95 protein-coding genes, 1 tRNA gene and 5 pseudogenes (2 of these 101 running past the window's edge) are annotated in these 115343 nt (G+C 54.4%); 57 read left to right on the top strand and 44 right to left on the bottom strand.

Going from position 1 to position 115343, the window contains the following annotated elements; all coding sequences use genetic code 11:
- The 8 genes from infB to ACR8BN_RS16955 all read left to right on the top strand — a co-directional run.
- Positions 1–572 carry the 3' end of a translation initiation factor IF-2 gene (gene infB, locus ACR8BN_RS16990; protein ID WP_031592039.1) on the top strand. Its footprint begins 2122 nt before the window's first position, so 572 of the gene's 2694 nt are visible here — the last part of the coding sequence; its start codon lies off the left edge, out of view; its stop codon occupies positions 570–572.
- Positions 573–637: 65 nt separating this feature from the next.
- A complete protein-coding gene (rbfA, locus tag ACR8BN_RS16985) occupies positions 638–1045 on the top strand; it encodes a 30S ribosome-binding factor RbfA (protein WP_010251785.1) in 408 nt (135 codons plus the stop codon).
- Positions 1045–1989: a tRNA pseudouridine(55) synthase TruB gene (gene truB, locus ACR8BN_RS16980; protein WP_010251781.1), complete on the top strand. Its 945-nt coding sequence runs from the start codon at positions 1045–1047 to the stop codon at positions 1987–1989. The genes rbfA and truB overlap by 1 nt, the downstream gene beginning before the upstream one ends.
- Positions 1990–2120: 131 nt before the next feature.
- Positions 2121–2390, top strand: coding sequence for a 30S ribosomal protein S15 (rpsO, locus tag ACR8BN_RS16975; protein WP_003851063.1), 270 nt, complete (start codon positions 2121–2123; stop codon positions 2388–2390).
- Positions 2391–2700: 310 nt separating this feature from the next.
- Positions 2701–4839, top strand: coding sequence for a polyribonucleotide nucleotidyltransferase (gene pnp / locus ACR8BN_RS16970; protein WP_434747156.1), 2139 nt, complete (start codon positions 2701–2703; stop codon positions 4837–4839).
- A 129-nt stretch (positions 4840–4968) separates the two neighbouring features.
- Positions 4969–5853, top strand: a complete 885-nt coding sequence (nlpI, locus tag ACR8BN_RS16965; protein ID WP_010251765.1) for a lipoprotein NlpI — start codon at positions 4969–4971, stop codon at positions 5851–5853.
- Positions 5854–5958: 105 nt separating this feature from the next.
- Positions 5959–6015: a protein YrbN gene (gene yrbN, locus ACR8BN_RS16960; RefSeq protein WP_098053093.1), complete on the top strand. Its 57-nt coding sequence runs from the start codon at positions 5959–5961 to the stop codon at positions 6013–6015.
- A 16-nt stretch (positions 6016–6031) separates the two neighbouring features.
- The gene (locus ACR8BN_RS16955; protein ID WP_031592043.1) at positions 6032–7972 is read left to right on the top strand and encodes a DEAD/DEAH family ATP-dependent RNA helicase; all 1941 of its coding nucleotides are present in this window, start codon (positions 6032–6034) and stop codon (positions 7970–7972) included.
- 55 nt (positions 7973–8027) lie between these two features.
- Here the strand turns inward: ACR8BN_RS16955 and ACR8BN_RS16950 are convergent, their stop codons facing one another.
- Positions 8028–8774: an SDR family NAD(P)-dependent oxidoreductase gene (locus ACR8BN_RS16950; protein WP_010251759.1), complete on the bottom strand. Its 747-nt coding sequence runs from the start codon at positions 8772–8774 to the stop codon at positions 8028–8030.
- Between the two features lie 174 nt (positions 8775–8948).
- Between ACR8BN_RS16950 and ACR8BN_RS16945 the strand changes: the two genes are divergently transcribed.
- Positions 8949–9869, top strand: coding sequence for an AraC family transcriptional regulator (locus ACR8BN_RS16945; protein WP_031592044.1), 921 nt, complete (start codon positions 8949–8951; stop codon positions 9867–9869).
- Here the strand turns inward: ACR8BN_RS16945 and ACR8BN_RS16940 are convergent, their stop codons facing one another.
- The 3 genes from ACR8BN_RS16940 to ubiU all read right to left on the bottom strand — a co-directional run bounded on the left by ACR8BN_RS16940 (position 9870) and on the right by ubiU (position 12884).
- Positions 9870–10880, bottom strand: a complete 1011-nt coding sequence (locus tag ACR8BN_RS16940; RefSeq protein ID WP_010251755.1) for a luciferase-like monooxygenase — start codon at positions 10878–10880, stop codon at positions 9870–9872.
- Positions 10881–11000: 120 nt separating this feature from the next.
- Positions 11001–11879: a U32 family peptidase gene (locus ACR8BN_RS16935; protein WP_031592045.1), complete on the bottom strand. Its 879-nt coding sequence runs from the start codon at positions 11877–11879 to the stop codon at positions 11001–11003.
- Positions 11880–11888: 9 nt separating this feature from the next.
- Positions 11889–12884, bottom strand: a complete 996-nt coding sequence (ubiU, locus tag ACR8BN_RS16930; RefSeq protein WP_069025744.1) for a ubiquinone anaerobic biosynthesis protein UbiU — start codon at positions 12882–12884, stop codon at positions 11889–11891.
- Positions 12885–13088: 204 nt separating this feature from the next.
- Here ubiU and ubiT point away from each other — a divergent pair, with 204 nt between their 5' ends.
- Together ubiT and ACR8BN_RS16920 are read left to right on the top strand one after the other, a co-directional pair.
- A complete protein-coding gene (ubiT, locus tag ACR8BN_RS16925; protein ID WP_010251750.1) occupies positions 13089–13613 on the top strand; it encodes a ubiquinone anaerobic biosynthesis accessory factor UbiT in 525 nt (174 codons plus the stop codon).
- Positions 13607–14113 carry a GNAT family N-acetyltransferase gene (locus ACR8BN_RS16920; protein WP_424997652.1) on the top strand — a complete coding sequence of 169 codons (507 nt, stop codon included), beginning with the start codon at positions 13607–13609 and terminating at the stop codon, positions 14111–14113. Before ubiT ends, ACR8BN_RS16920 begins: the two co-directional genes overlap by 7 nt.
- On the opposite strand, the gene ACR8BN_RS16915 is transcribed toward ACR8BN_RS16920, so the two are convergent.
- Positions 14097–14390 (bottom strand): GIY-YIG nuclease family protein, encoded by a 294-nt coding sequence (locus ACR8BN_RS16915; RefSeq protein WP_031292823.1) that lies wholly within the window; start codon positions 14388–14390, stop codon positions 14097–14099. The genes ACR8BN_RS16920 and ACR8BN_RS16915 overlap by 17 nt on opposite strands.
- Before the next feature lie 75 nt (positions 14391–14465).
- On the opposite strand from ACR8BN_RS16915, the gene ACR8BN_RS16910 reads away from it, so the two are divergent.
- Positions 14466–14894 carry a YhbP family protein gene (locus ACR8BN_RS16910; RefSeq protein WP_167430349.1) on the top strand — a complete coding sequence of 143 codons (429 nt, stop codon included), beginning with the start codon at positions 14466–14468 and terminating at the stop codon, positions 14892–14894.
- A 34-nt stretch (positions 14895–14928) separates the two neighbouring features.
- Here the strand turns inward: ACR8BN_RS16910 and ACR8BN_RS16905 are convergent, their stop codons facing one another.
- The gene (locus ACR8BN_RS16905) at positions 14929–15450 is read right to left on the bottom strand and encodes a type 1 glutamine amidotransferase domain-containing protein (RefSeq protein WP_010251739.1); all 522 of its coding nucleotides are present in this window, start codon (positions 15448–15450) and stop codon (positions 14929–14931) included.
- 145 nt (positions 15451–15595) lie between these two features.
- Here ACR8BN_RS16905 and ACR8BN_RS16900 point away from each other — a divergent pair, with 145 nt between their 5' ends.
- Positions 15596–16231 (top strand): NAD-dependent epimerase/dehydratase family protein, encoded by a 636-nt coding sequence (locus ACR8BN_RS16900; RefSeq protein ID WP_434747155.1) that lies wholly within the window; start codon positions 15596–15598, stop codon positions 16229–16231.
- Here the strand turns inward: ACR8BN_RS16900 and nrdG are convergent.
- Together nrdG and nrdD are read right to left on the bottom strand one after the other, a co-directional pair.
- Entirely contained in the window at positions 16223–16690 is a 468-nt protein-coding gene (gene nrdG / locus ACR8BN_RS16895) for an anaerobic ribonucleoside-triphosphate reductase-activating protein (RefSeq protein ID WP_143991169.1), read from the bottom strand. The two genes, ACR8BN_RS16900 and nrdG, sit on opposite strands and share 9 nt — an antisense overlap.
- Entirely contained in the window at positions 16687–18825 is a 2139-nt protein-coding gene (gene nrdD / locus ACR8BN_RS16890; protein ID WP_434747154.1) for an anaerobic ribonucleoside-triphosphate reductase, read from the bottom strand. Before nrdD ends, nrdG begins: the two co-directional genes overlap by 4 nt.
- 249 nt (positions 18826–19074) lie before the next feature.
- Between nrdD and ACR8BN_RS16885 the strand changes: the two genes are divergently transcribed.
- Entirely contained in the window at positions 19075–21447 is a 2373-nt protein-coding gene (locus ACR8BN_RS16885; RefSeq protein WP_434747153.1) for a beta-N-acetylhexosaminidase, read from the top strand.
- A gap of 33 nt (positions 21448–21480) precedes the next feature.
- Here the strand turns inward: ACR8BN_RS16885 and galR are convergent, their stop codons facing one another.
- Entirely contained in the window at positions 21481–22482 is a 1002-nt protein-coding gene (galR, locus tag ACR8BN_RS16880) for an HTH-type transcriptional regulator GalR (RefSeq protein WP_010251726.1), read from the bottom strand.
- Positions 22483–22672: 190 nt separating this feature from the next.
- Between galR and ACR8BN_RS16875 the strand changes: the two genes are divergently transcribed.
- The 8 genes from ACR8BN_RS16875 (at position 22673) to lplT (ending at position 39732) form a co-directional block, all read left to right on the top strand.
- Complete coding sequence (locus tag ACR8BN_RS16875; protein ID WP_434747152.1) at positions 22673–24946, top strand: molybdopterin guanine dinucleotide-containing S/N-oxide reductase; 2274 nt, start codon at positions 22673–22675, stop codon at positions 24944–24946.
- A gap of 279 nt (positions 24947–25225) precedes the next feature.
- Positions 25226–26965, top strand: coding sequence for a penicillin-binding transpeptidase domain-containing protein (locus ACR8BN_RS16870; protein WP_163841463.1), 1740 nt, complete (start codon positions 25226–25228; stop codon positions 26963–26965).
- A gap of 419 nt (positions 26966–27384) precedes the next feature.
- Positions 27385–28596, top strand: coding sequence for an efflux RND transporter periplasmic adaptor subunit (locus ACR8BN_RS16865; protein ID WP_163793492.1), 1212 nt, complete (start codon positions 27385–27387; stop codon positions 28594–28596).
- Positions 28593–31814: an efflux RND transporter permease subunit gene (locus ACR8BN_RS16860; RefSeq protein ID WP_434747151.1), complete on the top strand. Its 3222-nt coding sequence runs from the start codon at positions 28593–28595 to the stop codon at positions 31812–31814. The genes ACR8BN_RS16865 and ACR8BN_RS16860 overlap by 4 nt, the downstream gene beginning before the upstream one ends.
- Entirely contained in the window at positions 31811–34912 is a 3102-nt protein-coding gene (locus ACR8BN_RS16855; protein ID WP_434747150.1) for a multidrug efflux RND transporter permease subunit, read from the top strand. Before ACR8BN_RS16860 ends, ACR8BN_RS16855 begins: the two co-directional genes overlap by 4 nt.
- Positions 34913–34915: 3 nt before the next feature.
- Positions 34916–36304 (top strand): efflux transporter outer membrane subunit, encoded by a 1389-nt coding sequence (locus ACR8BN_RS16850; RefSeq protein ID WP_069025751.1) that lies wholly within the window; start codon positions 34916–34918, stop codon positions 36302–36304.
- 90 nt (positions 36305–36394) lie between these two features.
- Positions 36395–38545 carry a bifunctional acyl-ACP--phospholipid O-acyltransferase/long-chain-fatty-acid--ACP ligase gene (gene aas / locus ACR8BN_RS16845; protein ID WP_064704906.1) on the top strand — a complete coding sequence of 717 codons (2151 nt, stop codon included), beginning with the start codon at positions 36395–36397 and terminating at the stop codon, positions 38543–38545.
- Complete coding sequence (lplT, locus tag ACR8BN_RS16840) at positions 38542–39732, top strand: lysophospholipid transporter LplT (RefSeq protein ID WP_031592067.1); 1191 nt, start codon at positions 38542–38544, stop codon at positions 39730–39732. Before aas ends, lplT begins: the two co-directional genes overlap by 4 nt.
- 76 nt (positions 39733–39808) lie before the next feature.
- Here the strand turns inward: lplT and ridA are convergent, their stop codons facing one another.
- The 4 genes from ridA to argF form a co-directional block, all read right to left on the bottom strand.
- Positions 39809–40195 carry a 2-iminobutanoate/2-iminopropanoate deaminase gene (ridA, locus tag ACR8BN_RS16835; protein ID WP_010251687.1) on the bottom strand — a complete coding sequence of 129 codons (387 nt, stop codon included), beginning with the start codon at positions 40193–40195 and terminating at the stop codon, positions 39809–39811.
- Between the two features lie 72 nt (positions 40196–40267).
- Positions 40268–40732, bottom strand: coding sequence for an aspartate carbamoyltransferase regulatory subunit (gene pyrI, locus ACR8BN_RS16830; protein ID WP_010251684.1), 465 nt, complete (start codon positions 40730–40732; stop codon positions 40268–40270).
- Positions 40733–40744: 12 nt separating this feature from the next.
- On the bottom strand, positions 40745–41680 hold the full coding sequence (gene pyrB / locus ACR8BN_RS16825; RefSeq protein WP_010251681.1) for an aspartate carbamoyltransferase: 936 nt from the start codon (positions 41678–41680) through the stop codon (positions 40745–40747).
- Positions 41681–41985: 305 nt separating this feature from the next.
- Positions 41986–42993: an ornithine carbamoyltransferase gene (gene argF / locus ACR8BN_RS16820; protein WP_434747149.1), complete on the bottom strand. Its 1008-nt coding sequence runs from the start codon at positions 42991–42993 to the stop codon at positions 41986–41988.
- 160 nt (positions 42994–43153) lie between these two features.
- Here argF and rraB point away from each other — a divergent pair, with 160 nt between their 5' ends.
- The 4 genes from rraB (at position 43154) to ACR8BN_RS16800 (ending at position 46882) form a co-directional block, all read left to right on the top strand.
- A complete protein-coding gene (gene rraB / locus ACR8BN_RS16815) occupies positions 43154–43570 on the top strand; it encodes a ribonuclease E inhibitor RraB (RefSeq protein WP_010251675.1) in 417 nt (138 codons plus the stop codon).
- A 54-nt stretch (positions 43571–43624) separates the two neighbouring features.
- Complete coding sequence (gene miaE / locus ACR8BN_RS16810; protein ID WP_031592618.1) at positions 43625–44386, top strand: tRNA isopentenyl-2-thiomethyl-A-37 hydroxylase MiaE; 762 nt, start codon at positions 43625–43627, stop codon at positions 44384–44386.
- Positions 44387–44757: 371 nt separating this feature from the next.
- Complete coding sequence (locus tag ACR8BN_RS16805; protein ID WP_434747148.1) at positions 44758–46086, top strand: hypothetical protein; 1329 nt, start codon at positions 44758–44760, stop codon at positions 46084–46086.
- A gap of 10 nt (positions 46087–46096) precedes the next feature.
- Complete coding sequence (locus tag ACR8BN_RS16800) at positions 46097–46882, top strand: histidine phosphatase family protein (RefSeq protein WP_434747147.1); 786 nt, start codon at positions 46097–46099, stop codon at positions 46880–46882.
- Here ACR8BN_RS16800 and ACR8BN_RS16795 read toward each other — a convergent pair.
- The 4 genes from ACR8BN_RS16795 to pepA form a co-directional block, all read right to left on the bottom strand.
- A complete protein-coding gene (locus ACR8BN_RS16795) occupies positions 46877–47386 on the bottom strand; it encodes a GNAT family N-acetyltransferase (RefSeq protein WP_191939117.1) in 510 nt (169 codons plus the stop codon). The genes ACR8BN_RS16800 and ACR8BN_RS16795 overlap by 6 nt on opposite strands.
- A gap of 79 nt (positions 47387–47465) precedes the next feature.
- A complete protein-coding gene (locus tag ACR8BN_RS16790; protein ID WP_115764716.1) occupies positions 47466–50321 on the bottom strand; it encodes a valine--tRNA ligase in 2856 nt (951 codons plus the stop codon).
- Positions 50322–50326: 5 nt separating this feature from the next.
- Positions 50327–50785: a DNA polymerase III subunit chi gene (locus ACR8BN_RS16785; RefSeq protein WP_010251657.1), complete on the bottom strand. Its 459-nt coding sequence runs from the start codon at positions 50783–50785 to the stop codon at positions 50327–50329.
- Positions 50786–50850: 65 nt separating this feature from the next.
- Positions 50851–52362, bottom strand: coding sequence for a leucyl aminopeptidase (gene pepA / locus ACR8BN_RS16780; RefSeq protein ID WP_010251654.1), 1512 nt, complete (start codon positions 52360–52362; stop codon positions 50851–50853).
- A gap of 268 nt (positions 52363–52630) precedes the next feature.
- Between pepA and lptF the strand changes: the two genes are divergently transcribed.
- Together lptF and lptG are read left to right on the top strand one after the other, a co-directional pair.
- A complete protein-coding gene (gene lptF, locus ACR8BN_RS16775; RefSeq protein ID WP_031592614.1) occupies positions 52631–53731 on the top strand; it encodes an LPS export ABC transporter permease LptF in 1101 nt (366 codons plus the stop codon).
- On the top strand, positions 53731–54807 hold the full coding sequence (lptG, locus tag ACR8BN_RS16770; protein ID WP_010251648.1) for an LPS export ABC transporter permease LptG: 1077 nt from the start codon (positions 53731–53733) through the stop codon (positions 54805–54807). Before lptF ends, lptG begins: the two co-directional genes overlap by 1 nt.
- Before the next feature lie 157 nt (positions 54808–54964).
- Here lptG and ACR8BN_RS16765 read toward each other — a convergent pair whose 3' ends face one another.
- Positions 54965–55600, bottom strand: coding sequence for an NADPH-dependent F420 reductase (locus ACR8BN_RS16765; RefSeq protein WP_434747146.1), 636 nt, complete (start codon positions 55598–55600; stop codon positions 54965–54967).
- Between the two features lie 101 nt (positions 55601–55701).
- Here ACR8BN_RS16765 and ACR8BN_RS16760 point away from each other — a divergent pair, with 101 nt between their 5' ends.
- Positions 55702–56610 carry a LysR family transcriptional regulator gene (locus ACR8BN_RS16760; protein WP_083070279.1) on the top strand — a complete coding sequence of 303 codons (909 nt, stop codon included), beginning with the start codon at positions 55702–55704 and terminating at the stop codon, positions 56608–56610.
- Between the two features lie 9 nt (positions 56611–56619).
- Here ACR8BN_RS16760 and ACR8BN_RS16755 read toward each other — a convergent pair whose 3' ends face one another.
- The 3 genes from ACR8BN_RS16755 to ACR8BN_RS16745 form a co-directional block, all read right to left on the bottom strand.
- Positions 56620–57900 (bottom strand): DUF445 domain-containing protein, encoded by a 1281-nt coding sequence (locus ACR8BN_RS16755; protein WP_115758367.1) that lies wholly within the window; start codon positions 57898–57900, stop codon positions 56620–56622.
- A gap of 26 nt (positions 57901–57926) precedes the next feature.
- Positions 57927–59429: a helicase HerA-like C-terminal domain-containing protein gene (locus tag ACR8BN_RS16750; RefSeq protein ID WP_434747145.1), complete on the bottom strand. Its 1503-nt coding sequence runs from the start codon at positions 59427–59429 to the stop codon at positions 57927–57929.
- A 120-nt stretch (positions 59430–59549) separates the two neighbouring features.
- Positions 59550–61121, bottom strand: coding sequence for an ABC transporter substrate-binding protein (locus tag ACR8BN_RS16745; protein WP_031592609.1), 1572 nt, complete (start codon positions 61119–61121; stop codon positions 59550–59552).
- 688 nt (positions 61122–61809) lie between these two features.
- On the opposite strand from ACR8BN_RS16745, the gene ACR8BN_RS16740 reads away from it, so the two are divergent.
- The 3 genes from ACR8BN_RS16740 to ACR8BN_RS16730 are packed head-to-tail and all read left to right on the top strand — an operon-like array spanning position 61810 to position 65611.
- Positions 61810–62538 (top strand): gluconate 2-dehydrogenase subunit 3 family protein, encoded by a 729-nt coding sequence (locus ACR8BN_RS16740; RefSeq protein WP_010251628.1) that lies wholly within the window; start codon positions 61810–61812, stop codon positions 62536–62538.
- A 36-nt stretch (positions 62539–62574) separates the two neighbouring features.
- Positions 62575–64344, top strand: coding sequence for a GMC family oxidoreductase (locus ACR8BN_RS16735; RefSeq protein ID WP_010251625.1), 1770 nt, complete (start codon positions 62575–62577; stop codon positions 64342–64344).
- A gap of 4 nt (positions 64345–64348) precedes the next feature.
- Positions 64349–65611, top strand: a complete 1263-nt coding sequence (locus tag ACR8BN_RS16730; protein ID WP_064690566.1) for a c-type cytochrome — start codon at positions 64349–64351, stop codon at positions 65609–65611.
- 41 nt (positions 65612–65652) lie between these two features.
- Here ACR8BN_RS16730 and ACR8BN_RS16725 read toward each other — a convergent pair whose 3' ends face one another.
- The 3 genes from ACR8BN_RS16725 to ACR8BN_RS16715 form a co-directional block, all read right to left on the bottom strand.
- A complete protein-coding gene (locus tag ACR8BN_RS16725) occupies positions 65653–66321 on the bottom strand; it encodes a MarC family NAAT transporter (protein WP_031592605.1) in 669 nt (222 codons plus the stop codon).
- A gap of 24 nt (positions 66322–66345) precedes the next feature.
- Complete coding sequence (locus ACR8BN_RS16720) at positions 66346–66981, bottom strand: hypothetical protein (RefSeq protein WP_010251615.1); 636 nt, start codon at positions 66979–66981, stop codon at positions 66346–66348.
- A gap of 129 nt (positions 66982–67110) precedes the next feature.
- Positions 67111–67620 carry a DUF2501 domain-containing protein gene (locus ACR8BN_RS16715; RefSeq protein WP_434747144.1) on the bottom strand — a complete coding sequence of 170 codons (510 nt, stop codon included), beginning with the start codon at positions 67618–67620 and terminating at the stop codon, positions 67111–67113.
- A gap of 544 nt (positions 67621–68164) precedes the next feature.
- Here ACR8BN_RS16715 and ACR8BN_RS16710 point away from each other — a divergent pair.
- Both ACR8BN_RS16710 and ACR8BN_RS16705 read left to right on the top strand, forming a co-directional pair.
- The gene (locus tag ACR8BN_RS16710; protein WP_434747143.1) at positions 68165–68566 is read left to right on the top strand and encodes a DUF2382 domain-containing protein; all 402 of its coding nucleotides are present in this window, start codon (positions 68165–68167) and stop codon (positions 68564–68566) included.
- Positions 68567–68582: 16 nt separating this feature from the next.
- Positions 68583–69578 (top strand): YsnF/AvaK domain-containing protein, encoded by a 996-nt coding sequence (locus ACR8BN_RS16705; RefSeq protein WP_052271154.1) that lies wholly within the window; start codon positions 68583–68585, stop codon positions 69576–69578.
- 104 nt (positions 69579–69682) lie between these two features.
- Here ACR8BN_RS16705 and ACR8BN_RS16700 read toward each other — a convergent pair whose 3' ends face one another.
- Together ACR8BN_RS16700 and ACR8BN_RS16695 are read right to left on the bottom strand one after the other, a co-directional pair.
- The gene (locus ACR8BN_RS16700) at positions 69683–70351 is read right to left on the bottom strand and encodes a class I SAM-dependent methyltransferase (RefSeq protein ID WP_434747142.1); all 669 of its coding nucleotides are present in this window, start codon (positions 70349–70351) and stop codon (positions 69683–69685) included.
- Positions 70348–71361, bottom strand: coding sequence for an HNH endonuclease (locus tag ACR8BN_RS16695; protein WP_434747141.1), 1014 nt, complete (start codon positions 71359–71361; stop codon positions 70348–70350). Before ACR8BN_RS16695 ends, ACR8BN_RS16700 begins: the two co-directional genes overlap by 4 nt.
- 618 nt (positions 71362–71979) lie before the next feature.
- On the opposite strand from ACR8BN_RS16695, the gene ACR8BN_RS16690 reads away from it, so the two are divergent.
- Positions 71980–72264, top strand: coding sequence for a hypothetical protein (locus tag ACR8BN_RS16690; RefSeq protein WP_434747140.1), 285 nt, complete (start codon positions 71980–71982; stop codon positions 72262–72264).
- 51 nt (positions 72265–72315) lie between these two features.
- Positions 72316–72576: a hypothetical protein gene (locus tag ACR8BN_RS16685; RefSeq protein ID WP_434747139.1), complete on the top strand. Its 261-nt coding sequence runs from the start codon at positions 72316–72318 to the stop codon at positions 72574–72576.
- 5 nt (positions 72577–72581) lie between these two features.
- Here ACR8BN_RS16685 and rtcR read toward each other — a convergent pair whose 3' ends face one another.
- Entirely contained in the window at positions 72582–74162 is a 1581-nt protein-coding gene (gene rtcR / locus ACR8BN_RS16680) for an RNA repair transcriptional activator RtcR (protein ID WP_434747138.1), read from the bottom strand.
- Positions 74163–74345: 183 nt separating this feature from the next.
- On the opposite strand from rtcR, the gene ACR8BN_RS16675 reads away from it, so the two are divergent.
- The 9 genes and pseudogenes from ACR8BN_RS16675 to ACR8BN_RS16635 all read left to right on the top strand — a co-directional run bounded on the left by ACR8BN_RS16675 (position 74346) and on the right by ACR8BN_RS16635 (position 81312).
- Entirely contained in the window at positions 74346–75569 is a 1224-nt protein-coding gene (locus ACR8BN_RS16675) for an RtcB family protein (RefSeq protein WP_434747137.1), read from the top strand.
- Between the two features lie 4 nt (positions 75570–75573).
- Complete coding sequence (locus tag ACR8BN_RS16670) at positions 75574–76371, top strand: nucleotidyltransferase domain-containing protein (protein WP_434747136.1); 798 nt, start codon at positions 75574–75576, stop codon at positions 76369–76371.
- Between the two features lie 22 nt (positions 76372–76393).
- Entirely contained in the window at positions 76394–77992 is a 1599-nt protein-coding gene (locus ACR8BN_RS16665; RefSeq protein WP_434747135.1) for a hypothetical protein, read from the top strand.
- A 178-nt stretch (positions 77993–78170) separates the two neighbouring features.
- Positions 78171–78632, top strand: a complete 462-nt coding sequence (locus tag ACR8BN_RS16660) for a hypothetical protein (RefSeq protein WP_425017442.1) — start codon at positions 78171–78173, stop codon at positions 78630–78632.
- 29 nt (positions 78633–78661) lie between these two features.
- Complete coding sequence (locus ACR8BN_RS16655; protein WP_434747134.1) at positions 78662–79048, top strand: hypothetical protein; 387 nt, start codon at positions 78662–78664, stop codon at positions 79046–79048.
- A gap of 149 nt (positions 79049–79197) precedes the next feature.
- On the top strand, positions 79198–80229 hold the full coding sequence (locus ACR8BN_RS16650; RefSeq protein ID WP_434747595.1) for a DUF1176 domain-containing protein: 1032 nt from the start codon (positions 79198–79200) through the stop codon (positions 80227–80229).
- A gap of 216 nt (positions 80230–80445) precedes the next feature.
- A tRNA-Leu gene (locus tag ACR8BN_RS16645) sits at positions 80446–80530 on the top strand.
- A 198-nt stretch (positions 80531–80728) separates the two neighbouring features.
- Positions 80729–80854, top strand: a pseudogene (locus tag ACR8BN_RS16640) (Arm DNA-binding domain-containing protein); the annotation flags it as partial.
- The gene (locus tag ACR8BN_RS16635) at positions 80839–81312 is read left to right on the top strand and encodes a hypothetical protein (protein ID WP_434747598.1); all 474 of its coding nucleotides are present in this window, start codon (positions 80839–80841) and stop codon (positions 81310–81312) included. The pseudogene ACR8BN_RS16640 and the gene ACR8BN_RS16635, both read left to right, overlap by 16 nt.
- Positions 81313–81911: 599 nt before the next feature.
- Here the strand turns inward: ACR8BN_RS16635 and ACR8BN_RS16630 are convergent.
- From ACR8BN_RS16630 to ACR8BN_RS16620, 3 genes are all read right to left on the bottom strand, one after another.
- On the bottom strand, positions 81912–82718 hold the full coding sequence (locus ACR8BN_RS16630; RefSeq protein ID WP_033769560.1) for a GIY-YIG nuclease family protein: 807 nt from the start codon (positions 82716–82718) through the stop codon (positions 81912–81914).
- Position 82719: 1 nt separating this feature from the next.
- Entirely contained in the window at positions 82720–83628 is a 909-nt protein-coding gene (locus ACR8BN_RS16625) for a hypothetical protein (RefSeq protein WP_434747133.1), read from the bottom strand.
- A 656-nt stretch (positions 83629–84284) separates the two neighbouring features.
- Positions 84285–84596: a hypothetical protein gene (locus ACR8BN_RS16620; protein ID WP_033769564.1), complete on the bottom strand. Its 312-nt coding sequence runs from the start codon at positions 84594–84596 to the stop codon at positions 84285–84287.
- A 676-nt stretch (positions 84597–85272) separates the two neighbouring features.
- On the opposite strand from ACR8BN_RS16620, the gene ACR8BN_RS16615 reads away from it, so the two are divergent.
- A complete protein-coding gene (locus ACR8BN_RS16615; protein ID WP_434747132.1) occupies positions 85273–85935 on the top strand; it encodes a hypothetical protein in 663 nt (220 codons plus the stop codon).
- 335 nt (positions 85936–86270) lie between these two features.
- On the opposite strand, the gene ACR8BN_RS16610 is transcribed toward ACR8BN_RS16615, so the two are convergent.
- From ACR8BN_RS16610 to ACR8BN_RS16600, 3 genes and pseudogenes are all read right to left on the bottom strand, one after another.
- Entirely contained in the window at positions 86271–87188 is a 918-nt protein-coding gene (locus ACR8BN_RS16610) for a nucleotidyl transferase AbiEii/AbiGii toxin family protein (protein ID WP_434747131.1), read from the bottom strand.
- Entirely contained in the window at positions 87181–87954 is a 774-nt protein-coding gene (locus ACR8BN_RS16605) for a type IV toxin-antitoxin system AbiEi family antitoxin (protein ID WP_346544505.1), read from the bottom strand. Before ACR8BN_RS16605 ends, ACR8BN_RS16610 begins: the two co-directional genes overlap by 8 nt.
- Positions 87955–88098: 144 nt before the next feature.
- A pseudogene (locus tag ACR8BN_RS16600) lies at positions 88099–88354 on the bottom strand (DUF4400 domain-containing protein); the annotation flags it as partial.
- 133 nt (positions 88355–88487) lie between these two features.
- Between ACR8BN_RS16600 and ACR8BN_RS16595 the strand changes: the two are divergent.
- The 5 genes from ACR8BN_RS16595 to symE all read left to right on the top strand — a co-directional run bounded on the left by ACR8BN_RS16595 (position 88488) and on the right by symE (position 96953).
- On the top strand, positions 88488–89420 hold the full coding sequence (locus ACR8BN_RS16595) for a COG2958 family protein (RefSeq protein WP_033769569.1): 933 nt from the start codon (positions 88488–88490) through the stop codon (positions 89418–89420).
- 375 nt (positions 89421–89795) lie between these two features.
- Positions 89796–93305, top strand: a complete 3510-nt coding sequence (gene hsdR, locus ACR8BN_RS16590) for a type I restriction-modification system endonuclease (protein ID WP_434747130.1) — start codon at positions 89796–89798, stop codon at positions 93303–93305.
- Between the two features lie 72 nt (positions 93306–93377).
- Positions 93378–94967 (top strand): N-6 DNA methylase, encoded by a 1590-nt coding sequence (locus tag ACR8BN_RS16585; RefSeq protein ID WP_434747129.1) that lies wholly within the window; start codon positions 93378–93380, stop codon positions 94965–94967.
- Positions 94964–96397, top strand: a complete 1434-nt coding sequence (locus ACR8BN_RS16580) for a restriction endonuclease subunit S (RefSeq protein ID WP_434747128.1) — start codon at positions 94964–94966, stop codon at positions 96395–96397. The genes ACR8BN_RS16585 and ACR8BN_RS16580 overlap by 4 nt, the downstream gene beginning before the upstream one ends.
- A gap of 226 nt (positions 96398–96623) precedes the next feature.
- The gene (gene symE / locus ACR8BN_RS16575; protein WP_187484359.1) at positions 96624–96953 is read left to right on the top strand and encodes an endoribonuclease SymE; all 330 of its coding nucleotides are present in this window, start codon (positions 96624–96626) and stop codon (positions 96951–96953) included.
- A gap of 42 nt (positions 96954–96995) precedes the next feature.
- Here symE and ACR8BN_RS16570 read toward each other — a convergent pair.
- A pseudogene (locus ACR8BN_RS16570) lies at positions 96996–97273 on the bottom strand (hypothetical protein); the annotation flags it as partial.
- A 411-nt stretch (positions 97274–97684) separates the two neighbouring features.
- On the opposite strand from ACR8BN_RS16570, the gene ACR8BN_RS16565 reads away from it, so the two are divergent.
- The 3 genes and pseudogenes from ACR8BN_RS16565 to ACR8BN_RS16555 all read left to right on the top strand — a co-directional run bounded on the left by ACR8BN_RS16565 (position 97685) and on the right by ACR8BN_RS16555 (position 100369).
- A complete protein-coding gene (locus ACR8BN_RS16565; protein ID WP_073970690.1) occupies positions 97685–98212 on the top strand; it encodes a DUF2778 domain-containing protein in 528 nt (175 codons plus the stop codon).
- Positions 98213–99228: 1016 nt separating this feature from the next.
- A pseudogene (locus tag ACR8BN_RS16560) lies at positions 99229–99336 on the top strand (hypothetical protein); the annotation flags it as partial.
- A gap of 394 nt (positions 99337–99730) precedes the next feature.
- Entirely contained in the window at positions 99731–100369 is a 639-nt protein-coding gene (locus ACR8BN_RS16555) for an acyl-homoserine-lactone synthase (RefSeq protein WP_069025773.1), read from the top strand.
- Between the two features lie 14 nt (positions 100370–100383).
- On the opposite strand, the gene ACR8BN_RS16550 is transcribed toward ACR8BN_RS16555, so the two are convergent.
- Positions 100384–101076, bottom strand: a complete 693-nt coding sequence (locus ACR8BN_RS16550; protein WP_332837955.1) for a helix-turn-helix transcriptional regulator — start codon at positions 101074–101076, stop codon at positions 100384–100386.
- Positions 101077–101830: 754 nt separating this feature from the next.
- On the opposite strand from ACR8BN_RS16550, the gene ACR8BN_RS16545 reads away from it, so the two are divergent.
- From ACR8BN_RS16545 to ACR8BN_RS16535, 3 genes are all read left to right on the top strand, one after another.
- Positions 101831–102187 (top strand): putative T6SS immunity periplasmic lipoprotein, encoded by a 357-nt coding sequence (locus ACR8BN_RS16545; RefSeq protein ID WP_434747127.1) that lies wholly within the window; start codon positions 101831–101833, stop codon positions 102185–102187.
- A 186-nt stretch (positions 102188–102373) separates the two neighbouring features.
- Complete coding sequence (locus ACR8BN_RS16540) at positions 102374–103153, top strand: CDP-diacylglycerol diphosphatase (protein ID WP_434747594.1); 780 nt, start codon at positions 102374–102376, stop codon at positions 103151–103153.
- Positions 103154–103509: 356 nt separating this feature from the next.
- Positions 103510–104094 carry a DJ-1/PfpI family protein gene (locus tag ACR8BN_RS16535; RefSeq protein WP_434747593.1) on the top strand — a complete coding sequence of 195 codons (585 nt, stop codon included), beginning with the start codon at positions 103510–103512 and terminating at the stop codon, positions 104092–104094.
- A 121-nt stretch (positions 104095–104215) separates the two neighbouring features.
- On the opposite strand, the gene ACR8BN_RS16530 is transcribed toward ACR8BN_RS16535, so the two are convergent.
- The 9 genes and pseudogenes from ACR8BN_RS16530 to ACR8BN_RS16490 all read right to left on the bottom strand — a co-directional run.
- Positions 104216–105076 (bottom strand): ketose-bisphosphate aldolase, encoded by an 861-nt coding sequence (locus ACR8BN_RS16530; RefSeq protein ID WP_434747126.1) that lies wholly within the window; start codon positions 105074–105076, stop codon positions 104216–104218.
- Positions 105077–105081: 5 nt separating this feature from the next.
- Entirely contained in the window at positions 105082–106506 is a 1425-nt protein-coding gene (locus ACR8BN_RS16525; protein WP_434747125.1) for a PTS fructose transporter subunit IIC, read from the bottom strand.
- Positions 106507–106613: 107 nt separating this feature from the next.
- A complete protein-coding gene (locus tag ACR8BN_RS16520) occupies positions 106614–107087 on the bottom strand; it encodes a PTS sugar transporter subunit IIA (protein WP_022625347.1) in 474 nt (157 codons plus the stop codon).
- Between the two features lie 18 nt (positions 107088–107105).
- Positions 107106–108137 carry a BglG family transcription antiterminator gene (locus tag ACR8BN_RS16515; protein ID WP_230873606.1) on the bottom strand — a complete coding sequence of 344 codons (1032 nt, stop codon included), beginning with the start codon at positions 108135–108137 and terminating at the stop codon, positions 107106–107108.
- 51 nt (positions 108138–108188) lie between these two features.
- Positions 108189–108584: pseudogene (locus tag ACR8BN_RS16510) on the bottom strand (HTH domain-containing protein); the annotation flags it as partial.
- A 320-nt stretch (positions 108585–108904) separates the two neighbouring features.
- Entirely contained in the window at positions 108905–110086 is a 1182-nt protein-coding gene (locus ACR8BN_RS16505) for an HlyD family efflux transporter periplasmic adaptor subunit (RefSeq protein ID WP_434747124.1), read from the bottom strand.
- Positions 110083–112290 (bottom strand): type I secretion system permease/ATPase, encoded by a 2208-nt coding sequence (locus ACR8BN_RS16500; RefSeq protein WP_434747123.1) that lies wholly within the window; start codon positions 112288–112290, stop codon positions 110083–110085. Before ACR8BN_RS16500 ends, ACR8BN_RS16505 begins: the two co-directional genes overlap by 4 nt.
- Before the next feature lie 28 nt (positions 112291–112318).
- The gene (locus tag ACR8BN_RS16495) at positions 112319–113578 is read right to left on the bottom strand and encodes a TolC family outer membrane protein (protein WP_434747122.1); all 1260 of its coding nucleotides are present in this window, start codon (positions 113576–113578) and stop codon (positions 112319–112321) included.
- Between the two features lie 319 nt (positions 113579–113897).
- A protein-coding gene (locus tag ACR8BN_RS16490; protein ID WP_434747121.1) for a BapA/Bap/LapF family large adhesin crosses the window boundary here: on the bottom strand, positions 113898–115343 show its 3' end. 10572 nt of this gene lie beyond the right edge of the window; only the last 1446 of its 12018 coding nucleotides appear in the window; its start codon lies beyond the right edge, outside the window — the gene reads right to left on this strand; its stop codon occupies positions 113898–113900.

Genomic DNA, 115343 nt, shown 5'->3' with positions numbered 1-115343 from the left:
TGGAAGCAATCTCCGACTCCCTGCAGAAACTCTCCACCGACGAAGTGAAGGTGAAGATTGTTGGTTCAGGCGTGGGCGGGATTACCGAAACCGATGCGACCCTGGCTGCGGCCTCTAACGCCATCCTCCTTGGCTTCAACGTTCGTGCCGATGCCTCTGCGCGTCGCGTCATTGACGCAGAAAGCCTGGATCTGCGCTACTACTCTGTCATCTATAACCTGATTGACGAAGTTAAAGCGGCGATGAGCGGCATGCTGGCACCAGAGTACAAACAGCAGATCATCGGTCTGGCTGCGGTGCGCGATGTGTTCAAATCACCGAAGTTTGGCGCGATTGCCGGTTGTATGGTGACGGAAGGTAACATCAAGCGTCACAATCCAATCCGTGTCCTGCGCGACAACGTGGTGATTTACGAAGGCGAGCTGGAATCTCTGCGTCGCTTTAAAGATGACGTCAACGAAGTGCGTAACGGCATGGAGTGCGGTATCGGCGTGAAGAACTACAACGACGTTCGCGTTGGCGATATGATCGAAGTGTTTGAAATCATCGAAATTAAACGCACCATCGAGTAATAGACTGCTGATGTGTTGCAATTTGGGAGGCCTCTGGCCTCCCGAATTATTTGGGAGAAATAATGATGGCGAAAGAATTTGGTCGCCCGCAGCGCGTTTCACAAGAGCTGCAAAAAGAGATTGCGATGATCCTGCAGCGTGAGATCAAAGATCCACGTCTTGGCATGATGGTCACCGTATCAGGCGTTGAAGTCTCACGCGATCTCGCTTACGCAAAAGTGTTCGTGACTTTCCTCAACGACAAAGATGAAGAAGCGATTAAACATGGCCTGAAAGCGCTGAAAGAAGCGTCAGGTTATATCCGCATTCTGCTGGGCAAAGCGATGCGTCTGCGTATCGTGCCTGAGCTGACTTTCTTCTACGACAACTCGTTAGTCGAAGGGATGCGCATGTCCAATCTCGTCACCAGCGTCGTGAAGAACGATACTGAGCGCCGTGGTCCGGATGCCACTGGCGATGACGAGGAGGCGTAATGAGTCGTCCGCGTCGTCGCGGTCGCGACGTCCATGGCGTGTTGTTGCTGGATAAGCCACAAGGCGTCTCGTCGAATGATGTCCTGCAGAAAGTGAAGCGTATCTTTAACGCGAATCGCGCAGGACATACCGGCGCGCTGGATCCTCTGGCTACCGGCATGTTGCCGATCTGCCTGGGTGAAGCGACTAAGTTTTCGCAGTATCTGCTCGATTCCGACAAACGCTACCGCGTGATTGCCCGACTGGGCGAGCGGACCGACACGTCAGACGCCGATGGCAACATCGTGCAGACGCGTCCGGTCAGCTTCAGCCAGGCCGATCTGGACAGTGCTCTGGAGAGCTTCCGCGGCGAAACGCTGCAGGTGCCTTCGATGTTTTCGGCACTGAAGCATCAGGGACGCCCGCTGTATGAATATGCGCGTCAGGGCATTGAGATTGCGCGTGAACCGCGTCCGATCACTGTCTATGAGCTGCAATTTATTCGCTGGCAGGATAATGAGCTGGAGCTGGAAATTCACTGCTCCAAAGGCACCTATATCCGTACCATCATCGATGACCTGGGCGAAAAGCTGGGATGCGGTGCGCACGTGATTATGCTGCGTCGCGTACAGGTTGCCCGTTATCCGTATGAAAGGATGGTGACGCTGGAACAGCTCAATACCCTGCTGACGGAAGCCACAGAAGCCGGCATCCCACTGGAAACGCAGCTCGATCCGCTGTTGTTGCCGATGGACAGCCCCGCCTCTGATTTCCCTGAAGTGAATATCCCGCCTGCCGTGGCAGATTTCTTCCGCCAGGGACAGCCGGTACAGGCCAGCAATGCGCCTGCGCAGGGGCTGGTAAGGGTATCGGAAGGCGAAGCGCGTAAGTTTATCGGTATGGCAGAAATTGCCGACGATGGCCGGCTTGCGCCACGTCGTTTAGTGGTTGAGTATCAGGATTGAGCCAGGCGTTCACTTTTCGCTGATGGGGCATTTGCGTTGCTATCGGGCGCAGAGTAGAATAGCGCGGCTTTAAAGCGGGATGCTGAATTAGAGATCGGCACCCATACATTCATTTATTACTGGAGTTTATTATGTCTCTAAGCGTAGAAGCTAAAGCAGAGATCGTTGCTAAATATGGCCGTGGTGCTAACGACAGCGGTTCAACTGAAGTTCAGGTTGCCCTGTTGACCGCGCAGATTACTCATCTGCAGGGTCACTTCTCTGAGCACAAAAAAGACCACCACAGCCGCCGCGGTCTGCTGCGCATGGTATCTCAGCGTCGTAAGCTGCTGGACTACCTGAAGCGTAAAGACGTTGCACGCTACAGCAGCCTGATCGAAAGTCTCGGTCTGCGTCGCTAAGTCTGAAGAATCTGATCGTCGGGGCATTATGCGGGCTTTTGCACTCTGTGCAGCTTACGATCAGATTTGTGCGAGTTTCGTGAAGAGGGGGCCTTTATGGCCCCTTTTTTCGAGCAATCGGCAGCAATCCGGACCAAACTGATGTATTGTTGCTTAGTGTGATCTTTAGTTTGCAGAATTTCGCGCGGCTAATGAGAGGCTTTACCGCAGGGGCGGTCGAGGGTTGTCATTAGTCGCGAGGATGCAACTGAAGATTGGTAATCAATGGCGGGCTACAGATAGCCATGCCCCGAAGTTAAGGACTTTGATTTTGCTGAATCCGATCGTACGCAAATTCCAATATGGTCAACATACCGTCACGCTGGAAACCGGCATGATGGCTCGCCAGGCGACAGCCGCTGTTATGGTGAGCATGGACGATACTGCAGTATTCGTCACTGTAGTAGGTCAGAAAAAATCTAAACCAGGTCAGGATTTCTTCCCACTTACCGTGAACTATCAGGAGCGTACTTACGCTGCTGGTCGTATCCCAGGCAGCTTCTTCCGTCGTGAAGGCCGTCCAAGCGAAGGCGAAACCCTTATTTCGCGTCTGATTGACCGCCCGATTCGTCCGCTGTTCCCGGAAGGTTTTGTTAACGAAGTTCAGGTTATCGCCACTGTTGTCTCTGTGAACCCACAGGTTCATCCGGACATCGTTGCCATGATCGGTGCTTCTGCTGCACTGGCGCTTTCTGGTCTGCCGTTCAATGGCCCAATTGGATCTGCGCGTGTTGGTTACATCAACGATCAATATGTCCTGAACCCAACCGCAGATGAGCTGAAACAGTCTCGTCTGGATCTGGTGGTTGCCGGTACGCAGAATGCCGTTCTGATGGTTGAATCTGAAGCTGAGATCCTGTCAGAAGAGCAGATGCTGGGCGCCGTGGTCTTTGGCCATGACCAGCAGCAGATCGTTATCGAAAACATCAATGCCCTGGTTGCTGAAGCGGGCAAACCACGCTGGGACTGGCAGCCAGAAGCGGACAATACCGCACTGATTTCTCGTGTTGCTGCCCTGGCAGAAGCGCGCATCAGCGATGCTTACCGCATCACTGACAAGCAGGAGCGTTACACGCAGGTTGGCGTCATTAAAGACGAAACCATCGCTGCGCTGCTGGCTGAAGATGAAACGCTGGATGGTTCAGAAATCGGCGACATCGTGCATAGCCTTGAAAAAACCGTTGTTCGTACTCGCATCCTGAATGGCGAGCCACGCATCGATGGTCGTGAAAAAGATATGATCCGTGGTCTGGATGTGCGTACTGGCGTATTGCCACGTACACACGGTTCATCACTGTTCACTCGTGGTGAGACGCAGGCACTGGTTACTGCAACGCTGGGTACGACCCGTGATGCGCAGAACCTTGATGAGCTGATGGGCGAACGTACCGACAGCTTCCTGTTCCATTACAACTTCCCTCCATACTCTGTCGGCGAAACCGGCATGGTAGGTTCGCCGAAGCGTCGTGAGATTGGTCACGGTCGTCTGGCGAAGCGCGGCGTGTTAGCGGTAATGCCTAAAGCGGAAGATTTCCCTTACACCATTCGTGTTGTTTCTGAAATCACCGAATCTAACGGCTCTTCTTCAATGGCCTCTGTCTGTGGTGCCTCACTGGCGCTGATGGATGCAGGTGTGCCAATCAAAGCCGCCGTTGCCGGTATCGCAATGGGTCTGGTGAAAGAAGATGAGAAGTTTGTTGTTCTGTCTGACATCCTGGGCGATGAAGATCACCTGGGCGACATGGACTTCAAAGTAGCCGGTAGCCGTGAAGGTATCACCGCGCTGCAGATGGACATCAAAATCGAAGGCATCACGCGTGAAATCATGCAGGAAGCGCTGAACCAGGCCCGGGGTGCGCGTCTGCACATTCTGGGCGTTATGGAACAGGCTATCAGCACACCGCGTACTGAGATTTCTGAATTCGCACCACGCATTTACACCATCAAAATCAGCTCTGACAAGATCAAAGATGTGATCGGTAAAGGCGGCTCAGTGATTCGTGCACTGACCGAAGAGACCGGCACAACGATTGAAATTGAAGATGATGGCACCGTGAAAATCGCTGCGACCGATGGTCTGAAAGCGAAAGAAGCGATTCGTCGTATCGAAGAGATTACCGCAGAGATCGAAGTGGGCCGCGTTTACAGTGGTAAAGTGACCCGTATCGTTGACTTCGGCGCCTTCGTTGCAATCGGCGGTGGTAAAGAAGGTCTGGTTCACATTTCACAAATCGCTGATAAGCGCGTTGAGAAAGTGACTGACTATCTGCAGATGGGTCAGGAAGTACCGGTTAAGGTGATGGAAGTTGATCGCCAGGGCCGTGTACGTCTGAGCATCAAAGAAGCGACAGAATCTAAGCCGCAGGCTGAAGAAGCTGTCGCGGTGACCACGCCTGACGCTGCTGAATAAGTCGTTGCTGATTTGCCCCTCTCTGCCTGGCAGAGAGGGGCGTTTGTATCATCGCGAGGGCGGGAATCCTTGTGCACAGCAGGCGGATGACAGGATGGTTATCCCAATGTTTGTATTCGGGAGTGGGAAATGAAGCCTTTTCTGCGCTGGTGTTTTGTTGCGACAGCTTTGACGCTGGCAGGATGCAGCAACTCCAATTGGCGTAAGAACGAAGTTCTTGCAGTGCCTTTACAGCCCACACTGCAGCAGGAAGTGATACTGGCGCGCATGGAACAAATTCTTGCCAGTCGCGCTCTCACCGATGATGAACGCGCACAGCTATTATATGAGCGCGGAGTGTTGTATGATAGTTTAGGTCTGCGGGCATTAGCGCGGAACGATTTTTCGCAAGCGCTGTCTATAAGACCAGATATGCCCGAAGTGTTTAACTACTTAGGCATATATTTAACGCAGGCGGGCAACTTTGATGCCGCCTATGAAGCGTTTGATTCTGTACTTGAGCTTGATCCAACTTACAACTATGCGCATTTAAACCGTGGTATCGCCCTCTATTACGGCGGTCGATACAAGTTAGCGCAAGATGATCTGCTGGCGTTTTATCAAGACGATCCTAACGATCCTTTCCGCAGTTTGTGGCTCTATCTCGTTGAACGTGAGATGGATGTCGACAAGGCAAAAGTCGCGCTTCAACAGCGTCACGACAAAGCGGTCAGAGATCAATGGGGATGGAATATTGTCGAGTTCTACCTTGGAGATATCAACGAGAAAACGTTGATGGAAAGTCTCAAGGCGGACGCAACGGATAACACCTCGCTCGCTGAACATCTCAGTGAAACCAACTTCTATTTAGGTAAGTACTACCTAAGTCTGGGGGAGAAGGACGACGCGAAAGCGTTGTTCAAACTGGCGGTGGCCAACAACGTCAATAACTTTGTTGAACACCGATACGCATTGTTGGAACTGGCGCAACTCGGCCAGGCACAAGACGATTTATCAGAATCTGACCAGCAATAGCTGACGAACTTAATTTGCCTGTAAAACCTGTTAAGTCATCATCTTAAAGGATGAAGGCTTTTCTGTTCGTCAAAACTTTTAATTTGAGCCGGTTCACACTTTTTGATGAAAATGACTGAAAGTTTTCACGACGAGTTATGTAGACTGGCCGCCGCAATCTAAGAGGCACGTGTACTACATGACTGATATTCAAACCACTTTTGCTGACCTTGGCCTGAACGCCGACATCCTTGAATCACTGAATGGTATGGGCTACGTAAAGCCATCCCCAATCCAGGCTGAGTGTATTCCTCACCTGCTGGCGGGCCGTGACGTGTTAGGCATGGCGCAGACCGGGAGTGGTAAAACCGCGGCGTTCTCTCTGCCGCTGTTACACAACATTGATCCTACTGTTAAAGCGCCACAAATCCTGGTGCTGGCACCTACCCGCGAACTGGCGGTACAGGTTGCTGAAGCAGTTACCGAATTCTCTAAACACATGCGTGGCCTGAACGTGGTTGCCCTTTACGGCGGCCAGCGTTATGACGTGCAGCTGCGCGCACTGCGTCAGGGACCACAGGTTGTTGTGGGTACGCCTGGCCGTCTGCTTGACCACCTGAAACGCGGCACGTTAGACCTTTCTAACCTGCGTGGCCTGGTGCTGGATGAAGCAGACGAAATGCTGCGCATGGGCTTCATCGAAGACGTTGAAACCATCATGGCGCAAATTCCAGCCGATCATCAGACCGCGCTGTTCTCTGCAACCATGCCTGAAGCGATTCGTCGTATCACCAAACGCTTCATGAAAGATCCACAGGAAGTGCGTATTCAGTCAAGTCTGACCACGCGTCCTGATATCAGCCAGAGCTACTGGACCGCTTACGGTCGTAAAACAGACGCACTGGTTCGCTTCCTGGAAGCAGAAGACTTTGATGCTGCCATCATCTTCGTGCGTACCAAAAACGCAACCATGGAAGTGGCAGAAGCGCTGGAGCGTAGTGGCTATAACAGCGCCGCGCTGAACGGTGACATGAACCAGGCTCTGCGTGAGCAGACGCTTGAGCGCCTGAAAGATGGTCGTCTCGACATTCTGATTGCAACCGACGTTGCGGCTCGTGGCCTGGACGTTGAGCGCATCAGCCTGGTTGTTAACTACGACATCCCGATGGACTCAGAATCTTACGTTCACCGTATCGGCCGTACCGGTCGTGCTGGCCGTGCTGGCCGTGCGCTGCTGTTCGTTGAGAACCGCGAACGCCGTCTGCTGCGTAACATCGAACGTACCATGAAGCTGACCATTCCTGAGGTAGAACTGCCTAACGCAGAACTGCTGGGTGAGCGTCGTCTGGCTAAGTTTGCTGCTAAAGTTCAGCAGCAGCTGGAAAGCAGCGATCTGGATCAGTACCGCGCTCTGCTGGCTAAAATGCAGCCAGAAGAAGAAATGGATCTGGAAACGCTGGCAGCAGCACTGCTGAAGATGGCACAGGGCGAACGTCCTCTGATTCTGCCACCAGAAGCACCGCGTCCGGCACGTCGCGAATACCGCGATCGTGACGAGCGTGATGGCCGTCGTGACAGCCGTGAAGCACGTGGCGATTCTCGTGCTCCGCGTGAAAACCGCGAAAGCCGTGATGGCGATCGTCCACGTCGCGAACGTCGTGACGTTGGCGAAATGCAGCTGTACCGCATCGAAGTAGGCCGCGATGATGGTGTTGAAGTTCGTCACATCGTTGGCGCTATCGCTAACGAAGGCGACATCAGCAGCCGTTACATCGGTAACATCAAGCTGTTCGGTACCCACTCGACTATCGAGCTGCCGAAAGGCATGCCAGGCGATGTGCTGCAGCACTTTACCCGTACCCGTATTCTGAACAAGCCGATGAATATGCAGTTACTGGGTGATGCACAGCCGAACGAAGGCCGTGGTGACCGTCGTCCAGCTGGTGCTGGCGGTGAGCGTCGCAGCGGTCCAGGTGCAGGCGGTCCGGGCGCAGCTAATCGTGAAGGTGGTCGTCGCTTCTCTTCTGAACGCCGTGAAGGTGGTCGTGAAGGCGGCGGACGTACTTTCAACCGTGAAGGTAGCCGTGGTCCACGTCGTGAAGAGGGCGCAGCCGCCGCTCCACGTCGTCGTGATGCATAACGACTTAGCGTCGTAACAAAAAGGGAAGCCAATGGCTTCCCTTTTTTTATGCCTGTCAGGCACCGCCGCTGATCATCACGCGTTCGCCACTGACCCAGGCGGACTCTTCAGAGGCCAGAAACAGCGCAACCTGCGCCACATCTTCCGGCAGACCAAAGCGACCCAGCGGCGTGGCAGCCAGCAGTTGCGCCTTGAGCTGCGGGCTCATCCTCTTCGCGGCCAGTAATCCCTCCGTCAGAATCATGCCTGGTGCCAGGGCGTTAACCCGGATGTTCTTTGCGCCCAGTTCGCGCGCCAGTCCCTGGGTCAGGGTATCCACTGCGCCTTTGGTTGCTGCCCAGAGCACGGAACCCGGCGTGCTGTTTTTACTGTTCAGGGCGCTGAGATTAATAATGCTGCCGCCGTGCGCCGGGAAGTGACGAATCGCCTGCTGACAGACCATCAGCGTACCCAGCAGGTTAACGTTAATCTGTTGCTGCATCTCCTCCAGCGTCAGCGCCGCAAACTCGCCGTGATGAAAGCTGCCCGCATTGTTTACCACAATGTCGGGTGCGCCGAAGCACTCTGCGGTGGTGGCGAAGAGCCGTTCCACATCGCGCAGGAGAGAGATATCTGCCTGTACCGCCACGGCTTCACTGCCCAGGGTGACGATATCGCTGACCACGTCAGCCGCTCCCACTTCATCCTGACGATAGTTGACCACGACGCGGGCGCCAGCCGCGGCAAAAGCGATGGCAATCGCCGCACCAATGCCTTTTGAGGCGCCTGTTACCAGCGCGATTTTATTCTGCAGTGCCTTCATTATGTTGTTCTCCGCCGTAATGATTGCGTCGAAAGACTATGCGCGCTGGCGCCGAAAAGCGGGTAGTGCAATCCTGCAAGCTTCTTGCACGATCCTGCAAAAGTAACGCAACGGGACAGGTATTTCGCTCAGCGTCAGGTAATATCAGCACAGATAGCGGGAGGGGAGAACACAGTGACAGAGAGTGAGAAGTGGCAGGGGCTGGCGCAGTTAATTGCCCGTCATGCTCCGGAGGATGGGCGGCATTCAAGTGCCATAGATTGCCTGTTTTTTGGCCGGGTTTCAGCACCGACTGAGCCGATGCACTTTGCTCAATGGGCCAGTTTTGCCCTGGTGGCACAGGGCGGTAAGGCGCTGCATATCGGTGATGAGGTGCTGCACTATGGTCCGGGCGATCTGCTGCTGGTGACGCTGGATATGCCGGTACGCGCCTGCGTCACCGTCGCCACGCCGGAAAAGCCCAATCTGGGGATTGGTATCGCCATCAATGAATCCCGGCTGATGCGCTACCTCGAACAGTTTCCCCCGACGCTGCCGCTGGCGACACCAGATAGTGAACGTGGCGTCACCGTGCATAAGGTCTCACCTTTGCTGGTGGATGCGGTTATCCGGCTGGTACGCCTGCTTGACCACCCTGAGGACATTGAGGCGCTGGCCCCGCTCATTGAGCAGGAGATTTTCTACCGGCTGCTGACCGGGCCGGAAGGTTCGCGCATCCTGAATATGGCGCTTGCTGAGCGGCCGGGCAACCGGGTCGCGCAGGCTGCCCGCTGGCTGCGGGAAAACTTTCATCAGCCGCTGAAGATCGATCGGCTCGCCAGCAGTGTCGGCATGAGTATCTCTTCGCTGCATCATCACTTCAAAGCCGTCACGGCCATGACGCCGATGCAATACCAGAAACAACTGCGGCTGAATGAGGCGCGGCGTTTGATGATGGTGGAAAAGCTGGATGCCGGTACGGCAGGCTATCGGGTGGGGTATCAGAGCGCGTCACAGTTCAGCCGTGAGTATCGCCGCCTGTATGGGCAATCTCCGGCCAGGGATAGTCGTCAGCTGGCGGTGAGCCCGGACAGATTGCGCCCACCGCAGAACTGATTACAGGCTGTTAGCCGCTTCCATCGCAATGGCGAAGGAGCGCAGGCGCGCTTCGGAATCAAAAATCTGGCCATTGACCATAATCTCATCCGCCTGGGTTTCACGCATCAGCGAGGCCAGCCCATGACGCACTTTGTCCGTATCGCCGACCAGCGACATGCTGAGTGCCTGCTGTACGCCATACTGTTCTGATGGCGACCAGAGGTTATCCATGTTTTCAACCGGTGCAGGTAACGGGCCCGGTTTGCCGCGGCGCAGGTTAATAAACTGCTGCTGCTGCGAGGTAAACAGGAAGCGCGCATCACGCTCACTGTCTGCGGCGATCACGTTAATGCAGACCATGGCATAAGGCTTGTCGAGACGCGCCGATGGCTGGAAGTTCTCGCGGTAGACGTGCAGCGCCTGGAAGAGCTGGTCGGGGGCAAAATGGGAAGCAAACGCAAACGGCAGGCCCATTTTCGCTGAAAGCTGTGCGCTGTAGAGACTGGAGCCGAGCAGCCAGACCGGGATCTGCAGGCCCAGACCGGGTACCGGCTGCACTGGCGGCTGCGCATCCGCTTCGGCATCGAACCAGCTAATCAGTTCAGCCACATCCTCGGGGAACGTATCGATGTGCATGTTGGCCTGATGACGGCGCAGTGCCATCATGGTGCGCTGGTCAGAACCTGGTGCGCGACCTAAGCCGAGATCGATACGGCCAGGATAGAGAGAGGCCAGCGTGCCAAACTGCTCGGCGATCACCAGCGGCGCATGGTTAGGCAACATAATGCCGCCGGAGCCCAGCTTCAGAGTCTCGGTATTCGCCGCCAGATAGCCAATCAGCACTGAGGTGGCTGCGCTGGCAATCCCGGTCATGTTGTGATGTTCAGCCAGCCAGTAGCGTTGATAGCCCAGTTTTTCAGCCTGACGCGCCAGCGCCAGCGAATTATGGAACGCATCCCGAGCGGTCGCGCCCTGTGGAATCGGCGCGAGATCCAGCACGGACAGGCGAAGAGGTTTTTTATCAGACATGACTACTCCCGTTGTATGGCGCAGGCGCTAAGTTAAGGCCTGCACCATTTAGTATTACGCATCATTCCTTATATTAAAACTGCTAACCTCAGCAGGAATATAGCCGGTATGTGCTTTTATTCAGGATGCCAGCGTCATGCCCGCCAGTTTGCGCCAGTAACCGTTACAATCACTGCCTTTCGCGACCATTAGCGGAGCGTGGCCGTCTTCATTAGCGCGGAAACGGTCGATCTCTGCCAGCGTCGTCACATCCTGCGGCGAGAGCCGTATGCAATCGACCTGGCCGCGCATACCGGCCAGATCGTTACCCAGGTTATAACAGTAGCCGCTCATGGTCTGAATGCCATTGAGGACGAACACCTGCTGCCCCTCCTGGGAGTTGACGCGCCGGCCTGTCGGATAGTTGATACAGCAGGTTTCGCAATCATCTTTCGCGCGGTTTTCCGAGCGGGCGGTGAAGCAGCGCGCTGACAGCGCCAGCGGCAGATGACCGTAGCCCAGCACCTCCACCTCAAACTGCTGCCGGATACCCCGCGTCTCGCACTGCTCCAGCAGCTGTAGCAGCCAGTCACGTGACATCTCCACCGGCATACACCAGCGCGTCATGCCCTCTTTGACCAGCAGTTGCAGCGTGTCGGCGTTATAAACATTGAGCGTCGGACCCGCGACAAAGGGCAGATGACGCTCAGCGGCCATGTTTACCGTGCCGATATCATTGGCTTCAATCAGGAACTCACCGTTCTCAACGTAACGCTGTAGCTCTTTCAGCTCAGAGGGCGATTGCAGCAGCGCCAGCGTGCTCAGCACCACCTGTTTGCCGCTGGCCGCGAGTTCACGGGCCAGCGCCATCCAGCGGGCATAGGGCGTGGCGCGACGTTTACTGCACACCGCTTCGCCAAGGTAGATAATATCCGCGCTACTGCGGGCAGCCTGCTGGTAAAAATCTTCCAGCGTATCGGTCGGCCAGTACCAGAGCACCGGCCCAAGGGCATATTGCATCATGACTCCTTATTGCCATTCACGGTGATAAGCACCCAGCGTGGTTTGCGAACCTTCTGAGAGATCGCCCAGCGTCTGCATCCATTGTGGTGCGACTTCAAACTGTTCCGGCTGCGCCTTGCAGCGATCAATTGCCTGACGCCAGACGCGCGCCACGTCAGCGACATAGGCAGGGCTGCGCTGACGGCCTTCGATTTTCACCGAGGCGATGCCTGCCCGCAGCAGTTCCGGCAGCAGCTCCAGCGTGTTCAGACTGGTGGGCTCCTCGAGCACGTGATAACGCTTGTCGTTAACCACATACCGTCCTTTGCAAAGTGTCGGATAACCCGCGCTTTCGTCCGGGGCGTAGCGATCAATTAACACTTCATTAAGACGTGACTCCATGCCCTGCGGCGTCTGCTGCCAGCGCACAAACTTCGCCGGAGAGCAGGCACCTGCGCTGTTAGGCGATTCACCGGTCAGCCAGGAAGAGAGATAGCAGCGGCCTTCCGCCATGATGCACAGGCTGCCAAAGGCGAACACCTCCAGCGGCACCGGCGTGCTGCGCGCCAGCTGTTTAACCTGATGAATCGACAGCACGCGAGGCAGCACCACGCGCTGCAGATCGAAGTGGCGATGGTAAAAGCGAATCGCCTCCAGATTGGTCGCCGAAGCCTGTACAGAAAGATGACGTTCAACCTGGGGATAGCGCGTCGCGGCATACTCCAGCGTGGCGATATCCGCCAGGATCAGCGCGTCGGCTCCGTTTTGCGCCGCCACATCAATCGCCCGCTGCCAGCGCCCCATGCCATCCGGATGGGCAAAGGTGTTGATCGCGACATGCAGTTTGCGACGATGCTGATGAAGATAGCGCGCGGCTTCGGCCAGTTTTTTATCGGTGAAATTCAGGCCCGCAAAATGACGGGCATTAGTGTCATCTTTCAGCCCCACATACACCGCATCAGCGCCATTCTCTACAGCGGTGCGCACTGCGGGTAAGTTTCCTGCCGGGCAGAGCAGTTCCATAGATATTCCTCTCAACATGCAGATGGGCGTCGAGTCTAGGCATCTGGTCCGGGCAGCGTGTTGATTTGAGGCAGTGAAATTCAAATTCATCCGCCCTGCGGCGCTTTTTTTACCTGAATGGCAGCGGTTTTTATTGATCTCAGAGGAGGCGCGAAGAAAAGGATATGGCAATATACGTAAAATTTTCTGAAGGGAGTGACGAAAGTGTTAGAGCGGATACATGCCCATTGTGTGAAAAACGGTCCTAAAATCTTAGGGTTACCCGCTGCGTTCACCCCATTCCCGGTCAAAAAGTTGCTTCTGCAACAACTCTTAAACTGGCAATTTCGCCATGCTTTGGCTGAAGGTGAGTTAGACTTTCTGGATGGTCGCCTGCTGGGTATTGAAATTGCCGATCTCAATCTGCAATGGATAACCACGCTGCAGGACGGCCGACTGGCGGTATTGCAACAGTCCGAAGCGGATGTCTGGTTTCGGGGCAATGCCAATGATCTGTTGCTGGTGGCAGCACGTAAAGCAGATCCCGACATGCTGTTCTTTCAACGCCGGCTGGTGATTGAAGGTGACACTGAACTGGGACTTGAGGTGAAGAACGTAATGGATGCTATTGAACCCGAGGCTATGCCCACCGCGTTACGCACGGCAATTGAGCAGATGGCGGCATTTGTCGACGCCGGCATGAAACAGGACGCGAAGGCCGCACAGGCGCGCGCAGGTGCTGCATGTTGATTCGTAGTGAAATTGGCGTGGATGCCGCAGGCATCGACGCGCTGCTCAGACGCTGCTTCAGTACCTCAGCAGAGGCGGAACTGACTCAGGCGCTGCGTGAAGATGGCTTGCTGACCCTGGGCGTGGTCGCGACGGATGATGAGGGACAGGTGCTGGGTTATGCCGCATTCAGTCCGGTCAGCGTTCAGGGTGAAGATCGCGGCTGGGTTGGCCTGGCGCCGCTGGCCGTCGATGAGACGCTGCGCGGTCAGGGAATTGCCAGCAAGCTGATTTACGAGGGGCTGGATACGCTCAATGAATTTGGCTACAGCGCGGTGGTGGTGCTGGGCGATCCCGCGCTGTTCAACCGTTTTGGTTTTGAACCGGCGGCACGCCACGGCCTGCGCAGCCGCTGGCCGGGCACAGAGGGAACGTTCCAGGTCTACCGTCTGGCGGATAATGCGTATGACGGGGCGGAAGGGCAGATCGACTACGCCGAACCCTTTAATCGCCAGCCGTAATACCCAGCCAGCTCTCCAGACAGCCGGGCTGGCCCGCCACCAACAGTAATTTCTGCTGGCGGGTCAGTTGCTTGACCTGATACTCCAGCCTGGAGGCGCTGGCGCGATCGCCCGCGTCACAGTGAAACACCAGGTCCAGCGGACCTTTGCCGCGCAGCGCGCGGGCGCCGCGTCCGCTCTGGTGCTGAGCGACCCGGCGCACCACATCCGTGGTGATACCGGTATACAGGCTCCCTTTCGCCGTACGGACGATGTAGAGTTGCCACTGCTGACTCATCGCAATCATTTCCCAAAAAAAGGTGCCGGGCAGTGTAGCGCGCTTCACTCTCCGGTGCACCGCCAGGAGTTTATCTTGTCCGATCACGCCCATCTGGTTCGCTATCTGAGAAAGCAGCATGTGCTTTCACTCTGCTGTACCGCCGACGATCAACTGTGGTGCGCTAACTGCTACTACGTCTTTGATGAGACGCGCATGGCCTTCTGGATCATGACGGAGCCCGATACCCGTCACGGTGAGTTAATGGTGCAGAATCCGCAGGTTGCGGGCACCGTTAATGGCCAGCCCAGAAGCGTGCTGCTGATTAAAGGGGTGCAATATCGTGGCCGGGTCAAACGGCTGGAGGAGACAACAGAGCAGATCGCCAGAGCCGCTTATCAGAAACGTTTTCCGGTCTCACGCAAAGTGTCGGCACCGCTGTGGGAGATTGTGCTGGATGAAGTGAAGATGACGGATAATGCGCTGGGATTCGGCAAGAAAATTGCCTGGCAGCGGGAGAAATAGAAACGCCCTTTTCAGCAGAAAAGGGCGTCGCGGCTTACAGCGCTTCGAGGATCCGCAGGGATTCACGATTAAAGGCCGGTAAATCGGCCGGGGTGCGGCTGGTGACCAGCTTATCGTCGTCTACCACCACTTCCTTGTCATGGAAGTCGGCACCGGCATTGATCAGGTCAATGGCAACGGCTTTAACGGTAGTCATCTTGCGACCGCGCACGCCGTTAGCGCTAATCAGCAGCTGTGGCCCGTGGCAGATGGCAAAGATTGGCTTGCCGCTGGCGACAAACTCTTTGGTAAACGCGACAAAACGATCGTCGCCGCGCAGGGCATCGGGTGAGTGGCCGCCAGGCAGGAGCAGGGCGTCAAATTCCGCCGGGCTGACATCATCAATGCTGCGATCGATGGTCACTTCCGCTTCGCCTTTCTTGCCTTTAACGACATTACCGGCTTGTTTCTCAATGGTAACCACCTCAAAACCAGCGCGTTTGTAAACTTCCGCAGGTGAGGTAAATTCTGAGTCTTCAAATTCATCGGTAATTAAAACCGCCACTTTCTTGCTCATTTTTTTCCTCCTTCAGCGTGTGGAGCGCGAGACGCGCTTTCCGGATAACGCTATAAGCCTGGTCGCTGAGAGTGAGAACGCAAGCCAGCCCGTTAAGATCAGCTATCTTTTAACCAGTCAGCAGTGAAATAAGGATGAATCTGAGATGAATCGCGTATTACTGACCGGTGCCACCGGCTTAGTCGGGTCGCATCTGCTGCGCTTACTGATTGAGGATCCACGCGTCGATGAGATCATCGCGCCAACCCGTCGGCCACTGCCCGCGATGAACAAGGTGGTGAACCCGGTTGAGGCCGATCTCACCGATGTACTCGGACCGCTGCAAAGTTCGCTGGACACGGTGTTCTGCTGCCTGGGCACCACGCGTAAGCAGGCAGGCAGTAAACAGGCTTTTATTCACGTTGATTACACCCTGGTGGTGGACAGCGGGTTAAGCGGATTGCGTCTGGGGGCGAAGCAGATGCTGGTGGTCAGCGCGCACGGGGCCAGTCGTCACTCACCGTTTTTGTACAATCGCGTCAAAGGCGAAATGGAGAATGCGCTGCGCCATCAGGGCTGGCCGCGCCTGACGCTGGTGCGGCCTTCATTGCTGCTTGGAGATCGCGCGCAGAAGCGTCGGGGTGAAAGCCTGGCGGGACCGCTGTTTTCGCTGCTGCCGGGCAACTGGCGGGCGGTCAACGCGCACGACGTGGCACGCTGTCTGCACCAGCAGGCTTTTACGCCGGGGAGTGAGAGCGTCAATATCATTGAGTCTGGCGAAATCCCGCGCCGCTCAGCGTAACTGCCAGATAATCTGATTACGGCTGCCGCGCCATTTCAGCGTGGCATCCTTCTCCTCTTCGACAAAACGGCCATCGATCAGCACGTCGAGATAGACCAGCACAGCGCGCTGCGCCGCATTCAGCTCCTGCATCCGGTAACCGGTCCAGAGCCAGATATCTTTACCGGGACACGTCTGTCGCACCCGTTTCACCAGACGGCGAATGTGCGGCACGTTATGCGGATGCAGCGGATCGCCACCACTCAGCGACAATCCCTGGCGCGGAATGCGGGTGTCCTGCAAATCCGCCAGCAGTTGCTCCTCCATCGCAAGCGTAAAGGGCACGCCGGAATCAAGCCGCCAGGTGCTCTGGTTGTAGCAGCCGCGACACTGATGTTCGCAACCAGCGACAAACAGCGTGCAGCGGGTACCGGGGCCATTAACGATATCCACATCATAGTAGCGATGGATATGCATCATCCCAGTGGCCCTTCAGACAGATGCTTCACCCGACGCTGCACTTCCTGCTGTTTACCGGCATTAAAGGGCCGCGCATCCGGGCTGCCCAGATAGCCGCAGACCCGCCGGGTAACGGAGACGCGCGCCGGATCGTGGTTGCCGCAATTCGGACAGGTGAAGCCGCGGCTGGTACAGGTGAACTCGCCGTTGAAGCCGCACTCGTAGCACTCATCAATCGGGGTATTGGTGCCGTAATAGGGCACGCGGTCGTAGCTGTAATCCCAGACATCCTCCAGCGCCTTGAGGTTGTGCTGCACATTCGGGTATTCGCCGTAACAGATGAATCCGCCATTCGCCAGCGGCGGATAGGGCGCTTCAAAGTCGATTTTGTCGTAAGGATTGACCTTCTTCTCAACGTCGAGATGGAAGCTGTTGGTGTAGTAACCCTTGTCGGTAACGCCTGGCACCAGACCAAACTGCGCCGCATCAAGACGGCAGAAGCGGTCGCACAGATTCTCGCTTGGCGTGCTGTAAAGGCTGAACCCATAGCCTGTTTCAGCTTTCCAGCGCTCGGTGGCATCGCGCATGTAAGCAATGATCTCTACCCCTTTGGCGCGCAGAGCCGCGTCATCGTAAGGATGCTGATGACCGCCGCTGAGCGCATTCAGGGTTTCATGCAGGCCGATATAGCCCAGCGACAGCGACGCACGGCCATTACGGAAAATAGGACCTACTTCATCATCTGCATTCAGCCGAACGCCACAGGCCCCTTCCATATAGAGGATGGGCGCGACGCGCGCTTTGGTCTTCTCCAGCCGCGCCACCCGCGTCATCAGCGCCCGCTTAGCCAGCTGCAGTCGCGCATCGAGCAGCGTCCAGAAGTGCGCTTCATCACCGCCCGCTTCCAGTGCGATGCGCGGCAGGTTCAGGCTGATCACCCCGATATTGTTGCGACCCTCATGAATCTGCTCGCCGTTCTCTTCATAAACGCCCAAGAAACTACGGCAGCCCATTGGGGTTTTAAACGAGCCGGTAACTTTAACCACCTGATCGTAATTGAGGATGTCGGGATACATCCGCTTGCTGGCGCACTCCAGCGCCAGTTGTTTGATATCGTAATTAACGTCGCCCGCCCGGCGGTTGACGCCTTCGCGAATGCTGAACACCAGTTTAGGGAACACCGCCGTCTTGCGATTTTTACCCAGTCCGGCCAGCCGGTTAAGCAGAATCGACTGCTGAATCAGCCGGGCCGCCCAATCCGTCCCCAGACCAAAACCAAAGGTGACAAACGGCGTCTGGCCGTTGGCAGTGTGCAGGGTATTCACCTCATACTCCAGCGACTGAAAGGCGTCGTAGCACTCTTTCTCCGTACGCTGGCGCGCATACTGCTCGGCCTGCGGGATCTGCCACTGCTCAGCAATCGCCAGATGCCGGGCATAGCTCTGCTCAACAAACGGGGCCAGCACTTCATCAATACGATTAATCGTGGTGCCGCCGTAAATATGGCTGGCGACCTGCGCGATGATCTGCGCCGTTACGGCGGTGGCGGTGGCGATCGATTTAGGCGGCTCGATTTCAGCATTGCCCATTTTGAAACCGTTGGTCAGCATGCCTTTCAGATCGATCAGCATGCAGTTGAACATCGGGAAGAAAGGGGAGTAGTCGAGATCGTGATAATGGATCTCGCCGCGCTCGTGCGCCAGCACCACATCGCGCGGCAGGATCTGCTGCTGTGCGTAGTGTTTTGCCACGATCCCGGCCAGCAGATCGCGCTGCGTCGGGATCACTTTGCTGTCTTTGTTGGCATTCTCGTTCAGCAGCGCCGCATTGGTCTGATCGACCAGCCCGCGAATGGCGTGATGTAACTGGCTCTGACGATCGCGGGCGACATCGCGATCGTGGCGGTATTCAATGTAGGCGCGGGCCAGTTGAGGATAAGGGCCCGCCATCAGCGTCTCTTCTACTGCACACTGAATTTCACGGATATCCACTTCCGGACGATCGGCCAGCCGCAATGCCACGCGCTCAGCGACCTGCGCGCACCAGGCCGCGTCTTCTACTTCGGCTGCCCGTGCCGCCGCCGCCACGGCCTGCTCAATACGCTGCGCATCAAAGCCTGTCCGGCATCCATCACGCTTGATTACCACCGTCGCCATTTTTCTCTCCATAAACTACATATAGGGGTCGGAAGGATTCTATTCGCTACATGTAGTGATTGCTGAGAATTATTGCGATCAGATTTGACCTGAAACAAGGAAGCATCAACCGGCTGGAAAACTCCGGCTGATGTAAAAAATCGGGTGCTGGTTCAGGTTTCCTGCAGGATTCACTGGCGGATTGGCGAGCAGCAACTTTAATCAACATTCTGCCCTGTCAAAACGTTGACGTTACAAGGATGCCCGCCAATGTGGTTACCCCGTTCTCTGCTCCTGCTCTCGGCTCTCTGCCCGATCGCCCAGGCCAGTCCGCTGCCACTGATGCCCTGGCCGCAACAGGTGGAACAGCCCGCCAGCGGCGGCACGCTTATCCTGACGCCGCAGCTGACGCTGCAAATCACCGGCGATCATCTGGCGGATGCCGAAGCGCGCTGGCTGGAGCGCATCAGCAATCAGACCGGCTGGCCGCTGTTGCCCGCCACCCAGCCGGTGGCAGCACCGACTATCCGCATCGTCATTGCGAAGGCGGTGGATCCGCAGCCGCTGCCTGATAGCGATGAGAGCTATCAGTTGCAGGTCGATGGCGACGGTGTGCTGTTAACCGCGTCCAGCCGTTTCGGCGCGATGCGCGGCATGGAAACCCTGCTGCAGTTGATACAAAACGGCGCACAGGGGACAACCATTCCTTACGTCACCATCCACGATCATCCGCGCTTTCCGTGGCGCGGCGTGCTGATCGACACGGCGCGTCACTTTATGCCGGTGGAGACGCTTAAACGTCAGATCGACGGCATCGCCGCCGCGCGAATGAACGTTTTTCACTGGCATCTTACCGACGATCAGGGCTGGCGCTTCGCCTCCAGCCACTATCCCCAGTTGCAGCAGAAAGCCAGCGATGGCAACTATTACAGCCAGCAGCAGATGCGGGAGATCGTGAAATATGCCACCGATCGCGGGGTGCGTGTGGTGCCCGAGCTGGATATGCCGGGACATGCGTCCGCGCTGGCGGTGGCGATGCCAGAGCTGATTAGCGCACCCGGGCCATGGCAGATGGAACGCGGCTGGGGCGTCTTTAAACCGCTGCTCGATCCCAGCAACGAACAGGTTTATCAGGTGATCGACACGCTGGTGGGTGAGATGGCGGCGATCTTCCCCGACCCCTGGCTGCACATTGGCGGCGACGAGGTGGATCCGACACAGTGGAACGACTCGCCCACTATCCAGCAGTTTATGCGCGACAATGATCTGAAAGATGCCCATGCGCTTCAGGCATATTTCAATCAGCGGGTAGAGAAGATCCTGGAAGCCCATCACCGTCAGATGGTGGGCTGGGATGAGATTGCCCATCCCGACTTGCCGCGCAGCATTCTGATCCAGTCGTGGCAGGGCCAGGATGCGCTGAGCGCGCTGGCAAAAGAGAACTACCGCGGCATCCTCTCTACCGGTTTCTACCTCGATCAGCCTCAGCCTGCCAGCTATCACTACCGCAATGAGGTCACGCCACAGGGCCTCAACGGCCAGGATCGTCTGCGGCCAGGCGACCAGGCGCAGAGCTGGTCATTCACCATGCCGCGGCTGAAAGGCAGCCCGGTGAAGGGCAGCTTTACGCTGATACAGGGAGAAGCAGGCTGGCGCGGTTTTATCGACTTCGATGGCAAAGCCCGCCGGATGGTCAGTCAGATTAACTGGCTCTCGACGCAGCAGGTGCGGTTTAGCGTGGATAGCTGGATGGGGCCGTTCCAGCCGGTGGTCACGCTGCAACAGAACGCTCTTAAAGGTTATGCAGAGGTAGGCAACGTGCGTTATCCCACCAGCGGTCAACGGCTGGCGCAGACGCCTGCGGGCATCGCGCCTGCGCTGCCCACACCTGAGCAGGTGCAGCAAAATCTGCTGGGTGGCGAGGCGGCGCTGTGGGCGGAAAACATCAACAGCCAGATTATTGATACCAAATTGTGGCCGCGCGCCTTCGTGGTGGCCGAGCGGTTATGGTCGGCGCAGGATGTCACCAATACCGACTCGATGTATTCGCGGCTGGCGGCGATGGATCGCTGGAGCAGCGTGTCGGTCGGAACGCTGCAACATGCGCAGACGGAGCAGCAGATGATGCGGCTAGCCAGTGGGCATGACATCGCCCCACTGCGGGTTCTGGCCGAGGTGCTGGAACCGGCGCAATACTACACGCGTCAGCATCTCAAGTTTCAGGCGGGCCATTACGACTACCATGAACCCCTGAACCGGCTGGCAGATGTACTGCCCGCTGAGAGTGAGGCGGTACGTCAGCTGGAGCAGCAGGTCGCCGTGTTAATCGCCAATCGTAATAATCCGGCTGCCGCCTCTGCGGTTCGCGCGCCGCTGCAGCGCTGGCAGGCTAACACCAGCGCGGTGCTGCCGATCATTAACGCCAGTGCAACGCTGAAGCCGCTGGCACAGAGCGTGCAGCAGATCGAGGCGCTGAGCGCCATGGGCCTCGCGCTGGTTAATGCTTACGTTCGCAATCAGGCGTTTGGTGCCAGTGAAGTGGCGGAGATGCGTGCGACACTGGATGCCGCCGCAGAGGTACAGGATGAAACAGTGATTGCGCTGGTCAGGCCGCTGGAGACGCTGCTGCGCGCCTTTCAGTAAACGCTGCGGCCGGATAAACCGGCCATAGCGTCCTCAGGCCGGGCCGCTGACCGAGTGGCGGCGCACCAGGGTCGGGCTGAACATGTGGGTCACTTCCGGCAGCGGCTGATTGTTGGCCAGCGCCAGCGCAAGCTGTGCCGCCTGCTGCGCCATGGTGACAATCGGATAGCGGATGGTGGTGAGGCGCGGTCGCACATAGCGTGAAACCAGCACATCATCGAAGCCGATCAGCGACATCTCTTCCGGCACCCGAACGCCGTTATCGCTCAGCACCGCCAGCGCGCCGGCGGCCATTGAGTCGTTGTAGCAGGCGACAGCGGTGAAATTCTTGCCGCGACCCAGCAGTTCCGTCATCGCCTGCTCACCGCCCACTTCATCTGGTTCGCCCCAGGTGACCAGCCGATCGCTGCACGGCAGGCCATGTTCTTTCAGCGCATCGTAGTAACCCTGCAGGCGATCTTCTGCATCGGAGATGGTGTGGGTCGAGCAGATAAAGGCGATATTCTGGTGGCCAAGCTGGATCAGATGACGGGTCGCCAGCCAGGCGCCGTAGCGATCGTCGAGCGCGATACAGCGCTTTTCAAAGCCTTTTATCAGTCGGTTCAGCAGCACCATGCCAGGCACCTGCTTCATCAGCACTTCCAGTTCTGCATCGGGGATTTTCTTGGCGTGAACCACCAGCGCCGCGCAGCGGTGACGCATCAGTTGTTCAATCGCCTGCCGCTCTTTTTGCTCATTATGGTAACCGTTACCAATCAGCAAAAAGTTACCGGTGTCACCTGCCACCTCATCCACGGCTTTAACCATTGCGCCAAAAAAGGGATCGGAGACGTCACCGACAATCAGGCCGAGCGTTTCGGTTGATTGCTGCGCCAGCGCACGTGCGTTGGCATTCGGGTGATACTGAAGCTGCTCCATCGCCTGACCTACGGCCTGTCGGGAGCTGTCGCTGGCTTTGGGAGAATTATTGATTACACGGGAGACTGTGGCGACAGAAACGCCAGCCAGTCGCGCAACATCCTTTATGGTAGCCATGCGTTGACCTGCTTTGGGGAAAACGTTTACACATCGCATCAGTGTTACGGAAAAGGGCGGACACATCAACCCGACAGAATGCCAGCGTCGTCGCAAAAAGGGGTAAAAACGGTCACTGCTGCACGTCTTCTGCTGAGGCGTCGCACCATGCTATGCTCAATCTCCCACCTGGCTACCGTGAAAAACAACGATGAAAACCAAAGTGCCACATCTGGCGCACTGGGGCGCCTTTACCGCCGTCACTGAAAACGATCGTCTGATTGGCTGCGAACCTTTCTTCGCCGATGCCGATCCGTCACCGATGATCCACACCATTCCTGAACTGGTCTATTCCGACAAACGCATTCGTCAGCCGATGGTGCGGCGCTCGTGGCTGAAGTCACGCGAAAAAAGCGATCGTACGCTGCGTGGCCGGGAAGATTTTGTTGCCGTCGACTGGGAAACCGCGCTGGATCTGGTGGCGGAGGAGAATCGCCGCATTCGCGAGCGCTATGGCGCATCGGGCATTTTCAACGGTTCCTACGGCTGGTCATCGGCCGGACGTGTTAACCATGCCCGCACCCTGATTCGTCGCTTCTACTTTCAGGGCGGCGGCGGCGTTGATCAGCAGGGTAACTACAGCTGGGGCGCCGCGCAATTCTTCCTGCCCTATGTGATTGGCACCTACATGCCGCTGACCGGGCGCGTCACCGAATGGCCGCAGGTGGTGGAACATGCCGAAATTTTTGTCGCATTTGGTGGGCTGGCGCTTAAAAACGCCCAGGTCGCCTCGGGGGGCGCAGGGCAGCACAGCCTGAAACCGGCGCTGATGCAGCTGGCGGCCAAAGGCACGCCGGTGATCAATATCAGCCCGATGCGCGATGACTGCCCGGAATTTGTTAACGCCGAGTGGATTCCGATTCGCCCCAACACCGACGTGGCGCTGATGCTGGCGCTGGGTCATGAGATCACCCAGCGCGGCACGGTTGACGAAGCGTTTCTCGCCAGCCACTGCACCGGCTGGCCGCAGCTGCGCGCCTATCTGCTGGGCGAAACCGACGGCGTGGCGAAAACCGCCGGCTGGGCCAGCCGTATCACCGGCATCCCCGCCGATCGCATTGTGCAGCTGGCGCAGCAGCTCACCGGCAAGCGCAGCTTTATTACCTGCTCCTATTCCGTTCAGCGCGCTCATCGCGGCGAGCAGCCTTACTGGATGATGATTGCGCTGTCGTCGATGCTCGGCCAGCCAGGTTTGCCGGGCGCCGGTTTCTCTTTTGGTCACGGTTCGATGAACAGCGTCGGCAACCCGCGCCAGGAAGGTCCGGCTCCGATGATGAGCACCGGCCCCAATCCTTCCGGGCTGTCGATTCCGGTGGCGCGGATCAGCGACATGCTGCTCAATCCCGGCCAGCCTTACCGCTTTCAGGGCGAAACCCTGCACTATCCCGACATTCACATGGTGCACTGGGCGGGCGGCAATCCTTTCCACCATCACCAGCAGCTTAACCGGCTGGTGGAGGGCTGGCAGCGGCCCGATACGGTCGTGGTGCAGGATATCGTCTGGACACCCGCCGCGCAGATGGCGGACATCGTGCTGCCCGCGACCACCACGCTGGAGCGCAATGACATCGGCGGCTCCTCCCGTGACCGCTTTGTGCTGGCGATGCATCAGGCGATTAAACCGCAGCATCAGGCGCGTAACGACTTCGATATTTTTGCTGACCTGGCGGAGCGCCTCGGCTACCGCGATACCTTCACCGAAGGGCGCAACGAGATGCAGTGGATCGCCCATCTTTATCAGCAGTGTGCGACGGCGCATCAGCGTAAAGGCATCGATTTCCCGTCGTTTGAAGAGTTCTGGCAGCGCGGCTTTGTGGAGATCCCCGAAGGGGGCAAACCCTATCAGTTTATGGATGATTTCCGTGCCGATCCGCAGGCCAATCCGATTAAAACCGCCAGCGGCAAAATCGAGCTCTTCAGCCAGACCATTGCGGACTACCAGCTGGACGATTTCGCCGGCCATCCGGAATGGCGTGAACCCCAGGAGTGGCTCGGTTCGCCGGTCAGCCGCGACTATCCGCTGCACATGATCTCGATTCAGCCTTCCGACCGGTTACACAGTCAGCTGGATGCTACAGAAACGGTGCAGGGCAATAAAACCGCCGGACACGAAACGCTCTACATGCATCCGCAGGATGCGGCCGCGCGCGGGCTGGTGGAGGGCGACGAGATAGAGGTGAGCAACGCACGCGGCGTGATGCTGGCGGGCGTGCGGATCACCGATGGCGTGACGCAGGGCGTAGTGATTATCGCCACCGGCGCCTGGTTTGATCCTGGCTTTGGCAAGGCGTGGCAGCCGCACGATCGCGCGGGTAACCCCAACGTGCTGACGCTCGACATCGGCACCTCGTCGCTGACGCAGGGGCCAAACGCCATGAGCTGCCTGGTGGAAATCAAAAAACATCAGGATTGCACAATAGCGTAAGGATCTCATGGCTGGTTACATTTTGCCGGTAACTGTTGCGTTTGAGAGATGGCAGCCGATCGATCCCTCTTGCTACATTCAGGGTCCCAGAGGTATTGATGGGTGAACATCAATAGATTTTCTTGATTACACCAACCTGCGCAGATGCGCAGGTTTTTTTTTGCCAGAAATCGGCTGCCGATAACGAACTGATACACAGTTTTCCTGTTATACGGTCAGCGCTTTCTTTATAACTGCTGGCACCAGCCCCTTTCTCTTTATTTTGCGCAGCGGAATGCCATGCCCCGGATTAAAAAACTACTGGGAAAAGACCAGATAAAAGCGCCGTTTAACCCTTTTCGTTTCCGACTGATCTGCCTGGGCGTCACGACCTGTCTGGTGGTGCTGCTGGCGCGCGTCGCGGACCTGCAGTTCCTGAATCAGCCGATGCTGGAGCACGAAGCGGATCAGCGATCGCTGCGTACCGTGACGCTGCCGACCAGTCGCGGCACGCTGCTGGATCGTAACGGTGAAGCGCTGGCGCTCAGCGTCCCGTCGCGCGACGTGATTGCCGATCCGCTGCGCGTGCTGGAGAGCAACCCCGATTTTACCAGTGCCAAATGGGCCTATCTGGCGGCGGCGCTCAACACCCGCCCCGAAGAGCTGGCGGCGCAGATCACCGCCAACCCGAAACGTCGCTTCCTCTATCTGGGGCGTAAAGTCGAACTGGGCATTGCCAAAGATATTAAAGAGCTGAAGCTGAAAGGCATCAGTGAAGTCTATGATGACAGCCGTTTCTATCCGATGAGCGAGGCCTCTGCGCCGCTGATCGGCATCGTCGGGGCGGATAACGTCGGCCTGAACGGACTGGAAAAGGGCTTTGATAAAGTATTGCAGGGCGAGCCGGGCAAAGAGGTCTATCGGCAGGATGCCGCGGGCAATATCATCGCGATGATCAACTATCAGCCGCCGACCCAGCCGCCGACGGTACAGCTCAGCATCGACAAATATGACCAGTACACGCTCTACAGCAAACTGCGCGACGGCGTACTGATCAACAAGGCGGACTCCGGTGCAGCCGTGCTGGTGAAAATCGACACCGGCGAGATTCTGGCGATGGCCTCTTATCCGTCGTTCAACCCCAACAACTATGAAGGGGCAACGCCCGCGCAGATGCGTAACTCTGCCATCAATGACAGCTACGAACCGGGATCGACCGTCAAACCGTTAGTGGTGATGGAAGCGCTGGAGCGCCACCTGGTGCGCCCGGATTCGGTGATCGACACCACGCCTTACAGCGTTAACGGCCACCTGATCCGCGACGTCGGCCACTGGCCGCGTCTGACCATGACCGGCATTCTGCAAAAATCGAGCGACATCGGCGTGTCACACCTCGCGCTGGCGATGCCCGCCGAAGCGCTGGTCAACACCTATCATGCGTTCGGCCTTGGCAAACCGACCGGCTTAGGGCTGACCGGCGAAAGTGTCGGCTACTTTCCGTTGCACCGCACCCGCTGGGCAGATATCGAGCGGGCCACCTTCTCCTTTGGCTATGGCCTGCGTGTGACGCCGTTGCAGATTGCCCGCGAATACGCCACGCTCGGCTCCTATGGCATTTACCGTCCGCTGTCGATCACCCGCGTTACGCCACCGGTCATGGGACGCCAGGTCGCCAACCCGGAAACGGTGAAAGAGGTGGTGCACATGCTGGAGAGTGATGTCCTGCCGGGCGGAACCGGGCTAAAAGCCGCGGTGCCGGGCTACCGTCTGGCAACCAAAACCGGTACGGCGGAAAAAATGGGCACCAGCGGCAAGTATGATGGCGGCTACGTCAACTACACCGCCGGTCTCGCTCCCGCCAGCCATCCTGAAGTGGCACTGGTGGTGATGATCAACCATCCGACGGCGGGCGATCACTTCGGTGGCTCGGTTGCTGCACCGGTGTTTGGCAATATCATGGGACCGGTACTGAAACACATGAATATTGCACCGGATGCCATCTACACCAAACCGGCCGCCACCCCTTCAGATAAATCTTAGAAAAATCAGAGTGTAAGCGAGGCGTGAAGGATATTCACACCTCGTTGCACTTCCCCGAATTCGGTTGCGTTTTCCTGCTGTCTCCGCGCGGTCAATCAGTGCGAGGATAGCAGTCCCAGAGGTATTGATGGGTGTGAAAACAACACCGCTTCGGCAGTGAGACCCTGTTATTACACCAACCCACGCAGATGCGTGGGTTTTTTTTGCCTGCTCGCCTGAGCCTGCCGTTACCGCTGTAAAAACCCCCGCTAAATCAACATCGTTCTTAACGAAACCCTGACAGTTTGCCAATAGAAAGGCGCGTCGCCTTTCACTGATAATGGCCGCCGTGAAGCCTGGCGCTTTTTTGCTCGTCGCCGCTCACTGCCGCATTCCGCACGTTCCGGGATTTCTTTTTTGCTTATCTGAAGAGTTCGACGATGACTCACCTTTCTCGCCCCGCGCGTTCCTTTGGGCTTAAATGGCTGCTCCTGTTGCTGGTGATGGCGATTATCGCTGGGGTTATCTGGCGTCTGCTGTCGGCGGGTCACGGGCCGGGCGAGGGGATGCCGTCGGGCAGACCGGGTGCGCATGGCATGATGGGCGGAGGGGCGACGCTGGTTCACAGCGGTGTCGCCAGCACGGCGGATGTGCCGGTGTGGCTGAATGCACTCGGCACGGTCATCCCCAACGCCAGCGTCACGGTGACCAGCCGCGTTGACGGCCAGCTGGAGCAGGTTTTCTTTACCGAGGGGCAGAAAGTCAGCGCCGGGCAGCTGCTGGCGCAGATCGATCCGCGCAGCTTTCAGGCCACGCTGAACCAGTATCAGGGCGAACTCAGCGAAAACCAGGCGCTGCTGAAAAGTGCAGAGCTGACGCTGGCGCGCTACCGCAAACTGGCGGCGCAGGATGCACTGGCGCGTCAGGATCTGGACAGCCAGATTGCCACCGTCGGGCAGTATCGCGGTGCCGTCGCCGCCGATCAGGCGCAGATCGCCAGTGCGAAACTCAGCATTGAATATGCCCGGATCACCGCCCCGATCAGCGGGCGCGTCGGCCTGCGTCAGGTCGATCCCGGCAACATGGTTCAGAGTGCCAGCAGCACCGGCCTGGTGACTATTACCCAGATGCAGCCCGCCGCCGTGACCTTTAGCGTGCCACAAAGCGAAATCCCGACGCTGGTCAGCGTGCTGCATCAGGGGCAGAGCCTGCCCGCCACGCTGTATGATCAGGACAACCAGCATCAGCTCGGCAGCGGCGAGGTGAAGTTCATCAGCAACCAGATCGACACCGCCACCGGCACCGTGGCGCTGAAAGCGGTGTTCGCCAACCAGGATGAGTCGCTGTTTGCCAATCAGTTTGTGAATCTGCGGCTGCAGATCCGGGTGCTGAAAGGCGCGACGGTGATCCCGGCCCAGGCGCTGCAGCTGAGCAGCGACGGCAGCTTTGTCTTTGTGATCAATCAGGATCGCAGCGTTACGCGCAAAGCGGTCACCACCGGTCCCGCTTTCGGAGACGATCAGCAGGCGATCCTCAGCGGCGTTTCGCCGGGCGATCGGCTGGTGACGGAAGGGATCGATCGTCTGACCAGCGGCAGCAAAGTGTCGCTGGCCGATGAGAAACCCGCCGCTGCGGGTGCTGTGTCGAAATGAACCCGTCACGCCTGTTTATCCTGCGTCCGGTCGCCACCATTCTGCTGATGGTCGGTGTGCTGATCGCCGGCATTTTTGCCTGGAAATTCCTCTCAACCTCGGCGCTGCCGCAGGTCGACTATCCGATCATTCAGGTCACCACGCTCTATCCGGGTGCCAGCCCGGATGTGATGGCGTCGTCGGTCACCTCACCGCTGGAGCGCCAGTTAGGGCAGATGGCGGGGCTTAGCCAGATGAGCTCCACCAGCTCCAGCGGCTCGTCGATCATTACCCTGAAGTTCAGCCTCGATCTGTCGCTGGATGTCGCCGAACAGGAGGTGCAGGCGGCGATCAATGCGGCGAATAACCTGCTGCCCGACGACCTGCCCAATCCGCCGACCTACAAAAAGGTTAATCCGGCGGACAGCGCGGTGGTAACGCTGGCGGCCAGTTCCAGCACGCTGCCGTTGACCGCGGTGCAGGATCTGGTCAACACCCGGGTGGCACTGAAGTTGTCGCAGATCTCCGGCGTCGGGATGGTGACGCTGGCGGGCGGCCACCAGCCGGCGATTCGGGTGCAGATGAATCCTCAGGCGCTGGCGGCGCATCATCTGACGCTGGAGGCGGTAAATACGCTGATTGGCAACAGCAACGTCAATGGCTCCAAAGGCGGCTTTGACGGTAAATATCATTCGGTGACCATCGACGCCAACGACCAGCTGCGCACCGCAACCGAGTACGGCAACCTCATCCTCAGCTATGAGAATGGCGCGGCGCTGCGCCTGAAAGATATCGCCCATATCGAACAGGGCCCGGAAAACAGCTTCCAGTCGGCGTGGGCCAACAACCAGCCCGCGATTGTGATCAGCGTGCAGCGTCAGCCGGGCGCGAACGTCATCCAGGTGGTGGACAACATCAAGGCGCAGCTCCCCGCGCTGCAGGCGGCGCTGCCGGAGGGGGTGAAGATGACCATTCTCTCCGATCGCACCCAGACCATTCGCGCCTCGATCAGCGACGTCCAGTTTGAGCTGATGCTGTCGATTGCGCTGGTGGTGATGGTGACCTTCCTGTTTCTGCGCAACGTGGCCGCCACGCTGATCCCGAGCGTGGCGGTGCCGCTGTCGCTGGTCGGCACCTTTGGGGTGATGTATCTGGCGGGCTTCAGCCTGAATAATCTGTCGCTGATGGCGCTGACCATCGCCACCGGTTTTGTCATTGATGACGCCATCGTGGTGGTTGAGAACATCTCCCGGCGGCTGGAGCAGGGCGAGTCACCGATGGAGGCGGCGCTGAAAGGCTCACAGCAGATTGGCTTCACCATCATCTCGCTGACCTTTTCGCTGATTGCGGTGCTGATCCCGCTGCTGTTTATGGGCGATGTGGTCGGGCGACTGTTCCGGGAGTTCGCGATTACGCTGGCGGTGGCGATTCTGGTGTCAATGCTGGTGTCGCTGACCCTGACACCGATGCTGTGTGCATATCTGCTGCGCCATATTCCGCCCGAACAGCAGTCGACGTTTGCCCGCAAGGGCGGCGAGCTTTTTGACACCCTGGTGCGCGGCTATGACCGGCTGCTGACCGTGGTGCTGAACCATCAGAAACTGACGCTGCTGGTGGCGCTGGCCACCTTCGGGCTGACGGCGCTGCTCTACATGATGGTGCCGAAAGGCTTCTTCCCGACCCAGGATACCGGGCTGATTCAGGGCATTACCGTCGCTTCACAGGACGTCTCGTTTAACGCCATGGCAACGCGCCAGCAGGCGTTGTCGGCGCGGATCCTGAAAAACCCGGCGGTGGAGAGCGTCTCATCGACGATTGGCATCGACGGCACCAACACCAGCCTTAACAGCGGACGATTGCAGATCAACCTGAAGCCGTTTGGCTCGCGTGATGTGAAAGCGGATGAGGTGATTAAACAACTGCAACAGGCGACCGCCGATGTGGCGGGCATCCGGCTCTATCTGCAACCGGCGCAGGATCTCACCGTCAACGATCAGGTCTCGCCGAGTCAGTATCAGTTCACTCTCGATGATGCCGACAGTGAAAATCTGGTCAGCGAGTCGCCGAAACTGGTGGCGGCGTTGCAGCAGCGGCCCGAATTTAATGGCGTGGTGAGTAACCTGCAGGATCAGGGGCGCGTCTCTTACGTTGAGCTGAACCGCGATAAAGCGGCGCGCTTCGGCATTACTGCCTCGGACGTGGACACCGCGCTCTATAACGCCTTTGGTCAGCGGCTGGTCTCGACCATCTTCACCCAGTCGAATCAGTATCGGGTGGTGCTGGAAGTGGCTCCGGCATACCAGCAGGGTCCGGCGTCGTTTGATGATGTCTGGCTGCAATCGTCTGGCAGCAGCAGTTCGGCGTCATCATCCACCAGCACGACTTCATCAGCGTCAACGTCTTCGTCAACATCTTCGTCTTCGTCGACGTCCACTTCAGCCTCTGACACCAGCACCACCAGCAGCGGCATGGTCAAACTCACTTCTATCGCCACTATCCACCAGCGCACCGGTTCGCTGATGCACATGCGGCTGAATCAGTTCCCGGCGGTGATGATCTCCTTCAACCTTAATCCGGGCTACTCGCTGGAGGATGGGCAGCGGGCGATCGCCGAGGTGCAGCAGCAGTTGCACCTGCCGGAGAGCACCACGCTGCGTTATCAGGGGGAAACCTCGGCGTTTCAGAGCGCCACCGGCAACACGCTGTGGCTGATTCTGGCGGCGCTGATCACCATGTATGTGGTGCTCGGCATCCTCTACGAAAGCTTTATCCATCCGGTGACCATCCTCTCTACGCTGCCGTCGGCGGCGGTGGGCGCGCTGCTGACGCTGCTGCTGGCGGGCACCGAATTCAGCCTGATTGCGCTGATTGGGGTGATCCTGCTGATCGGCATCGTGAAAAAGAACGCCATCATGATGATCGACTTCGCGCTGGAGGCGGAACACCATCAGCAGCTCAGCGCGCGCGACGCAATTCATCAGGCCTGCCTGCTGCGCTTCCGCCCGATTCTGATGACGACGATGGCGGCGCTGCTGGGTGCGCTGCCGCTGATGCTGGCCTCCGGCTCCGGGGCAGAGCTGCGTCAGCCGCTGGGGCTGGTGATTGTCGGCGGGCTGATTGTCAGTCAGGTGCTGACGCTCTTCTCCACGCCGGTGATCTACCTCCTGTTTGATGGGCTGGCGCAGCGCGGCCACGCCTGGGTGAAACGCCGTCAGCAGCGGGCGCGGAGCGGGCAATGAATCTGACCCGGCTGTTTATCTTTCGTCCGGTGGCGACGCTGCTGCTGACGCTGGCGATCCTGCTGCTGGGCGCGCTGGGCTACCGGCTGCTGCCGGTAGCACCACTGCCGCAGGTCGATTTCCCCACCATCATGGTCAGCGCCAGCCTGGCAGGCGCCAGTCCGGAAACCATGGCGGCGACGGTCGCTACGCCGCTGGAACGTTCGCTGGGGCAGATTGCCGGTATCAGTGAGATGACCTCCAGCAGCTCGCAGGGCTCCAGCAGCATCATCCTGCAGTTTGAGCTGGACCGCGATATCAATGGCGCGGCGCGCGACGTGCAGGCGGCAATCAACGCGGCGCGCAGTCTGCTGCCCAGCGCAATGGCCTCGCTGCCGACCTATCGCAAAGCCAACCCGTCAGACGCGCCAATAGTGATGCTGGCGCTGACCTCTGCCACCCGCACGCCAGGCGAACTCTACGATCTGGCGGAGAGCAAAATCGAACAGGCGATGGGGCAGGTACAGGGCGTCGGCGAAGTGTCACTGATGGGCAGCGCCTTACCGGCGGTGCGGATTGATCTGCAGCCGCTGAAGCTGACCCATTACGGCATCTCGCTGGAGACGGTGCGCGCCGCCGTCGCCAACAGTACCACCAATCTGCCCAAAGGGATTTTGCAGAGCAGTGACCAGTCGTGGCTGGTGGACAGCAATGGCCAGCTGGAGAAGGCCGCCAGCTACCGCGATCTGATCATCACTTATCAGCAGGGCAAGGCGGTGCGCTTGCGCGACGTCGCCACGGTCTATGACTCGGTGGAAGATCGTTATCAGGCGGGGTTTCTGAATGCCACACCGGCGGTGATGATCGGTATCAAACGTCAGGCGGGTGCCAACATGCTGGAAACCATAGACGCGATAAAAGCGCAGTTGCCGCAGCTGGAAAAGAGTCTGCCCGCTGACACCCAGCTGAAGGTGGTGGTTGACCGTTCACCCGGCGTGCGCGCCTCACTGTATGACACCGAAGAGACGCTGCTGATCGCGGTGCTGCTGGTGATTGCGGTGGTGTTTATTTTTCTGCGCAATCTGCAGGCGGTGATCATTCCGGCGCTGGCACTGCCGGTGTCGCTGATCGGCACCTGCGCGGTGATGTATCTGCTGGGATACAGCCTGGATAACCTGTCGCTGATGGCGCTGATTATCGCCACCGGCTTCGTGGTGGATGATGCGATTGTGGTGCTGGAGAACATCACCCGTCACATTGAGCGCGGGCTGAGCCCGTTGCGGGCAGCACTGCGCGGGGCGCAGGAGGTGAGCTTCACTGTGCTGTCGATGACCGTGTCGCTGATCGCGGTGTTCATCCCGATCCTGCTGATGGGCAGCATTGTCGGGCGGCTGTTCCGCGAATTCGCCGTGACGCTCACCGTGTCGCTGCTGATCTCGCTGTTTGTCTCGCTGAGCCTGACGCCGATGCTCTGCGCCCGGCTGCTGAAACCGAAACCGCCCGTCAGCCTGCGGCCGCATCCGCTTTATCAGTTGATTGAAAACCAGCTGAATCGCCTGCTGGCCGCCTACGGGCGCGGGCTGGCCTGGGTGATGCGCCATCAGAAACTGACGCTGCTCAGCCTGCTGCTGACCGTACTACTGAATGTTTTTCTCTTCGTCGTGGTGCAGAAGGGCTTCTTCCCCAATCAGGATACCGGGCTGCTGATGGGTGCGCTGCGCGCTGATCAGAACATCTCGTTCCAGGCGATGAAGCCGAAAATGCTGATGTTCACGCAGATCATTCAGGAAGATCCGGCGGTAGAGAGCGTGATGTCGTCGATGGGCAGCGGGATGTTTGGCTCCCGCAACAGCGCCAACTTCTTTGTGCGGCTTAAAGATTTTGATCAGCGCGATGCGACCGCCACCGAGGTGGCTAACCGGCTGACGCGCAAAACCAGTCACATCGCCGGGGCGCAGATGTTCCTGATGGCGGCACAGGACCTGCATATTGGCGGACGCAGCGCCAACGCCACGTATCAGTACAGTCTGCAGGCGGACGATCTCGATCTGCTGCGCACCTGGACGCCGAAAGTGCAGGCGGCGCTGGCGGCGCTCCCCGAGCTCAACAGCGTGGACTCCGATTCGCAGACCGGCGGCCAGGAGGTGGAGCTGACCATCGATCGTGATCGCGCCACCCGGCTGGGCGTCAACGTAAACATGCTGGATACGCTGCTGAACAATGCGTTCAGCCAGCGGCAGATCGCCACGCTCTATCACACCCTGAATCAGTATCACGTGGTGATGTCACTGCAGGATAGCGACACCGCCAATCCTGAGACGCTGCAGCAGCTTTATGTGATTAACGACAGCGGTGACCGCGTGCCGCTCTCCGCCTTTGCCCGCTTCAGCGGCGGCAACGCGCCGCTGTCGGTGGCGCATCAGGGCCAGGCCGCTACCAGCACCCTGGCGTTTAATCTCAACGAGGGGGTGTCACTGGAACAGGCGCAGGAACTGATAAAACAGGCGATGGCGAAGCTGGGCCTGCCATCGACCCTTCACGCCGGTTTTGCCGGCACCGCCGCCGCCTTTTCTCAGCTGACCGCGACCATGCCTTGGCTGATTCTGGCGGCGCTGGCGGCAGTCTATCTCGTCCTCGGCGTGCTCTATGAGAGCTACATCCATCCGCTGACCATTCTTTCGACCCTGCCGTCAGCGGGCGTCGGCGCGCTGTTACTGCTGCTGCTGACCGGCACGCAGCTCACGGTAATCGCGCTGATTGGCATCATCCTGCTGATCGGCATCGTGAAAAAGAACGCCATCATGATGATCGATTTCGCCATCGACGCGGAGCGGCGGCAGGGCATGTCGCCACAGCAGGCGATCACCCAGGCGTGCCTGATGCGCTTCCGGCCCATCATGATGACCACGCTGGCCGCCTTTTTCGGCGCGTTGCCGCTGGCGCTGGGCAGCGGCGGTGATGCCGATCTGCGCAGCCCGCTGGGCATCGCTATCGCGGGCGGACTGGCGCTCAGCCAGCTGCTGACGCTGTTTACCACGCCGGTTGTTTATCTTTGGCTCGATCGTCTGGGCCGTGCCACTCAACGTCAATGGCGTCGTCTGCGCCCTACGGAATCCTGATCCATGAAACCGCTTATCCCCTTTGTTGTGATGCTGCTGCTGGGCGGCTGTAGCGTCGGTCCCGACTATCAGCGCCCCGCGATGGTGATGCCGGTCCACTATAAAGAGGCCAGAGGCTGGCAGCAGGCGACGCCGCTTGATGCGCAAAGCAAAGGCGAATGGTGGGCGGTTTATCACGACGCCACCCTGAGCGGCCTGCTGAACCAGGTGAGCATCTCGAACCAGAACGTGGCGAATTATGCCGCGCAGTACCGGCAGGCACAGGCGCTGGCGAGTGAGTCACGCGCGGCGCTGTTCCCCTCGCTGGGCTATGACGGCAGCGCGACGCGCAGCGGTAGCCACGCGACTGACAGCAGCGTTCGCACTACCAGCAGCAGCCATCAGGCGGAGCTGAGTGCCAGCTGGGAGCTGGATCTGTGGGGCAAACTGCGACGCACGCTGGAGGAGAACCGCGCCAGCGCCTCGGCCAGCGCGGCGGAACTGGCCAATATTACCCTGAGCGCCCAGTCTGAACTGGCGCAGGACTATTTCCAGCTGCGCATCATGGATCAGAAAATCGCGCTCTATCAGCAGAGCGTTGATGCTTATCAGCGCTACCTGAAAGTGATTACCAGCCAGTATCAGGCGGGCACCGCGTCGCGTGCGACCCTGGCTCAGGCACAACTGCAGCTGGAGAGCGCCAGCGCCTCGGCGCAGGATTATCAGTGGCAGCGCGCACAGATGGAGCACGCCATTGCGCTGCTGGCCGGCAAAGCACCCGCTGAATTCAGCCTGACCGCCGCGCCGCTGACGGCCACGCTGCCCGCGATACCGGCAGCCCTGCCGGGCGAGTTGTTGCAGCGCCGTCCCGACATTGCTTACGCCGAACGTAACATGGCCGCGGCCAATGCCGCAGTGGGCGTGGCGGTGGCCGGTTACTATCCCGACCTGACCCTGAGCGCCAGCGGTGGCGTCAGTTCTTCCGTGCTGCATTCGCTCTTCTCGCTGCCGAACCGCGTCTGGTCGCTGGGGCCGGAGCTGAGCGGCACGCTGCTGGATTTTGGTGCGACTTCGGCACAGGTCGATCAGGCACGAGCGGGCTGGGATGCCAGCGTTGCGACCTATCGTCAGACGGTGCTGACCGCAATGCAGGAGGTGGAAGATAAGCTGGTGGAGCTGAACACGCTGCAGGGCGAGATCGCCGCGCAGCAGCGCGCCACCGACGCGGCGCAGACCTCGGCGCGGGTGACGCGTTTGCAGTATGAGGCGGGCATGATTACGTATCTGGATGTGGCGACCACCGAAAACAGCCGCCTGAGTGCGCAGCAGAGTTTGCTGACGCTGCAGAGCACGCAGTGGGTCAGCAGTGTGGCGCTGATTGCCGCGCTGGGCGGTGGCTGGCAGGCACCCTGAAGGCGGCGTCAGGTTACCGATAATTCTGTTGTCGAACCGCGTCAAATCCTGCATCGTGAGGGGCTATTTTCACGATGCTAAGGAGCCGGCATGGTTTTCACACTATTGCGCCTGATATTTCGCCTGTTATGGCGGGTCGAACTGCGTGGCGACGTCGCCGAACTGCATAAGCAGAAGGTATTGATCACGCCGAACCATATGTCGTTTCTCGACGGCATATTGCTGGCGCTATTTTTGCCGATTAAGCCGGTCTATGCGGTCTATTCGACCATCAGCGAAAGCTGGTTTATGCGGCTGGTTAAACCCTTTATCGACTATGTGCCGCTCGATCCCACCAAACCCATGGCGCTCAAACAGCTGGTCAGGCTGATCGACAGTGGCCGTCCGGTGGTGATCTTCCCGGAAGGACGCATTACCGTCACCGGATCGCTGATGAAGATCTACAGCGGGGCGGGTTTTGTCGCGGCGCGTTCGGGCGCGAATGTGGTGCCGATGCGCATTGAAGGCGCAGAGTACACGCCGTTTGGCCGTCTGGCGGGCGTATTTAAACGTCGCCTGTTCCCGCGCATCACCCTGACGATTCTGCCCGCCACCCGCATTCCGATGCCGGAGGCGAAACGGGCGCGCGATCGGCGCGTGCTGGCCGGTGAGCATCTGCACCATGTGATGATGGAAGCACGCATGGCGGTGCGTCCGCGTGAAACCCTGTTTGAGGCGTTTCTGGCGGCGCGTACGCGTTATGGCGCGTTTAAGCGCTGCATCGAAGATGTCAATTTCAAACCTGACAGCTACAACGGACTGCTGAAGAAGGCGCTGGGCGTGGGTCGTATTCTGGAGCGCTACAGCCAGCCGCGCGAGGTGGTAGGACTGCTGCTGCCCAATACCACCGTCACGGCAGCGGCGATTTTCGGGGCCACACTGCGTGGGCGTGTTCCGGCGATGCTCAACTATACGGCGGGCGTGAACGGCATGCGGGCGGCACTGACCGCCGCGCAGATCAAAACGGTCTTCACGTCGCGCCAGTTCCTGGACAAAGGCAACCTGTGGCATCTGCCGCAGGGGCTCGATGATGTGCAGTGGATCTATCTGGAAGATCTGAAAGATACCGTGACCAGTAAAGACAAACTGTGGATCGTCACCCATCTGCTGATGCCGCATCGCGCGCAGCTGCCCCAGCAGCCGGAAGACGCCGCGATGGTACTGTTTACCTCCGGCTCGGAAGGCAATCCCAAAGGCGTCGTACACTCACATAAAAGCCTGCTGGCAAACGTTGAACAGATCCGCACCATCGCCGACTTCACCCCGCGCGACCGCTTTATGTCGGCGCTGCCGCTGTTCCATGCATTTGGTCTGACCGTCGGGCTGTTTACGCCGCTGATGACCGGCGCGCAGGTGTTCCTCTATCCCAGCCCGCTGCACTATCGCATCGTGCCGGAGCTGGTCTATGACCGCAACTGCACCGTGCTGTTTGGCACCTCGACCTTCCTCGGCAACTACGCGCGCTTTGCCGCGCCCTATGATTTTGCCCGCCTGCGCTATGTGGTGGCGGGGGCGGAGAAGCTGCAGGAGAACACCCGTCAGCTCTACATGGAGAAGTATGGCATTCGCATTCTTGAAGGCTACGGCGTAACCGAATGCGCGCCAGTGGTCGCGATTAACGTGCCGATGGCGGCGAAGGCGCACACCGTCGGACGCATTCTGCCGGGCATGGATTCGCGGCTGATGTCGGTGCCGGGCATTGAGCAGGGCGGACGGCTGCAGCTGCGTGGGCCGAACGTGATGAAAGGGTATCTGCGGGTTGAGAATCCAGGCGTGCTGGAAGTGCCGGTCGCCGACGATGGTGAAGGCAATCAGGAAGCGGGCTGGTATGACACGGGTGATATCGTCAGCTTTGATGACGGCGGTTTCTGCCAGATTCAGGGGCGCGCCAAACGCTTCGCGAAGATTGCCGGTGAGATGGTGTCGCTGGAGATCGTCGAGCAGATCGCCCTGAAAGCGTCGCCGGACAAACAGCATGCCGCCTCGCTGCGCCCGGATGGTCAGCGTGGTGAGGCACTGGTGCTGTTCACCACCGACGCTGAACTGGCGCGCGACAACCTGCAGAAAGCGGCCCGCGAGCTGGGTGCGCCAGAACTGGCGCTGCCGCGTGATATCCGGGTGATGAAGCAGTTGCCGCAGCTGGGCAGCGGTAAACCCGATTACGTCACGCTGAAAAAAATGGCGGAAGAGGAGCAGGCATGAGCCTTGATCGTAATGCGCCGCTGATGTCACGCGGCATGATCGCCGTGATTATCGCCCAGTTCTTTTCGGCCTTCGGCGATAACGCGCTGCTGTTTGCCACGCTGGCCGTGCTGAAAAGCCAGTTCTATCCCGACTGGAGTCAGCCGGTGCTGCAGATGCTCTTTGTCGCAGCCTACATTCTGCTGGCACCGTTTGTCGGTCAGGTCGCGGACAGCATGGCAAAAGGGCGGGTGATGATGCTCGCCAACAGCCTGAAGCTGCTGGGCGCGCTGGTGATCTGTTTCGGCTTTAATCCCTTCCTCGGTTATACCCTGGTGGGCGCGGGCGCAGCCGCTTACTCTCCGGCTAAATATGGCATCCTCGGTGAGATCACCCACGGCGAGAAGCTGGTGAAAGCCAACGGGCTGATGGAGGGTTCGACCATCGCCGCCATTCTGCTCGGCTCAGTGGCGGGCGGGATGCTGGCTGACTGGCATCTGCTGGCGGCGCTGGGGATCTGTGCGCTGACCTACGGCATTGCCGTGGTAGCCAACCTGTTTATCCCGAAACTGCAGGCGGCGCGTCCCGGTCAGAGCTGGCAACTGGGTATGATGGCACGCAGTTTTTTCAGTGCCGCCGCGCTGCTATGGCGTGATGCGGAGACGCGCTTCTCGCTGCTCGGCACCAGCCTGTTCTGGGGTGCAGGCGTGACGCTGCGTTTTCTGCTGGTGCTGTGGGTGCCGGTGGCGCTGGGCATCAGTGACAACACCACGCCGACCACGCTGAATGCCATGGTAGCGATTGGCATCGTGATTGGGGCGGCGGCGGCGGCGAAGCTGGTGACGCTTGAAACGGTGCGCCGCTGTATGCCAGCCGGTGTGCTGATTGGTGTGATGGTCGTCGTCTTCGCGCTGCAGCATTCTCTGCTGAATGCCTATCTGGTGCTGATGCTGATTGGCGCGCTGGGCGGTTTCTTTGTGGTGCCGCTGAATGCGCTGTTGCAGGCGCGGGGCAAAGAGAGCGTCGGTTCAGGTAATGCGATTGCGGTGCAGAATCTGGGTGAGAACAGCGCCATGCTGATCATGCTGGGGCTCTATACGCTGGCGATCAAGGCGGGTGCACCTGCGGTGGCGACGGGCGTCGGTTTTGGCGTGCTGTTTGCGCTGGCGATAGCGCTGCTGTGGCTGTGGCGACCGGCTAAGCGTTAAGCGATTCACCGCCTCTCTCCGGGATAGCCGGAGAGAGGCGGGCGCCCTCGTTAACAATAGATGTTAACAACGGAGATTAGCGACGAAGGGCAATCGCTTCGATTTCGATCTTCACATCTTTTGGCAGACGCGCCACTTCGACACAGGAACGCGCCGGGAAGTGAGCTTCATGCTCGGTGAAAAACGCCTCATAAGCCGCATTGACCGTGGCGAAGTCATTTAAGTCTTTCACGAACACCGTGGTCTTCACGATGTCGCCGACCTTCAGACCCGCTGCTTCAACAATCGCCTTCACATTTTCCAGTGACTGACGCGCCTGTGCGGCAACGTCATCCGCCACCTGGCCAGTCGCCGGATCCACCGGGATCTGGCCAGAGGTGATGATCATGCTGCCCAGATCGACACCCTGAACATAGGGGCCGATAGCGGCAGGGGCTTTTTCAGTACTGATTTCACGAGACATCATTGCTCCTTTGATTACGTCGTCAGGCGGCGATGCCGCCGGTGTTGCCCATTATAAGGTCGGGCAGGGCGATTACCAGTGACCCAGCACCACATGGCGGGCGAACTCTTTTTCGCAATATTTGCACTTCAGATGCACATCGTCGGCGCGCTGCTTCACGGCAAAGCTGGAGAAGACCGGCTCGCTGCGGCTGATGCAGTTGCTGTTCGGGCAGGTCAGTACCCGTTCAACGTGGTCCGGCAGCGTCGGGGCTATCTTCGCCACTACTTCATAGTCGTCGATGCGGTTGACCGTGGCATGGGGCGCATAGACCGCCAGCTGATTCACCTGATCGTCGGTGAGAAAGGTGTTCTCAATCTTGATCAGATCTTTGCGGCCCATCTCACCCGAGGGCAGATTCAGGCCAATGGTAATCCGCTGATCGGTTTCGGTCAGCCGGAACAGGGAGAGCAATTTAAAGCCGATCTGCGCCGGAATATGGTCGATGACCGTGCCGCGTTTGATCGCTTCGACCTGCAGTTTGTTGTCCTGCGTCATGGGGGTATCTCCTTACAGGGCGAGTTCGCTGTTTAAAACCAGTGCCAGCAGAGCCTGGCGCGCATAGATGCCGTTACCCGCCTGCTGGAAATACCAGGCATACGGAGTTTTATCGACATCGGTGGTGATTTCGTCGATGCGCGGCAGCGGGTGCAGTACCTTCATATTGTCGCGCGCCGTAGCGAGATCGGCGGCGCGCAGAATGAACTGCGCTTTGACGTTGGCATATTCTGACGGATCGAGCCGCTCTTTCTGCACCCGCGTCATGTAGAGGATATCGAGCTGCGGCATCACCTCTTCAAAGCTGTCGTGACGTGACCAGCTGATATTCTTCTCATCCAGCATGTCGGTGATATAGGCCGGCATCGCCAGCGCATCGGGCGCGATAAAGAAGAAGCGGTTGCCGTCAAACTTCGCCAGCGCCTGGGTCAGGGAGTGGACGGTTCGGCCATACTTCAGGTCGCCGACCATCGCCACATTCAGCTGATTAAGACGGCTCTGCGTCTCCTGAATGGTAAAGAGATCAAGCAGCGTCTGGGTCGGATGCTGGTTCGCGCCGTCACCGGCGTTGAGAATCGGGATGCCGCCGGAGAACTCGGTCGCCAGCCGCGCCGCGCCTTCCTGCGGGTGACGCATCACGATCGCATCGACGTAGGTGCTAATCACTGAAATGGTGTCGGCCAGGGTTTCGCCTTTTTTGCCCAGCGACGTATTACTGCCGTCAGCAAAGCCCACCGCTGACGCGCCGAGGCGATGAATTGCGGTTTCAAACGACAGGCGGGTACGGGTCGACGCCTCAAAGAAGCAGCTGGCGATAACCTTGTGCTTCAGCAGTTCCGGCTGCGGATGGGCTTTAAGCTTTGCGGCGGTGTGCAACGCCAGTTCCAGCTCTTCACGACTGAGGTCGTTAATTGAAATAATGTGTTTGCGATATAGCGGGTTAGCCATAGCTTTCTCCTCTGCGCGGCCGGATTGCGGACAAAAAAAAGCCCCTGCTTAAGGGGCTTTTTTAAGATCGGGTCGATGACCGAAAGAAACAGTAGCACCGCCTGCGGTCAGGCGTGATTGAGCGTCAAATTGTCCGCTGTGCTGTAGCATATTTCCTCCGGCAAATTGGGCCGCATTATACCCGTTCGCGGTGGGGCAGCAAGAGGAAAACGTTTGCGCCTGCCTGGCCGATCAGAGGCCGGGCCAGATCAGACGGTGAATCGCCCGCTATGAGCGGGCGCGACTCAGCGTCCTCAGCTGCGCGGTCAGCGCTGGCCCAGTGTGGCCACCATTACCGCTTTAATCGTGTGCATCCGGTTCTCGGCCTGGTCGAACACAATGCTGTGTGGTGACTCAAACACCTCATTGCTCACTTCCATGCCGTTGGGCAGATCGTACTGTTCCGCCATCTGCTGGCCCAGCGTGGTCTGATCGTCGTGGAAGGCGGGCAGGCAGTGCAGGAATTTAACCTGCGGGTTGCCGGTCAGATCGAGCATCGCCCGATTCACCTGATAGTCACGCAGCAGCGCGATACGCTCGGCCCACACCGCTTTGGCTTCGCCCATCGACACCCAGACATCGGTGTAGATAAAGTCAGCGCCTTTCACGCCGTCGGCAATATGTTCGGTGAGGGTGATTTTCCCGCCGGTCTGCTGCGCAGCTTCACGGCACTGCGCCACCAGTTGCTCCTCTGGCCAGCAGCTCTTCGGTGCCACCAGACGCAGATCCAGCCCCACCTGTGCGGCGGCTTCCAGCATGGTGTTACCCATGTTGTTACGCGCATCACCTACATAAACCAGCGCCATCTCGCTGAGCTTTTTGCCTGGCAGATGCTCCTGCATGGTCAGCAGATCGGCCAGCAGCTGGGTCGGATGAAACTCGGTGGTCAGACCGTTCCACACCGGCACACCGGCATGTTCCGCCAGCGTTTCCACCAGTTCCTGACCGTAACCGCGATACTGAATGCCATCGAACATCCGGCCCAGCACCCGCGCGGTATCGCGCATCGACTCTTTATGGCCGATCTGGCTGCCACTCGGGCCAAGATAGGTGACGTTCGCACCCTGATCGTAAGCGGCAACTTCGAAAGAGCATCGGGTACGGGTCGAGTCTTTTTCGAAGATGAGCGCGATATTTTTACCTTTCAGATGCTGCACTTCCTGGGCGCTTTTTTTGGCCTGTTTCAATTCCGCGGAAAGGGTAAGCAGGTGATCAATCTCGGCGGGCGTAAAATCCAGAAGCCTGAGGAAATGGCGCTGATACAGCTGACTCATACAACACTCCGGTAATCATTAAAGTGAATTAAAATTCAATCTAACCGTATGAATATGCATTTTCAAGTGCAGGGCTAATAAACTTTTCGTTTTGTGTAGTGGCGCGACGGGCAGTATGGGAAAATAATTGATTATTGCCGAACTCAGAGAGGATATCGTCATGGCATATGAAGCATTACTGGAAGAGCAGCAGGAAGAGACGCGGCAGATTATCGAAGAGCTGCTGGAGGATGGCAGCGATCCTGATGCGCTCTATACCATCGAGCACCATCTCTCATGCAATAATTTTGATTCGCTGGAAAAAGCGGCCGTTGATGCATTCAAGCTGGGTTATGAAGTAACCGAGCCGGAAGAGCTGGAGCTGGAAGATGGCACCACCGTGATGTGCGTCGACATCATCAGCGAATCCGCCCTGAAGCCTGAACTGATCGATGTGCAGGTTGAGCAGCTGGTGAATCTGATTGGTAAGTACAACGTCGATTACGACGGCTGGGGCACCTATTTTGAAGATCCCGATGCCGAAGATGAAGATGACGACGCCATCGAAGATGAAGATGATGATGGTATTCGCCACTAAGTAGCCGGGGCGGAGAGTTCTCCGCCTGTCACCCCTGCCACCTGTTTTAACATCATGAACTACGCACCCTTACTTGAACCAATCTATCAGTTTCTGCACTGCCGCACGCCACAGGCCTGGATTGATGAGGCGCGCAAGCCGGAAAATCTGACCCTGCTGTTAACCGACCATCTGGTGTGCGAACTGAAAGCCGCGCAGACCGCGGTGTGGTTGATCCGCAAATATGTTGCCGACAAACCCAGCGGCGACGCCATTCTGGCATGGCTGAAACCCTATGAAGATTTTATCTTCCGCGAAGATGGTGACAGCGACTTTATCAACGCCCATAAGAACCTCACGAAACGTATCATCGTGCGCAATGCGCTGCCGTGGGCGGATGAACTGGTGGAGAAGATGGTGCTGCTGATTAAAGAGGAGCTGCATCACTTCTATCAGGTGTGGGAAATTATGCAGTCGCGCGGGCTGGTCTATCAGAAGATCACCTCCAGCCGCTATGCCAAATCGCTGCTGCGCGAAGTCACCACCCATGAACCGGAAACGCTGGTGGATAAGCTGATATGCGGTGCTTACATCGAGGCGCGCTCCTGCGAGCGTTTCGCCAGTCTGGCACCTTATCTTGATGACGAACTGGCGAAGTTCTATCTGTCGCTGCTGCGCTCAGAGGCGCGGCATTATCAGGACTATTTAACCCTGGCGGCGCAGATTGCCACCAGAGATATTACGCCGCGGGTGAAGGCAATTGGGGCAACAGAAGGGCGGTTAATCAGCGAACCTGACAACGAATTACGCTTTCACAGCGGCGTACCGGCGTTCTGATAACAGTAAACGGCGCTCTTACGATGGCCGTTTATTTTTTTATATTGAACCGGGTTGATTTTATTAATAATAAAAAGATAAATATTAACTATTAGTCTAATGTGAATGCGTTACTTCCGATAAATATAATTTGAGTCACTCCTCACAGAATATTTTATCTCTTCTGTTTTTTCTTTTAGGAATAACTATAGTGCTCTTGCCGGATTAGGGTTGTTATTTTTCAAGCAAAACCTGATTCATAATTCCTCTTTGCCAGAGAGGGTTGTGAATCAGGTTTTTTTTGCACCGGGTATAGCCGGGGAAAAGAATCAGCGACTTTTTTCGGGCGTCCAGTTATTGCTAACAGGCATTTAATGGAAGGAGTCATAAAAATGAAGGGAAAGCGCTGTATTCCGTTATTTATTTTACTGTTTTTGCAGCCATATGACGCATGGGCTGACTTTTCCGACGCATTATCGTTCTCTGATAATGCTTTCCTGCGTGATTCGCAACTCGATCTCAGACTGCGTAATCACTGGAAATATCTCAAGGAAAATGAAGCGCAGCCTACCGCTGTTCATAATGCCTGGGGACAGGCGGCAAGCCTGAATTTTCGTTCCGGCTATCAGTGGGACTGGCTGGGTTTCGATGCAACTTATACCCGAGCGATCAGGCTGGGAGCCAGCGACTACTTTGCCACGCGCGGCCTGCTTTACGACAGCGGCGGACATCAGCAAAAAGCTGACGCGCACGGCTTCAGCAAGTTTGGTGAACGCTATCTGAAAGTGAAGCTGGGCGACGGGCACGCGGGATTTAATGGAAAAGCAGGCTGGCAGGAGTTAAAAAACATCGGCGTGCTGACCACCACGGATCGCTTGTCACGCAACAGTTACTCAGGCTATAGCGGCGCGCTGAACGTGCAGAAGGTACGGCTGGATTTGGCGTACGTGACAAAAACGCTTCGCCACGACTCGCCGGAGAGTCTTGCCCTGCAAACTCAGGACCGACGAAAAATTAATGCGATCTATACCGGCGCACTGAGCTATACCGGTAATCGCGGACGTCTCGCCTACGCATTTGGCGAAGCGGAAGCCTACCAGCGGCGTCATTTTATCGATGTGAATTACTCGCTCTCGCCGAACTGGCGCTTGTCCTCTCAAATTTATGGCAGTCAGGGGCTGGGAAATTATAAAAGCATGGCCGCCAGCAAAAGATCGTTCGATAACCACGCGTGGCACTATGTCGGTGAAGCAGACTGGATTAATGACAGATGGACGCAGAAATTCGCTGCCGCCTGGACTTCGGCGCCCAAACATAATGCGGTGGGATATTATGTGCGTCCGCTGACAAAAAATACCCGTGGGCGTTTCAACGCCCTGACCTCTGCCGGAAAAGATTATACCCGTGACAAAGAACTGGCGCTGGTTTCGCAGACTGAGTATGAAATTTTACCCGGTGTGTTTAGCGGGTTTCAGATTAACTATGGACAGTTCAACTTCCGTAATACGCGTATTCGTACGGGGGAGGTCTCGCTCATCAACCGTTTCAACGAACCCCATCCGCTCCTGAAGAATTTATCGGTCTTTACGCTATTCGGTTATGGCTGGTCATATAAGAATAATAAAGAAACGCCGGTTTTTAATGCGCAAGGAAAATATATGCGTTCTCCCAGCCTTTCTGCAGAGATCGCGGTTGAGTATAAATTAAACCTGTTCAGATAAGGAAAATACGATGAAGAGATTAGTTAAAACGTTGCTGATTCTTATTGTGGTTGGGGCTGTCGCAGGCGAAGCCTTCGCCGCCGATGTCACTCTCTATGTTACGCGGCATGGTAAAACGATGTTCAACACGGTGCATCGCGCGCAGGGATGGGCAGATACCCCGCTAACGCCAGCAGGCGTAGAGGTGGCGCAAAAGCTGGGACGCGGTCTGCAGACGATCCCGTTTATCGCCGTCTGGTCCAGCGATGCTGGCAGAGCGAGAGAAACCGCGCAGCTGGTTATGCATGAATGGAAAACACCACTACCGTTAAACGAGCGGAGAGGGTTGCGGGAAGTGGGCTTTGGCCTGTATGAAGGCGATCTGGATAAGAATATGTGGGACGCCGCCGCCCGGCAGGCCGGTTTTGCCTCCGAAACGGCGCTAATGAAGGCATTTGCCGACGGAAAGATTCATATCGATCGGATGATAGACGCTATCCACCAGGCGGAAGCGTCCGGCACGTCGTCACTTGAAGGCATTAAATCGGCAGGAATGGCCGAAAGCTATCAGCAGGTGGCAAAGCGAATGGTGGATAGCCTGACCCGGATAGCGCAGCAGGCACAGCAGCAGGGAGGCGGTAACGTTCTGGTGGTCACGCACGGCATGGCGATTTCAACGCTACTGCAGGCGCTTGGCGATACCTCGTTAAATCAGCCGCTGGACAATGCGAGCGTAACCCGGCTGCGCTATACCGATAGCGGGGAGTTCGTGATTGAATCCATCAACGACATGAGTTACATCGCGCGCGGCTTATAACTTCCGCAACATACGCACTTCGCAGTCGACATGGCCTGTGCAGCCCATCGCGCTGTCGATATGCTCGAAGCCAAGTGACTCATAAAGTTTAATGGCCCGCGTCAGGCTGGCGGTGGTTTCCAGATAGCAGCGACGGAAACCGTGGCTGCGTGCATGTTCTATCGCCCGCAGCGCCAGTTCGCGTGCCAGACCCTGACCGCGCACCTCTGGCAGAAAGTACATCTTTTGCAGTTCGCAGATATCGGGCGCGCTGCAGGCGAGCGGCGCAACACCGCCGCCGCCGACCACCTTGCCCTGATACTCAACAATCCAGTAGGCGCTCTGTTCGGCACTGTAGAGCTCAAACAGCTGGTCGAGCTGCGGATCGGAAACGGTGTAGCCCTTGTCAGCCGTCAGGCCGAATTCCGCGGAAACATCGCGGATCACCTGGGCGATATGCGGATTATCGGCGGCAGTAATCGGCCGCACCTGGAGGTTAATACGCGGGGTGGCGCTGGTCGTCATCATCTCTTCCGGATTTGTACGAGGTCAATAAAAAAGCCGGGCAAGCCCGGCTTTATGAATAAGCTGTCAGCTAAGACGCTTACAATGCCGCAATGACCGCCTGCTGTTCAATCAGTTTTGCTTTTGATTGTTGCAGGTCCGCTACGCGTTCGCGCTCTTTCGCCACTACCGCTTCCGGAGCACGCGAAACAAAGCCTTCATTCGCCAGCTTGGTCTCGATCTTCTCGATTTCCACATCCAGCTTAACCAGCTCTTTCGCCAGACGCTCCAGCTCGGCGGTTTTATCCACCAGATCCGCCATCGGGATCAACAGCTCTGCGCCTTCAACCAGTTTGGTCACCGACACCGGACCTTTCTCGCCCGCAGGCAGAATGGTCAGGCTTTCCAGACGCGCCAGGCGCGACAGGAAGTTGCGGTTGGCTTCAACGCGACGCAGCGCCGCAGGCGAGCAGTCACGCAGCAACACATCCAGCGGCTTGCTCAGTGCGATGTTCATCTCGGCACGGATATTACGCACTGCGACGATCGCCTGTTTCATCCACTCGATATCCGCTTTCGCTTCGGCATCTTCTTTCGCCGCATCGTACTGCGGGAAAGGCTGCAGCATGATGGTGTCGTCGCTGATATTTTTCAGCCCCTTCACGCGCTGCCAGATGGTTTCAGTGATAAACGGAATGATCGGATGCGCCAGACGCAGCAGCGCCTCCAGCACGTGAACCAGCGTATGACGGGTGCCACGCAGTTCAGATTCACTGCCGCTGTTCATTACCGGCTTGGTCAGCTCCAGATACCAGTCGCAGAACTGGTTCCAGGTGAAGTCATACAGCAGGTTAGCCGCGATATCGAAACGGTAGCTATCCAGCGCTTCACGGTACGCTTTCACCGTGTTGTTGAACTCGGTCAGGATCCAGCGATCTGCCAGCGACAGCGTCATTTCGCCGCCATTCTGTCCACAATCCTGATCTTCGGTGTTCATCAGCACAAAGCGGCTGGCGTTCCACAGCTTGTTACAGAAGTTGCGATAGCCTTCCAGGCGCTTCATGTCCCAGTTGATGTCGCGACCGGTAGAGGCCAGTGCCGCCAGGGTGAAACGCAGCGCATCGGTGCCTGATGGCTCGATGCCGTCCGGGAACTGCTTCTCGGTACGTTTGCGGATTTTCTCCGCCAGCTGTGGCTGCATCATGTTGCCGGTGCGTTTTTCCAGCAGTGCTTCCAGCGAAATGCCGTCGACCATATCCAGCGGGTCAATCACGTTGCCCTTGGATTTCGACATCTTCTGACCTTCTTCATCACGGATCAGACCGGTCATGTAGACGGTTTTAAACGGTACCTGTGGTTTGCCGTTTTCATCTTTGATGAAGTGCATGGTCAGCATGATCATGCGGGCAATCCAGAAGAAGATGATGTCGAAGCCGCTGACCAGCACACTGGTCGGATGGAAAGTACGCAGCGCTTCGGTGTTTTCCGGCCAGCCCAGGGTGGAGAAGGTCCACAGACCTGAGGAGAACCAGGTATCCAGCACGTCATCATCCTGACGCAGCGCCACATCGGCGGCCAGGTTATTCTCGGCGCGCACTTCGTCTTCGGTGCGGCCGACGTAGACGTTACCGTTGTCGTCATACCACGCCGGGATGCGGTGACCCCACCAGAGCTGACGGGAGATACACCAGTCCTGAATATCGCGCATCCAGGAGAAGTACATGTTTTCGTACTGCTTCGGTACAAACTGGATGTCGCCGTTTTCAACGGCTTCAACCGCGACTTTCGCCAGCGGTGCGGTACGCACATACCACTGATCAGTCAGCATCGGCTCGATAACCACGCCGCCACGGTCGCCGTAAGGCACGGTCAGATCGTGAGGTTTGATCTCTTCAAGCAGACCGAGTTCATCGACAGCGGCAACAATCGCTTTACGCGCCGCGAAGCGTTCCATGTTCTGGAAAGCCGCCGGGATCTCATCGGAACAGGCATCGCTGGCTTCGCCATTGGTGTCATACACCTGAGCACGGTCGCGGATATCGCCGTCGAAAGTCAGGATATTGATCATCGGCAGTTTGTGACGACGGCCGACTTCATAGTCGTTGAAGTCATGCGCCGGGGTGATCTTGACGCAGCCGGTGCCTTTTTCCATGTCGGCATGTTCGTCGCCAACGATAGGGATCAGGCGGCCAACCAGCGGCAACATCACAAATTTGCCGATCAGATCTTTGTAACGTGGATCTTCCGGGTTAACGGCGACGCCGGTATCGCCCAGCAGGGTTTCCGGACGCGTGGTGGCGACCACCAGATAATCTTTACCGTCGGCGGTTTTTGCGCCGTCAGCCAGTGGATAGCGGATATGCCACATGGAGCCTTTGCTCTCGCGGTTTTCCACTTCCAGATCGGAGATTGCGGTACGCAGTTTTGGATCCCAGTTCACCAGGCGTTTGCCACGGTAGATCAGGTTCTCTTTATAGAGGCGAACAAACACCTCTTTCACGGCGTTGGAAAGGCCATCGTCCATGGTGAAGCGCTCGCGCTCCCAGTCGACGGAGTTGCCCAGACGGCGCATCTGGCGGGTGATGGTGCCGCCGGACTCTGCTTTCCACTGCCAGATTTTGTCGATGAACGCATCACGGCCATAGTCCTGGCGCGTCTTGCCCTCTTCAGCCGCAATTTTGCGCTCAACCACCATCTGCGTGGCGATGCCCGCGTGGTCAGTACCCGCCTGCCACAGGGTATTTTTCCCCTGCATGCGCTGGTAACGGATCATGGTGTCCATGATGGTTTGCTGGAAGGCGTGACCCATGTGCAAGCTACCGGTGACGTTCGGCGGCGGGATCATGATGCAAAAGCTTTCCTGGCTGGTATCGCCATTCGGTTTGAAGTAGCCCTGCTTTTCCCAATGCTCGTAAAGCGGCTGCTCGATATCTTGCGGGTTATATGTCTTTTCCATTTCTGCTATGTCGTTTGCGGCTGTGGTGGCGCTGCCGTATTCAATTGGAATCCAACGCTGCGATACGCTTTATAGCGGTCGCGCGCCAGTTGTTTGAGCGTGTCTTCGTAAGGAACGAAGTCTATCACTTCATGGAAAGCAGTAGCAAAATCTGCGAAGTGGGGCAGCAGGCTAATCAGCAGGTCACGCGGTGAACTGCCGCGACGCTGTGGCCAGGCCAGCTCAACCGGCGCACCGTAGCGCGGGCCTTCACCCGCCAGGTTATGCGGCACGAAGGCGTTTGCCGGTCGTTGCCACAGCGCTTCGTCGAGACGAATGGCTTGCTGTTCATCTTCGCAGGCGATCAACACCCGCTTTCCGGCCCGCCAGCGTGTTTCCGCCAGATTGCACACCAGCGCTTCAACGGCGCTAAGGCCATCGCTCGTTGCATCGGTTTCCAGCACGTAGAAGGTTGCGTTTTTCATCGGTTTGCTCATCAGAAGATCAAGGGCGGAATGACATCCGCCCTTGCTGTCAGAAAAGAGGGCGCTTAATCGTCGCCGTTCAATCCTGCCCGATTCAACAGAAATTGCGACAGCATCGGCACCGGACGTCCGGTGGCGCCTTTGGCCTTGCCGGAGCGCCAGGCGGTACCGGCGATATCCAGGTGTGCCCAGTTATATTTGCGGGCAAAGCGTGCCAGGAAGCAGGCGGCGGTAATCGCGCCGCCGGGACGGCCACCAATGTTCGCCATATCGGCAAAGTTGGACTCCAGCTGCTCCTGGAACTCATCCGCCATCGGCAGACGCCAGGCGCGATCGCCTGACTGCTCCGAGGCGCTGATCAGCTCATGCGCCAGCGGATTGTGGTTCGACAGCAGGCCGCTGATGTGATGACCCAGGGCAATCACGCAGGCACCGGTCAGCGTCGCCACGTCAATCACCACTTCCGGATCGAAACGTTCGACGTAGGTCAGCGCATCGCACAGTACCAGGCGACCTTCGGCGTCGGTGTTCAGCACCTCAACCGTCTGGCCGGACATGGTGGTCAGCACATCGCCCGGACGCATCGACCGGCCATCCGGCATGTTTTCACAGCCTGCCAGCACGCCGACCACGTTCAGCGGCAGATTCAGCTCTGCCACCATACGCATTACGCCATAGACGGCCGCCGCGCCGCACATGTCATACTTCATTTCGTCCATGCTGTCGGCAGGCTTGATGGAGATGCCGCCGGAGTCAAAGGTCAGCCCTTTACCCACCAGCACAATCGGACGTGCTTCCGCATCCGGATTGCCTTTGTATTCAATTACCGACATCAGCGATTCGTTTTGCGAACCGGCCCCGACCGCGAGATAGGCGTTCATGCCCAGCTCTTTCATCTGCTGTTCACCAATGACGCGGGTGGTGACATTTTTGCTGAAGGCATCGGCCAGCTGACGCGCCTGTGACGCCAGATAGGCGGCGTTACAGATATTAGGTGGCATGTTGCCGAGATCTTTAGCCGCTTTCATACCTGCCGCGACTGCTAATCCATGCTGGATCGCCCGTTCGCCGCTGGTGAGTTCACGGCGGGTCGGCACGTTAAAGACCAGCTTGCGCAGCGGACGACGTGGCTCCGCTTTGTTACTTTTCAGCTGGTCAAAGTTGTAGAGCGCCTCTTTGGAGGTCTCTACTGCCTGACGCACTTTCCAGTAGGTGTTGCGGCCTTTGACATGCAGTTCGGTCAGGAAGCAGACCGCTTCCATTGAGCCGGTGTCGTTGAGCGTGTTAATGGTTTTCTGAATGACCTGCTTGTACTGGCGTTCATCCAGCTCACGCTCTTTACCGCAGCCAATCAGCAGAATACGCTCGGACAGGATATTTGGCACATGATGCAGCAGCAGTGTCTGGCCCACTTTTCCTTCCAGCTCGCCGCGGCGCAGCAGGGCGCTGATGTAGCCGTCGCTGATTTTATCCAGCTGCTCGGCAATCGGTGACAGACGACGCGGTTCGAAAACGCCAACGACAATGCAGGCACTGCGCTGTTTTTCCGGGCTTCCGCTTTTTACACTGAACTCCATGCACTCTCCTGAATCTTAAAGACAACGGCCGCTGCTGCCGCTAGAATGTAGCGCGCTCATGACCCATTTATTCATCGTCGCAGCATGACATTCTGCTGCTGGAGGTCATAATGAATCAGGGTGACAAGATGTTGTTTTTTCACCACCCGGACGCGTTTTTCATACAAATTTAGCTACGGCGACGGCCATTGATGAAGAAAAATGGCTGATAAGCGTTGAAACTAGCGATTTTCCTGCAAAAAGACAAGTTTTCACAGGCGTACTAAGCGTGATCATCATTAGATATCTGGTTCGGGAAACGCTCAAAAGCCAGCTGGCTATCCTGTTTATCCTGCTACTCATCTTCTTTTGTCAGAAGTTAGTCAGGATCCTGGGTGCCGCGGTGGATGGCGAAGTGCCGACAAACCTCGTTCTGACCTTGTTAGGACTCGGTGTGCCTCAAATGGCACAACTTATACTGCCCTTAAGTCTGTTTCTGGCGATCCTGATGACGCTGGGGCGGCTCTACACGGAAAGTGAAATTACCGTGATGCACGCCTGCGGCCTGAGTAAGGCCGTCCTGGTGAAAGCGGCGATGGTGCTGATGCTGTTTACTTCGATAGTAGCGGCCGTGAACGTCATCTGGCTGGGACCATGGTCATCCCGCTATCAGGATGAGGTGACGCAGAACGCCAAAGCGAACCCGGGCGCGGCAGCAATGGCCGCCGGGCAGTTCCAGACCTCCAGCGACGGCAGCGCCGTGCTGTTTGTCGAGGATGTGAAGGGCAACAACTTTGGTAACGTGTTCCTGGCGCAGTTACGGCCAAAAGGTAACGCGCGTCCTTCAGTGGTGCTGGCTGACAGCGGTCACATGGAGCAGCATAAAGATGGCTCGCAGGTGGTGACGCTGGATAAAGGCACCCGTTTTGAGGGCACCGCTCTGCTGCGTGATTTCCGTATCACCGACTTCACCAATTATCAGGCAATCGTAGGCTATAAAGCGGCAACGCTCGATCCTAACGATGCAGAACAGGCGAGTCTGACCGACCTGTTCGCAAACAAGACACCTGAGTTTCAGGCCGAGCTGCACTGGCGTCTGACGCTGGTGTTTGCGGTGCTGGTGATGGCGCTGATGGTGGTACCGCTCAGCGTGGTGAACCCACGTCAGGGGCGCGTGCTGTCTATGCTGCCCGCCATGCTGCTCTATCTGATTTTCTTCCTGTTGCAGAGTTCGCTGAAGTCGAGCGGCGCGAAAGGGCGGCTCGATCCGGCGCTCTGGATGTGGGTTGTAAATATCAGCTATCTGGTGCTGGCGGTGCTCCTTAACCTGTGGGATACGGTGCCGATGCGTCGGATTCGCGCCCGCTTTACCCGCGGAGGGTCGGTCTGATGTTTCGCGTACTTGACCGCTATATCGGTAAAACCATTTTCAATACCATCATGCTGACGCTGTTCATGCTGGTGTCGCTTTCCGGCATCATCAAGTTCGTCGATCAGCTGCGCAAGACCGGCCAGGGCAGCTACAACGCGCTGAGTGCCGGTTACTACACCCTGCTGAGCGTACCCAAAGATATTGAGATCTTTTTCCCGATGGCGGCTCTGTTGGGTGCACTGCTGGGACTGGGCGCGCTGGCGCAGCGCAGTGAACTGGTGGTGATGCAGGCGGCGGGCTTTACCCGCATGCAGGTTGCGCTGTCAGTGATGAAAACGGCGATTCCGCTGGTGTTGCTGACCATGGCGATAGGTGAGTTTGTTGCGCCGTCGGGCGAGCAGATGGCGCGTAATTACCGGGCGCAGCAGCTTTACGGTGGCGCACTGGTCTCGACGCAGAACGGTCTGTGGGCGAAAGATGGCAATAGCTTTATCTTTATCGAGCGCATTAAAGGCGACAACGAAATTGATGGCGTGAGCATCTACAGCTTTAACGATCAGCGTCGTCTGCAGAGTGTGCGTTACGCGGCGACGGCGACCTGGGATGCGGCTAAGAAGCGCTGGATACTGTCGCAGGTTGATGAGTCTAACCTTACCGATCCTAAACAGATTACCGGTTCACAGAGCCTGAGTGGCGAGTGGAAAACCAATCTGACGCCGGACAAGCTGGGTGTGGTTGCGCTGGATCCGGACGCGTTATCGATTCGCGGTCTGCATAGCTACAGTAAATATCTGAAGCAGAGCGGCCAGGAATCGGGACGTTATCAGCTGAATATGTGGAGCAAAATCTTCCAGCCGCTGTCGGTGGCGGTGATGATGCTGATGGCGCTGTCGTTTATCTTCGGACCGCTGCGTAGCGTGTCGATGGGTGTGCGGGTAGTGACCGGTATCAGCTTTGGCTTCCTGTTCTACGTGCTGGACCAGATTTTTGGCCCGCTGAGTCTGGTTTACGGTCTGCCGCCGATTCTGGGAGCGATTCTGCCGAGTTTTGCGTTCTTCGCTATCAGTATGTTTATGTTGATTAAGCGGCGCTAAGCGCAATGAATGCAGTAAAAGAAAAGGCCGCGCAAGCGGCCTTTTTTGTGACCGGTGTTCAGGCTCAGAGCAGGCTCCTATCGCTTTACGTTTAGCCGTCGTCTGGAAGAGTCGGTTTCAGCGCGGGGAGCGGCTTTATTCTGCGCTGACGCCCTGTTTATGCGGAGTGCCGGGTCGTCTCTTTCAATGTCCTGATGAGTTGCTCTTTATTGAGTGCTACGCAATAGGCGGGCGTCGCACGCTCGAAACGCCAGCCTTCCGCTAACGATCCCGCATCCACCGCATCAAATCCAAAGGCTTCATATAATGCCGTGGCGGTCGCTTTCCCTTCGCTATCATCCCCCGCCAGCGGTAACGCCTGCCGGTTAGCATCGCCCGGCGGCAGGCCCTGAGTTTCAAGATCGGTCATGCGGATGGCATTGAATGCCCTGGTGATGCGGCTGTCAGGAAGCAGGCGGGCAAGCCGTTCACTGGTGCTGATGCGGCCATTGAGCAGCTCTTCAATTTCGCCATCGCGGTCGGGATAGTAATTGACCGCATCAAGCACGATTTTTCCCCGCAATTCTGTGGCCGGAAGTTGTTCCGTTGCCGTGAGCGGCACGGCAATCACCACCACATCACCGAACTCTGCGGCCTCGGTGGCGGTGCCGGTTTCACAGCCAATCATCGGCTTCAGGCTGAACAGCGTTCGTGGATCGCGCGAGTTGCTGAGCATCACCTGATGTCCCGCCTGAATCGCCAGTTTTGCAATCGCCCGGCCAACAAAGCCTGCGCCAATAATGCCTATTTTCATACGTTGCTCCTCGATGAGTTTCACGCACTGACCTTAATTAAAAACAGGGGGTGAATAAATCGACAAACAGACGCAATATAAACAACCAACAGGAGGGAATCATGGATCGGCTTACCAGCATGAACGTGTTCGTTACCGTCGCGGAATCGGGCTCGTTTGCCGCCGCAGCCGGGCATTTGCAAATCTCACCGCAGATGGTGGCGAAGCATATCGCCATGCTGGAGAAGCATCTCGGTACGCTGCTTCTGCATCGCACCACCCGACGGCAAAGCCTGACGGATGTGGGCCGCAACTATTTCGAACGCTGTAAAATCGTGCTGGCCGAGGTGCAGGAAGCAGATGCGATTGCGCTGGATATGCAGCAGCGACCGTCCGGTACGCTGAAGGTCAGCGCCCCGGTCACGTTTGGTTCTTTTAGCCTGGCGCCGTTTGTGACCCGCTATCTTGACCGGTTTCCGGAAACGCAGGTCGATCTTGAACTCAGCGATCGGCTGGTCGATCCGTTTGAAGAGGGTTATGAAGTGGTGATCCGGATTGGCGCGCTGGCGGACAGTTCGATCATCGCCCACCCACTGCAGCCCTACCGGCTGATAGCCTGCGCGTCACCAGCCTATCTGGCGCGGCACGGTGTGCCCGCCACGCCAGCGGAGCTGGTGAACCACGCCTGTCTCGTTTATGGCATCTGGTCGCCCTCAAAACCCTGCCGCTGGGTATTCAGCCAGGCCGGTAAGGTTGAAGAGGTGCATCCGCAGGGGCGCATGCGATCAAATGACTGGAAAGCGCTCCTGCATGCGGCGCTGGAGGGTTATGGCATTACCCTGGGGCCGGCCACCATTCTCTCTGAAGAGATCAGACAGGGTCGGCTGGTCCAGGTGCTGCCCGATTATGCCGGGCCAGCACGACCCATGCATGTGCTGATCCCGGCGGGCCGCCGCCAGACGGTGAAAATCCGCAGCTTTGTTAGCGCCATTATTACCGAGTTTGGCCTCTATCCACCCACGTCAGGCTAAACCAGGCGGTTATCGGCTCAGCAGCGGGAGTAACTGGGGCAGCTGCGACAGCAGGTAGAGAATCAGCCCGATGGTGCCGCCAACCAGCGTGCCGTTGATGCGGATAAACTGCAGGTCTTTACCGATATTGAGTTCGATCTGCTGCGACATGTCGCGTGCATCCCAACTCTTCACGGTGTCGCTGATATGACGCGTCAGGAAGCCAGCAAACTCGGGTGCAACGCTGCGTGCGGCCTGTTCCAGATGCTGATTCATCGAGTCACGCAGCGCCGGGTCGGCCGCCAGGGTTTCGCCCAGCCACAATGCTGCACCACGCACTTTCTCCTGCACCCGTGAGTCATCGCTGCTGAGATCCGCCTTAAGCCAGTTGCGCATATCATTCCACAGCTCGCCGATGTAGCGATTGAATGAGGCATCTTCTTTCAGCCAGCCTTTGATCTCCTCGGCACGCTCTGCCATCTCCGGGTCGTTCTGCAGTTTAACGATCAGCTTGTCGACCGCCCGATTGAAGCCGAGGCGCAGCTCATGGCCCTGATCCAGCGCCACATCATCCAGCAGTGAATCGACCGCGTTTGCCACCAGCTCGGCGCTGTGCTCGCCCAGCCATTCGGTCGGCAACATTTTGGCTTTGATCGGATGCTCGCGTTTGAGCCAGCGCACCAGCTGCATGGCAATAAACTCGCGGGTACTGGGCTTATGCAGCAGCTTCAGCAGCTGTTCGATTGCCGCGTCCAGCAGCGCCTGATGACGGTTGTTTTTCGTCAGGCTCTCCAGCAGCAGGGCGCTGGTCTGGCTGAGATCGACCTTGTCGATGGCGCGATGTACTGCGCGGCGCATGAAGGTCTGGATCCGCGCATCATCGGTCAGATCAAGGAAGCCGCGCATGACCTGCAGCAGATGACGTCCGATGCGGTCAGCATTGCCGGGCGCATTCAGCCATTGCGCCAGCAGGCTGGAAGGATCGTGACGACGAATCAGATTGAGCAGCGAGTCGGTATCAAGAAACTTCTCCTGCACAAAGCGACCGAGGTTTTCACCGATACGATCTTTGTTGCGCGGAATGATGGCGGTATGACGCGAGATAAAGGGCACCGGCACGCGCCGGAACAGTGCGACCACCGCGAACCAGTCCGCCAGCGCGCCGACCATCGCAGCTTCCGCAATCGCTTTTACGCCGCTGACCCAGAAGCCGGGCGGCAGAAAAAGCGTAACGATAAAGGTAATTGCAGCCAGCAGTAACAGCAGCAGCGCCAGACGTTTCGTCCGTTTCAGTTCGTGTTGTTTATCCATATCCTGATCTTAGCAGAGAGCCGGTTTCATCGGCGACGCCCGCCCAGCAGGCTGCCGAGTACGCCACGGATGATCTGATTGGTAATCTGGCGCGTGGCGCTTTTCGCCATGGTCTGCACCACGCCATCGTGCTTGCCGCCGTGCGGGCCGGTTCGGCCAAACAGGATCTCTTTCAGCCCGCCGAGAATGCCGTTATCTACCGCGACGTCGTCGCCTTTCGCCGGAGGCGCGCTGGCCTGATCGCTGGCGGCCTGAAACCCTTTTTGCAGCTTCTCAAATGCCGATTCGCGATCAACTTCGCTGTCATATTTGCCATAGAGCGGTGAATGGTTGATCAGGCCGTTGCGCTCATCGCCGGTGACCGGGCCCATACGTGAGCCGGGTGCGATCACCATGGCGCGTTCCACCACCGACGGACTGCCTTTGGCATCCAGGAAGGAGATCAGGGCTTCGCCGGTGCCCAGCGCCTGAATCGCCTCGACGCTGTCAAACGCCGGGTTGGCGCGCAGGGTATCGGCGGCGGTTTTTACCGCTTTCTGATCTTTGGGGGTGAAGGCGCGCAGGGCGTGCTGAACGCGGTTGCCGAGCTGCCCCAGCACCCGATCGGGAATATCTGCCGGGTTCTGGGTGACGAACCAGACGCCGACCCCTTTGGAGCGGATCAGCCGCATGACCTGTTCTATTTTCTCCAGCAGCACCGGCGGCGCGTCGGTAAACAGCAGGTGCGCCTCATCAAAGAAGAACACCAGCTTTGGCTGATCGAGATCGCCCGCTTCCGGCAGGTGCTCGTAAAGCTCCGACAGCATCCACAGCAGGCTGGTGGCGTAGAGTTTTGGCATCTGGTAGAGCTTCTCAGCAGAGAGGATGTTGATGACACCTTTGCCGTTGCTGTCGACGCGCATCCAGTCGGCGATATCCAGCATCGGTTCACCAAAGAAGTGCTCCGCGCCCTGTTGCTCCAGCGTCAGTAACCCGCGCTGGATGGCGCCGACCGAGGCGCTGTTGATGTTGCCGTAGTGGGTCTGGAAGCTTTTGGCGTTGTCACCGATGTACCGGGTCATGGCGCGCAGATCTTTGAAGTCGAGCAGCAGTAAACCCTGGTCATCGGCGATGCGGAAAATAATCTGCAATACGCCACTCTGCACCTCATTCAGGTTCAGCAGTCGCGCCAGCAGCAGCGGCCCGAGATCGGAGACGGTAGCGCGAACCGGATGGCCTTTCTCGCCGAAGATATCCCACAGCACCACCGGATTGCTCTGCGGCTGCCAGTCGGTGACGCCGATTTTCGCCAGCCTCTCCTGCAGCTTTTCGCTGGACTGGCCAGCCATCGCCACGCCGGTCAAATCGCCTTTAACGTCAGCCATAAAGACCGGCACGCCGCTGGCGGAGAACGATTCAGCCAGTTTCTGCAGCGTAACGGTTTTACCGGTGCCGGTCGCGCCGGTGATCAGGCCGTGGCGGTTGGCCATTTGCGGCAACAGATGAAGTTCGACGTCTGGCGTACGGGCAATCAGTAGCGGGGAAGTCATGATTTTCCACTCTCAGGCATTGGGTTATGCCTGAAGGATAGCAAGCCGGAGCGGCACAGGAGGAGAACTATTCACCAAAAAAAGGCCGCTGCCCGGGGAGCAGCGGCCAGCAACAGTGGTTTACTTCTGCACCTCTTCAAAATTGAGCAGGCTGACCCCGATGCCCTGCTGCAGGTGACTGAGGTTGCTGCGCACCGCCACCTGGGTTGCGCCCTGCAACAGCATGACAAACGGCGAATCCTGCTGGATGCGGGTTTGCAGCCCGGTGTAGAGGTTGCGACGTTTCACCGCATCGCTCTCTCCGGCGGCAGCGCGGGTCTGTGCACTCAGCTCCGGAATCGTCCAGCCGACGCGCCACGCCAGGGTTTTGCCGCCGCCCGGCACGTTATAGGCAAAGGTGCTGGCATTGGTGTTGGGATCGATGTAGTCCGCGCCCCAGTAAGTAAAGATGGCCTGGAAGTCACGGCTACGCATTTTGCTCCACAGCTCCGATTCCGCCACCGGCTGGATATCAAGCTGCACATCCGCTTTGGCAAAGCTGGCCTGCAGTGCCTGCGCCACATCAATGTAAGGCGGCTGGTTCACCACCGTCAGCGCGATATGGGTGCCAGGTTTAATGCCGCCTTTTTGCAGAATCGCCTGTGCCTTTTTCAGATCGTAATGGAACGGTGTCGTGTTCAGCGCACCATCGAAGCCGTCCGGCAGGAAGCTCTGATGAATGCGGTACTGACCTTTCAGCAGCTGGTTCGCCAGGCTGTCATAGTCAACCAGCCAGCGTGCCGCCTGCCACAGCGCCGGATTCCCCAGCGCCGGTTGCTGCGGGCTTTGGGTGTTAAAGCCGATGTAATAAACCAGGCTGGACGGGAAGGCATCAATACGCACATTGGCGGTGTTCTTCAGCGCGGTAATCTGATCCGGACCGAGCTGATAGGCGACATCCACATCACCCTGCTGGATCAGCAGACGGCGGCTGCCCGGATCGGCCACACCTTTCAGCAATACCCGCTTCAGATGCGGCTTCTGGCTGCTGTGGGGATTGGCTTCCAGCACCAGCGCCTGTAGCGGCACAAACTGTTTGATGGCATAGGCGGCGCTGCCGGCGGAGTGCACCTTCAGCCAGCTATTGCCGTAATCGTTGTTGCTGGCGTGCTCTTGTGCCAGTTTGCTGTCGACGATGGAGGAGACCGGCGCGGTCAGCAGGCGCAGCGCCAGATCGCTGCCGATCTCCGCTGGCCAGCGCAGTTCAAGCTGGTGGTCGTTGATCACCGTGAACTGCTGATCGATGTTTTCTGGCGTCCAGCCAAATTCACCCAGAATAAAAGAGGGCGCTTTATTGAGTTTTACCGCGCGGGTTAATGAGAAGACCACATCCTGTGCGGTCACGGGATGACCACTGGCGAAGCGGGCCTGCGGATTAAGATCAAACACCAGGCTGTGAGGTGTTTTGCCTGCCTGCCAGCGCGTGGCAGCCAGCGGTGAGAGCTGCTGCGGATTCTGATGATCCGGCTCCAGCAGCGTCTGGTAGATATTGCGCAGGCTGCTGTTACTGACGGTCTCAAAACTTTCCGCCGGGTCGAAACTGATGATGCCATCAAGCGGAACGGCAATCACCAGCGTGTCGCCAGGCGTGGCGGCGTGTGCCGGGTGAACCAGTGCCAGAGCCGTAAACAGTGACAAGAGTGTTTTTCGCATGGAGGGTTATCCTGAGTCGTTGATAGCTCTACTCTATCGGGCGCCGGATAATCTCCAAATGCGGGTTTCTTATGAGCTTTGCACAATTATTAGCGTTGTCATTCAGGCAAAGAGACAAAATAAGATAATGACGGTCAGTCATTATTTCATTGTCATTTACAGCGGGCGGAATAAAGCCGGTTTTACTCAGCCGATCACAAATTGCGCACAGTCTGATTGTATGACTATCAAAGTCACTATAGTGTTAACGATGAGAATGATTCTCTTGTATGGAAGTATGATATTTTTTTATCGGTTATTTGGCGTGATGATGACAGAGCGAAAATAATAACCCTCATTCCTGCGTTAAAATTGTTAAATACCCGATGTTTATGCGGTTTTACCCCCGATTTCCGCGCTGTAAATCTTTTACCTCTCTGCAACCCTTTCGCAACACCATGATAAACTTTCACTAAGACACATCTTAAATTCAATTTTTACATTCAGACATATCTATATCCCTAAGATTGCCAGGTTATTAACCGATAAGTTCCGTTAGTCACCGAACCATAATTCTACCTGCCCTTGTCTGTTCTGCCGTCGTCTGTGCCGCGTGCGTTAATCTCTGCGGGGAGTTTTCCGCCTGCACTCAGCCTTTCAGCTTCATAACAAATAAAGCGGGTATTTAGCAGATGAGAGTCGTGCGGATATGCTTTTAGAAAAACCCACCACCAGGCGTAAATTTTTGCTCGGTTCACTGCTGGCGTTGCCATTAAGTGAACTGGTCTTCAAAGGCATTACTGCGGCACAGGCGGCAGAGATGGCTGCACCGGAGTTAGCCGATTACAAACCGATCTTTTTTAGTGCCGATGAGTGGCAGTTTATCCTGGCCGCCACTGACCGTTTGATTCCGGCAGGCGGCAAAGGCAAAGCGCCTGGCGCGCTGGAAACTAACGTGCCGATCTTTATCGATCAGCAGCTGCACAGCGAAGCGTTTGGCAGCGAAATCTACATGCAGGGGCCGTTCAATACGCAGGCGCCCGCAACCATGGGTTACCAGATCCCGTTCCGCCCACAACAGATGTATCAGACCGGTATCCGGCTGATTAATCAGTGGTCGCAGAACACCCATCAGAAAGCGTTTCATGCACTGACGCTGGAAGAGAAAGATGCGGTACTGACCCAGGTAAACAAAAACGAGATCGACTTTGCCGCACTGGGCGAAGCCGATCTTAAGCCTGCGCATTTCTTCAGCCAGCTGCTTTCCGATACCAAGCATGGCTACCTTGCTGACCCGATGTACGGCGGTAATAAAGGCATGAAAGCCTGGATTGCCATCGGCTTCCCCGGCGCGCGTGCCAGCTTCACCGAATGGGTGAAACAGCACAACGTTCCTTATCCGCTGGGTCCGGTCAGTGTGAAGGGCGAACGCGCGTAGGGCGCGTCCACATCAGGTATTTGAAACAGGATTATCATGGCACAGGTTACTAAAAAAGAAGTCGACGTCGTGGTCTGCGGCCTCGGCTGGGCAGGCTCGCTGATGAGCATCGAGCTGGCACTGGCAGGTCTGGACGTGCGCGCCCTTGAGCGCGGCGGCGATCGCGATTATGACGAGTTCGCCTACCCGAAACCGGCGGATGAATACGCCTATGCGGTGCGCAATAAAGTGTTTGCCACTCCCGCTGAAGTGGCGGTCACCGTCCGCTACAACAGCAGCCAGACGGCATTGCCAACCCGTAAATGGGGTGCGTTTGCACCGGGCACCGGCGTAGGCGGTTCCGGCCTGCACTGGACGGCGGTACTGATCCGTCCGACACCGACCGATATCAAACTGAAGACCTATGTCGACGAGGCTTACAAGCCGGGCATTCTGCAGGATGATATGCGGGTGATGGACTTCCCGTTCAGCTGGGAAGAGATCGAACCCTACTACTACAAATTCGAACTGATTTGCGGCCAGTCGGGCAACACCGGAAACCTGCGCGGCAAAATCCTGGAAGGCGGCGATCCGTTTGAAGGCCCGCGTTCTGAGCCTTATCCGCTGCCTGCGCTGGATGACACGCTGAACAACGTGATGTTCAAAGAGGTGGCGACCAAACTCGGTTACCATCCGTTCCCGAACCCGTCGGCCTGTGTGTCACGTGCGTGGAAAAACCCGTACGGCAACCAGATCGCACCGTGCAACTACTGCGGCTACTGCAGTAAATATCCCTGCCTGAACTATTCCAAAGCGTCGCCGCAGACCGCCGTAATGGATTCACTGAAGCGTATGCCGAACTTCTCCTATGAAGTGAATGCGGAAGTGATCAAGGTCGTGCTGAACGATGATAAGAAAACCGCGAAAGGCGTGATCTACATCGATGCACAGGGTAACGAGTGCTTCCAGCCAGCGAAAATCGTGGTGCTGAGCAGCTTCCAGCTCTACAACGTGCGTCTGATGCTGCTCTCCGGCATCGGCAAGCCTTACAACCCGATTACCGAAGAGGGTGTGGTAGGGCGTAACTACGCGTTCCTGTCCAACGGCGGCGCGACGCTGTTCTTCAAAGATAAAAACTTCAATCCGTACGCGACCGCGGGCGCGACCGGACAGATGTTTAACGATATCTCGCCAGGCAACTTCGACGGCCCATCACTCGGCTTCCTCGGCGGCGCGAAGATCCACAGCTCACAGGCGACCGGTACGCCGATCAGCACCGCGCTGCCAAAAGGCACGCCGACCTGGGGCATGGGATACAAGGAAGGTCTGGAGGAGTGGTACGGTCATTCGATGAAGATCAGCATCACCACCACCTGTCAGTCTTACCGCGATATCTATCTGGATCTCGATCCGAACTACAACGATCACCGTGGCCTGCCACTGCTGCGCATGACCTTCAACTGGAAAGAGAATGAGCTGAAACTTCAGCAGCACCTGAAAGGCATCGTCGGCAATATCGCCAAAGAGCTGAACCCTGACAGCATGAGCATGAGCTTCCTGCCAATGGGCGCGGATTTCGATCTGACCAAATATGTCTCTACCCACAACGTGGGCGGTGCCGTAATGGGCGATAACCCGAAAACCTCGGCGCTGAATAAGTATCTGCAGAGCTGGGACGTGCATAACGTCTTTGTGCCGGGCGGCAACGCTTTCCCGCAGAACTTCCAGGCGAACCCGACCGATACCATCGGTGCGATCACCCTGATGGCGGCACAGGCGATCAAAGATCAGTATCTGAAAAATCCCGGCCCACTGGTACAGGCATAAGCGCATGAATAAGCTGAAACTGAAATCTTTTATCTTTGCCAACGCGGTGCTGTTAGCCAGCGGATTTGCGCTGCCGGTTCACGCCGAAGATGAAGCGCAACTGATTAAGCAGGGCGAATATCTCTCGCGGCTGGGCGACTGCATGGCGTGCCACTCACTGCCTGGCAAGCCTGACTATTCCGGCGGGCTGGCGATTGAGTCGAACCTTGGCACCATCTTCTCCACCAACATCACGCCCGATAAGCAGCACGGTATTGGCAACTACAGCGAGCAGCAGTTCTCGGACGCGGTGCGCAAAGGGGTATTACCGGACGGTTCGCATCTCTATCCGGCGATGCCTTATCCTGATTACGCCAAAATCAGTGATGCCGACATCCACGCGCTTTACGTCTACTTCATGAAAGGCGTGCAGCCAAGTGCAGAACAGCCGCCGGAAACCGATCTGAGCTTCCCGTTCAGCCAGCGCTGGGGCATGCGTTTCTGGAACTGGGCGTTCGCCTCGGATAAGCCGTTCCAGCCGATTGGTGGAGCTTCTGAAGAGGTCAACCGCGGTGCCTATATCGTGGAGAGTCTGGGTCACTGCGGCAGCTGCCATACGCCGCGCGGTCTGGGCATGAACGAGAAAGCGCTGGATAGCGGTGACGATAAATTCCTGGCAGGCGGCAGCCTGAATAACTGGGATGTGCCGTCACTGCGTGGCCTGCCACGCTGGAGCGAGCAGGAAGTGGTGGACTACCTGCAGACCGGCCGTAACGATAAAGCGGCGGTGGGCGGCGAGATGACCTCGGTGATTGAGCACAGCAGCTCACACATGACCGACGCCGATCTGAAAGCCATCGCGGCCTACCTGAAGTTCCTGGGCGGCAACCCGCCATTGCAGGCGTACAACGTGCAGGCGCAGCAGGCAACGGAAGCGAAACTCACTGCCGCGAAGAACCTGAGCGAAGGCGAGCGTCTTTATCTGGATAACTGCGGTGCCTGTCACTTCGTGACCGGCAAAGGCGCCCCGGGGATCTTCCCGGAACTGGATCAGGCGACGATCGTCAATGCCAAAGATCCAACCGGATTGATCCACACCATCCTGGCCGGCGCACAGCAGCCTTCCACCGCGAAGGCCCCGTCGAAACTGGCGATGCCAGGCTTTGGTCAGCGTCTGAGTGATGATGAAGTCGCGCAGCTGGCGACCTTTATTCGCCAGGGCTGGAGCAACACCGCGCCAGCGGTGAGCAAAGATCAGGTTGCTGAAGTGCGTAAAACGCTGAAGTAATCGAGCTTTCCCCTCTGCCCGTTCGGAGAGGGGAAATCCCATTAATGAAAGGTGCGCACCACTTCCAGCACGCCGTTAATGATAAACTGCACGCCCATACAGACCAGTAAAAATCCCATCAGGCGCGATATCGCCTCAATGCCGCTTTTACCCACCAGCTTCATGATGGCACCCGAACTGCGCAGTGAAATCCACAGAATCAGACTTACCAGCAGGAAGGTCAGCACCGGCGCGACGCTTACCACCCAGGCCGGAAAATCGACGCCGCTTCTTACCGTCGAGGCAGAGGAGATGATCATCGCAATGGTTCCTGGCCCGGCCGTGCTTGGCATCGCCAGCGGCACAAAGGCGATATTTACCGGCTCTTTGGCCCCATCCAGCTCATCCAGTTTCTGCTTTGCTTCGACAGAGTGACCCGCAGGTTTAGCCGGGAACAGCATCCGAAAACCGATAAAAGCAACGATCAGCCCCCCCGCCATGCGCAGGCCAGGAATGGAGATGCCGAAGGTATTCAGCACCGCGCTGCCCGCGTACCACGCCACCATCATGATGGCGAAGACATAGATGGAAGCCTGGCGCGCCTGTCGGTTGCGCTCCTGGAAGTTCATCTCACCCGCCAGCCCCAGGAACAGCGCCACGGTGGTGAGTGGATTGGCGAGCGGCAGGATCACCACCAGCCCCAGACTGACTGCTTTAATTAACTCCAGCATGACAAATCGCCTTTTCCGTGGTGATTAGTGCTTCGGACGCTCCAGCGCCTCAAGCAGTTCCGGGAAGAAGTCCTGCAGGATTTCAGGCGTCATCAGTTCGGGATACTGCATCAGATGTTCACGGATACGCTCGTTGATGTCCGGCAGCAGACGCTGGGCCGCGGCGCTGGCAGTGATTTTGTGCTTCTTCATGGCGCGCAGCAGATCGCCTGGCAGCGCGTCTTCGTCGTCAGCGTCATCCACCATCTCCAGCGCATCCAGCTCGTCGAACATCTCCATCAGCGCTTCGGTCTGCGGCGTGCGCGACTCATATTCACGCGGGTGTTCATCTTCCAGGAAACGCAGCATGGCGCGCATCGGCGTGCCGTCTGGCGTGGATGGCGGCTCGGTGGCGAACCAGCTCAGCAGCTGATGCATGGTGACCTGATGGACGCGAAAGCCGCTGTCGACCAGCTCATCCGCCAGCAGCTCGGCGGTTTCGTTTTCAATCACGCAGATGTGGGTACGTTTGGGTTCGTACTGCTCCAGCCACTGGTAGATCTCTTCAATCACGCCATCGTCATACTCGAATTTTTTGGTGACATAGCTGTCGTCCTGTTCGTGAACGCAGGCCTGAATCTGATCGGGGTCGAAGTAAAGTGCGATGTTGATGCCTTTCATGCGTGCTGTCCTGTAGAAATCAAAACAACACTATAGCGCTCAACCCCAGGTTAAGGGAATGTCAGGCATCACAGCAGTGGGGCGTTTAACGCTCCCCTCAGAGCAGAGAGGGGAGAGAAGGGAAGGAGATTACGAGATAAAGTTTTTGCCCTGCTTCAGCACTACGTCACAGGCTTTGGTTTTCAGCTTCTCACCCATCTGCGAGTTGCTCAGGCTTTGCAGATTCAACTGCTGGCCGTTACCGGTATTCAGCAGACCGGCCACGCCCTGGGTGTAATCGGTTTTCTGTTCCTGCGCGGTGGTGGTGTTCAGACCGAGCTTGCTCAGCACCTGGTCTTTGACCGACTGCACATTGTTTTTCACCACGTTGTGTTCGACGCAGTACTGCATCACACCGGCGGCATTGGTCATGCTGTTGGCGCTGACCGCTTTATCGCCGCCGCCCAGCATGCTGGTAATAGAGGAGAGCGACATGCCGCCATTCTGCTGCGTGGTGCCGGTGGTGCTGCCGTTGTTCTGCTGGCTGAGCTGTGACGCTGCACTGCTCAGCTGATCCTGCCAGCTTGCCGCTGATGCACTGCCTGCGACCAGAAGTGCCGCCAGTCCCCATCCCCACGCACTGCGTTGTGCTTGCTTCATTTCAACCTCGGTATGTGCTTATTCAGTTTTCCTAAGAAAGGCTGACGGGCAGAAAGTTCCTGACTTCCTTTTATAAAAAGCGTCTTAAATAGCACTTTGGGAATGTTCTGTAACAGGAGCAATAAAATATTCAGATGTTTGTGGGCGTTATTATTCTATGAGGTAGTCTTCCGGAGTCAGTAATAAGCACGTTCCGCTGAAACATTATTTAATATCCTCACCATGTTTATCAGGAATCGTCCTGGTTTAAATTAAAGTTACCGCTTTGCTTATAGCGTGTTTTCTAAGCGCTTGTGTCTGTGTTGGTAATATTTACCTGAGGAATTAAATTTATATAACTGAATGTATTTTGGTTAATTTTTATTTTTAGCGTAGCGGCTGTTTAAGCCGTACCGCTGGTTATTGATGCGATTTTCTGTGCCGTAATTAAATTGAGTTAGTGGAGTTTTTTATTATTCCGGCTTGCGAAATCAGCCAGAGTGTTCATGCTTAATCACTGTGTCAGGCAGTTGTGGCAGATATTTAATTTAACGGGAGCGATATTATGGCTGGGCAGCCAGAGCACAATAATAATGCAGAGGTCACGCTTAAACTCGCTGAAGAGCAAATAGCCCTGACTAAGCAAAAGATTGTGGATGGACATGTCCGTGTTACCCGTTCCACAACTGAGCATGACGAGGTCATCAGTACACTGCTTAACCGGGAGAAGGTTGAGGTTGAGCATGTAGCGAAAGCGCAACCCGTTGAAACGATGCCCGAAACCAGGGAAGAAAACGGTGTACTGATTGTCCCGGTAGTAGAGGAAGAAATCCAAATCGTCAGAAAGCTGGTGCTTAAAGAGGAGATCCACATCCGAAAAGTGCAGGAGAATGTTCCTTTTCAGGAGGTGGTGACCCGACGTGAGCAGCAGGTGAACGTTGAAAGAGATGACGATCAAATTAGCTAACAGAGAGGAACCTATCATGGCACATGAAAAAATCGTAACACTGTTCGATTCTGCAAATCAGGCAGAGGCCGCGAAAAGAAATCTCGTGAAAGCAGGCTTTTCTGATCGGGACATCAGTCTTATCAGTGGAGAACGTTTGCAGGAGGAAGGACACTCTATCCGCCATCCGAGCATCTGGCAGCGTCTGTTTGGTCACTCCGTTGATAAAGAGCAGGCCGATGTTTACACCAGAGCGATGGACAAGGGCGGTGTAGTGCTGACTATCCGTACTGAGGAGGAGAAGCTGGCTCGCGCCATGACCATTCTCCATTCTCATGACTCGGTGGACGTTCCGTCACGTATGCAAAGCTCGGTTGAGAATGGCACTACCGCGCCGGGCATCAACCCGACAACGGCAGGCAAGCAGTTTGCTGGTGAGACCAACGACCGCCAGGTTGAACCGCGACGCACCTCACTGACCGGTGATGAGAGCGAAGCTGACATTCTGCGTCTGGCCGAAGAGCAGGTGGAAGTGGGTAAACGTCTGGTGAGCGAAGGCTCGACTCGTGTTCGCCGCTACACCGTGACCGATACCGTATCTGAAGATATCTCGCTGCATGAGCAGCACGCTGACATCTTCCGCCGTTCGGTGAATGAACCCGCGCTGGCTGGGGAAGTGGACTGGTCAGAGAAAACTGTCGAGGTTGCTGAGACCCATGAGCAGCCGGTTATCAACAAAACGACCCACGTGAAAGAAGAAGTGGTGGTCCGTACCGACGGCAGCGATCGTACCGAGACCATTAACGACACGGTGCGTCGTCAGGAAGTGGATATCGACCATGCACGAGGTGGTCTGGAGCGTGAACTGCCGGGTACGACCGCAGGGGTAAAACCTGCGACCGCAGCAGCAGGCACGCAGTCACCAGGTGCACATAACCGCGACCACAAAGAGAGCCTGACTGAGAAGGTGAGTGAGAAAGCCAGCGAAGTGAAGGATAAGGTCGGGAACAAACTGCACGACCACTCGCATTGAGGCGCTTATCCTGACAACAACAGGCGCTAATGGGCACCGCTGATGCCCGATGCTGAGCATGCAAGATGCAAGAAGGGGCCAACCGAGAGGTTGGCTCTTTTGCGTTATTTTTTCCTGATAATCGCATTCAGCCAGACTTCGTCGCCACGTCCCGCACGTACATCACCGGTCTGCCAGGTTTTTTCTGTTTCAATAGCGAACCTGTTCCCCATTATGCCCTTAGAGCCAGCCTCTCTTTTTATCCCTATCTTATTTGTAGTCAGAATGTCACCGCCGAGTGTATTTACCCCATCTACCAGTTTCTGTAATCCAGCCACATCCATATCTGTAAATCTGCGCCCATCCTTTTCCCGTTCGCCGCGGCCATATTTAAAAGAGAGATACCCTATGCCGCCAGGCTTCAGCGCCATGGCCAGTTTTGTCATGACGCCGGGTAGTTCAGCTTCGGAAATATGCAGCAGCGAGGCGCAGCACCAGATACCATCATATCTTTCAACCGCATCCACATCCTGAAAGCGCATCTGCGCTACAGGCTTTCCGGATAACTGGCGGGCCAGCGCAACCAGCTCCGCCGAGGCATCAAAGGCTTCGACGATAAAACCCATTTCGCTGAAGGCTTTAACGTCACGACCTGAACCACAGCCTGCATCAAGAATGCGAGCGCCCGGCGGCAGGCAGTCAATAAAAGGCGGGTAAAGCGCAGACATATCCACGCTTGCCGTATCGGTAAAAAACCGCTGAGCGTTCTGCCGGTAATAATCTTCGTTGTTCAAAACAGGCTGTCCCCTTGTGCCGCTGGCTGCCACTCGTGGAGCAGGGCAAATTTTGCCGTATCCCAGCTGTTTTGCAGGAAGCTGTGCCGCAGCATTGGCGTTGCGCCGGTCTGGCGGATTAACGTCTCCCGCAGTGGCAGATGACTGTTAATAAAGTATTCGTTTCGATCATGCAGTCGATGCAAAAGTCTTATCGAAGGGATACGCGCAAACTTACCCTGGGCGCCGCGATTACAGGTCTGGCAGGCCAGCACCAGATTCCAGACGCCGTTGAGGTTGCCGATTTGCTCGCTAAGCATTAGCGGCAGAAAGTGATCGACATCCGCCAGGTTCTCTTCGCCACCCGTCACGCCAATGGCACGGAAGCAATAAAAGCACCGGCCTTTCTGGTAGCCATTCAGGCTGCTGCGGCAGCTGGTAATGGTGACGCGGCGACCGCTCTGACGGCTGAAAAGCGTCTTGTCATTATCGTCATAATCAACCGCAATCAGGTTGCGTGAAACGTTCATCGCCCAGGCTTCTTCTACCAGCCGCCATCTGGCATCCGTTTCCGCTTTCAGACTGGCAAACTGTTCGTTTTCCGTCAGCTGATAAAAATTCTCCGTCAGCCGGATGCCTTTATGGCTTCGCCGTTCATCCAGGAAAAAGCGTTTGTCGATCTCGGCGTGATTCACATTATGAAAAGCATCGATGACGTTTGCGAACCCGCGCTTAACGGTAATAGCAATTAATTGCTCTTCGCTGATTTCGCCTGCGTTGAATTGTCTGCATGCCTCCAGAAACTCGCTGCTTTTGCTGGTGATCTGCTTTGGCGCATGACGCAGGTGGGCACATAAATGCCGCACAAAAGGCACGGCCAGCGCTTCCAGCGTAATCAGGTCGTTGTCCGGCTGCTTCAGGTCGTAAAGCGCATGGGCAAGAGCAAACTTATAGGACGCGACGTTTTTGCCAAAAAGGATAACGCCGCGCCAGTAGTTTTCAAGGCGGGGATCGGCCTGGTAAAAGCGCATGCAGGATCCTGTTTTGCGAGACAGCTCGAAAAAATCACTTAACAGGATCACATAACAAATGCAGGTAAATGTAAACCGTAAAGGTGGGGAGGGGGCGGAGCGTTGTTAGGGGCAAAAATGGAGATCGTAAGCAGAGGTCACGATGACGAAGTCTTCTTTTGGTGGATAAGAGCAGACAGGCGTGGGGGTAGCATGACGGCATATTCAGCGTAAGAAAAATGCAAAGTCATAAAATTCAGGATAAAGCGCTACCGGCTGCTATGTCTGGATATTACCGATTTTATTTATGCGACCTGCTAATAAGCAGTAAGTCACACCAGATTCTATAAATTTCATCTGGAGTCAATTCTCAAAAGCCACTATCATTAGCCAGTTATCATACGGGTTCATATTTCATGGAAGCTTAGAGGGTCATCGGTGTATGGATAATAAAGCGGCTATTCGGGAAAAGATACTTAGTAATAATTTCACTCGTAAAGATTACTCTGTCTTTAAGAGAAATATGAAGACCGTAAAAAAGATGTATCACCCAAATTTAACGTCGCATATAGATTTGCCGGAAGCTATTACGCAAATGGCAGAAGACAGCACTAAAATCAGGGGGGTGCTCCCATATATGTGATTTTATTTTTAATGTTGTTATTCGGTAATGATAAAACTGAGGCATTAATATATATCACTGTTATGACTATAGTGATGCTAATCGTGTTATGGACAAATGCTTCTCAGCGTAGTCTGCCCATCAGCACCGACTTGCGTCTGATGAAACTGGCTTTTCGTATGCGAAAAATCCTCAAGGCACGCACCCGTGAGGAAAAAGCCAGAATCAAAGCAGAAAAAAAAGAAAACGCGCAAAATAACCACTGGCAGACAGAGGTGTTTTTAATAAAAGATGTCTTATGATGACCCGATGTCCTGACTTATTTCAACTTAACCCTACAGCAAGGAATAGCTATGTTGAAAAAGGACGTTTTCCCCCACCGTACTCGATGTGCCATTATCGTTATCGGAATGATAGCCGGATTGCTTTGGGCGGTACCGGATGGTTTTAACCTGTACGATCATTATTCAGTGTATCTGCCGCCTCTATCATTGACTATGGCCAGCATACTGGCCTTCACGCTTTATCGTCTGCGCGATGTAAAGCCCTGGCGCGATCTTGAAATTAATGGCCAGCGTTTGCCGGTTCAGTATTACAGCTACGAAGGCCAGTAGACGCGTTATCCTTTAACCTCTTCCCAGTTCAGCCCAAACCGTGCCAGATACTTACGCAGGCGATCGGCATCGTTGGGCTGTTTTTTCCCCTGGCGGGAGACGGCAAACAGGCGTCGCCCCGCTTCGGAAAGCGAATCTGCCGCGCGGCAGACGCTTAACACCGTCTGTAGCTGGCACTCATCAAACAGATCGTACTGCGCTAAAGGGGGATCTGGCTGGGCAGCCAGCACAACCGGAGAGCACCAGTTGGTGCGCAGCCGGGCAATCTCTTCTTCTACCAGTTCCAGAGAAATCCTTCCCTGTTCCGCCAGGGTCGCCATACGTGTGACGGAAGCGCTTAGTTCGCGGAAATTGCCTCGCCAGCTGGCTTCTGCCGAGCAGGCGAAACGCAGAAAGTGACTTCTCGCTTCTTTATCAAATCGCACCTGCGTTTGCTGTTCACGTGTGTAACGCGCCAGCTCAAAATCCAGATTAGGTTCAATATCTTCGCGGCGTTCGGCCAGTCCCGGCAGTTGAAACGTCCACATGTTGATGCGGGCAAAAAGATCTTCGCGAAAGCGGCCTTCGGCAATCCACTGTTGCATGTCCCGGTGCGTGCCGGCGACCAGCTGGAAATCGCTGCTGACTTCTTTATCTGAGCCATAAGGGAAAAAGCGTTTCTCTTCGATGGCACGCAGTAACATCGCTTGCTCATCCAGCCCCAGTTCGGCGATCTCGTCCAAAAACAGCATGCCGCCATCGGCTTCCCGCAGCAGGCCGCCACGTGCCTGCTGTGCACCTGTAAAAGCCCCTTTGACATGGCCGAACAGCGTGGACATCGCATTGTCACCGCGCAGAGTAGCGCAGTTAACCGCCACGAATTTACCCGCTAGCCGGTGGCGGGCATGGCGCAGTTGATAGATGCGCTCCGCAAGGAAAGATTTGCCCGCGCCGGTTGGGCCGGTCAGCAGCATCGGAGAGTCGGAGCGGAGCGCCACGCGTTCAATCTGCTCGATCAGTCTGTTAAACGTAGGGTTTCGCGTCTCAATGCCAGATTTTAAAAAGGAGGTGGAGTGCTGCTGTTCGCGCTGAAAACGGCTGGTCAGTGTGGCGTATCGGTTCAGATCGAGATCGATAATGGAGTAGTGGCCGAGTGCGGTTGGCGTATCAGATCCCTTGCTGGCTGGGGAAGTCTGCAAAAGGCGCGCGGGCAGATAGCGAGCTTCGGTCAGTAAAAACCAGCAGATTTGTGCCACGTGGGTGCCGGTAGTGATATGCACCAGGTATTCTTCGGTGTCGGTATTGAAAGGATAGCGACTGACAAAATCGAGCAAGCTGCCGTAAACCTCTTCAAAATCCCAGGGATCTTCCAGCTTAACGCTGTGCAGCACCACTTCGGTGGCGGGCGATGCCTGCGTGATATCTTCAGCCACCCGCTGCGCCATACTGATATCACGCGGTTGGTGAAGGAGTTCCAGCCGATCAATGCGGAGATCGTCCTGCTGGCAAAGCGCGACGGTTGGCCGCCATTTGCTCCAGCGATTTTCCCGCTTGCCACGCCTATCCAGCACCGTGCCCAGCACACCTATCACAACGTTAGCTTTCATGTTTATCCCATAAGATAAATAACTTATCCAATAAGATAATTTTCCTTACCGGTTATAGCAATGTGCAGATGCAAAGTGATCATAAATGATGTTAGTAATCAAACTGATAAATTTTATTCTGCGAATGAGAGCTTTCTGGCATGGCATTCGCAATAGCTAAGTCACAGCAATGAGGAGAACGAAATGAAAAATAGCTATCAGACCCTCCAGCAGGAAAAGGGCGTGCCGATAAAAATGTGGACCAATGGCGTGCCGGTTGAGCCAGAAGCGCGCGAGCAGCTGCTGAACACGGCGAAAATGCCGTTTATCTTTCGCCATCTGGCGGTGATGCCGGACGTGCATCTGGGCAAAGGCTCCACCATCGGCAGCGTGATCCCGACCAAAGGCGCGATTATCCCGGCGGCGGTCGGCGTGGATATCGGCTGCGGCATGATTGCGGTGCGCACCTCGCTGATGGCCAGCGATCTGCCGGACAATCTGTCGGGCATACGTAGCGCCATCGAACAGGAAGTCCCGCATGGCCGCACGAATACCCGCTCCCGTCGTGATAAGGGGGCCTGGCAGACGCCACCACAGGAAGTGGATCGTCACTGGGCTGAACTGGCACCAGGATTTAAGACGCTGACGCAAAAGCATCCGACGTTGTTTAAAACCAACAACTATCAGCATCTGGGAACGCTGGGAACGGGCAATCACTTTATTGAAGTCTGCCTGGATGAGTGCCAGCAGGTATGGGTGATGTTGCACAGCGGATCGCGCGGGGTAGGGAATGCCATCGGTAACCTGTTTATCGCACTGGCGCAAAAGGACATGCAGCGCCATATCGCTAATCTGCCGGATCGTAACCTCGCTTATTTTGAGGAGGGCAGCAGGCATTTTAACGACTATGTGGAAGCGGTGAGCTGGGCACAGGATTTCGCCCGCCATAATCGCGAAGCCATGATGGAGCGTGTGCTGGCGGCGATGTCACGTGTCATCAGTAAGCCTTTTAGCACGCATCTGGAAGCGGTGAACTGCCACCACAACTATGTGGAGCAGGAAACGCATTTTGGCGAGTCGGTGCTGGTGACGCGTAAAGGCGCGGTTTCGGCGCAAAAAGGACAGATGGGCATTATCCCCGGCTCAATGGGCGCGAAGAGCTTTATCGTGCGCGGCCTGGGTAATGAAGAGAGCTTCTGCTCCTGTAGCCACGGCGCGGGGCGCATCATGAGCCGCACGGCGGCAAAAGCCCGTTTTACCGTGGAAGATCAGCGACGTGCTACGGCGCATGTGGAGTGCCGAAAAGATAAAAAAGTTATCGACGAAATCCCTATGGCTTATAAAGATATTGATGCCGTAATGGCCGCCCAGTCTTCGCTGGTGGAAGTGGTGCATACGCTGTCACAGGTTGTTTGCGTAAAAGGATAAAAAAATGAGAACAGGATTGCATGGAGTGGATAGCGCAATGCGCGAGCGCGTACGTGGCGTGCTGCGTCAGCTAGAAGAGGAGCACGCAGTCAAAGTGCTGTATGCCTGCGAGTCGGGCAGTCGCGGCTGGGGCTTTGCCTCACCGGACAGTGATTACGATGTGCGTTTTCTCTATGTGCATAAACCGGAGTGGTATCTGCGTGTGGAGCCGCCGCGCGACGTCATCGAGCTACCGATCGACGATACGCTGGATGTCTGCGGCTGGGAGTGGCGAAAAGCGCTGGGTCTGTTAAAGCGAGCTAACCCTACACTGATCGAATGGCTGGATTCGCCCGTGGTCTATCAGCAGGAAGCGGCTATCGTTGCTGATTTACGGGAAAGAATACCGGACTGGTTTTCACCATTACGGGCGCGCTGGCACTATCTCTCAATGGCGAAAAAGAACTTCCGGGGATATCTGCAGGGCGACAGCGTGCGGCTGAAAAAGTACTTCTACGTGTTGCGCCCACTGCTGGCGGTGCAATGGATAGAGTCCGGAAAAGGTGTGCCGCCTATGCGTTTTGAAGATCTGCTGGCAGGGACGGTAACGGATCCCGCTCTGCTGGCCGAAATCGAACAGCTGCTTGCGCGCAAGCAGCGTGCAGGCGAAGCGGAATATGGTGAGCGTATGGATCGCATCCATGCTTTCATCCACCAGTGCCTGGATGAAGGGCGCGTCAGTGAAACGCTGCCGGATAGCGAGCGGCGCGACTGCCGCGATCTGGATGCATTGCTGATGAAAACCGTGCTGAGCATGGCGTAACTGACAAATAAGGGAATATAAAATGAAAGAGTGGATCGCCAACATCTTCCGTCAGCCTGACGAACAGCGTTTTCCGATCGTGTGGCCACCAGAGCAGCGCGCCATCTATGACTGGCTGGCGCAGTGGTCGGAAGAAACGGGCGTGTTGCCTGACGCGGTGCAGACGTTGCCGGATGAGTTTTCACCGCAAGAAGATGAGGAAACGCTACGCTGGGCACCCGGTGCGCTGGACGGGGCCTTCGGTCATCATGTCGCGCGCGGCGACAACGAGGAACAAGCGACTCAGGTGATGCAGGCGATAAGCCGCGTGCTGCGGCGGAGCAGCAGTAAAAACATGCAGGCGCTGTATCAACTGGCAAAGCAGGATACACCGCTGAATTTTATCGACGATCTGCTGAAGATGATGAGTGCTTCTCAGGCCATAGATGCCCGCCGCCTGCGGGCGCTGACGGTGTTCCTCGCGACACAGGCACCTGACCGTCAGGTGGTGAAATTAGCCATGGCGCTGCTGGCTTTTTTCCCGTATCAGCAAAGCGTTGATCTTCTGCAGACGTTAGGTAGCCACGATGAATTCACCCTTTATGCCGTGGTGGCGATGCGAACTATCCTGCCGCCGGAGGAGTTCACGCTGGCGTGGCTGGCGCTGGCAAAGCGCACGACAGGTTGGGGGCGTATTCAGCTAATAGAGCGGCTGCCGGACGCGCTGGATCGGACCGTTCGTCAGTGGTTGTTAAGGGAGGGCTATAACAATGACGTGATGGTGGAATATACCGCCTGGCACTGCGCCGAGTATGGCCGTCTGCACGACGCGCTGGAGGGCGAGGTTGATGCGGAGCTGTTAAAGGGAGCAGCAGAAATCCTGCTCGGCATGATTAGCGGTGAGCCCGGGCCCGGTATCAATAAATACACCTTTGCCGTGCAGGCCTGCGAGCGTTACCTCGGGCATATCCTGCCTGGCTCTACGGCCGATCTGCTGCATTATAAGGTTGCAGGCGAAATCGGCAGGCTGGTGGATGACGAAGAGTTTGCTGACGAGGCGGAGCGGCAGCGGCTGACAGTGCTGTGCGAGCAGATCCGTATCTTGCCCGAGTGGCCCGCGCTGATTGAGGCCGGGCTACATGACGATGACGCCGTGATTTTTCATACTGCGCTTCAGCTTTGCAGAGAGCAGGGTGGCGATCCGTGGCCGGCCATTTATCAGCGGTACCGTGAAAAGTCGGAAAGCGTCCTCTGGTATCAGCTGATGCAGACCGATAACCCGGATTTTATCGCGCAGGTTATCGCGCTGGCGGAAAGTGAGCTGGATCTGGCCACCCTCAGCTGCGGGCCGCAGAAATCCCAGGGGAGGGGGCCGCTATATCAGCAGCATTCGGCGCTCAGTTTTGTCCTGCAGGATTTAAACCGTTTTCCTGGGCAGGGCTGGACGCTGATCCGGACGGGCTTAAAAAGCCCGATGACGTTTAGCCGCCATAAGGCGCTTAATGCGCTGGAAGCCTGGCCGCAGGCTCTGCTGCCAGCAGAAGCCGTTGCAATACTGGCTGAGGCTAAGAGCAGGGAACCGGAAGAGGAGGTTCAGGCAAGGCTGGCGCAGCTACTGGAGCAACTGGTGGAAAAGCATTAACGTCTGCTTTGCCGCTTATGAAAATTGTCTGAAGTGGGGCCAGCGCTTGTCGATGCAGGCGGCTGGTTCGCCTCTGCAGCTGCTGGCAAAGGCGCTGCTCAGGGCGGTAAAAACGAATAACGGCGTCATATCTTCTTCGATATAATCAGGAGCTATCCGAACAGGTCGGGTCATTTAAATGCATCAGTTTGTTTATTTTATTTTCTCACTGCTGTCGTTAGCTTTCTTCATTTTGCTCATCTGGTATTGCTTCAAGCCTTTGCCCTTTAAAAAAGGGCTCCCTCCTTCTCCTGGCGAGATGAAAAAGATATCGGCTAACACTCCGATATTGAAAAAATTGGGCATGAACACGGAAGATTATTACTATGACAGCGACTTCCTGTATCAGCAGCGTGACGGCGAAACGCTTTGCAAAGTTCCGCTGGAAAATATTATCAGGATAAAAGTCACCGGAACTGAAGTCAGCAGTCGCCGGGTATGGCTGGTTCGTTATGTCACCGGGTCTTATAGCACCGAAAGGGAGTTCAGAGTCCTGAACAACTACACCCTTTTTAATCGGGATTTTGCCGGTTTTCTTGCCGCCGTGAAAGAGGCTAATCCAGCGGCTGAGGTGCAGGAAATGACATTAGGGCGACTGTAAAATGACAGGATGGCGCGGAGCGCTTTAGCATGAGCAATGATATGGAACCCTCAATGGCGGACGTTATCGCTTTTGTCCGCGATTTTGCAGGATACAGACGTGAAATAATCGATGAAAATACCTGGCTGGAAAAGGATCTGGGGATTACCGGCGATGATGGTGTTGAATTGCTGGAGGAGGCCGAAAAAGTTTTCGGCGTGAGCTTTTCTGCAGAAGAAGGTGGTTTCCGTGAGACATTTTCCCTGAAAGAAAACGAATATCTTTTCCATAGTGAAGGCATCGACTTTTTTGGCATTGTTTATCTTTGCAGACGACTGCGCGGCATTCCTGCGCCTGTTGTCCGCGATCTCTTTGTCGGCCAGTTGCACAGCGTGCTGGTTGAAGCGCTTAACAAAACAGAGAGAGTTACCCGATAGGCGCATCGCCCAGGACGGAGCGTAGCCTTTTTTCAAAGCCTGGCGGCGATTAACAATGGCTTTGGGTTCCCTCACACCGATGGTGAAAGAGTGATACCTGTGCTGATATCAGAAATACAACCTGAGGGAATAGAGTGAACTGTAAACCGATGCTTTTCGTGCTGGCGGCGTTCTCCCTGTCGGCTCAGGCCGCCCAGAGCGGAAAAACGCTTGAGCACAAAGACTGGGAAGTTGTCTGTGATAACACCCTGACCTGTCGCATTGCGGGTTATGCCAAAGAAGAGGATCCATCCGGCTCGATCCTGCTCACCCGTGCCGCTGGACCTGGAACGGAGACAGTGGGAGAGGTGACGCTGGGCGACACCGAAGATGACAGCAAACCGGCGGAAAAGTTGACGCTGTGGATCAACGGAAAATCAGCTGGCGATCTGGTGGCGGCTGATGACAACTGGCGAATGTCTGCCAGCCAGACCTCCGCGGTAATCAGCGCCGTCAAAGGCAGCGGTAAAGTCGAGTTTAAAGGCGGCACAAAGCCATTCCAGCTTTCTGGCGAGGGCGCTTATGCCGTGCTGCTGAAAGCGGACGACGTACAGGGCCGTATCGGCACACCAGGTGCGCTTACCAAAAAGGGCAATAAGCCCGAGAGCAGCGTGGCTAAGGCTATGCCCGCACCGGTTATTCAGGCAGCGAAAACCCTCAGCGGCGAACCCCGTTTGCTGACCGCTCCGGAAATGGACGCGCTGAAAACCCGACTGCTTTCAACGGTCAATCATAATGACGATGACACGTGCGACAGCCTGTATTCACCGGCAGAAAACAGCGATCCGGAAACTGACGGACTCACTCTTACTCCACTGGATGACACACACGCTTTGCTTTCGGCGCTCTGCTGGCGAGCTGCGTATAACGAAGGATATGGCTACTGGGTCATTGATAACCAACTCAAAGGCAAGCCTGAGCTGGTGACCATTTCCGGGTCGGATTATGACAAGGGCGAGATTACCAGTGTGCAGAAAGGCCGCGGTATTGGTGACTGCATGAGTCAGGAAAGCTGGGTATGGGATGGTCAGGCTTTCCGCAAAAGCTATGACGGCGGGACCGGCATGTGCCGTTATATCCATGCGGGCGGCACCTGGAATCTGCCGACGCTGGTAACGGACGTGAAGCCTGTTTCGGGTTAGAGCTTTTGATGTGCCAGTGAAACATGATGGCTGAAGCGACTGCTTTACGGCGGGGCGGGCGAGGGTGAGTGAATAATTTCTGACAAGGATGTCACGCAGCGTCGCTGAGAACCCGAAAGACGTTTTTTTCAGCAGTTGCACCTTAGCCTGCCGATAAGGGTTGCGGAAACAGGGGGTAACGGTATAATCCTCAACGTTTTCCGCATACCCTTCAGTGCCGAAGTGGCGAAATCGGTAGACGCAGTTGATTCAAAATCAACCGCCGCGAGGCGTGCCGGTTCGATTCCGGCCTTCGGCACCAACAGTATGTAAATGGACCTCAACTGAGGTCTTTTTTTATGCCTGAAATCCAGTCTCCGCAAGGGGTTCCTCACTTTTTCACTGAACCTAATTCAATCTGATTCTATCTACATCAACTTATTGATGCGGGTACAACTGCGGGTATATTCCGGTTCGATAATGTTTGTACCCACACAGAACCCTTGAAAGGATACTCATCGTGGCTCTGAGCGATGTGAAGGTTCGTTCGGCAAAACCTGAAGCAAAAGCCTATAAGCTGACTGACGGCGAAAGTATGGTTTTGTTGGTTCACCCGAACGGTTCTAAATATTGGCGATTACGTTACTGTCTGGTGTCTATCAGCAGGATTTGCCTCGCCGAAGAAATGTTGTAGCTGCTGAAAAGTATTGTATGGAGATCTGGGAGAGTAAGCTTCAGGTTGGAAAAGTGTATGACTTTGACAGCGTTAATGGCAAGGTGCATGTCCGCGAACATAAGCGACACCACCGTCGGGATAATGCAGTTGGCAGGGTCGAAAATCGACATATCAAAGAGTTCTGTCAGTCGCTCCTGGAAAGGTCAGAACAGGATGCCCGCTATGCTTGTTTTATCTATACCGAAAGGATTATTTTTGCTGATGTAGAAACCCCTGAACTCTCTTCATCGCCAGTAAAACTGGCGGCAGGCGACGCTGTAATTTTGCTGGCAAAAGATGTGGTTTTTAACGAGTTTTTCTTTGATATAGGTAAGGCGCTTTTTATCAATGTGATTGATCTTATGCCATACGGTACAAGTGATATTTAGGAGACGACAGGAGACCAACGTGTTCACTGCTGGGTGCCAATCCTGTTTAGTGGAAAAAATGCCGTGATAGTGCCTGTGTACCTGATTGACCCTGCTACTGCCCCGACATTAAGAAAACCAGACAACATCACAGTGGTCTACCAGGGCAAAAAGTAACGTTGATTCTTGTTTCTGCCATGCCATGTATTTTGTCTATTCCGCGGCCACCTTATCCTCGTTTTGGCTTATTTACCAAGTGCGGATGAAAGTCAGCAAAGTGACAAAGAATATATCGCGCTGCACTGTAGATGCTCTGTCTGACATGAACCAGAAGTTCCGGAACATAGGTCTTGACATCTGATACGTACCAGTGCGTAAAGGTAGTTGGTGCGATCTAGATGTGGCGTAAAAAGATGGATTATCGTTGTACTCACCATCGTGATCGCTCCCGAAGAAGATATAATTTCTCTTGCCAAGACAGATGGCTTGTAGCGTTCATTCTGCCACGTTGTTGCCTGGCTCTGTCAGACCTGTACTGGCTTAATGGTTACATACGGCACTGGGATTAAATAATCGATGTAGGTGCGTAGCGCCACGGCCCCTAAAGATACGATCTTATGTCAGATAATGCCGTAAGCTCTAAGGCAGTGGCTTCTGATTGCATAGGTGTTCAGGGCATTGATAAATTCACGTAATTCATCCGTATAAGAAAACCACTCTCTACCAAGTCCCTTCTGATCCAACCTGTATTTTTTAAAGAAAAGATGTAATGCGGATTCTGTCTCAATACCCCCTGCGGGTATTATGGAGATAAGACTCAGGCTGGTATTATGTTGTTGCTTCAAGGTATCCACGCGTTGCCTGAGATTACCTGATATTCCAATCTTGACTCTTTCCTGAGGTTCATCCAGTAAAAAGTACACATCCGTTTCACCATTGAGATAGGGCTCGTAATCAAGCCATGGAGCGGTGAATTCATTGTTATTACTGATGTCAGGTGACAGAAGCAGGGGAAGTGCTGCCTGCCAGGCCTGCTCCAGATATTTTTCCTGCTGTTTTTGCAAAAAGGGTTGCATCAGAGCAGTACAAGCAAAGTGGGTTCCCAGTGGTATGTAAGATCCATGACGCGAAGGAGCAAACTGTCCTGTTGGCATCCAGGTATGCCGAATTTCCAGCTTATCTCCAACTGTCTCCGGCACACTTCTCAGGCCGATCTCCTTGCCGTGATAGGAGGCCACTAGTTTCTGAGGCAAATGCCATTTCAAAAAACTTAAAGGTAGATTGTGGGCATGCTGCTTTTCAGTCTGATGTTTTTTTATAAACGCCTGATATTCGACACTCCCCAGCGCTTGTGCAATAAATCGAATTTTTTCGCTATCGCTCTGTGCCTTTAGCCATGAATACGCTATTTTTCCGGCTTTGTTCATCTCATTTTCTTCCTTTCTTCAATGAGGTCAATGCGGCAAACGGGAGCTCGATACCAAAATCATGTTTATGACCATTTTGACTAAACGACCACTTTTCTTCTCCCCCGCGATTAAGTAACTCTCTGTATAAATGATTGAGCCCCACACGACCGTTGGGGGCTGCTTTTTTCTGATGGTAATCCAGCGCGCTATAATTATTAATGCAACAAATCTTAATGGTACCGTCGTAACCCAATCCGATAAATTGCTTCACGAGGTAGGCCAGATAGCCGATCATATAGTCCTGAAACCATGGGCGTGAAAATACTCTGTCACGTGAATGTGGCAGGTAGGCATCATGAATATCTAAGTCACACTCCCGGCTTAAGATGGTGACCTGCTTGCCATTAAAGTGGTAATAGGCATAAAAGCGCACACCAAATACCCAAGGTTCCAGCCAGGGATTATTGGTCGGGATCTGTTTGTGGTGTCCTGCTAATATCCGGCTGGCCGTTTCATCATAAAATTCAAGCAGTTCAATGATGTCTTTAACTGTCGTGGGAGGAAAATCCTCGCATTCACGTATTACAGCCGACATGACTTTACCGGATACCCGGGAAATATGGCCTTCAGCAATCTTACGTATCAAGCTTTCCGGCACATGGCGGTCAGGATGAATGGCATTTTGCAATTCTGCGATATACGGTGCCAGAAGCTGGCTAAAAACACGCTTTTCTTCATGGCTGGCAAGGCCATAGCACGACATGTACTTATCGCTAAGCTGACCAAATACTGTGCTGAGTTCCGACCAGTTATGGCAGTTATAACGTAATGCCACTGCATCCCGGGCGTAGCTTAGATTGATATTGAGCGACCGTGAAAGGTATTTAGCGTGGGCTTTTGCTTCAGCGCATGTGGGGAGTTGTTTCATGGTTTGAGTCTCTTATCTGTCTTATGTGCTCACGAACCATAAGAATCAAAGACACTTAACCAAAAAAGATTTGATAAGTCTGCGCTGCATTCCGCTTTGGCCGTGAGCTGCCTGGTCGCGCTAACCTTGCGCTTAACGTATTGGAAAGTAGCACCATTGTCAACAGAGCCATTGACTATGCCGGGCTAACAGAGAGATTAGACATGAAGCGAGGTGCGATGCTGTCAGGCATCAGGTGAGGGGCTGATACCACACTTCTCAGTTACATGAGCAATTTATTAATTTCAGGATTACTTCAAGCCTTGTGAGATAGTGCCGTTGCTTAGCCCGACTATCTGCGTTTAAATAACTATAAAAATATCAGGAAACTTGGTTTTTTCAATCATTTAAATTCTTAATAAAAACATTATTTGAAGCTAATGAATTGCGCGCAAACATAACTCTATTTACCTGGCGACCAATTATTTTCATTGATATCTGCAAATAAAAAATTCAATTTTAATATGGCCTTAAATAATGAAATGATTTTTTAATCAGGTGCTTATGTGTATTTTTTAGGTGATTGAGTTGAGGTTTAGGGGCTTTATAATGCTGGGAAGTGTGTGTAAGCATATACATGAGAAAAAACATGAGGCTACGATTGTAGCCTCATGTAATTAAGAGTATTGCCCCCAGTCTCTGGCAATAAACCAGTTGGGCGTCCAGCTTACAAACTCTTGCGGTTGAAAGTCTTGATCGATGACCATTAAAGATTCAATGGCTTCAGGTAGCAAACTAAGAACATGATTTTTTTTATCACTTTCATAATCCCAAAAATGAAATCTATCACTTTTATTATGTGCCCTACGACTAGGACCGAAGTCCATAGGAGCGGTTAATCGCGTGATTGTCGCGTCATCTTCCTTTGAATAAAAAGTTAACTGGATTTTAGAACGATTATGAATCGCATCAATAAATTTATCGCGCATACACTCTCCTTTGTAGTTACTTAAGTAATATCCACTATTGATGAGTTATTGTGTGTGACCGACGCAGCATTTGAATAAATTTGGTGAGATCATAATATTGATTTTAGTTAACATTCTCTGCCCTACGCGCTCTCGTATCCCCGCCACGCCTGCCCGCTTTATGCAACGGTTTTCATGCACCTGCATGATTAGCTCTGAGCTGCGCCGTTGCTGGCCTTGCCAGCCGTTCCGGGATGCCTGAGACTCATACGTTTTTATGCAGCATAAGCATGCACTCACGAAAGGGACGTAAAAAAGCCCGGCACTGGCCATGCTTCGGTGAGTTTTTATGCCTGCAGCTCAGAAAAGTTTACGCTTGCGGCGATCGGTTCTGGTTCCACGAAAAGGATGCGCACCGCTCACGCTCAGCACGTCATCCCGGAACATCAGCGGCTGATTTACGTTCGTCCATCGCTTAATGTGGTTCTGGACATATCCACGGTACAGCGTGTCGGCATCGTTCGCGCCTTCGATAACGCCCGATGCTATGAATGTTAAAGAAGTTAACAATAATCGTATCAATGCGCTCATCCGTGATGCCCTCAATGTTTTCAGCCTGAAATTGAAAATACGACTACCAATTTTATGTGTGGCTGTTTTATCCTTATATAGGAACTCATTAATTTTGGAATAGGTTATGGATAAAATACTGGATATAGTGAATGGATGGATTTCTGCTGCTGTGTCAAGTGGAGCATTGGAGATAAAACAGATTCTTATCTTTATTTTTATTGCTGGGCCGCTGGCTCTTATCATCTGGAAAATACGAGGAATTCTTGCATTTGTTAATGAAGTCAGGAATTCTAAGTTAAATGAATTGCAGCGCCTTCTGGATAGCCACAAGCTATCGGATGAAGTGAATATCTGCATCAAAGAGGATATTGAGAGAATAACCAGCTATCGCATGACTGGAATTTCTGATGTTGCCAGTCAAAAAATTATTCTGCGGCTTTTCGTTGAACATAGGTATCTAATACCTATCAGTTTCTTCAAAAAATTCAGAACTTTTTTACTGATTAAAGATGATGCTCTTGTGTTTAATAAAGGGTTTTCTTTCTGGTTTGAGAATGGTATGTATGCTTTGTTTTCGCTCCAGTTTTTGTGTCTGGCAATTTTATCTTTGATATTACCTGTTTATAGGAATGCATACATTCCTTTTTGGGGGCATTTGATATTATATACAGTTGCTGTGGTTATGTTTCTTTTCTTTATTACTTTTGGGAAAATGATACCTCGGCCTCAGGAATGTAAATTATTAAGTAAGATACTACAGAGTCAATATAATAATTCATCTGAATGATTTCTTGATTGTTGGGCGGTCACTTATACTTTCTGAATGCCCCGGCCCCCGTAGACACCCTCAGTTCAATTCCTTACTGTTCCTGGCACCAATATCTGCTTTGGCGTGAGATAAAAATCACGAATAACCCCTTTACTGCCTGGCATGTTGATAAACAAACCCCGAATCATGGCCCGCATCAAAATTCTGCAGGTCCTGACAAACCAGATCGCCTGCTAGGCCAACAGCAACCTTATTTTTAAGTATCGGAGGGGAATCAATCCTGACAAAGCTTTGCTGGTTTATAAAAAACCATATAGTTTCACTATTGGTGTGACTATAATAAAAAAAGTAAACTAGCTTAGCCATTCTGTCATGACATTTTCCAGTTTCTGCAACGACTGCGCGCGTTTTTCCTCCTTCATCCGTCCTATATTTCGCAGCTTCCATTGAACGGCTGGCAAATTCTGAATGTGGGGTTCTGGTGCTAAATTCCAGTCAGGCTCCCCGCGTTTGAATGACATCAGGAAGTCGAAATCCTGTTGAGTGAAATGCGCTTTCAGCGCGCTTAGCATTCTTTCCGGGACTTCTCTCAGCGCTTCCAGTGAGACCTCCTCAAGGGTCATACCGCTGAATTCATTTTGAAAGGGTTCAGTAATATCCTTCCAGCGTGGGCTAAGCACTTCAGACAATGGACGATTATGGCTAAGTAAATAAGCGATAAAGCCATTGAATATTGCGCGGTCAATTCCTTGTGTATCTAAGAGCATTTTAACGTCGTAGAAATCTCTGGGATGCTGGCGATCTAACGCAGCACATAGCTTTCCGCCATATAAGTCAGGCAGTGAGACTACCGGGATCGCGGCAAAACCAAACTCTTCCTCCACGGCTTCCACGACATCGTGTTCTTGCGGTAGATACAATGTCCCCCGGGCAACAGGTGAAACTTCGATTTTGATTTGCGCGTCGTCCGTAGTGACTATGATACGCATCTCATCGGGATTATGGGTTTGCAGCACTGCACTGATTCCGGCTTGTGTTTCCAGTTCAGTGGCGATGCGGGTTAGCGCTTCCCGCACGTTGGGTAAGGCGACCTCTCTGTTTTCCAGTGGGATATAAGCCAGATCGATATCAACGGACAATCTGGGAAAATCGCGAATAAATAAGTTGATCGCGGTTCCCCCTTTCAGCGCAAAACAGGTCTCGTTAGCGACATAGGGCAATGCTCGCACCAGCAGGGCGACCTGGCGGTAGTAGGGGGAGGTTTTATCCATGGCTTATTCCCTTCCTGGTAAAATTTTCGGGGACAGTAATCTGGTATTGCGTGTCCAGCTTGCCATTAACAACGACCTGTCGGTTACCCGATCCCAGTTCGATTTTGCTGGTATCCACGCGCTTGAACCATGCATGCTCATAGAAACTGGCGAAAAACAGATACAAGCGCTTGGTTTGTACGGACTGGCTGAGCGTAAGCAGCTTTTCCACTTTACGTGGATTAAGATTGACCAGTCCCTGAAAAAGCTCGGCAGCATGCTCAAATGAGATTTCCTGAGGAACTGCGCTTAACAGCTCATAGGCTGCCAGCTCTGGTACGCTGGCGGTTAATTTTTTTCCTTTAACGTCAAGCTCGGTTCGGAACTTCTCATCCAGTTGAGGAAGCTTCAGAGCTGACACTATTAGCCATTCAACGCCGGGAAATTCTTTAAACCATTTGGGCAATATCGTTTTGGTTTCAGCGCTAAGCCAGCATTGACTCTGCTTAAGTTGCAGGTAATGGGAACGGCCCTGCCAGGAGAGGCTGCTCAGTCCGGCCAGATGCACTGGCGCCTCAAGCTGGCTTTGCAGACTCCATAGCGCATCACTCCAGTCCGGTTCACGTCCTGCGCGCGCATAAACGCCAGCCCGCAGTTTTTTCAGCCAGCCGCTTTGCGCGTATTTAAAGGCCAGAGAAGGCGATATGTTGTTCCGGGTTAGCCAGGATTGCAAAACCACGCTTCCCGGGGAGGTGTTTTGCAACAGCCAGTTTATTTTTGATGGCATAGATTCACTCAGGGTGTAACTATAATAAAAAAAAGTAAACTATCTGGCGAGTGGAAAGTCAATGTACAATGTCTGTCGCAGCAAAAATGTTGCCAACGATAGTTGTAGATAGCGCACTGGTAAATCCTGGACTGTTTGTTTCAGTCAGGCTGGGAATGATTGCATCACACGTATTTTTTTAAAAGATCCGTCTGTAATGGATACTATCAGTCCAATCGCTGCCGCCACTGATATAAACACACTCTCTGGTACAAAAAAACGGCACCGCCAGCCAAACCAGTCCCCTTGCTATTAAGCTGCATGAAATCATACGCCTGGCGCAGTGATAAACAATCCCGGACTCAGGAGCTGCCTAAAATCGCCGTAAGTCGCGACATATCAGTCCGTCAATAAGCCCGACAACTGACCAGCTCTCCGTTGAAAGGGAAACAAGCCACAAGACCACATATTGAGATCTTGGTTTGAGCATCAGGGAGTTTTACACTGTGACATCTTAAAATCCGTGTTCTTATTCTTATACCAAGGCAGGAGCCATGACGAGTCGCCCGCAGATGATCATTAATGTTCTTCAGGCCAATCCTGATGAACAATTCACAGCCCGTCAGCTTGCCCAGAAGATCATCGATCGATACAGCGCAGAGCTTGCCAGTAAACGTCAAAATCCTCGTTTTGCCAGTGATGAAGATTTCTTAAGTCAAATAGCAGCTGAAATAGGTGGGACCAGAACTGTTCAGGCTAAAGCGATGTGTCCTCAGGTTATGACGCGTGACAAGCCGCGACCCAGGCTATTTTACTGGGGTAAGGAAATTGATAATGGTGTGCAACAAGAATCATCTTTTGATATCGCTCCGACTCCCTCTGCTGGGACAGTAAGTTTTTCCGAGCATGCACTTTATCCGCTTCTGATTGAATACCTTTCTGAAGAAGAAGAACTACTTTGCCGTCGTATCGATGAGAGACGTTCAGGCAATAATAAAGGACCTGGAGCAAATCATTGGCTTTACCCTGACATCGTTGCCTTACAGCCCCTTGATAAGGGGTGGGATAGCGTTGTGCAAAACTGCGTACGCTATAGCGAAGGGCGTTTGACGCGTTTGTGGTCATTTGAAGTAAAACGCCAGCTTAACCGCAGCAATGTCAGGGAGTGTTTCTTCCAGGCAGTGAGCAATTCAAGCTGGGCTCATTTCGGCTATCTGGTTGCGACCGAAATAAACGAAGATAAGCAGCGTAGTGTTGAAAAAGAGCTGCAGATGTTATGTGCACTGCATGGCATTGGCGTGATCCTGCTTAATCCGCAAGATCCCGGCAATAGTCAGACTCTTATTCCGGCGCGGGAGCGAACCAGTATTGACTGGCAATCTGTCAATCGTCTGGTTGTAGAGAACAAGGATTTTAAAGAGTTTATTGATCTGGTGTCTGATTATCACCAGACAGGAAAAATACATAAAGCACTGTGGAACCGGTAGCACAGCTCAGGATGTTATTACCTGTATAAAAATCAAAAATACAATTGGTAGATTCAAGCATAGCGCTGATTTGCTACAGGCCCATGCTTTGCATTTGGTTTGCAGAATATGGCAAACCTGACGCCGCCTGCTCTTAAAGGAAAAAGCTACAATCGCTCTACAGCACTAAAATCTGGTAGATAATCCCTTTCATGCCTTCGATTGCTGAATATGGCTAAATGGAAAACGTGCATTCTGATTTTATTAGACTAATCGGAAAGAATTAGCGTGTTGCAGTGATGTTGGCCATTGTTCAAAACAATATGAAAAGTTAAGATACAGAGTTACAGGTCTAATGTATGGACAGGCCTGCACAGTGATGGATTGATACTGCTGATGACTAAATCCAGTTTTGAGTTTCTGAAGGGCGTCAACGACTTTACCTATGCTATCGCCTGCGCGGCGGAAAACAATTATCCGGATGATCCCAACACCACGCTGGTTAAAATGCGTATGTTTGGCGAAGCGACGGCTAAACATCTTGGACTGCTGCTGGGCATTCCTGCCTGCGAGAATCAACACGATCTCCTGCGTGAGCTGGGAAAAATTGCGTTCGTTGATGACACCATCCTTTCTGTATTCCACAAATTGCGCCGCATTGGTAATCAGGCGGTACATGAATACCATAACGATCTTGATGACGCCCAGATGTGCCTGCGGCTCGGCTTCCGTTTGGGTGTCTGGTACTACCGTCTGGTCACCAAAAATTATGACTTCGCGGTGCCTGTTTTTACTTTGCCTGAACGTGGCGAAAATCTTTATCACCAGGAAGTGCTGACGCTGAAACACCAGCTTGAACAGCAGGCACGGGAAAAAGCGCAAAGTCAGTCAGAGCTGGCAGCACAGCAGCAGAAGCTGATTAGCCTGAACGGCTATATCGCTATTCTTGAAGGTAAGCAGCAGGAAACCGAAGCACAAACGCGAGCACGGCTTGCGGCGCTGGAAGCCCAGTTAGCCGAGAAAAATGCGGAGCTGGCGAAACAGACCGAACAGGAACGCAAGGCATACCAAAAAGAGATCACCGATCAGGCCATCAAGCGTACGCTCGACCTGAGTGAAGAAGAGAGTCGCTTCCTGATTGATGCACAGCTGCGTAAAGCAGGCTGGCAAGCTGATAGCAAAGCTTTGCGCTTCTCTGAAGGTGCGCGCCCGGAACCGGGTGTTAATAAAGCTATTGCTGAATGGCCAACCGGTAAAGATGAAACGGGCAAGCAGGGCTTTGCGGACTATGTCTTATTCGTTGGCCTTAAGCCCATCGCAGTAGTTGAAGCGAAGCGTAAAAATATCGACGTTCCCGCCAAACTCAATGAGTCCTATCGCTACAGTAAATACTTCGATAATGCATTCTTACGCGATACGTTGCTGGAGGAGTTCGCTGCCGACGATGTGCACGAAGCGGTGCCTCTCTATGAAATCAGCTGGCAGGATACCAGCGGCGAACAGCGCTTTAAAATTCCTTTCTGCTACTCAACCAACGGGCGTGAATATCGCGCGGCAATGAAGACCAAAAGCGGTATCTGGTATCGTGACGTCCGTCATACTACCAATATGTCCAAAGCATTGCCGGAGTGGCATCGTCCGGAAGAGCTGTCAGATATGCTCGGCAGCGATGCGCACATACAAAATCAGTGGTTTGCTGATAACCCAGGGATGAGCGAGCTGGGCCTGCGCTACTATCAGGAAGATGCCGTGCGCGCAGTCGAAACTGCCATCGTTAATGGGCAGCAAGAGATCCTGCTGGCGATGGCGACCGGCACCGGTAAAACCCGTACCGCGATCGCCCTGATGTTCCGTCTTATCCAGTCTCAGCGTTTTAAGCGCATTCTCTTCCTGGTAGATCGCCGTTCTCTCGGTGAGCAGGCGCTTGGCGCGTTTGACGATACGCGTATTAACGGCGACACCTTTAACAGCATCTTTGATATCAAAGGGCTGACGGATAAATTCCCGGAAGACAGCACCAAAATTCACGTTGCCACGGTCCAGTCGCTGGTTAAACGCACCCTGCAATCGGATGAACCCATGCCGGTTGGCCGTTACGATTGTATTGTCGTGGACGAAGCACACCGTGGCTACATTCTCGATAAAGAGCAGACCGAAGGAGAACTGCAATTTCGTAGCCAGCTTGATTACGTTTCTGCCTATCGCCGTATTCTCGATCATTTTGATGCAGTAAAGGTTGCGCTGACCGCAACGCCCGCTTTGCATACGGTGCAGATCTTCGGTGATCCGGTTTATCGCTACACCTACCGTACTGCGGTAATCGATGGTTATCTGATCGACCAGGATCCGCCGATTCAGATCACGACCCGTAACGCGCAGGATGGCGTTTATCTTGCTCAGGGTGAGCAGGTCGAGCGTATCAGCTCGCAGGGTGAAGTGATTAACGACACCCTGGAAGACGAACAGGATTTTGAGGTCGCCGACTTTAACCGCAACCTGATTATTCCTGCGTTTAACCGCGCCGTCTGTAACGAACTCACTAACTACCTCGACCCCACAGGTATACAAAAAACGCTGGTGTTCTGCGTCACCAATGCCCATGCCGATATGGTGGTGGAAGAGCTGCGAACCGCATTTAAGAAAAAGTATCCGCAGCTGGAACATGACGCGATTATCAAGATTACCGGCGATGCCGATAAAGACGCGCGTAAAGTGCAGACTATGATCATCCGCTTTAACAAAGAGCGGCTGCCCAATATTGTCGTGACCGTCGATTTGCTGACCACCGGCGTCGATATTCCATCGATCTGTAATATCGTTTTCCTTCGTAAGGTACGCAGCCGCATTCTGTACGAGCAGATGAAAGGCCGTGCGACACGTCTGTGTCCGGCGGTGGCGAAAACCAGCTTTAAGATTTTCGACTGTGTCGATATCTATAGCTCGCTGGAAAGTGTCGATACCATGCGCCCGGTGGTTGTCCGTCCTCAGGTCGAACTGCAAACGCTGGTCAATGAAATCACTGATTCCGAGACTTACAAAACCATCGAAGTGGATGGCCGCAGCTTTGCCGAGCACAGCCATGAACAGCTGGTGGCCAAGCTCCAGCGTATTATCGGCCTTGCCACGTTTAACCGTGACCGCAGCGAAATAGTAGATAAGCAGGTGCGTCGTCTTGATGAGCTATGTCAGGACGCGGCAGGCGTTAATTTTAATGGCTTTGCCTCATGCCTGCGGGATAAAGGTGCGCACTGGAGTGCCGAAGTCTTCAACAAACTGCCAGGCTTTATTTCCCGTCTGGAGAAGCTGAAAACTGACATCAACAACCTGAATGATGCGCCAATCTTCCTCGACATTGACGATGAAGTGGTGAGCGTAAAATCGCTCTATGGGGATTACGACACGCCGCAGGATTTTCTCGAAGCCTTTGATTCGCTGGTGCAACGTTCTCCGAATGCGCAGCCAGCCTTACAGGCGGTGATCAATCGTCCGCGCGATCTTACCCGCAAAGGGCTGGTCGAACTGCAGGAGTGGTTTGATCGTCAGCACTTCGAGGAATCTACCCTGCGCAAAGCGTGGAAAGAGACGCGCAATCAGGATATCGCCGCCCGATTAATTGGTCACATACGCCGTGCGGCGGTGGGTGATGCACTGAAGCCGTTCGATGAGCGTGTCGATCATGCGCTGGAGCGCATCAAAGGTGAAAACGACTGGAACAGTGAGCAACTGACCTGGCTCGATCGTTTGGCCACTGCGCTGAAAGAGAAGGTGGTGCTTGACGACGATGTCTTCAAAACGGGCAATTTTCATCGTCGTGGCGGCAAGACGATGCTGCAAAAAACCTTCGATGATGATCTCGATAGCCTGCTCAATAAGTTCAGCGATTACATCTGGGACGAGCCAGCTTAACGCGTTATCATCCCCGGCAATGTCTTCTTCTGCGGCCCCAATAAGGGCCGCTGTTTATTTACGGAACACTCAATGAATAATAACGATCTGGTCGCGAAACTGTGGAAGCTGTGCGACAACCTGCGCGATGGCGGCGTCTCCTATCAAAACTACGTTAACGAACTCGCCTCGCTGCTGTTTTTGAAAATGTGTAAAGAGACCGGCCAGGAAGCAGACTACCTGCCGGAAGGCTATCGCTGGGATGATCTGAAATCCCGTATCGGCCAGGATCAGCTGCAGTTCTATCGCAACCTGCTGGTACATCTGGGTGCCGATAATCAAAAACTGGTGCAGGCGGTGTTCCAGAACGTGAATACCACCATTACCCAGCCCAAACAGTTAACCGAGCTGGTCAGCAACATGGATTCACTGGACTGGTACAACGGCACGCACGGCAAATCCCGCGATGACTTCGGTGATATGTATGAAGGGCTGTTGCAGAAGAACGCTAACGAAACCAAGTCTGGTGCCGGTCAGTACTTCACCCCACGTCCGCTGATCAAAACCATTATTCACCTGCTGAAACCGCAGCCGCGTGAGGTTGTACAGGATCCGGCTGCGGGTACGGCGGGCTTTCTGATTGAAGCCGACCGCTACGTTAAATCGCAGACCAGCGATCTGGATGACCTTGATAACGATACGCAGGATTTCCAGATCCATCGTGCCTTTGTTGGCCTGGAACTGGTGCCCGGCACCCGTCGCCTGGCGCTGATGAACTGCCTGCTGCACGATATTGAAGGCAACCTCGACCACGGTGGCGCTATCCGTTTGGGTAACACGCTGGGTAGCGATGGCGAAACATTACCGATGGCACATGTGGTCGCCACCAACCCACCTTTTGGCAGCGCGGCGGGCACCAACATCACCCGCACCTTCGTTCACCCGACCAGCAACAAACAGCTCTGCTTTATGCAGCATATCGTTGAAACCCTGCTCCCCGGCGGGCGTGCGGCGGTCGTGGTGCCGGATAACGTGTTGTTTGAAGGCGGCAAAGGTACCGAAATTCGTCGTGACCTGATGGATAAGTGCCATCTGCATACTATTCTGCGCCTGCCGACAGGTATTTTTTATGCCCAGGGCGTGAAGACCAACGTGCTCTTTTTCACCAAAGGCACAGTGGCGAAGCCGACTCAGGATAAGAACTGTACCGATGACGTGTGGGTGTACGATCTGCGAACCAATATGCCGAGTTTCGGCAAACGCACGCCGTTTACCGACGATCATTTACAGCCGTTCGAGCGCGTATATGCTGAAGATCCGCATGGTTTGAGCCCGCGTAGTGAAGGTGAGTGGAGTTTTAACGCTGAAGAGGCGGAAATTGCCGATAGCGAAGAGAACAAAAACACCGATCAGCATCTGGCTACCAGCCGCTGGCGCAAATTCAGCCGCGAGTGGATCCGTACGGTTAAGTCCGATTCTCTGGATATCTCCTGGCTGAAAGATAAAGACAGCATTGATGCCGACAACCTGCCGGAGCCGGATGTTTTAGCGGCAGAAGCGATGGGTGAGCTGGTACAGGCGATGGGCGAACTTGATGCGCTGATGCGTGAACTGGGTGCGAGCGATGAAGCCGATGCACAGCGTCAGTTGCTGCAGGAAGCGTTTGGTGAGGTGAAAGGATGAGTGCGGGGAAATTGCCAGAGGGGTGGGTAAATACAGAAATTGGCGATATAGCTGAAATCATCTCAGGCGGCACGCCGAAGTCTGGTAACGCATCTAACTTCGCTCCGACTGGTGAAGGTATTGCCTGGTTAACCCCAGCAGACCTGAGCGGATATAAAAAGAAGTGCATTGCTCGTGGTGCCAGGGATTTATCTATAGATGGCTATTCATCCTGTTCAGCAAAATTGATGCCAGCAGGCGCTATATTGTTCAGCAGCAGGGCTCCAATTGGCTATGTCGCAGTTGCTTCCAATGAAATTGCTACTAACCAAGGTTTTAAGAGCTTTGTTTTTACCGATGATATTTACACTGATTATGCTTATTACTATCTTCGTAACATCAGGCATCTCGCGGAAGAAAAGGGCACAGGTACCACATTTAAAGAGATCTCAGGTAGCTCTGCTAAAACGCTACCCTTCGTTATCGCTCCGCTTGCCGAACAAAAATTCATCGCTGAAAAACTCGATACACTGCTGGCGCAGGTAGACAGCACCAAAGTACGTCTTGAGAAAATCCCAAAAATCCTGAAACGTTTTCGTCAGGCAGTGCTGGGTGCTGCGGTAAGTGGAAAACTAACGGAGTCATTTAGACAAAACTCTAATTATTCATCTTACACATTATTTCTATCAAAAGAGGAAAAAAATATTCAATATGCTGAATTGTGGGGGAAATATCAACTCAAAGACTGCTGCACCATAATTTCTGGCAATGCATTTAAAAGCAGTAATTTTACGATAAATGGAGATGTACCTGTTGTAAAAATATCCAATATTCAATATGGTGAATTTGAAATAAAAAACCAAGAATATTTATCATATGAATATTTAGAAAAATATAGCTCATTCAAGGTTGTAGCCAATGATATACTAATGGCTCTAACTCGTCCGGTCACCAATAATCAGTTAAAAGTTTGTCGTTATCCCCACTCAAAACCAGTTGGTTTGCTAAATCAGCGCGTCTGCAGGTTTATATTTAATGAAAATATCAATAGTGGATTTTTTGAGTTATTGTTCCAATCAGAATATTTTAAAGTGCAGATTTTAGATAACTTATCCGAAACCTTACAACCAAATTTATCACCTATTGATCTCAGAAACTTTACTGTATTCATCCCTCCGCTGCCGGAACAAGCTGAAATCGTCTGCCGCGTAGAACAACTCTTTGCCTACGCCGACACCATTGAAAAACAGGTCAACAATGCGCTGGCCCGCGTCAACAACCTGACGCAATCTATCCTGGCGAAAGCATTCCGGGGTGAACTCACCGCCCAGTGGCGAGCTGAAAACCCGGAACTAATCAGCGGTGAAAACAGCGCTGCCGCGTTGCTGGAAAAGATCAAAGCCGAACGTGCAGCCAGCACAGGTAAAAAAGCCTCACGTAGAAAATCCTGATACTTATTTGATTGCGCACCTTACTGGTGCGCCTCTTATTATTTCCTGCCAGATAAACCGTACGCTTTATATTAAAATGATTTTATAACTTACTTATTTTACTCTGTTTTTAGCTGGACTTTTCTTCTCTTTCCTGATGATATATACAGGTATTTAGCGCGGCGCGGATGTGCGCCAACACACCCGCGCCGCTAATCACAACTACTATTTACGGAGAATAGTAATCATGACTGACGCCCATTCTATTGCACAACTGTCTGAACCAGAAGTCTCTCCTGCAAATAACCGGCAATTAACGGTTAGCTATGCAAGCCGCTATCCGGATTACAGCCGGATACCCGCCATCACCATGAAAGGACAATGGCTGGAAGCTGCCGGTTTTGCCACGGGCACAGCAGTAGATGTAAAGGTAATGGAAGGTTGTATTGTGCTCACCGCCCGGCAGGAGAGCGAACTGATGCAGTCTCTGCGCCAGGTATGCAAGCTGTCGGCGCGGAAACAAAAGCAGGTGCAGGAGTTTATTCAGGTCATTGCCGGTAAACAGAAAGTCGTGTGAATGAAAAGCCGCTCCCGACATCGCATCGGGAGCGGTTAAATGTCAGGACGCGATCACTTCCACAAATACATCAGTTGCCTGACTTTCTTCGCTGTTGACCACATTTTCCTCCTTGCAGACCAGCGCCTTATTACCTGACCGCAAAGAAACGTTATCGCTGAACTTAAAGCTATACCGCTGTGATACAAAGTTAATGCACGGTATCCCATTCCCTGATCGAAGCGAATATTCAATACCTGGCCATCTTCAGCGGTCATCGCCAGCTTACGATGATATTAAATATTACGTGGCGAACAGAATGCCATCACTTTGACTGGTTTTGACCTGCTCACCATTAATTAACATATTGCAATGTTGGTGCTGTCTTCATCGGCAATTTGAAGACGTGCGTATAAAAATGGCTTTCCAAATCAGCATCCTTCGTGAGGCCAGAGCTGATTTTTTTGCCCCGAAACTCTCCGTAAGCATACTCTTCACAAAGCTACTTTCTAAACCTGGCGCAGGAAATCTGGCGGTAGAATTATAAAGAGTGTTATCTGCATTCAGCACTGAGTTATCAAAGTCTATCTGAGTTTTCAGCACGTTGGCGAAATATAAACACAGTAAATATTAGATATATCACTAACTCATGATTGTGTTGAATATTAGACGCAGATCATTTTCATTTTATGATGAGGCATTATGATAAATCACACTCATCTATAAAATGATGAAAGTAGAAGGAGTCAGACATGGCATTAAAAGGAATTTTCACTGTCAATGATGCAGATTACTCACCTTTACTCATGTATGGGATAGGGACGTTTATGGCGTACTCTGGTAACAGGGAATATCGCAATCGTGCAGGATGCATTGCAGTTCCAGACAACGGGCCAATACCTGATGGTTTATATCACATCGTTAAGCGCCCAACCGGTGGCTGGAAAGGTATAATCCGAACTGACTTGCATGATTTCTACTCATGGCCTACTTCAACGCCAGTTATCAAGTATGAATGGTTTGCTTTGTATCGTGATGATGGAAGGATAGATGATCATATGTGGGTTAATAATGTAGAGCGAGGGAATTTCAGACTACATCCTCGCGGGCCTCTTGGTGTATCTTTAGGTTGTATCACTTTGCAACACAGAACTGATTTCATCGCTATTCGGCAAGCATTACTCTCTACATCCCAGGTTAAATTACGTAATGGACTAATGTCTTTTGGCACAATTGAGGTGGTTTTAAATGGAAGCAAAACGTGTCCCAGCGGGGTTTAGAATCCTGATCGCAGTATCTTTGTTTGTAATGACGTTCCTTCTGGTAAGACCGTCAGATCCATCGACACAAGGAGAGCAGCAGTTTTGGACAGAGTTAGCAACGCTATTTAATCAACGCGACATTGAGGGTTTCGTGGGGATTGCGCTATTAGTGATATGTACAATGGTAACACTCATTGGTTATCAGATTATAGTCAGAGCGATTGAGAAGCAACTTAACACTAAGCAATAATTTTATAAGATGTGAATTAATTCTGCAGAAGTTAAAAAATTGCTTATAAATTGAATGATCTAAATTCGCTCACATTGCGTATTAAATTATTATGATATGTACGGCTAAATCTTAGGTTTTTTGCCCAAAAATACGTGCATGCGCAATTGATTGAGTTGCATTGTAACCTGCTCACTGTTTTCTGGTGTACCTCCACCGGGACATCGGGTTTTCGTTGCCTGATTGTTTAATTCACTTTCCTGCAGTCCAATTATCCCCCTGGGAATGAAAGAGACAACACAGGGATGTTTATACGGGATTGAGCCTGCCAGAAAACCGTCTTATTTGCCTGTCGAGGGATAATCTTTCGCCGGAATCGTTTGAACGTATCATCAGCCCTTTTGCTCCATGGAGCCACGCCGGACAGGACTACTAGTTTGATAATCGCTGACATCACCAGCGCTATATCGTCAATATCGAACCAAAGTCCATCTATCCCCTTGCCGGAATGCTTTCCAGACACGGAGAGTGGTCAAAGGAACAACTAAAAGCCATGATACAGTGTGGTGATGTGGTATACCTGAATGATGTGGCTGTTCTGTCCGCCGGGCTGTTTTACACTGACGACAAAGGTAAGTTAATTTGCGGCGATGAAAATGCCTTCAGATTCGGTGGAGCGAAAACACTATCGGTGCGTTTAATCCTGCAGTGAGTAAGCGCGATCACCGTCGCTCTGACGGAAAACCTGCGCCAACCTCATTAAGGCAGCTCAGCGTGGGAGGCGGGAGGCAGCCAGCCAGAAACCTACGGAACGCTTAACATCAAAAAAGTCGGTCGGTTACTCGCTGCTGGCGGTATCTGTAACGATAATAGTGAGGGGTTTCGTATAACGGCTGAACAGTTTGGCGGCAATGTCTTCAGCAACTGATTAGTGTCAGGCGGGGAAACCCCCGGTTAACCTGTATCACAGATTAGATAATAGTTGCTTTAGTCAATTCAACAGGAAAGCTTGCCCCTTAAAATTATAAAGGGCAATAATTAAACTATAGTTAATTGATGTTTTTCGTATTTTAATATAATTATCGTTTGAGCGCTTATTGCACTCTGTACCCGGTACCTGAAATATCAGATAATCGCGGGTGGGTTTTCCCTGGTGTTGACTTGGTCTTTGACCTCCTGACCGCTAAGCATGGTGAGTGCCCGGTGGTCAGGTACTTTTTTAAGTATAGGGTCTGCGCAGGTGTAATAAAAGCTGTCTTAAAAGACAGGGGTAATGGTTCCCATGTGTGATTATCAGGAATGAATGAATGAATTCTGCTATTGAGTTTTTTTTGCGTGATTACGATGAATTTCCGCCAGAATTATCAACCGAACTCTACCGGCTCAGAAGAAAAACATTTCGTGAGAGGCTCGACTGGAAAGTCGAATGCATTGACGGCATGGAAAAGGATCAATTTGACAACGAAAATACGACTTACCTGCTGGGCATGCATAACGGGAAGTTGCTATGTGGTGCACGGTTTATAGATTCGACGCAGCCGACGATGATGAGCGAAGTTTTTCATGAATATTTCGAGGGTATAAGTGGTCTCCCCACAGATATCCCCTGTTGTGAGATTAGCCGGCTGTTTTTAGATAAAGAAAGACGTGACTCTGCAGGCCTGCATGGCTTGCCCGCCAGTAAAGTGTTATTCCTTGCAATGATTTTTTATTGCATGAAGAGAAACTATCGGGGGATGTACGCTGTGGCAAGTCGCGGCATGTATGCAATATTTCGCCATGCAAACTGGAAAATAGAAGTTATTCAGAAAGGCCTTTCTGAAAAGGGGGAAGTTATCTACTACATTTTCATGCCTGCCAGCATGAGCATCGTGGAAGATATTATCACCAGGGACAAAGCCAGTGGCTGGCTTCGTGAGATGTCCCGGCATTTACGCCATCTTTAACCCGTAACGCTGGCTCAGTTGTCCAGCAGCCGGAGCTCCGTTCCAAGTTTTACCGCATGTGTGGCGTTATTCACTCCGAGCTTTTTCATGACGTTGCCCATATGAAATTTTACGGTGCGTTCCGCAATAGATAAAATGACCGCAACTTCGGCGTATGTTTTCCCGGCGCCGACCCACTTAAGTATTTGCCGCTCACGCGGTGACAAAAAAACGTTCTTTTTCTGATGGTGTTGACTGTATAAGTTAAGCGTTTTCTGATGCAATTTAATAAGAAAACTAACTATTTCCGAACGATTTTTTTCCATGTCAATACCAGAATCTTTCTGACTGATAATGGATAGCAAAGCCAGGTTGTTCAGGTAGTCATGCAGAGGGAATGTCTGCCCCTGGAAAATATTATATTGAAAACTTTCATTGAAAATTCGCGTGAGATTGTAGCCGCCTGACAGAATGACATTGTTTTCCCAAAAAAAATCTTCAACACAACGTAAACTCTGAATAATGACAGGATCAATAAATTGATATTTTCTTTCAAGGTATATATCGAACCACTCAGGGTTGTTATTAATAATACGCATCTGTGAAGGGTCTTTCTTGTTCATAATGGCGTAGGCATAGATAACACCCTTGTAATCCTCAAAGAATGCATTCAGTTCATTCTGGATTAACAAATTGATTCTTGTATCGTTGTAGTATGTATCCTTCACGTCAGTATCTACCTCCGGGATGAGTGGATAAACCAGTATAATCCGCTTCGTTAGCTGTTGCTAATCGTATTTTAATCCAGCTAACAGACAGTGCAAATGACATCTGCCAGCAATATCCTGGATATTTTTGCTTTACAAAACGGATGGAAAGACCAGCTTACAAGACTACAGATGGATTATCGGGATTCACAAAAATCTGCGGGGACAGCAGAAAAATTCGAATAATGATTCGCGATTTTAAGTTATTGCGGACTGGAGTGAACCGACAGCAGCATTTTTCATAACAAAACTCATGCTGGCAGGCGTAATTAAACAGGCACCGAGTCAGTATCTGACTACTGATAGTTTTTAAATCCTGATGCTCATGCTCCCCTTCGGCTCCCCGGCGTTACCGGGTCGTCAGTTCTGCTGCGCTAACCCCTGTGGGTTTCGGACATAGGGCCTGATGGCAAACGTTCAGGTCAACCCTGCAGCCGGCTTAACGCCTGCGCTTTCACTGGCCATATAGGTGATGACAAGCGAGTGTTAATCAGCAGGAGGCACATCAGGTTGTGTAAGTAGGCCAGTAACCTGATTACTCTCCTGAACAGCAAGTCTCTATTTTAGCTGATTATTGGTTACTACTGGTTTATGGGATGAGTAAGTGGTGTTTCTATCAGAGGCCAGGGCGCATGGGGATGTACAGGGGCAATGATATGTTGCAGGATGTCCCCTCGCTTTATCAGAAAAGCGTAACAGGGAAGGGGCGTTAATCATGAAAAACAAGATGATGCTGGGTGTCGTATTTCTCTTAACGGGATGCCCCGGGCCTGGCGACCGAATGGTGGAGCGCGAATCTACAACGGCATTTATCAAAGACAAGCAAGTTTGTGTGGTGTCGCCACTGGAGCCACAAGAAAGGATTACTGCCATTCAAATCAACAGCGATAAAGGCAACTCTCTTCACAAGGTTTTTGATGACAAACCAGTTTATATTCCAAAAGGTGAGTGTCTTCCTGTGTTTGGATTTAAGTTCACAACTGGAGAACGTTATTATTTCGCCTGTGATGTTCAATCTGATAAATCAGCGTCGCATTTAGTCACTGCTGATTTTTCTTATTCCAAAGAATAAGGAGGCAGAACATTCACTCAGTTGCCCTAACCACCCTGCAACACCAGCGCTATACTAACCAACCCGAAGCTGGTTACCACTGGCTCCGTACTAAACTGGATAAACGCTCCCTCAATATGAACCCTTGTTGATGAGGTTGTACCTGCATTGAGTCGCCTGACCGGACGCCATCCGCTGAACGGGAAATTGTTACGGCGATGCCGTTCTCTGCCACTGGTCATCGCGCTGCTACTGGTGGGATGCGCCCGCTCTGACGCGCTGTGGACGGTCACGCATGACCTCTGCATGAATAACTATCACTATCGTCGCGATCCGGCTCCCTGCCAGCAAATCTATCTGCCGCAGGACAACACGCAGGGCTACAGCATCATCCAGAATCCTCGCCACAGGTTGCACTTTATTCTGGTGCCCACGGTGGCGATGTCCGGTATTGAGAGCATTACGCTGACGCGCCCCGGACGTCCCGACTATTTCGGCTACGCCTGGTTAATGCGCTATCGTCTGATGGCGGCCTATGGCGCTAAAGTGCCTGAGGATCGGCTCGGCATGGCGCTGAATTCCGCTTATGGCCGCAGCCAGAATCAACTGCATATTCATCTGACCTGCCTGCGGGAAGATGTCTATCGCCAGCTTCAGGCCGAGCGCCCCTATATTAATAATGACTGGCGACCCTTGCCCGACCGTTTACTGAATCACACCTACTATGCCCGTCGCGTTATGCAGCCGACGGCGATGGGGATCTATCCTGTCTCCTCCGTGGCGCGCCATTTCCGGCTGTCGCCGCCGCAGCTGGCAGAGTCTGGTGTGGCGCTCATCCCGGCGACGTTTTCGGGAGAAAAAGGATTTATCCTGCTAACTACCCGGCGCGGCTGGGATAAGGGCAATCGGGCGTCCGTTGAGTCGCTGCTGGATAAACGCTGCGCTATTCTTTCAACGCCGCCAGCTGACGTTGCAGTCGGGAAGTAACTCAACCTTATCGCCCTTAATCCTCCACCGACCCAGCCACTCTGCTGTAATCAAACGTTCTGCCAGCAAGAACCCGGCTGACGAGGACGATCGCCCGCGCAGAAAAACCAGCACATGGCTTATGCCGTAATGAAAGGCCAGCAGCCCGGCGACCCCGTTCTGCAAAGATGGATGCGATCACCCGTGTGCTGCGTGAGAACAGCGCTCCCGCTTTCGCTCAATCCATCCAGTAGGATCCTGTCACGCACACATTATAAATCGCCTCTCTTAAACAGAGTCATCGACAGCGGGAAACTTCTGGTAGAATCCCAATAAATGAAATGGCGTTTCATTTATTTAAAATCATCGGAGGGAATATGTCCAAAAATGCAGCATTACTCCTGGCCACAGGATTTGAAGAAGCAGAAGCGTTTATTACTCTCGATATTCTCAGCCGACTAGGCATCACAGTCACTACCGTTGCCTGTCAGCCTCAGCGTGAGATCGTCAGTTATCACGGCGCCGTCATTAAAACAGATACGCTGATTGAAGAATTACAGGACTCACATTTATTCGATGCTCTGATCATGCCTGGCGGGCCTGAGGGTTCTAAGAACCTGGCCGCCAGTCCTGCTGTGGCTGCTTTAATCCAGAGACATGATGAAGCGGGAATGTTGATTGCGCCAATCTGCTCTGCCGCCGCCCGGGTGCTGGGGGCGAATAACCTGCTGAAAGGCCGTCGCTACACCTGCTCAGGCGAGCTGGGGCTTGAGGTAACAGATGGCGAATACGTGATGGAGGATGTCGTGGAGGATGGCAATCTGCTTAGTGGTCGGGGCCTGGGTGTCGCCTTCGATTTTGCACTAACGCTTGCTCTGCGCCTGACCGGGAATAAGGGGGCGGTTGATTTCCAGGCTGAACATATCTATTACCGTCCGTGGCTGAACAGGTCGCCTCGCTAAACGCCCCTGAATTTCAGTCAGAAACAGAGCGCTGATTTTTGTGATGCCAGCAAAAAGAGACACCGAATCCTCAGTGTCTCTTCAAATCGCCGCCGGGTTCCACTAACGACTGGTAACTGGCTTACCGATACAACGCCGCTTTCCCCACCGAACTAAACAGCGCCATCTTCGTGGCGACCACTTCACTCGCCGCCTGCATCGGTTTAACAAAGAGGGAATTAGGCTCGTGACCCCCAAGCTTCAGTTCCTGCTCCAGCGCCACGAAGAACGCCTTCTTCATATCACTGGAGATATTGATTTTACCGACGCCATAACGAATTGATTCCGCGACCTCGCTGTCTTTGTTGCCCGAACCGCCATGCAGCACCAGCGGGATATCAACCACCTTACGGATCTGCTGCAGGCGCTCGATATCCAGCTTCGGCTGCTTCCCTTTGGGGTAGAGGCCATGCGAAGTGCCGATGGCGACCGCCAGCGTGTCGGTGCCGGTCTCGCGCACAAAGGTCTCGGCCTGCTGCGGATCGGTATAGAGAATCTCGTTACTGCCGCCTTCGCCGCTGCCTTCTGCCACGCCGATGGTGCCCAGCTCCGCTTCCACAGAGACATTAATCGTGTGCGCTATCTCGACAATCTTCTTCGTCAGCGCAATGTTCTGCTCGAAAGGGTGAGAGGAGGCGTCAATCATCACCGAGGTAAAACCGGCGTAGATGGCTTTCATCACCTCTTCCAGCGAGCGGCCATGGTCCAGATGGATCACCACTGGCACGTGCGCCTGAATCGCCAGCGTCCGCAGATAGCCGATAAATTCCGGGCCGGTGAAGGCCATCTCTTCAGGATGGATCTCCAGAATCAGCGGTGAATCCAGTCGCTCGGCAGTCTCAACCGCCACACGTCCAAACTCCGCGCTGGCGATGTTGAACGCGCCAACGCCAAACTGATGCTGTCGGGCAACGCTGAGCAGATCTTTCATGTTGTAAAGCATAGGTTTTATCCTTGTTTTGCAGGAACGGAGATATCTTTTTTCAGGAACAGCAGGATCAGCGCCGTCAGCAGACTGCCTGCGGCAATCGCAAACAGATAACCCATGACATTGCTGATCACGTTAGGAATGAAGATGACGAAAATGCCGCCGTGCGGAGCGCGGGAAGCGCAGCCCAGCATCATTGACAGGGCGCCCGCTAATCCGGAGCCCGCCACGATGGCCGGGATGACGCGCAGCGGATCGGCGACCGCGTAAGGGATCGCGCCTTCGGTAATAAATGACAGGCCGAGGATATAGGTGACTTTGCCGGTTTCCCGCTCCTGCTCGGTAAATTTGCGGCGGAAGAGGGTGGTTGCCAGCGCGATGCCCAGTGGTGGCACCATGCCCGCCGCCATACAGGCGGCAATCGGTCCGTAAACCCCGCTCGACATCAGGCCAATCGCAAACATACAGACGGTTTTATTCAGCGGGCCGCCCATATCAAAGGCCACCATCATGCCGAACAGCAGGCCGAGGATGGCCGCGTTGGTGTTACCCAGCGAACTAAGGAAGTCGGTCAGCCAGCCGAGCAGCATTTTGATCGGCTCACCAATCAGCAGTGCCATCAGTGCGCCGGTCAGCAGCACGCTTAACAGAGGCACGATTAAAATAGGTTTCAGCCCGGCGACCGCTTTGGGCAGATGGATATGGTTATTGATCAGCAGCGTGATGTATCCGGCCAGGAAGCCGGCAATCAGCGCGCCGAGAAAGCCGGAGCCGGTGTGGATCGCCATCATCCCGCCCACGGCGCCCGCCACGATGCCCGCTTTGCCGCTGACAGACTGGCTGATCCCCAGCGCAAGAATCGGCAGCATCAGGGCAAAGGCGGAACCGCCACCGATGTCAGAGAGCATCTTCGCTATCGGGCTGAAGTTCGCGTCCCCTGGTGTGGCCGCCGTAATCCCGAATGAAAAGCTCAGTGCGATCAGAATGCCGCCCGCCACCACAAAGGGGATCATCAGGTTCACGCCGGTGATCAGGTGCACATAAATCTCTGAAATCCATGAACGGGAACCCGACGTCTCACGGGCACTGTTAGCCGGCTCAGATGCACTGGCCTGCGGCGCAGCGTCTGCCAGCCTCGGAGCCAGTTCGCCGTTAACAATGGCGTTTAACAGGCCTTCAGCATCCTTCGCGGCACGGGTAACGGGCACCTCAATCACGTTTTTATGCTGGAAGCGCGCCATCTCAACTTTTTTATCTGCGGCGATCAACACGACGTCAGCCCGATGAATATCGTCGTCGCTGAAAATATATTCGCTTTCAATCGCACCCTGGGTTTCAACTAATACATTCAGGCCCAGTTTTTTAGCCGCTTTTTTTAAATTACTTTCGGCAAGGTAGGTGTGGGCGACACCTGTAGGACAGGCGGTAATGGCAATAATGTTCATAAATGTTCTCCAGTGAAAATTTTATATTTGTTTTTTTCGGTCTGAAGGGATGGCTACAACCTGGAATACCTCCTTTGTTTTTTAATTCATGCTGTTCTCCGGTTTATTCAGGCTCCCGATCGGGATAACAGTAAATGAAACATCTCTTCGCGATGCGGGACATTAAGCAATTGCTCGACGACGTCTTCATCGCCTAACGCGATGGATATTTTGGCGAGCATTTTGATATGGCCCACATCTTTATCGGACTCTTTTACCGCGAACAGAATAACCAGCCGGACTTTGGTGCCGTCGATGGTTTCCCACGGAATATCCTGGCGTAAACGACCCACGGCAATGCGGGTTTTAGCGACGGCAGCAGATTTACCGTGTGGAATAGCAATATGATTTTCAAATCCGGTGGAGCCTAATTCCTCACGCAGATAAACATCTTTCAGAAAAGCGGCTTTATCGGTGACGGCCCCGGTCTGGCAGAGCAGGTCGGTCAGCTGCGAAATAATCTGCTCTTTGGTCTGGCAATCGACATCGAGAATAATGCACTCTTCTTTTAATACTTCGTTAATAGCCACGGCTGTCGTCATTTTGCTTCTCCATTATCATTAATTAATCGAATTCGATACCAGACACTCCGTTACTCTTGCGATATCTTTCGCCGAGAACAGGGCCGAGACATACACCACCGGTTTTTCCAGCGGCTCCAGCCGGATGGTGGAAATCACCACGTCACACTCATGTCGTTTCAGGGAGTCAGCAATATTTTTCCCTGGCACGATGTCGATAATCTTCCAGTCGGGAAAGGCACGGATAATCCGTCCGTAAAGCAGCTGCGAGGTACCCAGACCGCTGGAGCAGACCAGCAATACCCGTTTTACCTTGATGCTGTTTTCGATGGCTGCCTGAATATGCACCGTCAGATAAGCCACTTCGTCATCACTGATCTCATCCAGGCTGTACTCCTGCGTCAGCTGGCTGATCACCGCTTTAACGGCGGCGAACACCGTGCCCAGTTCGGTCTGGATATCATGCAGCAGCGGATTTTTAATCCGGATATGATATCTGAGGCGGTTCAGCATCGGCTTGATATGCGAGGACAATGACGCCTGCAGGTTCTGGTCGGTAGTGATTTCAATGTTGATGCGCTGCGCCACCCGGGCGATCAGCGCCTCAGCAAAACGGGTTTCACGCTCTGAAATCAGGGAGTCATCGTGCTGTGGTGACTCACCGCCCGCCTTACCGGAGGAGACCAGATACTGATAGATGGAGTGAGACTCCTCGGCCACCAGTACCGTGTTGTAGGCGGTCTCAATGCGCTCTATCACCGCCAGTGATACCTGCCATGCGTGATGGTCGCTGACCCGGTTCATCGACACCGCGCGGGCGTCGGTCCTGTGCATCGGCGAGTGACTCCGGTGGATCAGTACCAGAATATGCGTAAATAAATTGATGTAGTAAGGATCGCTTATCGTATATTGCAGCTGCTGTTCAATAAAATTAATTAATTGCAGGGTAAAATGGACAGCCTGCTGACCAAATTTCTCTGAAAGCTCCTGCAGCGTGCTTTCATCCAGACGGCTTTCCATCATGTCCTGACGGTTATAAATCGATTTTAACACCAGCGCTTTCATCGCCATGCGAATATTATGGTCACTGCCTTTTATGCTGGTTCCGACACGACTTTTTAATAAGGTTAAATCAAACTGATGTAACCATGCTTCTAATGTTTTCAAATCATTCACTATCGAAGCGCGGCTGATAAAATATTTATCCGCCAGTTCGCTGATGGAGGAACTTTTTGGTGACAGCATTAATAAATCAGACGCTATTTTCAGCATCCTGAAGTTGCTGCTGAAATCATCCGCCTCGGTTGAGAAAATCCGGCGCGCAGCTATTTCTGACTGTGCGTCAGCGAATTTAATTGTGATCCCTCTCCCACTTTTTCCGCTGAGATTGATTCCCTGGTCAGAAAGTTTTTCGTTAATATCGGCGATGTCGCGGCGCAAGGTTCGGGTGGTGATTGCTGTTTTTTCTGAAATAGCGTGCAGGCTCACATAACTGTTATGAGAAATAAGCTGTCGCATAATCGTCAGTTGCCGTTCAGTCAGCGCCTTCATCATCATCAGGTTCCGCTTAATCTGTTATTCGCCTTGTCAGTTATCATCTAAGCAAAGGCACTATGCCATGTAAATATTAAAACATGGCCACAACTAAGTGGTCAGACTGACCACCCAGCCGCAGTTTGCTGAAATAATGTCTGAAAAGATGAAACAGAGAAAAGCGCCAGAGGAGAGGGGATCAGAGGGAAAGGTGGCCAGGTCGCCATTACTGATTAATGCGCTTCGTCACTAAAAGTGGAAGTGGCTGCCCAATCCATATCGGCAGCCACCCAGGCTAAACACACTTACCTTTCGCGCAGCGCTTCCTTCGCGCGGTTCAGCGGTTTCATCAGATACTCCATGATGGTTTTACTGCCGGTGTGAATCTCGCCCATCGCGATCATGCCGGGATAAACCGGAAACTTTTTGCCCTTTTTATTGACCAGATAATCCTTATCGGTGCGGATGTAGACGCGGTAATAGTACTGATCGCGATGGACTTCATCCTGGATGGTGTCAGGTGAGATAGAGGCCACTTTACCCTCCAGACCGCCATAGATGTTGTAGTCGTAGGCCGTGAGCTTCACCACGGCACGCTGGCCGGGCGTGATAAAGGCGACATCGCGCGGAGCAATCTGCGCCTCAATCATCAGTTGCTCATCCAGCGGCACAATCTCCATCAGATTACCGCGCTGTGGGATAACGCCGCCAACCGTATTGACCTCGATATCTTTAACAATGCCTCTGACCGGCGTAACAATCACCGTGCGCTTCAGCGAGTCAGCGCGTCCGATAATAATGGAGCGCTGAGACGCCGCTTCGGCATTGGCTTTCGCCAGCTCTTCACGTGCCTGAACGATATAGTGATTCTCAGCGTCGTTGAGCTTGTTTTGCAGATCGTTCGCCTGGCGTTTCAGCCGCAGCACTTCCACATTACTGGCTGCGCCTTTAGCCACCAGCGAAGAGGTCAGCCGCAACTCGCGGTTGATCAGCTCCAGCGCTTCGGTCAGGCCGCTGATGGTCTTGCTGTAGTTTTCACGGCGCGACTGATAAAGCGCGGTTTCAGCAGCCACCAGTGGCGGATCGGCTAATACCTCTGGCGGAAAGCTCAGAGGTGTACCAGCGGTCTCAGCCTGTAAGCGGGCCGCCGTCGCCAGCGCGGCACGTAACCGTGAGGTGCTCTCCTGCACACCTGAATCAATCTGGGTCGGATCCAGCAGGGCCAGCACCTGACCCGCCTCAACCACATCGCCTTCGTGAACCTTCAGCTCTTTCAGGATCCCGCCCTCCAGCGACTGAATAATCTGCTCGTGTGAGCTTGGCACTACTTTGCCGACACCGACGGTAACTTCATCCAGTTCGAAGTTCGAGGCCCAGATAAAGAACAGCACCAGCATGATCAGCACCGACAGGATGATCAGACCGCCAGAAGAGACCCGCTTACGGGAACGCTGATACTTCTTTTTACGGAATAAGGAGAAACTCATATCTGTGCTCCCTGCGGTTTAACGTTCACTTTGCCCTGATGCGGCGCTGCGCTGGCCTCGGGCCTGGTGATAAGCATCTCGGCTTTCGTTCCATCCCGCGCAATCCTGCCTTTGTCGATCAGCATAATGCGATCAACCAGCTGCAGTACCGCCGGACGATGAGTGGCGATAATCAGCGTCCGGTTGCCCATCCACGTCATCAGCCGCTCAATCAGATGTTTTTCCGCGCTATCATCCAGCCAGGCGGTAGGCTCATCCAGCAGCAGTACGCTGGGCTGGCGGAGCAGGGTGCGCGCCAGCAACAGCTGCTGACGCTGACCGCCAGACAATCCTTTGCCGCCCTCCTGCAACAGGTAATCCATGCCCTCCGGCAAGCGCTGAATAAAGTCGAGTGCGCCGCTGATCTCCAGGGCCTGAAGCATCTCCTCTTCGGTCGCCAGCGGCATGCCCAGGCGTAAGTTCTCACGGATCGTGCCGTAAAAAAGGGAGGAGGTCTGGGTAAGCAGCCCCACATCACGCCGCACATCCAGCGGATCGATAGAGGAAAGACGCACACCATCCAGCAGCAGTGCACCTTCGCCCGGTTGCAACAGGCCCGCCATCAGTTGCAGCAGCGTCGATTTACCGGAACCATTACGCCCCAGCAGCGCCACTTTCTCACCGGCTTTAATCGTCAGCTTTTTCACCGTCAGCACCGGGTCAGGGGAGTTCGGGTCGTAGCGATAGATGACGTCGGAGAGGGCATATTCGCCGTTAATGCGCGGACGATGAACCCGGATGCTGCGCTCTGGCTGATCGATCTCACTGTTAAGCAGGTTCTCCAGTCCTTCACGCGCCACTTTGGCCTGCTGCCAGCGGCCAAATATCATCGCCAGTTGTCCCAGCGGTGCCATCATGCGTGACGCCAGCATCGAGCAGCCGATTAACACGCCGGTAGAGAGGTCGCCACTCATGGCAAAGAAGGCACCCACCAGCACCACGCCCACGTAAGCAATAGTCTGAACTTCGCTGGTCCAGCTCATCAGCAATCCGCTGATAAAACGCTGCTTCTGCGAAGATTTACTGATTACCTCGTTGAGGTGATTCCACTGGTTCTGAAAGTAGGGCTCTGCGCGCAGCAGCTTGATGTCATCCATGCCCTGTACGGTCTCAACCAGCATGGCGCTGCGAACCGCGGACTCGCGCATGGTCGCTTTGGAGAGCTTCGCCAGCGAACCCTGTGCCAGCAGGCCCGGAATAACAATCAGCGGAATCGCCGCCAGCGGAACCAGCACCAGCCATCCACCCAGTAACCAGAGGATAAAGAGAAAGATGATTAAAAAAGGCAGATCGGCAATCGCAGAAATGGTGGTCGAGGTAATCAGTTCACGGATCTGTTCCAGCTCGCGGATCTGCGCAATAAAAGAGCCGGTGGATTTGGGCCGCTGATCGTTACGGATACGCAACGCGTGACCAAAGACGCGGTCGGAGATGCGCAGATCCGCACTTTTACCTGCCATATCAGAGATATGCGTGCGGATAATGCGCATTACAAAAACGCAGGTCAGGGCGATCATTACGCCACCGAACAGCACCCAGAGTGAGGGAACGGACTGGGAAGGGATCACCCGATCATACACCTGCATGGTGAACAGCATCGCGGAGAGACCCAGCACGTTGGAGATCAGCGACGCAAACATCACGTTTACATAGGCTGGCCACTCCCGAAGAATGGTCTGCCACAGCCAGTCAGCACGATGCGGCTTGATATAGTCATCTACCCGCGCATCCGGCACCGAGGACTCCGGCTTCGCCAGCAGTACGCGCTGCGCATGCTGCGACAGCTCTTCAAGACTCAGCGTGGTCTGCAGCTGTTTTTCGCCGCTCAGCATCACGCTGACTTTGTCTTCTTCGCCTGCCGTGGTGATGACGCCGACGCCGCGGGGACCAAAATCGACGATCAGCGGCATCCGCCAGGGATCGAGCTGATCCGGATGAAATTCATCAAAAATGACCAGCAGGCCGAGCTGGCGGGCCATATTTTCAATCAGCGCATCCTGTGAAAGATGCTGCATATGCCATTCCGCTTCCCCTTTCACCCGTTCAGGTGAACCATCAAGCCGGTAATGTTTAGCCACCAGCAGCAGTGCTTCAAGCCAGGGGGTATAAGCCTTTTTTACCTCAGGCTGGGCTGAAGCACTCTCCCTGTCAGATATCGTGTTCATTATCGTCTTCTCTTCGTTGCTGACAGAATTACGGCGCAATGCGCAGTCCCTGGATCACTTTATTATTTAAATCAAACGCGTCGCGGGCCATTCCGGTCACCACCAGATAATTAACGGAGGAGGCCCAAAGATCGCAGCGGGCGTTAATTAAATCCTGCTGGGCGCGACTTATTTCCTGTTCGGCATTGAGTAAGTCGAGAACATTTCGATTACCTAAAGATAAATATTGTTCCCGGTACAGAGCGCGTGTTTCCATAATGGTTTTCATCCGGCTGCTCAGCAAAGTGATATTTTTTTGCAATCCTTTAACGCTCTGGAAATAATTTCGCTGCTGATCGCTAATCTCCAGTTTCTTACTGGAAATAGTGGTCCTGGCTGCTTCCAGCGCTCTGGCACTGGCGCTTTCCTGCGCCACTAATGCGCCGCCCTGATAAAGGGTGCTGTTCACCGAAAGATAAACGTTCTGGTACTGGCTATGGCGCTGATAATCCGCAATGTCGCCGATATATTTATTGGTGTTGGCTTCAAGCGATAAAGTGGGGTAGCGCTGCGCTTTGTAATTACGTAACTCTGCCAGGGCGACGGCAGCATCTGCCTGGGCCACTAAAATGGTCGGGTTACGGTTTAAATCGATCCTGGCGCTTTGACGCTCAATCAGGGGCAACAGGGAGACCGGCGCGGATATTTTCTTCTCTGCGACCGGCTGACCGAGTAGCGATTGCAGATGGTATTTCTGCTGCTCCAGTTTGATTTCCAGATCCAGCTGTGACGCCTGGGCGGCTTCAACGCGTGCCTGGGCCTGAACCGGATCCACACGGGTGCTGGCCCCGGCCTCGGCGCGCATTTGCGTCAGTGCCAGGATGTCACGCAGTGCTTTTACCTCTTTTTTTGCATTATCAAGCAGCTGCGTTGATCGATAAACCTCATTCAGTGCCAGTGCGGTCTGCTCAATAATGGTGTCGATCTGCATCAGGACCGTGGCCTGCTGGCGCAGATATTTCGCGCTGGCCTGATCGACCGCGCTGCCGGTTTTACCAAAGTCGTAGAGCATCTGAGAAAGGCCGACGGTCGCGATATGGCCGCTGCCTTCATCCTGCTGTCGACCCGTGGTGATGCCCGCTTTTATGGCAGGCAGATAGCCCGCTTTCGCGGCATCAATGGTGAATCCTGATGACTCCAGCGTCGCAATGCTGCTGCTGATGGAGGGGTGATGATTAACCGCCAGTTGAATGGCCGCCTGCCAGTCAGCCGGAAAGCTGTCAGCCCCGTTTGATTCTGCAGGCTGCATATCAATTTTTGCCGGATTAATTTGTAATTTATCTGCCAGCGCAGAACCGCCCGCAGGTAAGGTTCCGGGATCGGGCGTTTTAGAAAATACGCCCCAAAAGCCGGACGGGGCTTCATTTATTGAAGGCTCACTTGCAGAAAATAGTTTTTTATCTGCAGCAAAAGAAGAGTGGGTAATAAAAATACAGTGCAAAATGATAATTATTTTTTTCATGATATTTTAAAAGTTAAATATACCTCAGTCATAAAAGTCGGCTTAGCGCGCGGGGAAAGAGCAGGCTGGTATAAATAACCCAGCCTGCTTTTAATGCGGATTTTAATTATCCGATGGTTACATCGTCTTCAATATATAACTGTACCACGGAGCCATCGGCTGCAGAACTGGTGTAATGGTTATAGTTAACCCCATTTGCCACTAATCCTTCCGCCTGCTCCCAGTTACCATTGAGCGTCACCGTGTCGCCATTTTCCCCTCTGACAAATAACGTATTATCGTTATCCGTTACCTTCAGCAGACTTTCTGCACTGACCACCAGATTGTCTTTTCCGGCGTCCGTCATCAGGTCGATGGTTTCAATATTATTGACCCTGGCCGAGATATCACTGAGGTTCAGCGTACCTGTGCCATGCCAGGCCAGCGTATCGTTACCATCAGCGCCGTTGATTGAGATGAAATCGGTGTCATAGACTTCGAAAACATCCGCACCGCTGGTGCCGGTGAAGGTAATTTCGCCACCCGCGCTGCCATCAACATCAACCCCCAGGTTAAAGCTCAGAGAAGCATTGCTGCCGTCTGACAGGGCATAGGTGAAGGTGTCAGTGTTACCGCTGTGCGCAAACGCATCATCCACCTCGTAGCTGTAGTGACCCGCCTCATCGATAACCAGCGTGCCATAGGCGCCTTTAACGCTGACGGCACTGTCGTCGGTAATCGCGGTGGTTTCACCATTCAGGCTCACCGATACCACGGTCAGATCGGCTGAGACATCCGCTATGGAACCGGCAAGGTGCTCTGTCACTTCGTTGAAGTGCAGGCCCTGCTGAACATAGAGTTTGACTGCCGAGCCATCCAGTGCCGTGCTGGTGTAGAGGGTGTAGGTAATGTTATTCAGCGTTTCCACGCCGTTAACGGTCCACACGCCCTGCAATGAAAGGGAGTCATTGCTGCCACCCCTGACATACAGCACATTGCTGGCATCAGTGATTTTCTCAATATCATCGGCACCAATCAGCAGCGCCGTTGCCTGGGCGTTGTCCTGCAAATCGATGATTTCGATATTGTTCACTTTGCCCGCGATCTCACTGAGGTTCAGCTCGCTTGCACCATTCCAGACCAGCGTATCCTGACCCGATTTACCATCCACCGAGGTGAACTGGGTGTCGTGAACGGTGAAGCTGTCATCGCCAACGGTACCGGCAAAGATCAGCGCACCACCTTCCGATCCATCCACGGAAACACCCAGCGTCATCACCAGATTTTTGGTGGTGCCGTCCGCCAGAATGTAGGTGAATGAATCTTCACTGCCGGTCAGTTTGATCACCGAGTCACTGTTCAGCGTGTAGGTATAACTCCCATCGGTATGAATCGTCAGCGTGCCGTAGGTCCCCGCAATGGTGGTGCCCGCTGCGGCCACCAGCGTGTAGCTTGCGGCACCGGTCACAATACCCGCGGTTATCGATTTCACCAGCAGTGAACTGTCACTGGCGCTGTCGCTGGTAAAGACCGAGCCATTGACGCTGGAGCTGGTGCTGACCTTATAGTCGGT

Source organism: Pantoea sp. Lu_F5_004, from assembly GCF_051136245.1.
In the GTDB taxonomy this organism is placed as follows: Bacteria; Pseudomonadota; Gammaproteobacteria; order Enterobacterales; family Enterobacteriaceae; genus Pantoea; species Pantoea agglomerans.
The sequence above is the reverse complement of the archived record's forward strand: the minus strand, read 5'-3'. Positions and strand labels throughout refer to the sequence as shown.

Coding starts and splice junctions, on each gene's coding strand:
- ACR8BN_RS16745 (WP_031592609.1), bottom strand. CDS start 61,121: ATGCGAAAAACACTCTTGTCACTGTTTACGGCTCTGGCACTGGTTCAC.
- ACR8BN_RS16505 (WP_434747124.1), bottom strand. CDS start 110,086: ATGAGTTTCTCCTTATTCCGTAAAAAGAAGTATCAGCGTTCCCGTAAG.
- ACR8BN_RS16655 (WP_434747134.1), top strand. CDS start 78,662: ATGAGCAATGATATGGAACCCTCAATGGCGGACGTTATCGCTTTTGTC.
- ACR8BN_RS16885 (WP_434747153.1), top strand. CDS start 19,075: ATGTGGTTACCCCGTTCTCTGCTCCTGCTCTCGGCTCTCTGCCCGATC.
- ACR8BN_RS16670 (WP_434747136.1), top strand. CDS start 75,574: ATGAGAACAGGATTGCATGGAGTGGATAGCGCAATGCGCGAGCGCGTA.
- ACR8BN_RS16695 (WP_434747141.1), bottom strand. CDS start 71,361: ATGCGCTTTTACCAGGCCGATCCCCGCCTTGAAAACTACTGGCGCGGC.
- nrdD (WP_434747154.1), bottom strand. CDS start 18,825: ATGGCGACGGTGGTAATCAAGCGTGATGGATGCCGGACAGGCTTTGAT.
- ACR8BN_RS16500 (WP_434747123.1), bottom strand. CDS start 112,290: ATGAACACGATATCTGACAGGGAGAGTGCTTCAGCCCAGCCTGAGGTA.
- ACR8BN_RS16725 (WP_031592605.1), bottom strand. CDS start 66,321: ATGCTGGAGTTAATTAAAGCAGTCAGTCTGGGGCTGGTGGTGATCCTG.
- ACR8BN_RS16615 (WP_434747132.1), top strand. CDS start 85,273: ATGGATAAAATACTGGATATAGTGAATGGATGGATTTCTGCTGCTGTG.
- galR (WP_010251726.1), bottom strand. CDS start 22,482: ATGGCTACCATAAAGGATGTTGCGCGACTGGCTGGCGTTTCTGTCGCC.
- ACR8BN_RS16715 (WP_434747144.1), bottom strand. CDS start 67,620: ATGAAGCAAGCACAACGCAGTGCGTGGGGATGGGGACTGGCGGCACTT.
- ACR8BN_RS16920 (WP_424997652.1), top strand. CDS start 13,607: ATGTTGATTCGTAGTGAAATTGGCGTGGATGCCGCAGGCATCGACGCG.
- ubiU (WP_069025744.1), bottom strand. CDS start 12,884: ATGGAACTGCTCTGCCCGGCAGGAAACTTACCCGCAGTGCGCACCGCT.
- ACR8BN_RS16525 (WP_434747125.1), bottom strand. CDS start 106,506: ATGAACATTATTGCCATTACCGCCTGTCCTACAGGTGTCGCCCACACC.
- ACR8BN_RS16955 (WP_031592043.1), top strand. CDS start 6,032: ATGACTGATATTCAAACCACTTTTGCTGACCTTGGCCTGAACGCCGAC.
- miaE (WP_031592618.1), top strand. CDS start 43,625: ATGAACTACGCACCCTTACTTGAACCAATCTATCAGTTTCTGCACTGC.
- ACR8BN_RS16915 (WP_031292823.1), bottom strand. CDS start 14,390: ATGAGTCAGCAGTGGCAACTCTACATCGTCCGTACGGCGAAAGGGAGC.
- ACR8BN_RS16620 (WP_033769564.1), bottom strand. CDS start 84,596: ATGCGCGATAAATTTATTGATGCGATTCATAATCGTTCTAAAATCCAG.
- ACR8BN_RS16585 (WP_434747129.1), top strand. CDS start 93,378: ATGAATAATAACGATCTGGTCGCGAAACTGTGGAAGCTGTGCGACAAC.
- aas (WP_064704906.1), top strand. CDS start 36,395: ATGGTTTTCACACTATTGCGCCTGATATTTCGCCTGTTATGGCGGGTC.
- ACR8BN_RS16750 (WP_434747145.1), bottom strand. CDS start 59,429: ATGACTTCCCCGCTACTGATTGCCCGTACGCCAGACGTCGAACTTCAT.
- nlpI (WP_010251765.1), top strand. CDS start 4,969: ATGAAGCCTTTTCTGCGCTGGTGTTTTGTTGCGACAGCTTTGACGCTG.
- ACR8BN_RS16660 (WP_425017442.1), top strand. CDS start 78,171: ATGCATCAGTTTGTTTATTTTATTTTCTCACTGCTGTCGTTAGCTTTC.
- ACR8BN_RS16855 (WP_434747150.1), top strand. CDS start 31,811: ATGAATCTGACCCGGCTGTTTATCTTTCGTCCGGTGGCGACGCTGCTG.
- ACR8BN_RS16740 (WP_010251628.1), top strand. CDS start 61,810: ATGCTTTTAGAAAAACCCACCACCAGGCGTAAATTTTTGCTCGGTTCA.
- ACR8BN_RS16790 (WP_115764716.1), bottom strand. CDS start 50,321: ATGGAAAAGACATATAACCCGCAAGATATCGAGCAGCCGCTTTACGAG.
- ACR8BN_RS16865 (WP_163793492.1), top strand. CDS start 27,385: ATGACTCACCTTTCTCGCCCCGCGCGTTCCTTTGGGCTTAAATGGCTG.
- ACR8BN_RS16520 (WP_022625347.1), bottom strand. CDS start 107,087: ATGACGACAGCCGTGGCTATTAACGAAGTATTAAAAGAAGAGTGCATT.
- rpsO (WP_003851063.1), top strand. CDS start 2,121: ATGTCTCTAAGCGTAGAAGCTAAAGCAGAGATCGTTGCTAAATATGGC.
- ACR8BN_RS16760 (WP_083070279.1), top strand. CDS start 55,702: ATGGATCGGCTTACCAGCATGAACGTGTTCGTTACCGTCGCGGAATCG.
- ACR8BN_RS16605 (WP_346544505.1), bottom strand. CDS start 87,954: ATGCCATCAAAAATAAACTGGCTGTTGCAAAACACCTCCCCGGGAAGC.
- ACR8BN_RS16765 (WP_434747146.1), bottom strand. CDS start 55,600: ATGAAAATAGGCATTATTGGCGCAGGCTTTGTTGGCCGGGCGATTGCA.
- ACR8BN_RS16795 (WP_191939117.1), bottom strand. CDS start 47,386: ATGACGACCAGCGCCACCCCGCGTATTAACCTCCAGGTGCGGCCGATT.
- ACR8BN_RS16610 (WP_434747131.1), bottom strand. CDS start 87,188: ATGGATAAAACCTCCCCCTACTACCGCCAGGTCGCCCTGCTGGTGCGA.
- ACR8BN_RS16675 (WP_434747137.1), top strand. CDS start 74,346: ATGAAAAATAGCTATCAGACCCTCCAGCAGGAAAAGGGCGTGCCGATA.
- ACR8BN_RS16535 (WP_434747593.1), top strand. CDS start 103,510: ATGTCCAAAAATGCAGCATTACTCCTGGCCACAGGATTTGAAGAAGCA.
- ACR8BN_RS16870 (WP_163841463.1), top strand. CDS start 25,226: ATGCCCCGGATTAAAAAACTACTGGGAAAAGACCAGATAAAAGCGCCG.
- argF (WP_434747149.1), bottom strand. CDS start 42,993: ATGAGTCAGCTGTATCAGCGCCATTTCCTCAGGCTTCTGGATTTTACG.
- truB (WP_010251781.1), top strand. CDS start 1,045: ATGAGTCGTCCGCGTCGTCGCGGTCGCGACGTCCATGGCGTGTTGTTG.
- rbfA (WP_010251785.1), top strand. CDS start 638: ATGGCGAAAGAATTTGGTCGCCCGCAGCGCGTTTCACAAGAGCTGCAA.
- ACR8BN_RS16735 (WP_010251625.1), top strand. CDS start 62,575: ATGGCACAGGTTACTAAAAAAGAAGTCGACGTCGTGGTCTGCGGCCTC.
- hsdR (WP_434747130.1), top strand. CDS start 89,796: ATGACTAAATCCAGTTTTGAGTTTCTGAAGGGCGTCAACGACTTTACC.
- ACR8BN_RS16805 (WP_434747148.1), top strand. CDS start 44,758: ATGAAGGGAAAGCGCTGTATTCCGTTATTTATTTTACTGTTTTTGCAG.
- ridA (WP_010251687.1), bottom strand. CDS start 40,195: ATGTCTCGTGAAATCAGTACTGAAAAAGCCCCTGCCGCTATCGGCCCC.
- ACR8BN_RS16875 (WP_434747152.1), top strand. CDS start 22,673: ATGAAAACCAAAGTGCCACATCTGGCGCACTGGGGCGCCTTTACCGCC.
- pyrB (WP_010251681.1), bottom strand. CDS start 41,680: ATGGCTAACCCGCTATATCGCAAACACATTATTTCAATTAACGACCTC.
- ACR8BN_RS16705 (WP_052271154.1), top strand. CDS start 68,583: ATGGCACATGAAAAAATCGTAACACTGTTCGATTCTGCAAATCAGGCA.
- ACR8BN_RS16565 (WP_073970690.1), top strand. CDS start 97,685: ATGGCATTAAAAGGAATTTTCACTGTCAATGATGCAGATTACTCACCT.
- ACR8BN_RS16935 (WP_031592045.1), bottom strand. CDS start 11,879: ATGCAATATGCCCTTGGGCCGGTGCTCTGGTACTGGCCGACCGATACG.
- ACR8BN_RS16555 (WP_069025773.1), top strand. CDS start 99,731: ATGAATTCTGCTATTGAGTTTTTTTTGCGTGATTACGATGAATTTCCG.
- pepA (WP_010251654.1), bottom strand. CDS start 52,362: ATGGAGTTCAGTGTAAAAAGCGGAAGCCCGGAAAAACAGCGCAGTGCC.
- ACR8BN_RS16850 (WP_069025751.1), top strand. CDS start 34,916: ATGAAACCGCTTATCCCCTTTGTTGTGATGCTGCTGCTGGGCGGCTGT.
- ACR8BN_RS16720 (WP_010251615.1), bottom strand. CDS start 66,981: ATGAAAGGCATCAACATCGCACTTTACTTCGACCCCGATCAGATTCAG.
- ACR8BN_RS16580 (WP_434747128.1), top strand. CDS start 94,964: ATGAGTGCGGGGAAATTGCCAGAGGGGTGGGTAAATACAGAAATTGGC.
- lptG (WP_010251648.1), top strand. CDS start 53,731: ATGTTTCGCGTACTTGACCGCTATATCGGTAAAACCATTTTCAATACC.
- ACR8BN_RS16940 (WP_010251755.1), bottom strand. CDS start 10,880: ATGTCTGATAAAAAACCTCTTCGCCTGTCCGTGCTGGATCTCGCGCCG.
- ACR8BN_RS16515 (WP_230873606.1), bottom strand. CDS start 108,137: ATGGCGATGAAAGCGCTGGTGTTAAAATCGATTTATAACCGTCAGGAC.
- ACR8BN_RS16950 (WP_010251759.1), bottom strand. CDS start 8,774: ATGAAGGCACTGCAGAATAAAATCGCGCTGGTAACAGGCGCCTCAAAA.
- pyrI (WP_010251684.1), bottom strand. CDS start 40,732: ATGACGCAGGACAACAAACTGCAGGTCGAAGCGATCAAACGCGGCACG.
- ACR8BN_RS16630 (WP_033769560.1), bottom strand. CDS start 82,718: ATGAACAAAGCCGGAAAAATAGCGTATTCATGGCTAAAGGCACAGAGC.
- ACR8BN_RS16785 (WP_010251657.1), bottom strand. CDS start 50,785: ATGAAAAACGCAACCTTCTACGTGCTGGAAACCGATGCAACGAGCGAT.
- nrdG (WP_143991169.1), bottom strand. CDS start 16,690: ATGATGCATATCCATCGCTACTATGATGTGGATATCGTTAATGGCCCC.
- ACR8BN_RS16545 (WP_434747127.1), top strand. CDS start 101,831: ATGAAAAACAAGATGATGCTGGGTGTCGTATTTCTCTTAACGGGATGC.
- ACR8BN_RS16685 (WP_434747139.1), top strand. CDS start 72,316: ATGTTGAAAAAGGACGTTTTCCCCCACCGTACTCGATGTGCCATTATC.
- ACR8BN_RS16860 (WP_434747151.1), top strand. CDS start 28,593: ATGAACCCGTCACGCCTGTTTATCCTGCGTCCGGTCGCCACCATTCTG.
- ACR8BN_RS16710 (WP_434747143.1), top strand. CDS start 68,165: ATGGCTGGGCAGCCAGAGCACAATAATAATGCAGAGGTCACGCTTAAA.
- ACR8BN_RS16595 (WP_033769569.1), top strand. CDS start 88,488: ATGACGAGTCGCCCGCAGATGATCATTAATGTTCTTCAGGCCAATCCT.
- ACR8BN_RS16900 (WP_434747155.1), top strand. CDS start 15,596: ATGAATCGCGTATTACTGACCGGTGCCACCGGCTTAGTCGGGTCGCAT.
- ACR8BN_RS16755 (WP_115758367.1), bottom strand. CDS start 57,900: ATGGATAAACAACACGAACTGAAACGGACGAAACGTCTGGCGCTGCTG.
- ACR8BN_RS16730 (WP_064690566.1), top strand. CDS start 64,349: ATGAATAAGCTGAAACTGAAATCTTTTATCTTTGCCAACGCGGTGCTG.
- rtcR (WP_434747138.1), bottom strand. CDS start 74,162: ATGAAAGCTAACGTTGTGATAGGTGTGCTGGGCACGGTGCTGGATAGG.
- ACR8BN_RS16530 (WP_434747126.1), bottom strand. CDS start 105,076: ATGCTTTACAACATGAAAGATCTGCTCAGCGTTGCCCGACAGCATCAG.
- ACR8BN_RS16665 (WP_434747135.1), top strand. CDS start 76,394: ATGAAAGAGTGGATCGCCAACATCTTCCGTCAGCCTGACGAACAGCGT.
- ACR8BN_RS16625 (WP_434747133.1), bottom strand. CDS start 83,628: ATGAAACAACTCCCCACATGCGCTGAAGCAAAAGCCCACGCTAAATAC.
- symE (WP_187484359.1), top strand. CDS start 96,624: ATGACTGACGCCCATTCTATTGCACAACTGTCTGAACCAGAAGTCTCT.
- ACR8BN_RS16650 (WP_434747595.1), top strand. CDS start 79,198: ATGCTTTTCGTGCTGGCGGCGTTCTCCCTGTCGGCTCAGGCCGCCCAG.
- ACR8BN_RS16800 (WP_434747147.1), top strand. CDS start 46,097: ATGAAGAGATTAGTTAAAACGTTGCTGATTCTTATTGTGGTTGGGGCT.
- ACR8BN_RS16905 (WP_010251739.1), bottom strand. CDS start 15,450: ATGAGCAAGAAAGTGGCGGTTTTAATTACCGATGAATTTGAAGACTCA.
- ACR8BN_RS16495 (WP_434747122.1), bottom strand. CDS start 113,578: ATGCAGCCTGCAGAATCAAACGGGGCTGACAGCTTTCCGGCTGACTGG.
- lplT (WP_031592067.1), top strand. CDS start 38,542: ATGAGCCTTGATCGTAATGCGCCGCTGATGTCACGCGGCATGATCGCC.
- rraB (WP_010251675.1), top strand. CDS start 43,154: ATGGCATATGAAGCATTACTGGAAGAGCAGCAGGAAGAGACGCGGCAG.